The organism is Streptomyces sp. NPDC002730 (assembly GCF_042888805.1).
Lineage (GTDB): Bacteria > Actinomycetota > Actinomycetes > Streptomycetales > Streptomycetaceae > Streptomyces.
On the sequence record NZ_JBIAQG010000007.1, the window covers coordinates 1 to 112,865 of the forward strand.

General features: G+C 69.1%; 103 protein-coding genes and 1 tRNA gene (1 of these 104 running past the window's edge). 60 read left to right on the forward strand and 44 right to left on the reverse strand.

The features are described 5' to 3' along the window. Positions 1 to 796 precede the first annotated feature (796 nt). Entirely contained in the window at positions 797 to 1,429 is a 633-nt protein-coding gene (locus ACFYXH_RS18770) for a hypothetical protein (RefSeq protein WP_389563936.1), read from the reverse strand. A 426-nt stretch (positions 1,430 to 1,855) separates the two neighbouring features. Then, entirely contained in the window at positions 1,856 to 3,181 is a 1,326-nt protein-coding gene (gene fxsT, locus ACFYXH_RS18775) for an FxSxx-COOH system tetratricopeptide repeat protein (protein WP_389563939.1), read from the reverse strand. Between fxsT and ACFYXH_RS18780 the strand changes: the two genes are divergently transcribed. The 3 genes from ACFYXH_RS18780 to ACFYXH_RS18790 all read left to right on the forward strand — a co-directional run bounded on the left by ACFYXH_RS18780 (position 3,085) and on the right by ACFYXH_RS18790 (position 7,103). Then, a complete protein-coding gene (locus ACFYXH_RS18780) occupies positions 3,085 to 3,582 on the forward strand; it encodes a M14 family zinc carboxypeptidase (protein WP_389563942.1) in 498 nt (165 codons plus the stop codon). The genes fxsT and ACFYXH_RS18780 overlap by 97 nt on opposite strands. Before the next feature lie 100 nt (positions 3,583 to 3,682). After that, a complete protein-coding gene (locus ACFYXH_RS18785) occupies positions 3,683 to 4,726 on the forward strand; it encodes a tyrosine-type recombinase/integrase (protein WP_389563945.1) in 1,044 nt (347 codons plus the stop codon). 178 nt (positions 4,727 to 4,904) lie between these two features. Then, positions 4,905 to 7,103 (forward strand): NACHT domain-containing protein, encoded by a 2,199-nt coding sequence (locus tag ACFYXH_RS18790; protein ID WP_389563948.1) that lies wholly within the window; start codon positions 4,905 to 4,907, stop codon positions 7,101 to 7,103. A 267-nt stretch (positions 7,104 to 7,370) separates the two neighbouring features. Here the strand turns inward: ACFYXH_RS18790 and ACFYXH_RS18795 are convergent. Beyond that, positions 7,371 to 7,442 (reverse strand) — tRNA-Arg (locus tag ACFYXH_RS18795). 161 nt (positions 7,443 to 7,603) lie between these two features. Here ACFYXH_RS18795 and ACFYXH_RS18800 point away from each other — a divergent pair. From ACFYXH_RS18800 to ACFYXH_RS18925, 26 genes are all read left to right on the forward strand, one after another. Further along, positions 7,604 to 8,086, forward strand: coding sequence for a response regulator (locus ACFYXH_RS18800; RefSeq protein ID WP_389563951.1), 483 nt, complete (start codon positions 7,604 to 7,606; stop codon positions 8,084 to 8,086). Positions 8,087 to 8,141: 55 nt separating this feature from the next. Further along, positions 8,142 to 9,185, forward strand: coding sequence for an ArgS-related anticodon-binding protein NrtL (nrtL, locus tag ACFYXH_RS18805; RefSeq protein WP_389563953.1), 1,044 nt, complete (start codon positions 8,142 to 8,144; stop codon positions 9,183 to 9,185). A gap of 13 nt (positions 9,186 to 9,198) precedes the next feature. Continuing rightward, positions 9,199 to 10,590 carry a diaminopimelate decarboxylase gene (lysA, locus tag ACFYXH_RS18810; RefSeq protein ID WP_389563956.1) on the forward strand — a complete coding sequence of 464 codons (1,392 nt, stop codon included), beginning with the start codon at positions 9,199 to 9,201 and terminating at the stop codon, positions 10,588 to 10,590. A gap of 99 nt (positions 10,591 to 10,689) precedes the next feature. Continuing rightward, a complete protein-coding gene (locus ACFYXH_RS18815; RefSeq protein ID WP_389564736.1) occupies positions 10,690 to 11,979 on the forward strand; it encodes a homoserine dehydrogenase in 1,290 nt (429 codons plus the stop codon). 7 nt (positions 11,980 to 11,986) lie between these two features. Continuing rightward, the gene (gene thrC / locus ACFYXH_RS18820; RefSeq protein WP_389563958.1) at positions 11,987 to 13,057 is read left to right on the forward strand and encodes a threonine synthase; all 1,071 of its coding nucleotides are present in this window, start codon (positions 11,987 to 11,989) and stop codon (positions 13,055 to 13,057) included. 357 nt (positions 13,058 to 13,414) lie between these two features. Continuing rightward, positions 13,415 to 14,332, forward strand: coding sequence for a homoserine kinase (thrB, locus tag ACFYXH_RS18825; protein WP_385305716.1), 918 nt, complete (start codon positions 13,415 to 13,417; stop codon positions 14,330 to 14,332). Positions 14,333 to 14,720: 388 nt separating this feature from the next. Beyond that, a complete protein-coding gene (gene rho / locus ACFYXH_RS18830; RefSeq protein ID WP_389563961.1) occupies positions 14,721 to 16,754 on the forward strand; it encodes a transcription termination factor Rho in 2,034 nt (677 codons plus the stop codon). Between the two features lie 302 nt (positions 16,755 to 17,056). Continuing rightward, entirely contained in the window at positions 17,057 to 18,799 is a 1,743-nt protein-coding gene (locus ACFYXH_RS18835; RefSeq protein WP_389563964.1) for a trypsin-like serine protease, read from the forward strand. 195 nt (positions 18,800 to 18,994) lie between these two features. After that, positions 18,995 to 20,101, forward strand: a complete 1,107-nt coding sequence (locus ACFYXH_RS18840) for an LCP family protein (protein WP_389563967.1) — start codon at positions 18,995 to 18,997, stop codon at positions 20,099 to 20,101. A 137-nt stretch (positions 20,102 to 20,238) separates the two neighbouring features. Then, positions 20,239 to 20,463 (forward strand): 50S ribosomal protein L31, encoded by a 225-nt coding sequence (rpmE, locus tag ACFYXH_RS18845; RefSeq protein ID WP_215092884.1) that lies wholly within the window; start codon positions 20,239 to 20,241, stop codon positions 20,461 to 20,463. Between the two features lie 105 nt (positions 20,464 to 20,568). Then, positions 20,569 to 21,648: a peptide chain release factor 1 gene (gene prfA / locus ACFYXH_RS18850; RefSeq protein WP_389563970.1), complete on the forward strand. Its 1,080-nt coding sequence runs from the start codon at positions 20,569 to 20,571 to the stop codon at positions 21,646 to 21,648. A gap of 34 nt (positions 21,649 to 21,682) precedes the next feature. Further along, positions 21,683 to 22,564 carry a peptide chain release factor N(5)-glutamine methyltransferase gene (gene prmC, locus ACFYXH_RS18855; RefSeq protein ID WP_327326102.1) on the forward strand — a complete coding sequence of 294 codons (882 nt, stop codon included), beginning with the start codon at positions 21,683 to 21,685 and terminating at the stop codon, positions 22,562 to 22,564. Between the two features lie 56 nt (positions 22,565 to 22,620). Further along, positions 22,621 to 23,268, forward strand: coding sequence for an L-threonylcarbamoyladenylate synthase (locus tag ACFYXH_RS18860; protein WP_327326104.1), 648 nt, complete (start codon positions 22,621 to 22,623; stop codon positions 23,266 to 23,268). Further along, positions 23,265 to 23,912, forward strand: a complete 648-nt coding sequence (locus ACFYXH_RS18865; RefSeq protein ID WP_389563975.1) for a protein-tyrosine-phosphatase — start codon at positions 23,265 to 23,267, stop codon at positions 23,910 to 23,912. Before ACFYXH_RS18860 ends, ACFYXH_RS18865 begins: the two co-directional genes overlap by 4 nt. Positions 23,913 to 24,015: 103 nt before the next feature. Further along, positions 24,016 to 25,287, forward strand: coding sequence for a serine hydroxymethyltransferase (glyA, locus tag ACFYXH_RS18870; protein WP_389563978.1), 1,272 nt, complete (start codon positions 24,016 to 24,018; stop codon positions 25,285 to 25,287). Between the two features lie 106 nt (positions 25,288 to 25,393). Beyond that, complete coding sequence (locus tag ACFYXH_RS18875; protein ID WP_389563981.1) at positions 25,394 to 26,752, forward strand: MraY family glycosyltransferase; 1,359 nt, start codon at positions 25,394 to 25,396, stop codon at positions 26,750 to 26,752. Positions 26,753 to 27,016: 264 nt separating this feature from the next. Beyond that, entirely contained in the window at positions 27,017 to 27,454 is a 438-nt protein-coding gene (locus ACFYXH_RS18880) for a hypothetical protein (RefSeq protein WP_327326108.1), read from the forward strand. A gap of 210 nt (positions 27,455 to 27,664) precedes the next feature. Beyond that, complete coding sequence (gene atpB, locus ACFYXH_RS18885; protein ID WP_389564739.1) at positions 27,665 to 28,507, forward strand: F0F1 ATP synthase subunit A; 843 nt, start codon at positions 27,665 to 27,667, stop codon at positions 28,505 to 28,507. Between the two features lie 68 nt (positions 28,508 to 28,575). Beyond that, the gene (locus ACFYXH_RS18890; protein ID WP_324976791.1) at positions 28,576 to 28,827 is read left to right on the forward strand and encodes a F0F1 ATP synthase subunit C; all 252 of its coding nucleotides are present in this window, start codon (positions 28,576 to 28,578) and stop codon (positions 28,825 to 28,827) included. 37 nt (positions 28,828 to 28,864) lie between these two features. Continuing rightward, positions 28,865 to 29,419, forward strand: coding sequence for a F0F1 ATP synthase subunit B (locus ACFYXH_RS18895; protein ID WP_327326109.1), 555 nt, complete (start codon positions 28,865 to 28,867; stop codon positions 29,417 to 29,419). Next, positions 29,416 to 30,231 carry a F0F1 ATP synthase subunit delta gene (locus ACFYXH_RS18900; protein ID WP_389563983.1) on the forward strand — a complete coding sequence of 272 codons (816 nt, stop codon included), beginning with the start codon at positions 29,416 to 29,418 and terminating at the stop codon, positions 30,229 to 30,231. The genes ACFYXH_RS18895 and ACFYXH_RS18900 overlap by 4 nt, the downstream gene beginning before the upstream one ends. Positions 30,232 to 30,371: 140 nt before the next feature. Continuing rightward, the gene (gene atpA, locus ACFYXH_RS18905) at positions 30,372 to 31,967 is read left to right on the forward strand and encodes a F0F1 ATP synthase subunit alpha (protein WP_389563986.1); all 1,596 of its coding nucleotides are present in this window, start codon (positions 30,372 to 30,374) and stop codon (positions 31,965 to 31,967) included. A 20-nt stretch (positions 31,968 to 31,987) separates the two neighbouring features. Beyond that, a complete protein-coding gene (locus tag ACFYXH_RS18910) occupies positions 31,988 to 32,905 on the forward strand; it encodes a F0F1 ATP synthase subunit gamma (protein WP_362680057.1) in 918 nt (305 codons plus the stop codon). Then, positions 32,906 to 34,357, forward strand: coding sequence for a F0F1 ATP synthase subunit beta (gene atpD / locus ACFYXH_RS18915; RefSeq protein ID WP_389563989.1), 1,452 nt, complete (start codon positions 32,906 to 32,908; stop codon positions 34,355 to 34,357). 111 nt (positions 34,358 to 34,468) lie between these two features. Next, entirely contained in the window at positions 34,469 to 34,843 is a 375-nt protein-coding gene (locus ACFYXH_RS18920) for a F0F1 ATP synthase subunit epsilon (RefSeq protein WP_389563991.1), read from the forward strand. A gap of 172 nt (positions 34,844 to 35,015) precedes the next feature. After that, positions 35,016 to 35,462: a DUF2550 domain-containing protein gene (locus ACFYXH_RS18925; RefSeq protein WP_327326115.1), complete on the forward strand. Its 447-nt coding sequence runs from the start codon at positions 35,016 to 35,018 to the stop codon at positions 35,460 to 35,462. A 68-nt stretch (positions 35,463 to 35,530) separates the two neighbouring features. On the opposite strand, the gene ACFYXH_RS18930 is transcribed toward ACFYXH_RS18925, so the two are convergent. The 3 genes from ACFYXH_RS18930 to ACFYXH_RS18940 form a co-directional block, all read right to left on the reverse strand. Continuing rightward, on the reverse strand, positions 35,531 to 37,297 hold the full coding sequence (locus tag ACFYXH_RS18930; protein WP_389564743.1) for a glycosyl hydrolase family 18 protein: 1,767 nt from the start codon (positions 37,295 to 37,297) through the stop codon (positions 35,531 to 35,533). 345 nt (positions 37,298 to 37,642) lie between these two features. Next, positions 37,643 to 38,293 carry a response regulator gene (locus ACFYXH_RS18935; protein ID WP_385305694.1) on the reverse strand — a complete coding sequence of 217 codons (651 nt, stop codon included), beginning with the start codon at positions 38,291 to 38,293 and terminating at the stop codon, positions 37,643 to 37,645. Beyond that, the gene (locus ACFYXH_RS18940; protein WP_389563993.1) at positions 38,290 to 39,486 is read right to left on the reverse strand and encodes a sensor histidine kinase; all 1,197 of its coding nucleotides are present in this window, start codon (positions 39,484 to 39,486) and stop codon (positions 38,290 to 38,292) included. Before ACFYXH_RS18940 ends, ACFYXH_RS18935 begins: the two co-directional genes overlap by 4 nt. A 151-nt stretch (positions 39,487 to 39,637) precedes the next feature. Between ACFYXH_RS18940 and ACFYXH_RS18945 the strand changes: the two genes are divergently transcribed. Continuing rightward, positions 39,638 to 40,204 (forward strand): hypothetical protein, encoded by a 567-nt coding sequence (locus tag ACFYXH_RS18945; protein WP_389563995.1) that lies wholly within the window; start codon positions 39,638 to 39,640, stop codon positions 40,202 to 40,204. Positions 40,205 to 40,266: 62 nt separating this feature from the next. Here the strand turns inward: ACFYXH_RS18945 and ACFYXH_RS18950 are convergent, their stop codons facing one another. The 3 genes from ACFYXH_RS18950 to ACFYXH_RS18960 are packed head-to-tail and all read right to left on the reverse strand — an operon-like array spanning position 40,267 to position 42,413. Next, entirely contained in the window at positions 40,267 to 40,839 is a 573-nt protein-coding gene (locus ACFYXH_RS18950) for a cob(I)yrinic acid a,c-diamide adenosyltransferase (RefSeq protein WP_389563997.1), read from the reverse strand. Between the two features lie 13 nt (positions 40,840 to 40,852). After that, complete coding sequence (locus ACFYXH_RS18955) at positions 40,853 to 41,608, reverse strand: ABC transporter permease (protein WP_389563999.1); 756 nt, start codon at positions 41,606 to 41,608, stop codon at positions 40,853 to 40,855. Between the two features lie 22 nt (positions 41,609 to 41,630). After that, positions 41,631 to 42,413, reverse strand: coding sequence for an ATP-binding cassette domain-containing protein (locus ACFYXH_RS18960; protein ID WP_389564002.1), 783 nt, complete (start codon positions 42,411 to 42,413; stop codon positions 41,631 to 41,633). 83 nt (positions 42,414 to 42,496) lie between these two features. On the opposite strand from ACFYXH_RS18960, the gene ACFYXH_RS18965 reads away from it, so the two are divergent. The 4 genes from ACFYXH_RS18965 (at position 42,497) to ACFYXH_RS18980 (ending at position 47,339) form a co-directional block, all read left to right on the forward strand. Further along, positions 42,497 to 43,135 (forward strand): TetR/AcrR family transcriptional regulator, encoded by a 639-nt coding sequence (locus tag ACFYXH_RS18965; RefSeq protein WP_389564006.1) that lies wholly within the window; start codon positions 42,497 to 42,499, stop codon positions 43,133 to 43,135. A gap of 128 nt (positions 43,136 to 43,263) precedes the next feature. After that, on the forward strand, positions 43,264 to 44,112 hold the full coding sequence (locus ACFYXH_RS18970; RefSeq protein WP_327326120.1) for a 3-hydroxyacyl-CoA dehydrogenase family protein: 849 nt from the start codon (positions 43,264 to 43,266) through the stop codon (positions 44,110 to 44,112). Between the two features lie 172 nt (positions 44,113 to 44,284). Continuing rightward, on the forward strand, positions 44,285 to 44,608 hold the full coding sequence (locus tag ACFYXH_RS18975) for an STAS domain-containing protein (protein ID WP_327328499.1): 324 nt from the start codon (positions 44,285 to 44,287) through the stop codon (positions 44,606 to 44,608). Between the two features lie 262 nt (positions 44,609 to 44,870). Beyond that, positions 44,871 to 47,339: an ATP-binding protein gene (locus ACFYXH_RS18980; protein ID WP_389564010.1), complete on the forward strand. Its 2,469-nt coding sequence runs from the start codon at positions 44,871 to 44,873 to the stop codon at positions 47,337 to 47,339. Positions 47,340 to 47,413: 74 nt separating this feature from the next. On the opposite strand, the gene nucS is transcribed toward ACFYXH_RS18980, so the two are convergent. After that, a complete protein-coding gene (gene nucS / locus ACFYXH_RS18985; protein ID WP_327326122.1) occupies positions 47,414 to 48,076 on the reverse strand; it encodes an endonuclease NucS in 663 nt (220 codons plus the stop codon). 243 nt (positions 48,077 to 48,319) lie between these two features. Here nucS and ACFYXH_RS18990 point away from each other — a divergent pair, with 243 nt between their 5' ends. Beyond that, positions 48,320 to 48,712, forward strand: coding sequence for an SCO5389 family protein (locus ACFYXH_RS18990; RefSeq protein WP_327326123.1), 393 nt, complete (start codon positions 48,320 to 48,322; stop codon positions 48,710 to 48,712). Between the two features lie 74 nt (positions 48,713 to 48,786). On the opposite strand, the gene ACFYXH_RS18995 is transcribed toward ACFYXH_RS18990, so the two are convergent. After that, positions 48,787 to 49,818 carry an LLM class flavin-dependent oxidoreductase gene (locus ACFYXH_RS18995; RefSeq protein WP_389564013.1) on the reverse strand — a complete coding sequence of 344 codons (1,032 nt, stop codon included), beginning with the start codon at positions 49,816 to 49,818 and terminating at the stop codon, positions 48,787 to 48,789. A 214-nt stretch (positions 49,819 to 50,032) separates the two neighbouring features. Between ACFYXH_RS18995 and ACFYXH_RS19000 the strand changes: the two genes are divergently transcribed. Further along, positions 50,033 to 50,362 (forward strand): ATP/GTP-binding protein, encoded by a 330-nt coding sequence (locus ACFYXH_RS19000; protein ID WP_389564016.1) that lies wholly within the window; start codon positions 50,033 to 50,035, stop codon positions 50,360 to 50,362. 5 nt (positions 50,363 to 50,367) lie between these two features. Here ACFYXH_RS19000 and ACFYXH_RS19005 read toward each other — a convergent pair whose 3' ends face one another. The 7 genes from ACFYXH_RS19005 to mce form a co-directional block, all read right to left on the reverse strand. Further along, positions 50,368 to 51,195, reverse strand: coding sequence for an ABC transporter permease subunit (locus ACFYXH_RS19005; RefSeq protein ID WP_389564019.1), 828 nt, complete (start codon positions 51,193 to 51,195; stop codon positions 50,368 to 50,370). Then, positions 51,192 to 52,364: an ABC transporter ATP-binding protein gene (locus ACFYXH_RS19010; RefSeq protein ID WP_389564021.1), complete on the reverse strand. Its 1,173-nt coding sequence runs from the start codon at positions 52,362 to 52,364 to the stop codon at positions 51,192 to 51,194. The genes ACFYXH_RS19005 and ACFYXH_RS19010 overlap by 4 nt, the downstream gene beginning before the upstream one ends. Positions 52,365 to 52,493: 129 nt before the next feature. Beyond that, entirely contained in the window at positions 52,494 to 53,273 is a 780-nt protein-coding gene (locus ACFYXH_RS19015) for an ABC transporter permease (RefSeq protein WP_389564023.1), read from the reverse strand. A gap of 3 nt (positions 53,274 to 53,276) precedes the next feature. Then, on the reverse strand, positions 53,277 to 54,260 hold the full coding sequence (locus ACFYXH_RS19020) for an ABC transporter ATP-binding protein (RefSeq protein WP_389564026.1): 984 nt from the start codon (positions 54,258 to 54,260) through the stop codon (positions 53,277 to 53,279). A gap of 102 nt (positions 54,261 to 54,362) precedes the next feature. Further along, on the reverse strand, positions 54,363 to 55,301 hold the full coding sequence (locus ACFYXH_RS19025; RefSeq protein WP_389564029.1) for a cellulose-binding protein: 939 nt from the start codon (positions 55,299 to 55,301) through the stop codon (positions 54,363 to 54,365). Positions 55,302 to 55,415: 114 nt separating this feature from the next. Beyond that, positions 55,416 to 59,372 carry a polarized growth protein Scy gene (gene scy, locus ACFYXH_RS19030; protein WP_389564032.1) on the reverse strand — a complete coding sequence of 1,319 codons (3,957 nt, stop codon included), beginning with the start codon at positions 59,370 to 59,372 and terminating at the stop codon, positions 55,416 to 55,418. 166 nt (positions 59,373 to 59,538) lie between these two features. Next, positions 59,539 to 59,967, reverse strand: coding sequence for a methylmalonyl-CoA epimerase (gene mce / locus ACFYXH_RS19035; RefSeq protein WP_327326132.1), 429 nt, complete (start codon positions 59,965 to 59,967; stop codon positions 59,539 to 59,541). A gap of 136 nt (positions 59,968 to 60,103) precedes the next feature. Here mce and ACFYXH_RS19040 point away from each other — a divergent pair, with 136 nt between their 5' ends. Both ACFYXH_RS19040 and meaB read left to right on the forward strand, forming a co-directional pair. Further along, positions 60,104 to 61,306, forward strand: a complete 1,203-nt coding sequence (locus ACFYXH_RS19040; RefSeq protein ID WP_327326133.1) for an acetyl-CoA C-acetyltransferase — start codon at positions 60,104 to 60,106, stop codon at positions 61,304 to 61,306. A 32-nt stretch (positions 61,307 to 61,338) separates the two neighbouring features. Beyond that, positions 61,339 to 62,295, forward strand: a complete 957-nt coding sequence (meaB, locus tag ACFYXH_RS19045; protein WP_389564037.1) for a methylmalonyl Co-A mutase-associated GTPase MeaB — start codon at positions 61,339 to 61,341, stop codon at positions 62,293 to 62,295. A gap of 80 nt (positions 62,296 to 62,375) precedes the next feature. Here meaB and ACFYXH_RS19050 read toward each other — a convergent pair whose 3' ends face one another. The 4 genes from ACFYXH_RS19050 to ACFYXH_RS19065 all read right to left on the reverse strand — a co-directional run bounded on the left by ACFYXH_RS19050 (position 62,376) and on the right by ACFYXH_RS19065 (position 65,041). Then, positions 62,376 to 62,852 (reverse strand): MarR family transcriptional regulator, encoded by a 477-nt coding sequence (locus tag ACFYXH_RS19050; RefSeq protein WP_327326135.1) that lies wholly within the window; start codon positions 62,850 to 62,852, stop codon positions 62,376 to 62,378. A gap of 127 nt (positions 62,853 to 62,979) precedes the next feature. Then, on the reverse strand, positions 62,980 to 63,762 hold the full coding sequence (locus ACFYXH_RS19055) for an AIM24 family protein (protein ID WP_389564039.1): 783 nt from the start codon (positions 63,760 to 63,762) through the stop codon (positions 62,980 to 62,982). Next, on the reverse strand, positions 63,759 to 64,409 hold the full coding sequence (locus ACFYXH_RS19060) for an AIM24 family protein (protein ID WP_389564042.1): 651 nt from the start codon (positions 64,407 to 64,409) through the stop codon (positions 63,759 to 63,761). The genes ACFYXH_RS19055 and ACFYXH_RS19060 overlap by 4 nt, the downstream gene beginning before the upstream one ends. Further along, a complete protein-coding gene (locus tag ACFYXH_RS19065) occupies positions 64,409 to 65,041 on the reverse strand; it encodes an AIM24 family protein (RefSeq protein ID WP_389564746.1) in 633 nt (210 codons plus the stop codon). The genes ACFYXH_RS19060 and ACFYXH_RS19065 overlap by 1 nt, the downstream gene beginning before the upstream one ends. 249 nt (positions 65,042 to 65,290) lie before the next feature. On the opposite strand from ACFYXH_RS19065, the gene ACFYXH_RS19070 reads away from it, so the two are divergent. Further along, the gene (locus ACFYXH_RS19070; protein ID WP_327326138.1) at positions 65,291 to 65,635 is read left to right on the forward strand and encodes a DUF3817 domain-containing protein; all 345 of its coding nucleotides are present in this window, start codon (positions 65,291 to 65,293) and stop codon (positions 65,633 to 65,635) included. Further along, positions 65,632 to 65,925 (forward strand): MTH1187 family thiamine-binding protein, encoded by a 294-nt coding sequence (locus ACFYXH_RS19075; protein ID WP_326652669.1) that lies wholly within the window; start codon positions 65,632 to 65,634, stop codon positions 65,923 to 65,925. The genes ACFYXH_RS19070 and ACFYXH_RS19075 overlap by 4 nt, the downstream gene beginning before the upstream one ends. 37 nt (positions 65,926 to 65,962) lie before the next feature. Here ACFYXH_RS19075 and ACFYXH_RS19080 read toward each other — a convergent pair whose 3' ends face one another. Next, complete coding sequence (locus ACFYXH_RS19080; protein WP_389564045.1) at positions 65,963 to 66,955, reverse strand: DUF5937 family protein; 993 nt, start codon at positions 66,953 to 66,955, stop codon at positions 65,963 to 65,965. 72 nt (positions 66,956 to 67,027) lie between these two features. Between ACFYXH_RS19080 and ACFYXH_RS19085 the strand changes: the two genes are divergently transcribed. From ACFYXH_RS19085 to ACFYXH_RS19100, 4 genes are all read left to right on the forward strand, one after another. Then, complete coding sequence (locus ACFYXH_RS19085; protein WP_389564048.1) at positions 67,028 to 68,512, forward strand: MFS transporter; 1,485 nt, start codon at positions 67,028 to 67,030, stop codon at positions 68,510 to 68,512. Between the two features lie 10 nt (positions 68,513 to 68,522). Further along, on the forward strand, positions 68,523 to 69,032 hold the full coding sequence (locus tag ACFYXH_RS19090; protein WP_385305665.1) for a MarR family winged helix-turn-helix transcriptional regulator: 510 nt from the start codon (positions 68,523 to 68,525) through the stop codon (positions 69,030 to 69,032). 52 nt (positions 69,033 to 69,084) lie between these two features. After that, entirely contained in the window at positions 69,085 to 69,411 is a 327-nt protein-coding gene (locus ACFYXH_RS19095) for a DUF3817 domain-containing protein (RefSeq protein WP_327326142.1), read from the forward strand. A gap of 74 nt (positions 69,412 to 69,485) precedes the next feature. Further along, a complete protein-coding gene (locus ACFYXH_RS19100) occupies positions 69,486 to 71,186 on the forward strand; it encodes a methylmalonyl-CoA mutase (RefSeq protein WP_389564051.1) in 1,701 nt (566 codons plus the stop codon). Between the two features lie 116 nt (positions 71,187 to 71,302). Here ACFYXH_RS19100 and ACFYXH_RS19105 read toward each other — a convergent pair whose 3' ends face one another. Further along, positions 71,303 to 72,685: a sensor histidine kinase gene (locus tag ACFYXH_RS19105; protein WP_389564053.1), complete on the reverse strand. Its 1,383-nt coding sequence runs from the start codon at positions 72,683 to 72,685 to the stop codon at positions 71,303 to 71,305. Continuing rightward, positions 72,685 to 73,362: a response regulator transcription factor gene (locus ACFYXH_RS19110; protein ID WP_389564056.1), complete on the reverse strand. Its 678-nt coding sequence runs from the start codon at positions 73,360 to 73,362 to the stop codon at positions 72,685 to 72,687. Before ACFYXH_RS19110 ends, ACFYXH_RS19105 begins: the two co-directional genes overlap by 1 nt. Positions 73,363 to 73,425: 63 nt before the next feature. Here ACFYXH_RS19110 and ACFYXH_RS19115 point away from each other — a divergent pair, with 63 nt between their 5' ends. Both ACFYXH_RS19115 and ACFYXH_RS19120 read left to right on the forward strand, forming a co-directional pair. After that, positions 73,426 to 74,595 (forward strand): glycosyltransferase, encoded by a 1,170-nt coding sequence (locus ACFYXH_RS19115; RefSeq protein ID WP_389564059.1) that lies wholly within the window; start codon positions 73,426 to 73,428, stop codon positions 74,593 to 74,595. Then, complete coding sequence (locus ACFYXH_RS19120; RefSeq protein WP_389564062.1) at positions 74,592 to 75,587, forward strand: GDP-mannose 4,6-dehydratase; 996 nt, start codon at positions 74,592 to 74,594, stop codon at positions 75,585 to 75,587. Before ACFYXH_RS19115 ends, ACFYXH_RS19120 begins: the two co-directional genes overlap by 4 nt. A gap of 88 nt (positions 75,588 to 75,675) precedes the next feature. Here ACFYXH_RS19120 and ACFYXH_RS19125 read toward each other — a convergent pair whose 3' ends face one another. After that, positions 75,676 to 76,323 carry a TetR/AcrR family transcriptional regulator gene (locus tag ACFYXH_RS19125; RefSeq protein WP_385305839.1) on the reverse strand — a complete coding sequence of 216 codons (648 nt, stop codon included), beginning with the start codon at positions 76,321 to 76,323 and terminating at the stop codon, positions 75,676 to 75,678. A gap of 229 nt (positions 76,324 to 76,552) precedes the next feature. Here ACFYXH_RS19125 and ACFYXH_RS19130 point away from each other — a divergent pair, with 229 nt between their 5' ends. The 5 genes from ACFYXH_RS19130 (at position 76,553) to ACFYXH_RS19150 (ending at position 82,653) form a co-directional block, all read left to right on the forward strand. Next, a complete protein-coding gene (locus tag ACFYXH_RS19130; protein ID WP_389564065.1) occupies positions 76,553 to 77,530 on the forward strand; it encodes a tetratricopeptide repeat protein in 978 nt (325 codons plus the stop codon). A 654-nt stretch (positions 77,531 to 78,184) separates the two neighbouring features. Beyond that, complete coding sequence (locus ACFYXH_RS19135) at positions 78,185 to 78,838, forward strand: DUF6230 family protein (RefSeq protein WP_389564068.1); 654 nt, start codon at positions 78,185 to 78,187, stop codon at positions 78,836 to 78,838. A gap of 97 nt (positions 78,839 to 78,935) precedes the next feature. Continuing rightward, positions 78,936 to 79,487, forward strand: coding sequence for a DUF6114 domain-containing protein (locus tag ACFYXH_RS19140; RefSeq protein WP_389564070.1), 552 nt, complete (start codon positions 78,936 to 78,938; stop codon positions 79,485 to 79,487). Beyond that, entirely contained in the window at positions 79,477 to 80,760 is a 1,284-nt protein-coding gene (locus ACFYXH_RS19145; protein WP_389564073.1) for a hypothetical protein, read from the forward strand. Before ACFYXH_RS19140 ends, ACFYXH_RS19145 begins: the two co-directional genes overlap by 11 nt. 1,224 nt (positions 80,761 to 81,984) lie before the next feature. Further along, on the forward strand, positions 81,985 to 82,653 hold the full coding sequence (locus ACFYXH_RS19150) for a hypothetical protein (protein WP_389564074.1): 669 nt from the start codon (positions 81,985 to 81,987) through the stop codon (positions 82,651 to 82,653). A gap of 71 nt (positions 82,654 to 82,724) precedes the next feature. Here the strand turns inward: ACFYXH_RS19150 and pyk are convergent, their stop codons facing one another. The 3 genes from pyk to pta form a co-directional block, all read right to left on the reverse strand. Continuing rightward, positions 82,725 to 84,155: a pyruvate kinase gene (pyk, locus tag ACFYXH_RS19155; RefSeq protein WP_327326161.1), complete on the reverse strand. Its 1,431-nt coding sequence runs from the start codon at positions 84,153 to 84,155 to the stop codon at positions 82,725 to 82,727. 108 nt (positions 84,156 to 84,263) lie between these two features. Further along, positions 84,264 to 85,484: an acetate kinase gene (locus ACFYXH_RS19160; RefSeq protein WP_389564078.1), complete on the reverse strand. Its 1,221-nt coding sequence runs from the start codon at positions 85,482 to 85,484 to the stop codon at positions 84,264 to 84,266. Further along, positions 85,481 to 87,562 (reverse strand): phosphate acetyltransferase, encoded by a 2,082-nt coding sequence (gene pta, locus ACFYXH_RS19165; RefSeq protein ID WP_385305631.1) that lies wholly within the window; start codon positions 87,560 to 87,562, stop codon positions 85,481 to 85,483. Before pta ends, ACFYXH_RS19160 begins: the two co-directional genes overlap by 4 nt. A 279-nt stretch (positions 87,563 to 87,841) precedes the next feature. Here pta and ACFYXH_RS19170 point away from each other — a divergent pair, with 279 nt between their 5' ends. Then, positions 87,842 to 88,867, forward strand: coding sequence for an ATP-dependent 6-phosphofructokinase (locus tag ACFYXH_RS19170; protein WP_327326164.1), 1,026 nt, complete (start codon positions 87,842 to 87,844; stop codon positions 88,865 to 88,867). A gap of 241 nt (positions 88,868 to 89,108) precedes the next feature. After that, on the forward strand, positions 89,109 to 90,080 hold the full coding sequence (locus ACFYXH_RS19175) for an RICIN domain-containing protein (protein WP_389564083.1): 972 nt from the start codon (positions 89,109 to 89,111) through the stop codon (positions 90,078 to 90,080). Here ACFYXH_RS19175 and ACFYXH_RS19180 read toward each other — a convergent pair. The 6 genes from ACFYXH_RS19180 to ACFYXH_RS19205 all read right to left on the reverse strand — a co-directional run bounded on the left by ACFYXH_RS19180 (position 90,077) and on the right by ACFYXH_RS19205 (position 96,837). Continuing rightward, positions 90,077 to 90,754, reverse strand: a complete 678-nt coding sequence (locus tag ACFYXH_RS19180) for a helix-turn-helix domain-containing protein (RefSeq protein ID WP_389564086.1) — start codon at positions 90,752 to 90,754, stop codon at positions 90,077 to 90,079. The two genes, ACFYXH_RS19175 and ACFYXH_RS19180, sit on opposite strands and share 4 nt — an antisense overlap. Positions 90,755 to 90,868: 114 nt before the next feature. After that, positions 90,869 to 91,693: a carbohydrate ABC transporter permease gene (locus tag ACFYXH_RS19185; protein ID WP_389564088.1), complete on the reverse strand. Its 825-nt coding sequence runs from the start codon at positions 91,691 to 91,693 to the stop codon at positions 90,869 to 90,871. Beyond that, complete coding sequence (locus tag ACFYXH_RS19190) at positions 91,693 to 92,559, reverse strand: carbohydrate ABC transporter permease (RefSeq protein ID WP_389564090.1); 867 nt, start codon at positions 92,557 to 92,559, stop codon at positions 91,693 to 91,695. The genes ACFYXH_RS19185 and ACFYXH_RS19190 overlap by 1 nt, the downstream gene beginning before the upstream one ends. Next, complete coding sequence (locus tag ACFYXH_RS19195) at positions 92,556 to 93,917, reverse strand: extracellular solute-binding protein (RefSeq protein WP_389564093.1); 1,362 nt, start codon at positions 93,915 to 93,917, stop codon at positions 92,556 to 92,558. The genes ACFYXH_RS19190 and ACFYXH_RS19195 overlap by 4 nt, the downstream gene beginning before the upstream one ends. A gap of 189 nt (positions 93,918 to 94,106) precedes the next feature. Then, positions 94,107 to 94,808, reverse strand: coding sequence for a response regulator (locus ACFYXH_RS19200; RefSeq protein ID WP_389564095.1), 702 nt, complete (start codon positions 94,806 to 94,808; stop codon positions 94,107 to 94,109). Positions 94,809 to 95,052: 244 nt separating this feature from the next. Next, entirely contained in the window at positions 95,053 to 96,837 is a 1,785-nt protein-coding gene (locus ACFYXH_RS19205) for an ATP-binding protein (RefSeq protein WP_389564098.1), read from the reverse strand. 123 nt (positions 96,838 to 96,960) lie between these two features. On the opposite strand from ACFYXH_RS19205, the gene ACFYXH_RS19210 reads away from it, so the two are divergent. After that, positions 96,961 to 98,334: a cation:dicarboxylate symporter family transporter gene (locus ACFYXH_RS19210; RefSeq protein WP_389564100.1), complete on the forward strand. Its 1,374-nt coding sequence runs from the start codon at positions 96,961 to 96,963 to the stop codon at positions 98,332 to 98,334. 103 nt (positions 98,335 to 98,437) lie between these two features. Here ACFYXH_RS19210 and ACFYXH_RS19215 read toward each other — a convergent pair whose 3' ends face one another. Then, entirely contained in the window at positions 98,438 to 98,743 is a 306-nt protein-coding gene (locus ACFYXH_RS19215; RefSeq protein WP_389564103.1) for an ArsR/SmtB family transcription factor, read from the reverse strand. A 39-nt stretch (positions 98,744 to 98,782) separates the two neighbouring features. Continuing rightward, complete coding sequence (locus tag ACFYXH_RS19220) at positions 98,783 to 99,394, reverse strand: TetR/AcrR family transcriptional regulator (protein ID WP_389564106.1); 612 nt, start codon at positions 99,392 to 99,394, stop codon at positions 98,783 to 98,785. A gap of 94 nt (positions 99,395 to 99,488) precedes the next feature. On the opposite strand from ACFYXH_RS19220, the gene ACFYXH_RS19225 reads away from it, so the two are divergent. After that, positions 99,489 to 101,087, forward strand: a complete 1,599-nt coding sequence (locus ACFYXH_RS19225) for an MFS transporter (protein ID WP_389564108.1) — start codon at positions 99,489 to 99,491, stop codon at positions 101,085 to 101,087. Between the two features lie 123 nt (positions 101,088 to 101,210). Here the strand turns inward: ACFYXH_RS19225 and ACFYXH_RS19230 are convergent, their stop codons facing one another. The 4 genes from ACFYXH_RS19230 to ACFYXH_RS19245 all read right to left on the reverse strand — a co-directional run bounded on the left by ACFYXH_RS19230 (position 101,211) and on the right by ACFYXH_RS19245 (position 105,704). Continuing rightward, positions 101,211 to 102,182 (reverse strand): DUF1996 domain-containing protein, encoded by a 972-nt coding sequence (locus ACFYXH_RS19230; RefSeq protein ID WP_389564111.1) that lies wholly within the window; start codon positions 102,180 to 102,182, stop codon positions 101,211 to 101,213. A 41-nt stretch (positions 102,183 to 102,223) separates the two neighbouring features. Beyond that, complete coding sequence (locus ACFYXH_RS19235; RefSeq protein ID WP_389564749.1) at positions 102,224 to 103,651, reverse strand: glycoside hydrolase family 16 protein; 1,428 nt, start codon at positions 103,649 to 103,651, stop codon at positions 102,224 to 102,226. A 188-nt stretch (positions 103,652 to 103,839) separates the two neighbouring features. Next, positions 103,840 to 104,796 carry an aldo/keto reductase gene (locus ACFYXH_RS19240; RefSeq protein WP_389564112.1) on the reverse strand — a complete coding sequence of 319 codons (957 nt, stop codon included), beginning with the start codon at positions 104,794 to 104,796 and terminating at the stop codon, positions 103,840 to 103,842. Next, positions 104,796 to 105,704 (reverse strand): NAD-dependent epimerase/dehydratase family protein, encoded by a 909-nt coding sequence (locus ACFYXH_RS19245; RefSeq protein WP_389564115.1) that lies wholly within the window; start codon positions 105,702 to 105,704, stop codon positions 104,796 to 104,798. Before ACFYXH_RS19245 ends, ACFYXH_RS19240 begins: the two co-directional genes overlap by 1 nt. Positions 105,705 to 105,768: 64 nt before the next feature. On the opposite strand from ACFYXH_RS19245, the gene ACFYXH_RS19250 reads away from it, so the two are divergent. From ACFYXH_RS19250 to trxA, 4 genes are all read left to right on the forward strand, one after another. Beyond that, complete coding sequence (locus ACFYXH_RS19250; protein ID WP_389564118.1) at positions 105,769 to 106,293, forward strand: Lrp/AsnC family transcriptional regulator; 525 nt, start codon at positions 105,769 to 105,771, stop codon at positions 106,291 to 106,293. A 142-nt stretch (positions 106,294 to 106,435) separates the two neighbouring features. Continuing rightward, complete coding sequence (locus ACFYXH_RS19255) at positions 106,436 to 107,344, forward strand: NAD(P)-dependent oxidoreductase (protein WP_389564121.1); 909 nt, start codon at positions 106,436 to 106,438, stop codon at positions 107,342 to 107,344. A gap of 54 nt (positions 107,345 to 107,398) precedes the next feature. Continuing rightward, positions 107,399 to 107,818 (forward strand): MerR family transcriptional regulator, encoded by a 420-nt coding sequence (locus ACFYXH_RS19260; RefSeq protein ID WP_327326177.1) that lies wholly within the window; start codon positions 107,399 to 107,401, stop codon positions 107,816 to 107,818. Next, positions 107,815 to 108,147 carry a thioredoxin gene (gene trxA / locus ACFYXH_RS19265; protein ID WP_389564125.1) on the forward strand — a complete coding sequence of 111 codons (333 nt, stop codon included), beginning with the start codon at positions 107,815 to 107,817 and terminating at the stop codon, positions 108,145 to 108,147. Before ACFYXH_RS19260 ends, trxA begins: the two co-directional genes overlap by 4 nt. A gap of 38 nt (positions 108,148 to 108,185) precedes the next feature. On the opposite strand, the gene ACFYXH_RS19270 is transcribed toward trxA, so the two are convergent. Beyond that, positions 108,186 to 109,682: a D-glucuronyl C5-epimerase family protein gene (locus ACFYXH_RS19270; protein ID WP_389564128.1), complete on the reverse strand. Its 1,497-nt coding sequence runs from the start codon at positions 109,680 to 109,682 to the stop codon at positions 108,186 to 108,188. A gap of 732 nt (positions 109,683 to 110,414) precedes the next feature. Beyond that, on the reverse strand, positions 110,415 to 110,657 hold the full coding sequence (locus tag ACFYXH_RS19275; protein WP_327326180.1) for a hypothetical protein: 243 nt from the start codon (positions 110,655 to 110,657) through the stop codon (positions 110,415 to 110,417). 18 nt (positions 110,658 to 110,675) lie between these two features. On the opposite strand from ACFYXH_RS19275, the gene ACFYXH_RS19280 reads away from it, so the two are divergent. Beyond that, positions 110,676 to 112,694, forward strand: a complete 2,019-nt coding sequence (locus ACFYXH_RS19280) for a HelD family protein (RefSeq protein ID WP_389564131.1) — start codon at positions 110,676 to 110,678, stop codon at positions 112,692 to 112,694. A gap of 96 nt (positions 112,695 to 112,790) precedes the next feature. Here the strand turns inward: ACFYXH_RS19280 and glgB are convergent, their stop codons facing one another. Continuing rightward, positions 112,791 to 112,865 carry the final stretch of a 1,4-alpha-glucan branching enzyme gene (glgB, locus tag ACFYXH_RS19285; RefSeq protein WP_389564752.1) on the reverse strand. The gene runs 2,112 nt beyond the window's last position, so only the last 75 of its 2,187 coding nucleotides appear in the window; its start codon lies off the right edge, out of view; the stop codon is at positions 112,791 to 112,793.

Consider the following 112,865-nt stretch of genomic DNA (forward strand, 5'->3'; position numbering starts at 1 on the left):
CACCCGCTGGAACAGCTCCCACAACTCATCCGGCACCAGCCGCTCAACGATCCTCGCCACGGCACGAGCTTACCCAGCCAAATGAGATGACGTCTAAGAAGGCTTGGACTCGACTTCACGCAGCACGCGGGTGGGGTCGTGCACGGCCACGTGTTGCGCGATCGGGGGATGGATTCCGGTGAGGTCCACCTGGCAGATGTCGATGGTGTCCCCGCGGGCAACACCCGTCCCCCTCGCAGCGCCGGGCCAGGTTGGCTTCCTCGTCCAGGCGCGCATTGAGGAACGCCACCAGGTCGTTGTTCATGAGGGCATCCTCGACGATGGAACGTGCGCCGACACTCGCTTTGCAACCGTCGCTCCGCTCCGGGCCCTGGACCAACACGCTTTCCAAGAATGGTTGGTGGGGGTGAGGACTGCGGTCGTGGCCGTTCACCTGGGTTCATGACGGAGCAAGCGGTGGCACGGTCACTTCGGCGGTACCAGCCTGAGCGGCCATGAACGCAGCTGAATGAGACGGAAACTGAGACGGGCTCAGGCTGTACGTGAGCCAGGCCGGCCACTCGTCGTCGACCTCGAGTCTCTGCCTCAAGGCTGGAGTGGCCGACCTTCTGATCTGTAGCTCTGGCCGATCGGCCAGCGGCGGTCATTTCGGTCGCCGCAAGCTCTATCGGGGCGCTGCCGGACAGGGCCGGTTGCCGTGGTTGCGGTACGGCGCTGCTGTACAGCCCGGCCGCTGGTGACCGAACGGGTTACGCCACGACGAGCCCGCCGGGGAGGCTCGGGTGTACGCCTGGGATCACTGCGGCGGAATGGGCAGCTGATAGAACGTGCACGGCCCGAGCGGCACATTATTGGCGCATCTGCCCTCCCACACTGTTCCCGTCGAAGTCAGCGCGGTGATGAACACCGGGCCGGCCGCAACATCGAAGACGTTGGATGCCAGTGTGACATCGACAACGTGGGAGGGGCCTCCCACCGCCTGCCAGCCGCCAACAGGAGTACCTGGGTTGCTGTTCTCATTGACTGTCAGGGCGTAGACCTTGCCGTTGCACACCGCCGCGACGTACTTGGCGTGGCTCGCTTCGTTCCCCACGGAGTCGACGTCCACGCAGCCCTTTTTTGGCCGGTCCGGTTTTGGCGAGTCCAGCTTCGACTGAGCGTGTACGAGCAGGTCAGCAATTCCGTCCTCGGGCTGTGTCTGAGCCGCTGCTGCGCCGCCAGCCCCGATGACCGTCACGATGGCTGCGGCGGTCAGCGTTGCGGCAAGCCTACGCTTGCGTTCCATTCCATACGCCCTTCCTTTTGTGGAAGCGGATTTCGTGATCCGCTTGGCGAAAGAATGGTTACCTGATACACGCCATCCATCACGGGTGAACACATAGTTCACCCAAATGTCCGGCGTGTCGGCCTTTCCGGGCCCGTTTTCCATGGCTCGGAGTTACACACGTTCCCATTCCAGCGCCCCCGCCACTACCGACCGCCCCCGGCCGCAGAGGGTTCCTCTGCTCCGTCCCGCCGGTGATCTAGGCTTTGCGCGACGCTCTGCGGGCCGCTCTCGCCCATGCGGTCGCCGGGGATGAGACAGCACGGTTGCTGCACTTCGCTCCTGAACGGCACGACAAAGCCCCCGTCGGATCGGCGGATCCCGAGGGGGCTTTGATCTGCGTGAACTCGGCAGGATTCGAACCTGCAACCTTCTGATCCGTAGCTCTAGCCGGTCGGTCAGCGACGGTCATATGCGTCGCTTCACGGCCACGGAAGGACGCTACCGGATGGTGGCGGTTGCTGGGATTGCGGTAGTGGGCTGCTGTACTGCCAACGGCGTGGGAAAACGCTTGTCCCCGACACGTCGTCGCTATGCCCTGCGTGTCCAAGGCCACCAGCGACGCTTAGCACGACGCACCTTGCGGGCGGACTCAAGGGTGTCGGGGTGGTTTTCGCCCAGCACCCGCCGACGCCGCGCCAAGGTGTCCTCATCCATGCGGCGGGCCTCGGCGAGCTCGCCGAGTTCGTGCAGGGTGATCGCGAGGCTGTGGGCGGAGCGGAGGGTGTCGGGATGATCCTCGCCCAGTTCATCGGTCCATGACTGGTGAAGGGCTTGGGCGAGGTCGTGAGCTGCGCGCGGCTGTGCACTGTGGACGAGGTAGTGGGCTGCCCTGAGAAGTGCCGGTCGCAGGTGGGGGTGGTCCCCAGTGGTTTGGCGGGCCGCGGTGAGATGTGGAGTGAGCTTGGCCCATCGGGGCCAGGTCTGAGGCTGTTCGGGGTCGCCTGGGTCGGCGGCGGACAGCAGCGTCGTAAGGTCGTCGAAGATCGTGGCGGTGTAGTCCTTGCTGGTCTGGTCGCGCATGATGGCCTGGGTGAGGCGGTGGATCTGGACGGCTTCGTGGTCGACTTGGGCAAGGCCGAAGCGGGCGAGCGGTTCGAGGGCGGACTGAGGCCACATGAGATCGTCGGCGTCGCCTGGGATGGTGGTCAGTCGGCTGCGCGCGTCGGCCAGCCACTTGGTGGGGATGGGGTCGGGGCCGAGGTAGGACAAGAGGCGCAGTAGTGGTGTCGGGTCGGGCTGGTGGGCGCTGAGTTGGCTGGTGGCGATGGTGACGGCTGCCGCCAGCGGGGCCGGGTATCCGGGGGTGTCGCCCTGGGCGAGGAACGCGGCGGTATTGGCGTTGAGCCGCTGCTGGTAGTCGGTCAGTGGCATGCCGTCGGTCAGGACGCCGGCCGCTTGGGCGAGGGCGAGGGGGAGGTCTCCTAGCGCGTCGGCCAGTGCATTGGCCTGTTCGGGATGGAGGGCGGGCAGTTGTCCGGTCAGGTAGTCCAGGGCGTCCTGGCGGGTGAATACATCCAGGCGCAGTCCGGGGACGGTCCGCTTCCAAGCGGGGTTGCGGGAGGTGATCAGGACGTGGCCGGGCCCCACGGGCAGGCAATCCTCCAACGCCTCGGGGTCCTCGGCGTTGTCCAGGATGATCAGCCACCGGTTCAACGTGCTGAGGCGCTGCATCGCATGCCGTGCGTTGGCGTCGGCGTCAGCTCCGGGCTGGGCCACATCCAATCGCGCGGCCAATTCGGCGTATCTCTGCGGAACGTGTGCGGCCCGACGGCCGTCATTTTTCTCAGACTTACGGCGAAGAGTCCGACCCGAGTCGCCGAGACGCCCGAGAAATGTGGCGTAAGAACCGCACACGGCACGCCAACGCCATAGGCGTGGACATCAACCGCAACCACTCTTTCCTCTGGGACTACCGCTGGCACTTCTCACCGTACGCGAACCAGAGCTCCATATCGTCGGACAATCCGTCGCATGGCCTCTTCCACGGGAACGCCCCGAACTCCGAACCAGAGACTCGCAGTATCCACTGGCTGCTCGACCGGCTCGACAAGAGATCACCACTGGTGTGGACGACTCCGTTCGGCACCCTGGCCCCCCCCACTGGTACGTCGACATTCACAGTTACAGCAACACGGTGCTGCATGTGTGGGGGCGACGACGACAACCAAACGACGAACCCCTTCATGTCCTTCGCAAGCTCCTCATGGGACGGCAAGCGAGGCACGACGTGCCGCAGCTGCCGCCGAAGTCCGTGAGGACGTGTCCTGGTTCGCCTTTTGCCGCGAATGCATGGCGCTGCGGTGGCCGACCAGCGCGGCCAAGACGAGGGAAGGAATCGCGGACGGACTGGCTGCCGTGACGCTGGCCATGGTGGAGCCTGGGAGCCAAGCGCCCCCGGCCGAGGAGATCCGCCTAGCCCTGCGATGGGCGGTTGTTCCGAAGCACGCGGGGCAGGCCCCGCCAGCCGAGCTGGAAGACGCGTACGCCTGGATCTCCAAGAGGTCTCTGCCAGTTTCGTCGCTCGCGGATCCGCGAATCCTTCGCGACGTGCAGTACCGCATCGCGTTCAAGCTCGATGGCGCACCGGCGGCGGGTGAGACTGCCCGCCGTAGGCGCAGGGTGCTGAACACGGCTGTGGAGTACGCCATCGAGCGGGGCGCGCTGGCGGAAAATCCGCTGGCGGCTATCAAGAAAGTGCAGCGCTCAGCATCGGACCGTGTAGACCCGCGCGTTCTCGTGAACAAGGCACAGGCGGCGCAGTTGTTCACGGCCGTCTCGTACGTCGGCACATGGGGGAGGAGCAAGGGGCGCCGCTTGGTGGTGTTCTATGCGGTCATGTACTTTGCAGCGCTGCGGCCGAGCGAGGCGGTGGGGCTGCGCAAGGCTGACTGCTTCCTACCGGAGAAGGGCTGGGGGACGCTCACGCTACGTGAGACGAGGCCGGTCTCCGGCAAGAAGTGGACCGACACGGGGGAGCGTCACGAGCAGCGCGGACTGAAGTCCCGGGAGGCGGCGGAGGACCGGCCGGTGCCGATTCCGCCGCCACTCGTGGTGATGCTGCGAGAGCACCTGGCGGTGTTCGGAACGGCGAAGGATGGACGACTGTTCACCAACGAACGGGGCGGCCTGGTGGGTAGCAGCACCTACTGGCGCGTCTGGCGTGACGCCCGCGAGTACGCCCTGACGCCTGAGCTTCAAGCGTCCATCCTCGGTGGTCGACCGTACGACCTCAGGCACACGTGCATTACGACTTGGCTGAACGCTGGCGTTCCCGTAGCTGAGGTTGCTCGGCGGGTGGGCAACTCGCCCGAGGTGATCCACCGCGTTTATGAGGGCTGCATTTTCGGCCAAGAGGAGGCCATGAACAAGAAGATCGAAGCCGAGCTGAACTGGCAGTGAGTCTTGCACGGTTCATGGGGCTGCTCTGTGCCGTCAGGTCCCGGCGGGCTTTCCACCCCTCGGGGTTCTCACCAGAGGTCGACGGTGCTTCATCTGGTCTTGGAGGCCGCTCAGTGAATTGCCCCGAATAGCGCCCCAGTATAGCTGAGTCACGGAATGATGACTGACCGTGATAGGTATGGGACAGGGCCGGGGGCCGAAGCGCGTGGGCGTGCCGTACTTTCTGTTGTTGGCGCTGGGGGGCATCGGGGCACTGGCGCTGGCCTGGCACTTCAAGTTGGGCAGAGCCGCGATGGCGGCCGCGTTGCTGCCCACCCTGGCCCCTGCCTACCTGGGCTGGAAGTCCTTCAAGCAGGGCCATCCCACGGTGGACCTGGAAAAGGCTGCCGACCAGCTCACGCAGGCAATTAAGAACCAGTGGGACGACGAAGCTGCAATCCGCCGCTTGAACGACCCGTACCCGCTACCGGTCGCCTGGCGTGCCGCTGACCCGGAGCTGGTTGAGCCGTGGGAGTTGCTGGCCGATGTGGTCCGGTCCTGGCCCGGTGGCCAGCCGGAGGGTTCCGCGCGATGGCCTGCTGACCCTGCGGGGTTGGCGGGCTCCGATGGGCAGCTCGGCGAGGTGTTCGCCCAGCGGGTGCCCACGCGCCGCCTGGTTGTCCTCGGCGATCCCGGCTCCGGCAAGACCATGCTGCTCATCCGCCTGCTTCAGGAACTGGTGGAAAAGCGGCTAAAGGGCGGCCCGGTACCGGTGTTGTTCTCCCTGGCCTCCTGGGACCCCGCCCGCCAGCCTCTGAAGTACTGGCTGGCCGAGCAGCTCCGGCGCAGCTACCCCGGCCTTCGTACCCCCGCCCCGGCGGTGGCGCCCGCGGCTGCCCAGGTCGACTTGGCCCAAGCCATGCTGGATGCCCGACTGATCCTGCCGCTCCTCGACGGCTTCGATGAACTTCCCCCCACCCTTCACGCGATGGCCCTCGACGCTCTCAACCGGGCCTTGCCGGCGAAACAGCCTCTGGTGATAGCCAGCCGCGCCACCGCCTACCGGGACGCCCTCACCCGGCCCGACGCCATGGTGCGGCTCAACGGGGCCGCCGGGATCCACCTGCTGCCGCTGACCGCCGGCCAAGCTGCCGCCTACCTGCGCCGCGATGCAGGCGGTCCGCACTCCTCCGCCGCTGACCGGTGGGACACCGTGGCCAACCATTTGGGAACCGACACCCCCGTCGGGCAAGCCTTGAGCACCCCCCTGGGCCTGTTCCTGGCCCGCACCATCTACAACCCCCGCTGCCACTACCAGGCCACACCCGACGCCATCCCCCACCCGGACGAACTTTGCGACAACACCGCCTACCCCACGCGGGCCGCCCTCGATGTCCATCTCTTCAACGCCTACATCCCCGCCGCCTACGCTGCCCACCACCCCAATCCACCCCGCTGGACCACAGGACAAGCCCACCGCACCCTCATCTACCTGGCCCGACACCTGGAGACCAATCGCGAAGGCAGCCCTGACCTGGCCTGGTGGGAGCTCCAGCACGCCATCCCCGCGTACATCCGCCGCCTGACAGTCGGGCTCGCGGTGGGGATTGTGGGCTGGCTCGCGTTCGGGCTTACGGGCCTGCTCGTGGGCGGGCTCGCGGGCACGCTTGGGTCCATGCCCTCGAACGCCCCAAGTGCACAGCTACGCTGGTCATCCCGCAGGTTCGCGGCCTGGCTCGCGATCGGGCTGATGAGCGGGCTCGTGTTGGGGCTCGGGTTCGGGCTCGCGTTCGGGCTCGCGGACGACCGCGGGGGCCGGCTCGCGTACGGGATCTGGCCGGGCGAGCACGGGTTCGTTGGCTGGCTCGTGTTCGGGCTCGTCCTCGGGCTCATATGCGGGCTCGTCCTCGGGTTCGCGTTCGGGTTCACAGGCGAGAAACCTGACCCAGCCGTCATGACTGGACCGGCAACACTGCTCACCCAGGATCGCCGCGCGTTCCTCGCGAGTGCGCTCGCATACCGGTTCGGGGCCGGGTTCGCGGGCTGGTTCGTGGGCTTCTACGTGAGCTGGCTCGCGTACGAGCAGGGGGGCGGATGGGCAGTCGGGGTGGCGTTCGGGCTCGCATACGCGCTCGGGGCGGCCCTTGGACAGACAGCATGGGGCGGCTGGTTGATGGCCAAGGCCTGGCTGGCGATGCGACGCCAAGTGCCTTGGCATTTGATGTCGTTCCTCCAGGATGCACATCAGCATCACGGTGTGCTGCGTCAGGCTGGGGCGGTGTACCAGTTCCGCCACCTCGACCTGCAACGTCACCTTGCCCAGGAACCCCGGCCAGTCCGGCGAGGTGGACGTCGGCGGTCTTCTCGTAGCGGGTTGCGATTCCGCGCCACTGCTTGAGGCGGTTGGTCGGGTAGCCCGCGCGGCGCGGTCTCTACCCACAGCGCGGCGCGGGGCCTGCTTGGGGCAGGTCCCCTTCCGCACGGCCTCCATCCTGCAGGCAGGCTCCTCTTTCGGGTCGATCATCCGAAAGAGGAGCCCTAGCGCAGGTCTATCGCGATCAGCGCTCAGCAACGACAAAGAGCCGGACCCAGTGGGACTGGGTCCGGCTCTTGAAGTCTGGCACTTCCGCAGGTCAGCGGGTTGATCACGCTGGTCCGGACGAAGTGCCCCCGGCAGGATTCGAACCTGCGCACACGGCTCCGGAGGCCGTTGCTCTATCCCCTGAGCTACGGGGGCGTTCCACCGCACTTCTGCGGCGACGGGTAGAACCCTACCAGCTCCCACAGGGTCGCCGTGAACAGGTATTTCCGCCCCCTCCAGCCACCCCTGCAGCAGCCCGCGCGCCGGCCCCGTCGCCCTCGTCCCGCGCCCGGTCCGGTCGCCCGCACAGGGTGGAAGTGGGCAAAACCCGGACGCAGCCCTGCCCCCCGACCTACTCTCGAGTTGTGTCAGGCGTGTCCGGCCGCGTGCTCGTTGTCGACGACAACAGGGTCATACGGCAGCTGATCAGGGTCAACCTCGAGCTGGAGGGCTTCGAGGTCGTGACCGCGGCCGATGGTGCCGAGTGTCTGGATGTCGTGCATCGCGTCTGCCCCGATGTGGTCACCCTCGATGTCGTCATGCCCCGCCTCGACGGACTGCGCACCGCCGCCCGGCTGCGGGCCGATCCGCGGACCAGTCATCTGCCGGTCGCGATCATCAGTGCGTGCACGCAGTACGAGGTGGAGAGCGGGCTCACCGCCGGTGTGGACGCCTTTCTCGCGAAGCCCTTCGAGCCTTCCGAGCTGGTCCGTCTCGTACGGCAGTTGATGCATCGGGAGGGTCCGCCGTCCGTCGACGGCAGGCATGGCGCCGGGCGGGCGGGAAGCGCACGGGGCTGACCGCATCGCGAAACCGGTTCGCGAAGGGCCCCCCTCCCTCCCATACGCTTGTCCCGTGACCCCCGCCGAGCTCTCCCGAACCGTGCTGCACGCCGTGTGCCGCGCGGTGGAGGACGGTGCGCTGCGGGCGCCCGTGCCCGAGAGTGTCAGCGTTGAGCGGCCGCGGCCCGGTGGCTGCGGGGACTACGCCACCAATGTCGCGCTGCGGCTGGCCGGGCCGGCCGGGCAGCGGCCCCGTGCGGTCGCCGAACTGCTGGGGCGCCGGATTGCCGAGGTCCCCGGGATCGCCGGGATCGAGATCACCGGGCCCGGCTTCCTCAACATCACCCTGGACGCGGGCGCGCAGCAGGCGCTCGTACGGGAGGTGCTGGAGTGGGGGAGTAAGTACGGGTGGATCGCGCCGACCGGGGCGGTCGCGCAACCCAGCTACCGCGCCGACGTGCGCGCCGCCGTCACCGCCGATGCCCTGCGCCGGATCCTGGTGTCGCAGGGCACCCTCGTCCGTACCAGCTGCGAAGGGGTGGCCGACCCGGCCTGGGCCGAGCTGCGGGTACGGGTCGAGGCGCAGGGGGGACGCCGCTATCTGCCCGCCGATGTGACCCCCGTGCCCGCGGAGGAGGGCGCCCGTGAACTCCTTCAGCGGCTCGGGCCCGATGCCGCGCGCTGGGCGTTGCTGCGACCCGCCGGGCACGATCACCCCTCGGCCGGGGAGGAGCTGTTGACGCAGCACGAGAGCAACCCGCTGTTCAAGATCCAGTACGCTTGCTCCCGCAGCCGCGCCCTCACCCGTAACGCCGCACAGCTCCACTTCGACAGCGCCCCCGAGACGCACGTCGACGCCGCCGTCCTCACCACCGCCGTCGGTGACTACCCCGCCGTCCTCGCCGGTGCCGCCCGCCACCGCGCCCCCGACCGGCTCGCCCGGCATCTGGAGAGCACGGCCGACTCCCTCCTCGCCTTTCAGCACACGGTGCTGCCCATCGGCGACGAAAAACCCCTGGCCGCCCACCGTTCCCGGCTCGCGCTCGCCGAAGCCGCCGGGATGGTGCTCGCCGGTGGCCTGTCCCTGCTCGGCATCAGCGCACCCGAATACTTGTGAGAGAGCAACGAAAATGAGCCGTTCCGCACACCCCGCCGGGCCCCGCCACGCAGATGTCCTCCCCGAGGGCCACTACACCGCCCCGCCGACCGACCTCAACGTCCTCGACGAGAAGGTCTGGGCCAGGACGGTCACCCGGAACGAGGACGGCGCCGTCTCCGTCGGTGGGATCGAAGTGACGCGGCTGGCCGAGGAGTTCGGCACCCCCGCCTACTTCCTCGACGAGGACGACTTCCGGGCCCGCTGCCGCGCCTGGGCCGACGCCTTCGGCAAGGACGCGGATGTGTTCTACGCGGGCAAGGCGTTCCTGTCACGGGCCGTCGTCAGGTGGCTCAAGGAGGAAGGCCTCAATCTCGACGTCTGCTCCGGGGGCGAGCTCACCACCGCCCTCGACGCCGGGATGCCCGCCGAGCGCATCGCCTTCCACGGCAACAACAAGTCCGAGGAAGAGATCGAACGAGCCGTACGCGTCGGCGTCGGGCGCATCGTTCTCGACTCCTTCCAGGAGATCGTGCGCGTAGCGCACATCGCCCAGCGTCAGGGCAAGCGCCAGCGCGTCCAGATCCGTGTCACCGTCGGCGTCGAGGCGCACACGCACGAGTTCATCGCCACCGCCCACGAGGACCAGAAGTTCGGGATCGCACTCGCCGGTGGGCAGGCCGCCGAGGCCGTACGGCGCGCCCTCAGGCTCGACGGAATCGAGCTGATCGGTATTCACTCCCACATCGGCTCGCAGATCTTCGACATGGCCGGTTTTGAGGTGTCCGCGCGCCGCGTGGTGCAACTGCTCGCCGAAGTACGGGACGAGCACGGCATCGAGCTGCCCGAGATTGACCTCGGCGGCGGTCTCGGCATCGCTTACACCTCCGACGACGACCCGCGCGAGCCGCACGACATCGCCAAGGCCCTCAGCGAGATCGTCACCCGTGAGTGTGAGGCCGCGAACCTGCGGACGCCCCGGATCTCCGTCGAGCCGGGCCGCGCCATCGTCGGGCCCACCGCCTTCACTCTGTACGAGGTCGGCACCATCAAGCCGCTCGAGGGACTGCGTACGTACGTCTCCGTCGACGGCGGCATGTCGGACAACATCCGTACGGCCCTCTACGACGCCGAGTACAGCGTCGCGCTCGTATCGAGGACCTCCGAGGCGGAGCCGATGCTCACCCGCGTCGTCGGCAAGCACTGCGAGAGCGGCGACATCGTCGTCAAGGACGCTTTCCTCCCGGCCGACCTCGCGCCCGGCGATCTGATCGCCGTGCCCGCCACCGGCGCGTACTGCCGCTCCATGGCCAGCAACTACAACCACGCACTGCGCCCGCCCGTCGTCGCCGTCAAGGACGGCGAGGCGCGCGTGATCGTCCGGCGTGAGACGGAGGAAGATCTCCTGCGTCTTGATGTCGGCTAGTTGAGATAGATGTCTCGCATGCCGGACGGGGGATAGAAACTCCCGTCCGGTGAGTGAGACTGGTCCACACCGTAGATGTACACGAAACGAGGTCGGATGATGCGTACGCGTCCGCTGAAGGTGGCGCTGCTGGGCTGTGGAGTGGTCGGCTCAGAGGTGGCGCGCATCATGACGACGCACGCCGACGACCTCGCGGCTCGTATCGGCGCTCCGGTGGAACTGGCGGGCGTGGCGGTCCGCCGGCCCTCCAAGGTGCGCGAGGGCATCGACCCCGCGCTGATCACCACCGATGCGACTGCCCTGGTCAAACGCGGCGACATCGACGTCGTCATCGAGGTCATCGGCGGCATCGAGCCCGCCCGCTCCCTCATCACCGCCGCTTTCGAGCACGGTGCGTCCGTCGTCTCCGCCAACAAGGCGCTGCTGGCCGAGGACGGCGCGACCCTCTACGCCGCCGCCGAGGAGCACGGTAGGGATCTCTACTTCGAGGCCGCGGTCGCGGGTGCGATTCCGCTGATCAGGCCGTTGCGCGAGTCCCTCGCGGGCGACAAGGTCAACCGCGTGCTCGGCATCGTCAACGGCACGACCAACTTCATCCTCGACAAGATGGACAGCTCGGGCGCCGGCTACTCCGAGGCGCTCGACGAGGCCACCGCCCTCGGATACGCCGAGGCCGACCCGACCGCCGACGTCGAGGGCTTCGACGCCGCCGCCAAGGCCGCCATCCTCGCCGGGATCGCCTTCCACACCCGCGTACGCCTCGACGACGTCTACCGCGAGGGCCTGACCGAGGTCACCGCCGCCGACATCGCCTCCGCCAAGCGCATGGGCTGCACCGTCAAACTCCTCGCCATCTGTGAGCGCGCGGCTGACGGCCGGTCCGTCACCGCGCGCGTCCACCCGGCGATGATTCCGCTCAGCCACCCGCTCGCCTCCGTCCGTGAGGCGTACAACGCCGTATTCGTCGAGGCCGAGGCGGCGGGGCAGCTGATGTTCTACGGTCCGGGCGCCGGCGGCTCGCCGACCGCCTCCGCGGTACTCGGCGACCTCGTGGCCGTCTGCCGCAACAAGCTCGCCGAGTCCACCGGACCGGGCGAGTCCGCGTACACCCAGCTGCCCGTGAGCCCCATGGGCGACGTGGTGACGCGGTACCACATCAGCCTCGACGTGGCCGACAAGCCTGGCGTACTCGCCCAGGTGGCGACGGTCTTCGCCGAGCACGACGTATCCATCGATACGGTCCGTCAGAAGGGCAAGGACGGCGAGGCCTCCCTCGTCGTCGTCACCCACCGCGCGCCCGACGCCGCCCTCTCAGGGACCGTCGAGGCGCTGCGCAAGCTCGACACCGTGCGCGGTGTCGCCAGCATCATGCGTGTTGAAGGGGAGTAAAGGACCCATGACCAGCAAGGGCACCCACCAGTGGCGCGGCATCATCGAGGAGTACCGGGACCGCCTTCCGGTCACGGACACGACGCCGGTCGTCACGCTCCGTGAGGGCGGTACGCCGCTCGTCCCCGCTCAGGTCCTCTCCGAGCGCACGGGCTGCGAGGTGCACCTCAAGGTCGAGGGCGCCAATCCCACCGGGTCCTTCAAGGACCGCGGTATGACCATGGCCATCACCAAGGCCAAGGAGGAGGGCGCGCAGGCGGTCATCTGCGCCTCCACCGGCAACACCTCCGCCTCGGCCGCGGCCTATGCCGTACGGGCCGGAATGGTCTGCGCCGTCCTGGTGCCCCAGGGCAAGATCGCCCTCGGCAAGATGGGGCAGGCACTGGTGTACGGCTCGCGGATCCTGCAGGTCGACGGGAACTTCGACGACTGCCTGAACCTGGCCCGCGGCCTGTCCGAGAACTACCCTGTGGCGCTGGTCAATTCGGTCAATCCGTTCCGCATCGAGGGTCAGAAGACCGCTTCGTTCGAGATCGTCGACGCGCTCGGCGACGCCCCGGACATCCATGTGCTGCCGGTCGGCAACGCCGGCAACATCACGGCGTACTGGAAGGGGTACAAGGAGTACGCCGCGGACCAGATGTTCACGCACACTCCCCGAATGTGGGGCTTCCAGGCCTCCGGCTCGGCTCCGATCGTGCGCGGCGAGATCGTCAAGGACCCGTCGACCATCGCCACCGCGATCCGGATCGGCAACCCGGCCTCCTGGCAGTACGCGCTCGCCGCGCGGGACGAGTCGGGCGGTTTCATCGACGAGGTGACGGACCGTGAGATCCTGCGCGCCTACCGGCTGTTGGCCTCGCAGGAGGGTGTCTTCGTGGAGCCCGCGTCGGCCGCCTCGGTAGCCGGTCTGCTCAAGGCCGCCGAGCAGGGCAAGGTCGACCCGGGCCAGAAAATCGTCTGCACGGTCACCGGAAACGGACTCAAGGACCCGGACTGGGCGGTCGCCGGAGCGCCCCAGCCGGTCACCGTGCCGGTCGATGCGGCAGCGGCCGCGGAGCAGCTCGGTCTTGCGTAAGCCCTCGGGTGAGGCCTCGGGTGAGGCCTCCGCGGGAAGCCCCCGCGGAGAGTCCTTGAGCGGAGCTCTGGGTAAAGGTCTGGCATAAAGCTCCGACGCAGAGCCCCGCCCGCCTCCCCAGGGCGCACCTGGGAAAGCATGGCAAGCCGGACAACGCCGTACGTAGGGGCACAGGAGGCTTGCGACACGCATCGTGCGCCTCCCGTGCGCCCTATGTCGCCACTCAACCTTCCTTCGATAGGCTGTACCTGATCCCGCCCCGCCGCATATGCCGCGGTGTTGTTGCCGTTACGGCCCACGGGTGTTCGTACCTCTCGAAAAAATCTCGCAGTCAGAACCAAGGAGTGTCATCGAGCGATGGCCGGTCCAGCGTTCCGCGCCGCCGCCGTCCGAGTGCGCGTCCCCGCCACCAGCGCCAATCTCGGCCCGGGCTTCGACGCCCTCGGGCTGTCCCTTGGGCTGTACGACGACGTGGTCGTCCGGGTCGCGGACTCCGGTCTGCACATCGACATCGCGGGTGAGGGCGCCACGACGCTTCCCCGCGATGAGAGCCATCTGCTCGTACGTTCCCTGCGTACGGCCTTCGACCTGCTCGGCGGGCAGCCGCGCGGCCTCGAGGTCGTCTGCGCCAACCGCATCCCGCACGGGCGCGGTCTGGGCTCGTCGTCGGCAGCCATCTGCGCCGGCATCGTCGCCGCCCGGGCGGTGACCATAGGCGGCGACGCCAGACTCGACGACGCGGCGCTGCTCGAGCTCGCCACCGAGATCGAGGGGCATCCCGACAATGTCGCCGCGTGTCTGCTCGGCGGCTTCACGCTCGCCTGGACCGACGGGGGAGCGGCGCGCGCCATCAGGATGGATCCTGCCGATTCCGTCGTTCCGGTGGTTTTCGTCCCCGGCAAGCCGGTGCTCACCGAGACCGCGCGCGGACTGCTTCCGCGCACCGTCCCCCATGTGGACGCCGCCGCCAACGCGGGCCGCGCCGCCCTGCTCGTCGAGGCGCTGACCAGGCGTCCCGAGCTGCTGCTGCCCGCCACGGAGGACCGGCTCCACCAGGAGTACCGCGCCCCGGCGATGCCGCAGAGCGCGGAACTTGTCAACCGACTGCGCGCCGACGGCGTCCCAGCAGTCATCTCCGGCGCCGGCCCCACCGTGCTCGCGCTGACCGAGGACGGTGTGGCCGACAAGGTCGCACGGCTGGCGGGCGAGGGGTGGGCGGCCAACCGGCTCACCTTCGACGCCGCGGGAGCGAGTGTCCTGCCGCTCGCCCAGTAGCGACACCAAGATTGCCGGTGATGGAGAGGGGGAATGTTTGTTGGAGCCGGTAGTGTTAACCTCAAGTCTGCAGCCGACGTTTTTGTGGCGCGGTGCTTAGTGTCCCGATTCGGGACCAACATTCTTCCGGGAGCCTCCCCGACCCTGCCTGAGCAGCCTGCCTGAGCAGTTTCGAGCACGCTCCGGAAACGGCACGACACCCCTCGCTTTTCCAGGAGTGGGCCGAGCAGGGGGAACCTCGGGCCGGGCTTTTGCACGTATATCTCTCCGCCGTTAATTGCCGGCGGGACCATCGCTCCGACACGGTCCGCAAACCAGGACCCACGTCGGACAGCACAACCGGTCGCCGAGCCAGAAGGCCGACGTCCGCTCCAGGGAAGGACCCTTCGTGAGCGACACCACCGATCTGATGGGCGTGACTGCCGACAACAACGTCGACACCGCCGCGCCCGCCGCAGGTGCTGCCTCTGGCACCACCTCACGGCGCCGCCGCTCCGGCACCGGCCTCGAGGGCATGGTCCTGGCCGAGCTGCAGCAGGTCGCGTCCGGCCTCGGGATCAGGGGCACCGCGCGTATGCGCAAGAGCCAGCTGATCGAGGTCATCAAGGAGGCGCAGGCGGGCGGCGGCTCGTCCGCGCCGAAGAGCGCCGAGGCGGGCACCGGCGCGGCCGAGACCAAGCCGAAGCGGCGCGCCACCTCCAAGGCGCGCACGGGCGACGAGTCCACGGCCGCTGCGGCGAAGGCGGACAAGGCCGAGAAGGCCGTCGCCCAGCAGCAGATCGACATTCCCGGTCAGCCGGCCAGCGACGACCAGCCGGCCGCCGGTGAGCGCCGCCGTCGTCGGGCCACCGCCCAGGCGGGCAGCCCGGACACCACGAGCGAGCCCAAGGCCGACGTCAGGACCGAGGTCAGGACCGAGGCGGCCGTCGACGTCAAGACGGACGCCCAGCCGGACGCCAAGGCCGAGGCCGCCGCCGACACCGCCGAGGGCCGGCGCGACCGCCAGGACCGGGGCCAGCGCGGTGAGCGTGGTGAGCGCGGCGGCGACCGCGGTGACCGCCGTGACCGTCAGCGCGACCGTCGCGGCGGCAAGGGCGACGACCAGCAGGGCGGCCAGCGCCAGCAGCGCCAGGGCGGCCAGCAGGGTGGTCAGCAGGGCCCGCAGGACGACTTCGACGACGAGGGCGGCCGCCGCGGACGCCGTGGCCGTTACCGCGACCGTCGTGGCCGTCGCGGCCGCGAGGACTCCTTCGGCAACGAGCCGCAGGTCTCCGAGGACGACGTCCTGATCCCCGTCGCGGGCATCCTGGACATCCTCGACAACTACGCGTTCATCCGGACCTCCGGCTACCTGCCGGGCCCGAACGACGTGTACGTCTCCCTCGCCCAGGTCCGCAAGAACGGTCTGCGCAAGGGTGACCACGTCACCGGCGCGGTCCGTCAGCCGAAGGACGGCGAGCGCCGCGAGAAGTTCAACGCGCTCGTACGCCTGGACTCGGCGAACGGCATGGCGGCCGAATCCGGCCGCGGCCGCCCGGAGTTCAACAAGCTGACCCCGCTGTACCCGCAGGACCGACTGCGCCTCGAGACCGACCCGGGCATCCTGACGACCCGGATCATCGACCTCGTGTCGCCGATCGGCAAGGGCCAGCGAGGCCTGATCGTGGCCCCGCCGAAGACCGGCAAGACCATGATCCTGCAGGCGATCGCCAACGCGATCACCGTCAACAGCCCCGAGTGCCACCTGATGGTCGTCCTGGTCGACGAGCGTCCGGAAGAGGTCACCGACATGCAGCGGTCGGTGAAGGGCGAGGTCATCTCCTCGACCTTCGACCGCCCGGCCGAGGACCACACCACGGTCGCCGAGCTGGCCATCGAGCGCGCCAAGCGTCTCGTCGAGCTGGGTCACGACGTGGTCGTCCTGCTGGACTCGATCACCCGCCTGGGCCGTGCGTACAACCTCGCGGCGCCCGCCTCCGGCCGCATCCTCTCCGGTGGTGTCGACTCGACCGCGCTCTACCCGCCGAAGCGCTTCTTCGGTGCCGCGCGGAACATCGAGGACGGCGGCTCGCTGACCATCCTGGCCACCGCGCTGGTCGACACCGGCTCGCGCATGGACGAGGTGATCTTCGAGGAGTTCAAGGGCACCGGCAACATGGAGCTCAAGCTCGACCGGAAGCTCTCGGACAAGCGCATCTTCCCGGCGGTGGACGTGGACGCGTCCAGCACCCGTAAGGAAGAGATCCTGCTCGGCAGCGACGAGCTCGCCATCACCTGGAAGCTGCGCCGGGTGCTGCACGCGCTCGACCAGCAGCAGGCGATCGAGCTGCTGCTGGACAAGATGAAGCAGACGAAGTCGAACGGCGAGTTCCTGCTGCAGATCCAGAAGACGACTCCGTCCGCCGGGAACGGCAACGACTGACGTTCTTCGCAGTGAACGAGACCGCCCCGGCACGAAAGTGACGGGGCGGTCTCGTTTTCCCGTATGCCTCACCAGCCGCTGGTCAACGCCCATTTGACAGGCGTAACATGCCCTGGTTGGTGGGGGGAATTCCGCCGCAGTACCGAGAGAGGCCGGGGGGCCTCGGATCCGGACTGCCCTGTTACTCGTACGCCCCACCGCTACCCGTTTGTCTTCCGGTGGGGCCCTGTGCGCTCTGCCGGTTCAACCCGAGGGGTTACCGAGTGCAGATACGCACCCGTGGTGGTCGTCACAAGCGCCGCATGAGAATCGCGGTACCGGCTGCCGCCGCAGTCGTGGCGGCACTCGTCGGTACGGGCCTGGCCATGTCCGGCTCGCAGGCCGCCGAGACCGAGGGCCCCCAGCTGGGCTCCCGGCAACAGATCGACCCGCTGTCGCAGCAGGAACTGCGCAACCGCACGATCGGGGCGATGAAGGCCGACAAGGCCAGCAAGCGCACTCTCGTGCAGCAGCCCTCCTCCTCGTCGTCGTCCGAGACGACGTCGGCGCCGAGCGCCCGCATCATTGGTGGTCAGACGACGACCATCTCGACGGCGCCCTGGATGGCCCAGCTCCACTTCGCGGACAGCCTGGGCAACGGCTACTTCTGCGGCGGCGTCATCGTCGCCCCGACGAAGGTCGCCACAGCCGCGCACTGCGTCAAGGGCATCAAGTGGTACGAGACCGGCACGGTCATCACCGGTACCGACCAGTTGCCCACCGAGCTGTCCGACGGCAGCTGGGACTTCCACGGCGGTGTCCTGCGGGGCGCCTACCGCCAGTGGAACCACCCGGCGTACAGCGCGGCCACCATCGACAACGACGTGGCTGTGCTCACGCTGACCGCGCCGGTCTCCGTGAAGCCGCTGCCGATCATGCAGAACACGGACACCGCGCTGTACACGCCGGGCACGGATGCCAAGGTGTACGGCTGGGGCCGCACCAGCTCCACCGAGCCCAACAGCGCCTCGCAGACGCTGAAGGTCGCCGACGCGGACATCAACTCCAACTCCGCCTGCCAGACCGCCTACGGCTCGTCCTACATCGTCGGCCACATGATCTGCGCCGGAGCCGCGCCGACCGGTGACGACAGCACCACCGAGAGCACCTGCAACGGTGACTCCGGCGGCCCGCTGGTGGCCGGCGGCAAGCTCGTCGGCCTGGTCTCCTGGGGCGACCAGAACTGCTCGGCCGCCGGCAAGTACGGCGTCTACGCCAAGGTCAGCACGTACTCGGCCCCGATCCGGGCCCGGGTCAACGACAGCAACTGGAGCAACGACCACGCCGCGGACCTGCTGGCCCGCCGTGCGTCGGACAGCACGCTCTTCGGCTGGACCTCGAAGATCACCAGCCTCACCCGCCAGTTCAACCACGGCGCCTTCGGTGGTGTGACCCTGATGGTTCAGGCCGACCTGAACCGCGACGACTACCAGGACCTCATCTTCCGCGCGCCGAACGGTGACGTCTACTGGGCCTATGACCCGGACCTGGACCCGAAGCTCATCGCCAAGGGCTGGGGAGCGCACAAGCAGATCCTGGTCCCCGGCGACCTGACCGGCGACGATCTGCCGGACATGGTGGCGATCAACTCCTCCGGCAACGCCTACCTCTACCCGGGCAAGGGCACCGGCGCCTTCGCCGCGCCGATCCTGATCGGCGCCGGCTGGGGGCAGTACAACATGGTCCGGGGCCACGGTGACTTCACCGGCGACGGCCGGGCCGACATCCTGGCCCGGGGCGCCGGCGGCGCCACCTACCTGTACACGGGTACCGGCAAGGCCACCGGCACGTTCGCGGCCCGCCGTCTCATCGGCACCTTCGGCAGCGCCTACAACGCGCTGGTCACCACCGGCGACGTGAACAGCGACGGAAACGCCGACCTGTTCGTGCGTGACACCGCCGGCAAGCTGTGGCTCTACCCGGGCAACGGGAAGTCCACCGGTGGGATCTTCGCCACACGTGTCGCCTTCGGCACCGGCTGGCAGGCGTACAACCTCTTCGGCTAAAGCCCCAGCGCACACGCCGAGTTGTGCCCACCGTGCGAGGCACGGTGGGCACAGCGCTTTCTTAAGGAGCTCTTAGCTCCCTGTGCAACCCTTCTTGCTGCTTCACCGTCTGACATGTAAGTCCGACAAGTGCCGACAAACCGCGCCTGATCGCCACGGCAGGGGGTAGCGGGAACAGCGAGAGCCGAGGAGAGCATGGGCGAGCAGAGCAGCACCGGAAGCCGAATACGCAGCCGCGGCAAGCGCCGTAAGCAGCCCAGCAGGGGCCGCCGGGCGATGACCATTGCCGCGTGGTCCGCAGCAGGTCTGGTGCTGGTCGGGGGATCCGGCCTCGGCTACGTCTACTTCAAGCTCAACGGCAATATCAAGGGCGTCGACATCAACGCCGCGCTCGGCACCGACCGCCCCGAGAACGTCGACAACGGCTCCATGGACATTCTGGTCCTGGGCTCCGACTCCCGCTCCGGCGCCAACTCCGAGTACGGCGTCGACGAAGGTGCCGCCCGTTCCGACACCGCGATGATGGTGCACGTCTACGAGGGCCACAAGAAGGCCAGCGTCGTCTCCATCCCGCGCGACACCCTTGTCGACCGACCGCGCTGCGTCGACGCGAAGGGCGGCTCCGTCTCCGGCGAGAAGCGCGCCATGTTCAACACCGCGTACGAGGTCGGCGGCCCGGCCTGCGCGGTGAAGACCCTCGAGAAGATGTCCGGCATCCGCATGGACCACTACATCGAGGTCGACTTCACGGGCTTCAAGAAACTCATCGACAAGCTGGGCGGCGTGGAGATCACCACCACCAAGCCGATCAACGACTCCAAGAGCCATCTGCACCTGAAGCCCGGCACGCACACCCTCAACGGTGAGAAGTCGCTCGGTCTCGTACGGACCCGCAAGAGCGTCGGCGACGGCAGCGACCTCGGCCGAATACAGCTCCAGCAGGCGTTCATGAAGGCGTTCATCAACCAGGTCAAGGACGTCGGCGTCTTCACCAACCCCAAGAAGCTCTTCGACGTCGCCGACACCGCCACCAAGGCGATCACGCCCGATTCCGAGCTCGACTCGGTGCAGGAGCTGATGAGCTTCGCCAAGGGGCTCAGCGGTCTCGGCGCCGAGGACGTGCACATGATCACGATGCCGGTGGAGTACGACCCGGCCGACCCCAACCGCGTGATCCCGATCAAGGCGGCCTCCCGTCAGGTCTGGACGGCGCTCAAGCAGGACAAGCCGATCCCCGCCTCCGCGGTCAAGGACTCCGCCGGCGACAAGGGCGCTGCCGGTTCCCTCGTGCAGAGCCACTGACCCCGGCAGGAATACCTCCGGCCCGACCCCGGTTTTGGGAGATACGGCCAGTCCTGGCAGACTGGTACGTCGGCCCCGGTTCACGTACGAGCAATCCGCGCGTACGACCCGGTGCCCTCCCGAAACTAGGAGACACCTTGAAGCGCGACATCCACCCCGAGTACGTCGAGACCCAGGTCAGCTGTACCTGTGGCGCGTCGTTCACCACCCGTAGCACCATCGAGTCCGGCACCGTCCGGGCCGAGGTCTGCTCCGAGTGCCACCCGTTCTACACGGGCAAGCAGAAGATCCTCGACACCGGTGGCCGTGTGGCCCGCTTCGAGGCCCGCTTCGGCAAGGCTGCCGGCTCCGCCAAGAAGTAGCGAGCCACTGCGCCGGCCCTTGGCCGCCCCTGCTCGGGGTGGCCGAGGCCGGCGCTTTGTCCGTTCTGAGCAGCCCCCCTTCGTGTACAAAACCAGGAGCACCCGATGTTCGAGGCGGTCGAGGAATTGATCGGCGAGCACGCCGATCTCGAGAAGAAGCTCGCCGACCCTTCGGTCCACGCGGACCAGGCGAACGCGCGCAAGCTCAACAAGCGTTACGCCGAGCTGACCCCGATCATCGGCACGTACCGCTCCTGGAAGCAGACCGGGGACGACATCCAGACCGCGCGTGAACTGGGCGCCGACGACCCGGACTTCGCCGCCGAGGTCAAGGTGCTGGAGAAGCAGCGCGAGGAGATCACCGAGAAGCTGCGGCTGCTGCTCGTACCGCGCGACCCCAGCGACGACAAGGACGTCATCCTCGAGGTCAAGGCCGGCGCGGGCGGCGACGAGTCCGCCCTGTTCGCCGGTGACCTGCTGCGGATGTATCTGCGCTACGCGGAGCGCGTCGGCTGGAAGACCGAGATCATCGACGCCACCGAGTCCGAGCTGGGCGGCTACAAGGACGTCCAGGTCGCGGTGAAGACCAAGGGCGGCCAGGGCGCGACCGAGCCGGGACAGGGCGTCTGGGCGCGGCTGAAGTACGAGGGCGGAGTGCACCGCGTGCAGCGGGTGCCGGCCACCGAGTCCCAGGGCCGTATCCACACCTCCGCGGCAGGCGTCCTGGTGACGCCCGAGGCTGAGGAGATCGACGTCGAGATCCACGCCAACGACCTGCGGATCGACGTCTACCGCTCGTCGGGCCCCGGCGGCCAGTCCGTCAACACCACCGACTCCGCGGTGCGCATCACGCACCTGCCGACCGGCATCGTCGCCTCCTGCCAGAACGAGAAGAGCCAGCTCCAGAACAAGGAGCAGGCGTTGCGTATCCTGCGCTCCAGGCTGCTTGCCGCGGCACAGGAGGAGGCGGAGAAGGAGGCCTCGGACGCCCGCCGCAGCCAGGTCCGTACCGTCGACCGCTCCGAGAAGATCCGTACGTACAACTTCCCGGAAAACCGGATCTCCGACCACCGCGTCGGCTTCAAGGCGTACAACTTGGACCAGGTGCTCGACGGGGATCTGGACGCCATGATCCAGGCCTGTGTCGACGCCGACTCCGCCGCCAAACTCGCCGCCGCCCAGTAAGCCCAGCACACCGCCCCAGCCCCGGAGGACCAGCGTGCAGCTAACTCCCGGGGGACGACCCCCGTCCCCCCGATCTGTGCTGCTTGCCGAGGTGGCCCAGGCCACCCAGCGGCTGGCCGACGCCGGCGTGCCCTCGCCGCGCTTCGACGCCGAGGAGCTCGCCGCGTTCGTGCACGGCGTGAAGCGGGGAGAGCTGCACAACGTCAAGGACGCGGACTTCGACGCCCGCTACTGGGAGGCGATCGCCCGCCGCGAGGCCCGTGAGCCGCTCCAGCACATCACCGGACGTGCCTTCTTCCGCTTCCTGGAGCTGCAGGTCGGTCCCGGCGTCTTCGTACCGCGCCCGGAGACCGAGTCGGTCGTCGGCTGGGCCATAGACGCCGTACGGGCCATGGATGTCGTCGAGCCGCTCATCGTCGATCTGTGTACGGGCTCCGGGGCCATCGCGCTCGCCATGGCGCAGGAGGTGCCGCGCTCGCGTGTGCACGGAGTGGAGCTCTCCGAGGACGCGCTGCGGTGGACCCGTAAGAACGCCGAGGGCTCGCGCGTCACCGTGCACCAGGGCGACGCGCTGAGCGCCCTGCCGGAGCTCGACGGCCAGGTCGACCTGGTCATCTCCAATCCGCCGTACATCCCGCTCACCGAGTGGGAGTATGTCGCGCCCGAGGCCCGTGACCACGACCCGGACATGGCGCTCTTCTCCGGCGAGGACGGCCTGGACACCATCCGCGGTATTGAGCGCACCGCTCACCGGCTGCTGCGGCCCGGCGGCCTGGTGGTCATCGAGCACGCCGACACCCAGGGCGGTCAGGTGCCGTGGATCTTCAACGAGGAGGCCGGCTGGGCGGACGCGGCCGACCACCCCGACCTGAACAGGCGACCGCGCTTCGCGACCGCACGCAAGGCCATGCCGTGACCGGCAATCCTGACCCGCAGCATCATCTCCAGAACCTGTTCGAGGAGGGCCGTTAAATGGCACGGCGATACGACTGCAACGACGCGACCGACCGTACGACTGGTCTGCGTGAAGCCGCGTCGGCCGTCCGCCGCGGCGAGCTGGTCGTGCTGCCCACCGACACCGTGTACGGGATCGGTGCGGACGCCTTCGGCTCCGAGGCAGTCGCCGACCTGCTGGAGGCCAAGGGGCGCGGCCGCAATATGCCCACCCCTGTCCTCATCGGGTCCCCGAACACCCTGCACGGCCTGGTCACCGACTTCTCCGAGCAGGCCTGGGAGCTGGTCGACGCCTTCTGGCCGGGCGCGCTGACGCTCGTCGCCAAGCACCAGCCCTCGCTGCAGTGGGACCTGGGCGACACCCGGGGCACCGTAGCGATCCGGATGCCGCTGCACCCGGTCGCGATCGAGCTGCTCACCGAGGTCGGCCCGATGGCCGTCTCCAGCGCCAACCTCACCGGGCATCCCGCGCCGGAGGACTGTGACGCCGCGCAGGAGATGCTGGGCGACTCGGTCTCGGTCTATCTGGACGGTGGCCCGACGCCGGGCATCGTCCCGTCCTCGATCGTCGACGTCACCGGCAAGGTCCCGGTCCTGCTGCGCGCGGGAGCACTCTCGGCGGACGAGCTGCGCAAGGTCGTACCCGACCTCGAGGTGGCCAATTGACCGCCCCTGAGGGGCGTGGCATAGCGGAATCCGTCAGCAACACCTCCACTTTCCGCATCCTCCACGTCAGCACCGGCAACGTCTGCCGCTCGCCGATCACCGAGCGGCTGACGCGCCATGCCCTGAGCGACCGCCTCGGCGATCCGCTGACGGGCGGTCTGATCGTGGAGAGCGCCGGCACCTGGGGCCACGAAGGCGCCCCGATGGAGGCCAACGCCGAGATCGTCCTGGCCGACTTCGGCGCGGACGCGACCGGTTTCGTCGGCCGTGAACTGCTCGACGAGCATGTGATCCGCGCCGACCTCGTCCTCACCGCGACGCGCGACCACCGCGCGCAGGTGATCTCGATGGGTCACTCGGCGGGCCTGCGCACCTTCACGCTCAAGGAGTTCACCCGGCTTGTACGGGCGATTGACCCGGCAACGTTGCCGGACCCGCACGAAGGCGTCGTCGAGCGCGCTCGGGCCCTGGTCAGGGCGGCGGCGGCGCTGCGCGGCTGGCTGCTGGCACCGAGCCCGGACGCCGATGAGGTGTACGACCCGTACGGTGCGCCGATCACGTTCTTCCGCTCGATCGGCGACGAGATCAACCAGGCGCTGGACCCTGTGGTGACGGCTCTGACGGGCGTCTCGGCGCGGCAGTGAGGGCTCGCGGATACGATCGGCGCGCATCGCGTCTCGCACCGGCCTACATTGGTTTCCACTGGGATTCACCTCGCGAGGACGATCCGTTCAGCTGGAGCCACAGATGCCGGTCACCGCTGCACCAGACGCCGTCCGCATCACCACCCCCGCCGCGGATTTCGACGCCCTGCGCCGACAGGACCCGCAGATCGCCGAAGTGATCCTGGGGGAGCTGGGGCGGCAGAGCGACAGCCTTCAGCTCATCGCCGCCGAGAACTTCACCTCACCCGCGGTCCTCGCCGCTCTCGGCTCCCCGCTCGCCAACAAGTACGCCGAGGGCTACCCCGGCGCCCGCCACCACGGCGGCTGCGAGTTGGTCGACGCCGCCGAGCGGATCGCCGTCGAGCGCGCCACCGCTCTCTTCGGCGCCGAACACGCCAATGTGCAGCCGCACTCCGGCTCGTCCGCGGTCCTTGCGGCGTACGCGGCGCTGCTCAAGCCCGGTGACACCGTGCTCGCCATGGGACTGTCGTACGGCGGTCATCTCACCCACGGTTCACCCGCGAACTTCTCCGGGCGCTGGTTCGACTTCGTCGGCTACGGCGTCGACGCCGAGACCGGACTGATCGACTACGACCAGGTCCGCGCCCTGGCCCGGCAGCACCGGCCCAAGGCCATCGTCTGCGGCTCGATCTCGTACCCCCGCCATCCCGACTACGAAGCCTTCCGCGAGATCGCGGACGAGGCGGATGCCTATCTGATCGCCGATGCCGCCCACCCCATGGGCCTGATCGCCGGCGGCGCGGCCCCCAGCCCCGTCCCGTACGCCGATGTGGTGTGCGCCACCACCCACAAGGTGCTGCGCGGGCCACGCGGCGGGATGATCCTCTGCGGTTCCGAGCTGGCCGAGCGCATCGACCGGGCGGTGTTCCCCTTCACCCAGGGCGGCGCCCAGATGCACACGATCGCCGCCAAGGCTGTCGCTTTCGGTGAGGCGGCGACGCCGGCCTTCGCGGCGTACGCCCACCAGGTGGTCGCCAATGCGCGAGTACTGGCCGACGGGCTCGCGGCGGAGGGTCTGTCCGTGCTGACCGGCGGCACCGACACCCATCTGATCAGCGCGGATCCAGCTCCGCTGGGTGTGGCGGGCAGGGCGGCCCGCGGCCGTCTCGCCGCGGCGGGCATGGTCCTCGACACCTGCGCACTGCCGTACGGGGACGGGCGCGGCATCCGGCTGGGCACCGCTGCCGTCACCACCCAGGGCATGGGCGAGAGCGAGATGGCGCGGATCGCGGCACTCTTCACTGCGGCGATGCGTGAAGACGGCGAGGAGGCGCGGAAGGTCCGTACTGAGGTGCGTGAACTGACCGGTAGATTTCCGCCTTATCAGGGGTAGCGGGTGAGTCGTGCAACCATCGCCCGCGCCCGTATGTCCTCAAGCATGTGGCTACCAGAGCTAGGGTGTGGGGCTGAGATGGCCAGCGATTCCTGTGGGGCAGCCCGTGCGTGATTACCTGCTGACGCTCTGTGTCACGGCTGCGGTGACGTATCTGCTGACCGGGCCGGTGCGGAAGTTCGCCATCGCGACCGGTGCGATGCCGCAGATCCGTGCCCGCGACGTACACCGAGAGCCGACACCGCGACTCGGCGGTATCGCCATGTTCTTCGGACTGTGCGCCGGTCTGCTGGTCGCGGACCATCTGCAGAACCTCAACAGCGTCTTCGAGCTGTCCAATGAACCGCGGGCACTGCTCTCCGGCGCTGCCCTGATCTGGATCATCGGTGTCCTCGACGACAAGTTCGAGATCGACGCCCTGATCAAGCTGGGCGGCCAGATGATCGCCGCAGGTGTGATGGTGATCCAGGGTCTGACGATCCTGTGGATCCCCGTCCCCGGCGTCGGCACCGTCTCACTGACCCAGTGGCAGGGCACCCTGCTGACCGTCGCCCTCGTCGTCATCACCATCAACGCGGTGAACTTCGTGGACGGCCTGGACGGCCTCGCCGCCGGCATGGTCTGCATCGCCGCCGCGGCCTTCTTCCTCTACTCGTACCGGATCTGGTTCAGGTACGGCATCGAGGCGGCGGCGCCCGCCAGCCTGTTCACCGTGATCCTGATGGGCATGTGCCTCGGCTTCCTGCCGCACAACATGCACCCGGCGCGCATCTTCATGGGCGACTCGGGATCGATGCTGATCGGCCTGGTGCTCGCGGCGGCCGCGATCTCGGTGACAGGACAGGTGGACCCGGACGCCCTGAAGATCTTCGAGGGCAGCACCCGCCAGGCCACCCACGCGGCGCTGCCGGTCTTCATCCCGCTGCTGCTGCCGCTGACGATCATCGCGATCCCGGTCGCCGACCTCGTGCTCGCGATCGTCCGCCGTACCTGGAACGGACAGTCGCCGTTCGCGGCGGACCGTGGCCATCTGCACCACCGGCTCCTGGAGATCGGACATTCGCACAGCCGAGCAGTCCTGATCATGTACTTCTGGTCGGCACTGATCGCCTTCGGTGTCGTCGCGTACTCGGTGCACTCGGCGTCGATGTGGAGTGTGCTGCTCATTGTGGCGCTGAGCGCGGTCGGCCTGGTGCTTCTGCTGCTGCCGCGCTTCACTCCGCGTGCTCCGCGCTGGGCGGAGGCTTTCGTTCCGCCGCGTTACCGGCGCCGCAAGACGCTTCCCGGGTCTGCTGTTGCCGCCCTCGCGTACGAGTCGGAGGCGGCGGAGGCGTCACAGGTGTCACAGGCGTCGCAGGAGGAGCCCGAGGAGCGGACCCCGGTTCCGGCGGGCGTCAACGGAGCGACTGCTATCGGCCCCCGTTCGCGTTTCCCGGACCGGCGGAAGGCCGGAACGCACGGGTGACGAGTCGCTATATGTTCGCCCATTACCAGACATAGCGACCAGTTATTCTGCACACACGCGCGCACTCACTCTCATGTGTGACAGTCAGCACACCCCTCAGGTAAAGACCTCATCAAATAGTTTGTGATACCGTTCACGAGACCCGGAGACAGAGCCGAAAGACCGTAGTGCGACGGTTCTTTGGCCCCGAGGACCCAACTCGGACCGGGCCTACGCTCGTCCATGACGACACCACTGCCCCCACCAGCAAGCGGAGCTGCCGCCATGCCGTCCAACGACGTCCGGACTCTCCTTCGAGCCGCCGTACCCACCGCTGTCGCCGGCGCTGTTGCCGTCGCGATCAGCGCGGTGGTCGCCGGCGGTAAGGGAGCTGTAGGCGCTGTCGTTGCGACGCTGGTTGTGATCCTGTTCATGGGGATCGGGCTGGTGGTCCTGGAGCGGACGGCCAAGTCGCTTCCGCATCTGTTCCAGGCTATGGGGCTCATGCTCTATGCAGCACAGATTCTGCTGCTGTTCATCTTTGTCGCCGCGTTCAAGAACACCACGTTGTTCAACCCGAAGGCCTTCGCCATCACGCTGGTCGCAGCGACCCTCGTTTGGATCGCCGCGCAGACCCGTGCGCACATGAAGGCCAAAATGCTTTATGTCGAACCGGACTCCTCCGAGGGCAAGAAGCCCGAGAACAAGGGGTCTTCCTCGTGAGGGGTAGGGCCGGTATAAGCGCGCGTTCGCGATCCTGCTATCGTCCGGTGCCAACTGCGGCATTGCGGGCGCGGGCATCTGAGCTGACGCCTGCTCAATCGCGAGGCTCCCTGCCTGCCGGCCGCCCCCACATCCGTAACACCAGTCCAGTGCCGATCAGCGGCTGTGCGCCGCGCCGACACAACGAGGTTGCCGTACCTATGCGCCACGCTGAAGGAGCCCGCGGTGAGTGCTGACCCGACGACGGTGCTCGCCTTCGAGACCGATTGCCACATCTTCCAGAACAACGGTTGTGGTTTCCCGGCTCCCGGCCTGCACTCGTTCCTGTTCCAGCCCCTCTGGGGCGACGGGGACAGCAACGTGTACTTCAACAAGACGATGCTGTTGGCGCTGCTCGGCTCGGTCATCATCGTCGGCTTCTTCTGGGCGGCCTTCCGTAAGCCGAAGGTTGTTCCCGGCAAGCTTCAGATGGTGGCCGAGGCCGGCTACGACTTCGTACGCCGAGGCGTCGTCTACGAGACGATCGGCAAGCGCGACGGTGAGAAGTACGTCCCGCTGGTGGTCTCCCTGTTCTTCTTCGTCTGGATGATGAACCTCTGGTCCATCATTCCGATCGCCCAGTTCCCCGTGACGGCGATCATTTCGTACCCGGTCGCGCTCGCCGCGATCGTGTACATCCTGTGGGTCAGCCTGACCTTCAAGAAGCACGGTTTCGTCGGAGCTTTCAAGAACTTCTCGGGCTACGACAAGAGCCTCGGCCCGGTCCTGCCGCTCTCGATGACCATCGAGCTCTTCTCGAACCTGCTCGTCAGGCCGTTCACGCACGCCGTCCGGCTCTTTGCCAACATGTTCGCGGGCCACACCCTGCTGCTGCTCTTCACGATCGCCAGCTGGTACTTGCTCAACGGCATCGGCATCGCCTACGCAGGTGTGTCGTTCGTGATGGTCATCGTGATGACCGCTTTCGAGCTCTTCATCCAGGCTGTCCAGGCCTATGTGTTCGTCCTGCTGACCTGCAGCTACATCCAGGGCGCTCTCGCCAAGGGCCACTGAGCACCCCACCTCCCGAAGCACCCGGTGGCCAACCCCCACCGGACCAAGAAAGAGAAGGAAGAACCGGCATGTCTGCTCTCCAGACCCTCGCCGCCACCAGCGTCGAAATCAAGGGCAACCTCGGCTCTATCGGTTACGGCCTTGCGGCCATCGGCCCCGGTGTCGGCGTCGGCATCATCTTCGGTAACGGTACTCAGGCTCTCGCCCGTCAGCCCGAGGCCGCCGGCCTGATCCGCCAGAACCAGATCCTCGGCTTCGCCTTCTGTGAGGCGCTCGCCCTGATCGGTCTGGTCATGCCGTTCGTCTACCCGACCTCCTGACCGGTCGCGAACAGCCCATTCGACGGAAGGCACTGACGTGAACCCTCTGGTTCAGCTCGCGGCGGAGGAAGCGGAAAATCCGCTCATCCCGCCGATCCCTGAGCTCGTCATTGGCTTCATCGCCTTTGCCATCGTTTTCGGTTTCCTCGCCAAGAAGCTCCTTCCGACCATCAACAAGGTTCTGGACGAGCGCCGCGAGGCCATCGAAGGCGGTATGGAGAAGGCCGATGCGGCCCAGACCGAGGCCGAGAGCGTGCTTGAGCAGTACAAGGCTCAGCTCGCCGAGGCCCGTCACGAAGCCGCTCGTATGCGCCAGGAGGCGCAGGAGCAGGGCGCCGTGATCCTGCAGGAGATGAGGGCGGAAGGCCAGCGGCAGCGTGAGGAGATCATCGCTGCCGGTCACGCCCAGATCGAGGCCGACCGCAAGGCCGCGGCCGCTGCGCTGCGCCAGGACGTGGGCAAGCTCGCCACCGAACTGGCCGGCAAGATCGTCGGTGAGTCCCTCGAGGACTACACCCGGCAGAGCGGCACCGTCGACCGCTTCCTCGACGCACTCGAGGACAGCGCTTCGAAGGCCGAGGCCACGCGATGAACGGAGCGAGCCGCGAGGCACTGGCTGCCGCACGCGAGTCTCTCGACGCGCTGACCGACAACACGTCGGTCGACGTGGCGAAGCTCGCCGAGGAGCTGGCCGCCGTCACCGCGCTGCTCGACCGTGAGGTGTCGTTGCGTCGGGTCCTGACCGACCCGGCGCAGCCCGGCGAGGCCAAGGCCGAGCTGGTCGGGCGGCTGCTGGGCGGTCAGGTGGGCAGCGAAACCATCGACCTGCTCGCAGGCATGGTCCGTTCCCGCTGGTCGCAGTCGCGCGATCTGGTCGACGCGGTCGAGGAGCTGGCGGCCACCGCCGACCTCACCGCGGCGCAGCGGGCCGGTGCGCTCGACGACGTCGAGGACGAGCTGTTCCGGTTCGGCCGGATCGTCGCCTCCAACGTCGAGCTGCGCTCCGCGCTGACCGACAAGTCGGCGCCGGCGTCCGCCAAGGGCGAGCTGCTGCGCAGCCTGCTCGACGGCAAGGCCAATCCGGCCACCGAGCGGCTGGTCATCCGTCTTGTGACCCAGCCCCGAGGACGTAGCCTGGAAGCTGGACTCGAGTCCCTGTCCAGGCTCGCCGCGGCGCGCCGGGAGCGGATGGTCGCGGTCGTCACCTCGGCGGTGCCGCTGACCGATGAGCAGAAGCAGCGCCTCGGCGCCGGTCTGGCTCGGATCTACGGCCGCGAGATGCACCTCAATCTCGACGTGGACCCCGAGGTCATCGGCGGAGTGCAGGTGCGCGTCGGCGACGAGCTGATCAACGGCACCATCGCGGCACGTCTCGACGAGGCGGCCCGCCGCATCGCCGGCTGACCAGCCACCAACTGAACAAGCAGTACGAAGCAGTACGAGCGGCCCGGTTGGGCCGTGCAGAGATTGCAGAAGATTCCTGGGGGTCGGCCCCCAGACCCCCTAAGAAACTTCGGGCCCAACAAGGAGAGCAGGGAACCCAGATGGCGGAGCTCACGATCCGGCCGGAGGAGATCCGGGACGCGCTGGAGAACTTTGTCCAGTCGTACCAGCCGGACGCGGCCTCGCGCGAGGAGGTCGGTACGGTCAGCGTTGCCGGTGACGGCATCGCGAAGGTCGAGGGCCTTCCCTCGGCCATGGCGAACGAGCTGCTGAAGTTCGAGGACGGCACCCTCGGTCTCGCCCTCAACCTCGAGGAGCGCGAGATCGGTGCGATCGTCCTCGGTGAGTTCAGCGGTATCGAGGAGGGCCAGCCGGTGCAGCGCACCGGTGAGGTGCTCTCCGTCGGCGTCGGCGAGGGCTACCTCGGCCGCGTTGTCGACCCGCTCGGCAACCCGATCGACGGCCTCGGCGAGATCGAGACCGACAGTCGCCGCGCCCTCGAGCTGCAGGCTCCGGGCGTCATGGTCCGTAAGTCGGTGCACGAGCCGATGCAGACCGGCTACAAGGCCGTCGACGCCATGGTGCCGATCGGCCGCGGCCAGCGTCAGCTGATCATTGGTGACCGTCAGACCGGCAAGACCGCTCTGGCCGTCGACACGATCATCAACCAGCGCGACAACTGGCGCTCCGGTGACGTGAAGAAGCAGGTGCGCTGCATCTACGTCGCCATCGGCCAGAAGGGCTCCACCATCGCGTCCGTGCGCGGTGCGCTGGAGGAGGCCGGCGCCCTCGAGTACACGACGATCGTCGCGGCTCCGGCGTCCGACCCGGCCGGCTTCAAGTACCTCGCCCCGTACACCGGTTCGGCCATCGGCCAGCACTGGATGTACCAGGGCAAGCACGTCCTGATCATCTTCGACGACCTGTCGAAGCAGGCTGACGCCTACCGCGCCGTGTCGCTGCTGCTGCGCCGTCCGCCGGGCCGCGAGGCCTACCCGGGCGACGTCTTCTACCTGCACTCGCGTCTGCTGGAGCGCTGCGCCAAGCTCTCCGACGACATGGGCGCCGGTTCGATGACGGGTCTGCCGATCGTCGAGACCAAGGCGAACGACGTGTCGGCGTTCATCCCGACCAACGTCATCTCCATCACCGACGGCCAGTGCTTCCTTGAGTCCGACCTGTTCAACGCCGGCCAGCGTCCGGCCCTGAACGTCGGTATCTCGGTCTCCCGTGTCGGTGGCTCCGCCCAGCACAAGGCCATGCGGCAGGTCTCCGGCCGGCTTCGCGTGGACCTCGCCCAGTACCGTGAGCTCGAGGCATTCGCCTCCTTCGGCTCCGACCTGGACGCGGCTTCCAAGGCCTCGCTGGAGCGCGGTAAGCGCATGGTCGAGCTGCTGAAGCAGAGCCAGTACCAGCCCATGCCCATCGAGGAGCAGGTCGTCTCCGTCTGGGCCGGCACCACCGGCAAGATGGACGAAGTCCCGGTCGCCGACATCCGCCGCTTCGAGAGCGAGCTGCTCGAGTTCCTGCGCCGCGAGCGCAAGGAGCTCCTCACCAGCATCGCCGAGGGCGCCAAGATGTCCGACGACACGCTGCAGTCGATCGCAGACGCCATCACCGCCTTCAAGCAGCAGTTCGAGACCTCGGACGGCAAGCTTCTGGGCGAGGACGCGCCGGCCGTCAACGTCTCCAAGTGACGACGGAAGGGACCTGACTCATGGGAGCCCAGCTCCGGGTCTACAAGCGTCGCATCAAATCCGTCACCGCGACCAAGAAGATCACCAAGGCGATGGAGATGATCGCCGCCTCGCGCATCGTCAAGGCGCAGCGCCAGGTGGCGGCCTCCACGCCGTACGCGACCGAGCTCACCCGCGCGGTCACTGCGGTGGCCACCGGGTCGAACACCAAGCACCCTCTGACCACCGAGGCGGAAGCCCCGACCCGCGCCGCGGTGCTGCTCATCACGAGCGACCGCGGTCTGGCCGGCGGCTACTCCTCCAACGCCATCAAGGCGGCGGAGCAGCTCACCGAGCGGCTCCGTGGTGAGGGCAAGGAGGTCGACACGTACATCGTCGGCCGCAAGGGTGTCGCCTACTACGGCTTCCGCGAGCGCAAGATCGCGGACTCGTGGAGCGGCTTCACGGACAACCCGACGTACGCGGACGCCAAGAAGGTCGCGGCTCCGCTGATCGCGGCCGTCCAGCAGGACACGGCCGAGGGCGGCGTGGACGAGCTCCACATCGTCTTCACCGAGTTCATCTCGATGCTGACGCAGACGCCGGTACAGAACCGGCTGCTGCCCCTCAGCCTCGAGAAGGCGGCCGAGGAGTCCGGTACCAAGGGCGAAATCCTTCCGCTGTTCGACTTCGAGCCGTCGGCGGAGGACGTCCTCGACGCCCTGCTGCCGCGCTACGTCGAGAGCCGGATCTACAACGCGCTGCTTCAGGCCGCTGCTTCCAAGCACGCTGCCACCCGCCGCGCGATGAAGTCGGCGACCGACAACGCCGGGGAGCTCATCAAGACCCTCTCCCGGCTTGCCAACGCGGCCCGCCAGGCCGAAATCACCCAGGAAATCAGCGAGATCGTCGGTGGCGCCAGCGCCCTGGCCGACGCGACCGCGGGGAGTGACAAGTAAGTGACGACGACTACCGAGAACGAAGTGACGGCCGCCGCCACGGGCCGCGTCGCCCGGGTCATCGGCCCGGTCGTCGACGTGGAGTTCCCCGTCGACGCGATGCCGGAGATCTACAACGCGCTGACCGTTCAGGTCGCCGACCCGGCCGAGGACGGCAAGCTCAAGACGCTGACCCTCGAGGTCGCCCAGCACCTGGGTGACGGCCTGGTCCGCGCGATCTCGATGCAGCCCACCGACGGTCTGGTCCGCCAGGCCACGGTGACGGACACCGGCGACGGCATCACGGTGCCGGTCGGCGAGATCACCAAGGGCAAGGTGTTCAACACCCTCGGTGAGATCCTGAACAAGCCCGAGGCCGAGTCGGAGATCACCGAGCGGTGGCCCATCCACCGCAAGGCGCCCTCCTTCGACCAGCTCGAGTCCAAGACCGAGATGTTCGAGACCGGCGTCAAGGTCATCGACCTTCTCACCCCGTACGTCAAGGGTGGAAAGATCGGTCTGTTCGGTGGTGCCGGTGTCGGCAAGACCGTTCTGATCCAGGAAATGATCTACCGCGTCGCCAACAACCACGACGGTGTGTCGGTGTTCGCGGGCGTCGGTGAGCGTACCCGTGAGGGCAACGACCTCATCGAGGAAATGACCGACTCCGGCGTCATCGACAAGACGGCGCTTGTCTTCGGTCAGATGGACGAGCCCCCGGGCACCCGTCTCCGTGTCGCGCTTGCCGGTCTGACCATGGCGGAGTACTTCCGCGATGTGCAGAAGCAGGACGTGCTCTTCTTCATCGACAACATCTTCCGTTACACCCAGGCCGGCTCCGAGGTCTCCACGCTGCTCGGCCGTATGCCGTCCGCGGTGGGATACCAGCCGAACCTGGCTGACGAGATGGGTCTGCTGCAGGAGCGCATCACGTCGACCCGCGGTCACTCGATCACCTCGATGCAGGCGATCTACGTCCCCGCGGACGACCTGACCGACCCGGCGCCGGCGACCACCTTCGCCCACCTGGACGCGACGACCGTTCTGTCGCGTCCGATCTCGGAGAAGGGCATCTACCCGGCGGTCGACCCGCTGGACTCGACGTCCCGCATCCTGGACCCGCGCTACATCGCGGCGGACCACTACGAGGCCGCCATGCGTGTCAAGGGGATCCTCCAGAAGTACAAGGACCTCCAGGACATCATCGCGATTCTCGGTATCGACGAGCTGGGCGAGGAGGACAAGCTCGTTGTCCACCGTGCCCGTCGCGTCGAGCGCTTCCTGTCGCAGAACACCCACGTCGCCAAGCAGTTCACCGGCGTGGACGGTTCGGACGTGCCGCTCGAAGAGTCGATCGCCGCGTTCAACGCGATCTGCGACGGTGAGTACGACCACTTCCCCGAGCAGGCGTTCTTCATGTGCGGTGGCATTGAGGACCTCAAGGCCAACGCCAAGGAGCTCGGCGTCTCCTGAGGCCCGTGACTCCGTGAGAGGGGCGGGTGTGTCCCGCCCCTCTCACAACGCCCACTAGAATTTGACCCAACACCCGGCAGAACCGCCGGGTGGTGACCCGAGGAGCCACCCTTGGCTGCTGAGCTGCATGTCGAGCTGGTCGCCGCGGACCGACAGGTCTGGTCCGGCGAGGCCACCCTGGTCGTCGCGCGCACCACGTCCGGCGACATCGGCGTCATGCCCGGTCACCAGCCGCTGCTCGGTGTGCTGGAATCGGGCCCGGTGACCATTCGTACGAGCGAAGGCGGGACCGTCATCGCTGCTGTCCACGGTGGATTCATCTCCTTCGCGGACAACAAGCTCTCTCTGCTGGCGGAGATCGTCGAGCTGGCGGACGAGATCGACGCACAGCGCGCCGAGCGTGCGCTGGAGCGCGCGAAGTCGGACGAGGACGCCGCCGCAGAGCGGCGCGCCGATGTCCGTCTGCGCGCGGTGGCGGTGCACTAGGCACCCCGCCGACAGTCCCTTCGGGGGTCTGGGGGTCGCTCCCCGGACAGACACACTCGCGTCAGCCGCGGCCCGGCCTGGAACTCTCCAGGGCGTGCCGCGGCTGAGGCAGATGCAGGTGAAGGTACGAGCGGTATTCCCGTTACTGGACGATGCGAGGAGGTCGGTGGAGATGTTCCTCGCTCTTCTTGTGGGCGGCCTGGTCGTCGCACTGGTGGTGATCGGGCTTTTCGTCTTCGGACTGCGCCGGCGGCTGATCCAGCGCTCCGGCGGTACCTTCGACTGCAGCCTCCGCTGGAACGTCCCGGAGGAGACCGATGGCTCCGGCAAGGGATGGGTGTACGGCGTCGCCCGCTACAGCGGTGACCGGATCATGTGGTTCCGGGTCTTCTCGTACGCCCCACGCCCGCGCCGCTTCCTGGAGCGCTCGGCCATCGAGGTCGTCGCGCGCCGTAAGCCCGAGGGCGAGGAGGAGCTGGCGCTGCTGTCCGACGCGGTCGTGCTCGGCTGTCACCACCGCGGGACACGCCTGGAGCTGGCGATGAGTGAGGACGCGCTCACCGGATTCCTCGCCTGGCTGGAGGCGGCTCCGCCCGGCCAGCGCGTCAACGTAGCTTGAGAGTGTGACAAAGCCCGGGAGAGCAGGTCTCCCGGGCTTCGCTGTGTACGCGGTGCTGGTTCGAGCAGCTAGTTCAGACCGCTGTTGATCGCGCCGACCAGCTCTCCGTTCGTGGTGTCACCGCTGAACTCCCAGAAGAACGCGCCTCCCAGGCCCTGGCCCTTCGCCCAGCTCATCTTGGAGCCGACGGTGGCCGGGGTGTCGTAGCTCCACCAGTTGCTGCCGCACTTCGCGTACGCCGTGCCGGCGATCGTTCCGGTGGAGGGGCAGCTGTTCTTGAGGACCTTGTAGTCCTCGATGCCCTGTTCGTAGGTGCCCGGGGCGGGTCCTGTGGCGGTGCCGCCCGGCGCGCTCTGGGTCACTCCGGTCCAGCCGCGCCCGTAGAAGCCGATGCCCAGCAGCAGCTTGGCCGACGGCACGCCCTTCGCCTTGAACTTGGCGATCGCCTCGGCGGAGTTGAAGCCCGCCTGCGGGATGCCCGGGTACGAGGTGAGCGGGGAGTGCGGGGCGGTCGGGCCCTGTGCGGCCCAGGCGCCGAAGAAGTCGTACGTCATCACGTTGTACCAGTTGACGTACTGGGCAGCGCCGCCGTAGTCGGCCGCGTCGATCTTGCCGCCGGACGAGGCGTCCGCGGTGACGGCCGCGGTGACCAGGTTGTTCGTACCGAACTTGGCGCGCATCGCCTGCATCACGTTCTTGAAGGCGGCCGCGCCGCTGGTGTCGCAGGACAGACCGCAGGTGTTCGGGTACTCCCAGTCCAGGTCGATACCGTCGAAGACATCGGCCCAGCGCGGGTCCTCGACCAGGTCGTAGCAGGACTGCGCGAAGGCCGCGGGGTTTGCCGCGGCCTGGCCGAAGCCGCCGGACCAGGTCCAGCCGCCGAACGACCAGAGCACCTTGATGTTCGGGTACTTCGCCTTGAGCTTGCGCAACTGGTTGAAGTTGCCGCGCAGCGGCTGGTCCCAGGTGTCGGCGACGCCGTCGACGGCCTGGTCGGCGGTGTACGCCTTGTCGTAGTCGGCGTAGGAGTCACCGATCGCGCAGCGGCCGCCGGTGACGTTTCCGAAGGCGTAGTTGATGTGCGTGATCTTGGCGGCGGAGCCGGAGGTCACCAGGTTCTTCACGTGGTAGTTGCGTCCGTAGACGCCCCACTCGGTGAAGTAGCCGAGCTTGACCGTGGAGCCGGGGCCGGGGCCCGGGTCTCCGCCACCGCCGGTGGTGCGGACCGCGCGGGCGCCACTGACCGGTCCTGTCTGGTCGGCGGTGTCACGCGCCTGGACGGTGTACGAGTAGTCGGTGCCGGCCGTGAGCCCGGTGTTGGTGTACGTCGTGCCGGTCACCGTCGCCACCTTGGCGCCGTCACGCAGCAAGTCGTAGTTCTTGATGCCCTTGTCGTCGGTGGCGGCGGTCCAGCTCAGCGTCACCGCGGTGTCGGTGATGTTGGACGCGCTCGGGGTGCCGGGGGCGGAGGGCGGGTTGTCGCCGGGGACGCTGCCGCCGTCACAGGAGGCGCCGTTGAGCTTGCAGCCGGAGGGGGCGCCGGGGCCCGCGCCGTTGAAGCCGAAGGAGACGGAGGCGCCAGGGGCGAGAGTGCCGTTCCAGCTCTTGTTCTTGGCGGTCCAGTGGGTGCCGGAGCTGGTGACGTCGGCGTCCCAGGCGGAGGTGACGGAAGTACCGGAGGGGAAGTCCCACTCGACGGTCCAGGAGCCGAGGGAGGTGGTGCCGGTGTTCTTCACCGTCCACTTGCCCTCGAAGCCGGATCCCCAGTCGGAGACCTTGACGTAGCTCGCGGTGGCCGACGCGGCGGCCTCTGCGGGGGAGGCGAGGCCGACCATGGCGGCGAGGGGGAGCAGCAGCGCAGTCAGACCCGCGACGGCTCTGGATTTGAACTTTCTTCGGTGCAGGGGGGCTTGGGTGCTCAAGGGGTGCTCCTCGAGTTGCGGACGGACATTCGGGGTGGTCCGTGAACTGCGCACCCTGCGACGGCTCTCCGCAGCGTGTGCGGTGAGAGTAGGAAGGTCTGGACCAATCGTCAATAGGTCCAGACCACAGCTGTGGTGGGTGGGGAAGGGGTGGGATCGGATGCGGGCCGGGTTGCGAGTGAGGTGCTGATCGGACGGTGGGTCGGAGGCGGGTCGGAGATGGGTCGGAGATGGGTCGGGCGCCGGGTTGGCCGCCCGTCAGATGCCCAACTCCTGTGCCAATACGGCCGCTTGGACCCGGCTGCGCAGCGCCAACTTGCCCAGCAGCCTGCTCACATGGGTCTTCACCGTGGCCTCCGCCATGTCGAGTCGGCCCGCGATCTCGGCGTTCGACATCCCCTCACCGATGCACGAAAGCACCTCGCGCTCGCGTCTGGTGAGTGGGTCGAGGATCGCGGGGTCGGGCGCGTCCGCGGATCGTACGGGTTGAGGCGTCGCGAACTCCGCGATCAGCCGACGGGTGACGGCCGGTGCTATGAGCCCCTCGCCGCGCGCCACTGTGCGCACCGCCTCGAGAAGGTCGTTGGCCTCGGTGTTCTTCAGCAGAAAGCCCGCGGCCCCCGCTCGCAGCGCCCCGAAGACATACTCGTCCAGATCGAACGTGGTCAGCACGAGGACGTCGGCAAGCTGCTCGGCGACGACCAGCCGGGTCGCCGACACCCCGTCAAGCCGCGGCATCTGGACATCCATCAGTACGAGATCCGGGCGCAGTTCGCGGGCGAGCCGTACCGCTTCCTCGCCGTCCGCCGCCTCACCGACCACCTCGATGTCCGGCGCGCTGCGCAGGATGAGGACCAGACCGGCGCGTACGGCGCTCTGGTCCTCCGCGACCAGTACCCGGATCGTCATGCCTTCCCGTTCCCTTCATCGAGGGGCAGCTCCGCCCGTACCTGCCAGATCCTGGCTCCGTCCGCGGTGGTGACCGGCCCGGAGTCGAAGGAACCCGCCAGCAGCGCCACGCGCTCGCGCATACCGACCAGACCGGCCCCCGAGCCGGGGGCGCGCGGTCCGGGCCGGTCCCCGTACGGGCTGGTGACGCCTACCGTCAGCGTCTGCCCGTCCCGGCCGAGCACGACCGTTATCCCCCCGGGAGAGGCGTGCTTGAGCGCATTGGTCAGCGACTCCTGGATGATGCGGTACGCCGCGAGCTCGACCGGCGCGGGCAGCGGGAGGTTCTCCGCGCGGGTGTCGGTGAGTGTGAACTCCAGGCCGTTGGAGGCGCCGTTCGTCCGTGCCTGCTCCAGCAGCGAGTCCACGCCGGAAAGCCTCGGCACGGCGGACGGCTCCGTGTCGCCGCCGCTGTCCCGCAGCAGCCCGATCAGCCGCCGCATCTCGGCGAGGCCGTCGACGCTGTTCTCGCGGATGACGCCGAGAGCGTCGCGGGAGGTCTTCGGATCGTCGATGGAGAGCGCGGCCGTGGAGTGGATGGCGATCGCCGAGAGGTGATTGGCGACCATGTCGTGCAGCTCGCGGGCCATTCGGGCGCGCTCGGCAGTCACCGCCTGGGTGCGGTCGATCTCGGCGAGCAGTGCGGTCTGCTCGGCGCGCAGCCGGGCCGCCTCGGCGGCGTCGCGGTGGGTGCGTACGCTCACGCCGGTCCAGGCGGGGGCCACCGTGACCACCGCGAAGAGCAGACCGAGCAGCACGGCCTGCGCATCCTGGAAGACGACAAGTGCGGTGACGGTGACGGCGGCGGTGGCCACCATGGACACGGCGGGGATACGGCGAGCGGCGGCCGGAGTGCCGTAGAGGACCGCCGCGTACACCAGGTCCGTGAACAGCGCGATCGTGGCGACATTCCCGGCGGTGAACGGGTCGGCCAGCATCGCCAGACAGCCGATCGTCAGCGCGGTGTTCGGCATCGTCCGGCGCAGCAGCTCCGCCCCGCTCATCACCGCAAGCGGCAGCAGCGCGAGCGCGCGCGGGTCGAAACCGTGCCCCCTACGGCTGTCCAGGCCCAGCGACCAGAGCAGCAGGCCGCCGAGGAAGCCGACCACGGCGATGAGCACATCGTCGCGGTGGGGGCGGGGGAGAGCGGTCACAGACCCATCAAACACGGCGGGCGGCGCGCGGGCCTCCACGTCGCGGGTGAAGGCCGACTACATCGAAGGATGCAGTGCCACTTCGTCACTGCCGACGACGAATCACCGCCGTACGGACGGAAGTGTGGAGCCAGAAGGAAGGGAGAGTGCTGTGATCGTCACGCTGGTCGTGATCTGCGAGGTCGGCTTCTGGGTGCTGCTGGCCGCCGGACTGGCTCTGCGTTACCTGGCGAAGATGCCGCGTCTGGGAGCTGCCGTGCTGCTCTGCGAGCCGCTGTTGGAGGTCGTCCTGCTGGTCGTGACGGCGATCGACCTCAAGAACGGCGCCGCACCGGACTGGAAGCACGGACTCGCCGCGGTCTACATCGGCTTCACCGTGGCCCTGGGCCACCACACGATCAAATGGGTCGACGCCCGGGTCGCGCACCGCTTCGCCGGCGGCCCGCCGCCCGTGAAGCCGCCGAAGTACGGCACCGCCCGCATGGTCCACGAGTGGAGGACGGCCATCCGCTGGATCGTCGCCGCGGTGGTCGCCATAGGCCTGCTGCAGGCCGCGATCTGGTACGTCGGCGGCGACGGTGACGTCGGTTCGCTGCGCATGTGGCAGCAGAAGATGCTCTTCGCCATCGGCATCAACGTGATCATCGCCGGGAGCTACACGCTCTTCCCGAAGAAGGCCCCGGTGGCGGAGCGCGAACGCGTCCGCGTCGAGCGCTAGGAAACTCAAGCCTCGCAGGCGTGTGCGGCGCGGGGCCTCGGGCGGAGCCCCGGGCCAGTGGCCTACCGCTCGCCGCCGGGTACCCAGAGCACGTCCCCGACCTCCTTGTTCGCGGTCCTCGCCAGGATGAACAGGAGGTCGGAGAGGCGGTTGAGATACGTGGCCGTCAGCGGGTTCATGATGTCGCCGTGCACCTCCAGCGCCGCCCAGGTCGAGCGCTCCGCGCGCCGTACGACCGTGCAGGCCTGGTGCAGCAGCGCCGCCCCCGGCGTACCGCCCGGCAGGATGAAGCTGCGCAGCTTCTCCAGCTCCTCGTTGAAGCGGTCGCAGTCCGCCTCCAGCTTGTCGATGTAGAACTGCTCGACCCGCAGTGGCGGATACTCCGGCTCCTCGACCACGGGGGTGCACAGATCCGCGCCCACGTCGAAGAGGTCGTTCTGGACGCGGACGAGGACCTGTACGACCTCCGCGTCCAGCTGTCCCAGCGCGACGGCCGTGCCCAGGGCGGCATTGGCCTCGTTGGCGTCGGCGTACGCCGCGATCCGTAGATCGGTCTTGACCGTCCGGCTCATATCGCCGAGGGCCGTCGTGCCCTGGTCGCCGGTGCGGGTGTAGATGCGCGTGAGGTTGACCATGCGACCAGCCTAGTTACGCGCCGGCCCTGCGGAAGACACGTGTGCCGACCGTCACGGACCCGAGCACGAAGGCGACCGCCACGAGTACGCCGTACAGCATCGCCGTACTCGCGTAGTCGCCCACATATCCGGCCCGCACCGCGTCCACCAGATAGCGGAACGGCATGAAGTGCGACAGCACGTCCAGCCACCCGGGCGCGAGTGCCATCGGCAGCATCAGCCCGGAGAGCAGCATCGAGGGCATGCTCACGGCGTTGATGACCGGACCGAACTCCTGCGGCTTGGAGACCTTCAGAGCCAGCGCGTACGAGAGCGAGGCCAGCGCAACGGCCAGTACGGCCACGAAGACAAAGCCGATGAGGATTCCGCCGAGCGGCGCCCGCAGACCCATCAGCACGGCCGCCAGCACCAGCAGCAGCGACTGGAAGACCAGCAGGGCGGCATCGCGCAGCACCCGTCCAAGGAGCAGGGCGAGTCGGCTGACGGGTGTGCCCCGCATCCGCTCCACCACGCCGGACTGCTTCTCGATGATGATCGCGAAACCGCTGAACGACGCGCCGAACAGGCCGAGTTGGAGCAGCAGGCCAGGGACGAGAATCTGCCAGGAGTCGCCCTGCGAAGCGAGCGGCAGATCGGTGAGCAGCGGCCCGAAGAAGAGCAGATACAGCAGAGGCATCAGCGCGCCGAAGAGCATCTGGAACTTGGAGCGCAGGGTCTGGCGTGCGTACCGCCCGAAGACCAGCGCGGTGTCGGAGAGAAGTGAAGGCATCGGGGCGTCCTATCGGGAAGTCCTATACGGCGACGGGGGCGGTGTCCTTGGGCGCGATGCCGCGCCCGGTGATGGCGAGGAAGGTGTCCTGCAAGGTGGCGTCGATCGCGCCGCCGTACCTCAGCTTGAGCGCGGCCGGCGTCCCCTCGGCCACCACCACGCCCTTGTCGACGACGACCAGCCGGTCGGACAGTGCGTCCGCCTCGTCGAGGTAGTGCGTGGTGAGGAAGACGGTGGTGCCGTGCTCGTCGCGCAGCCGGCGCACCAGGTCCCACAGATCGGCCCGGCTGCCGGGGTCGAGGCCGGTGGTCGGCTCGTCGAGGAAGAGCACCGCCGGCCGGTGGGTGAGCCCCATCGCGATGTCGAGCCGACGCCGCTGCCCGCCGGAGAGTGCGGCGCACCTGCGGTCGAGCAGGTCGGTGAGGTCGAGGTCGCGAGCGAGCTCGTCGGCCCGGGCGACGGCTTCGGCCTTGGACAGCCGGTAGAGCCGGCCCTGTGTGACCAGCTCTTCGCGTACGGAGATGTGCAGATCGACACCACCGGACTGGGCGACATAGCCGATCTTGCGGCGTACTCCCGCGGGGTCACCGACCAGATCGAAGCCGGCGACCGTGGCCGCGCCGCCCGTGGGCGGCAGCAGTGTGGTCAGCATTCGCAGGGTGGTGGTCTTGCCCGCTCCGTTCGGGCCGAGGAAGCCGAGGATCTCGCCCGGCTGGACGGTCAGGTCGATGCCGCGCACGGCCTCCACCGGGCCGCTCTTGGTCTGGAAGGTCCGGGCGAGCCCGGCCGTACTGATGATTGCCATGGCAGCCAGAAAAACAGAGTCTCTTAAATTTTACAATGACCCCAAGTTTTCAGCGAGTCCAGCAAACCCCTTAGGATGGCGTCATGGCAGAGGGGCTCAGGGAGCGGAAGAAGCGGCAGACCAGGCAGCTCATCTCGGACGTGGCCACCGGTCTGTTCCTGGAGCGCGGCTTCGACGCGGTCACGATCGCCGAAATCGCCGAGGCCGCGAACGTCTCCGTCAACACCGTCTACAACTACTTTCCCGCCAAGGAGGACCTGTTCCTCGACCGCAGCAAGGGCGTTGTGGAGCGGCTCTCGCGGTATGTGCGGGCCCGTGACAAAGGCGAGTCGGCTGCCGAGGCCGTACTGCGAGAGCTGCGCGAGGAGGTGCGGGCCGTCTCGCCGAACGTCGGGCTCTTCGCGGGCTACAGCCAGTTCATCCAGGTCATCTGGGAGGCCCACAGTCTCCGGTCCCGGCTGTGGCGCATGAACCAGGAGGCCCTTGAGCACCTGGAGGAGACTCTCCGCGAGGAGACCGGCGCGGACCCCGCCGATCAGCTGCCGACGCTGATCGCCGGTCAGCTCTGCTGGGTGCAGACCACCCTGCTCGGGGTGATCGGCCGCGAGATGGTGGCCGGCCGCAAACCCGACGAGGTCTCCCGCGAGTCCCTGGACCTCCTCGACGACATGGAGGACGTGCTGGGGGAGACGGTGCTCAAGTACGCGGTCCGGGAAGCCTGATCGGCTGTACCAGTGTGATGTCCGTCATTCGAGACGTGACGCGTATCTCTTCACCGCCACACGGCCCCTCACTGGCGCTAACCTCCCGCAGAGAGTCCAGATGTAAACGGGTGTTAAGGAGTGCCGCAGTGGCCAGGAAGCTCGCCGTCATCGGGGCCGGACTCATGGGGTCCGGTATCGCGCAGGTCTCGGCCCAGGCGGGCTGGGAGGTCGTGCTGCGTGATGTCACCGACGCGGCCCTGACCCGCGGCAGGGACGGCATCAAGGCCTCGTACGACAAGTTCGTCTCCAAGGGCAAGCTCGAAGCGGCCGACGCCGACGCGGCGTTGGCGCGCATCACGACCACCACCGACCTGGACGCCGTCGCCGACGCGGACATCGTCGTCGAGGCGGTCTTCGAGAAGCTCGAGATCAAGCACGAGATCTTCCGTACGCTCGACAAGCTCGTACGGGACGACGCCGTCCTCGCCTCCAACACCTCCGCCATCCCGATCACGAAGATCGCGGCAGTGACGGAGCGTCCGGAGCGGGTCGTCGGCGCGCACTTCTTCTCGCCCGTCCCGATGATGCAGCTGTGCGAGCTGGTGCGCGGCTACAAGACCAGCGACGAAACGCTCGCCACCACGCGAGAGTTCGCCGAGTCGGTCGGCAAGACCTGCATCGTCGTCAACCGCGACGTCGCAGGCTTCGTCACCACGCGCCTGATCTCGGCGCTCATCGTCGAGGCCGCGAAGCTGTACGAATCGGGCGTAGCGTCCGCCGAGGACATCGACATCGCCTGCAAGTTGGGCTTCGGCCACGCCATGGGGCCGCTCGCCACCGCCGACCTCACCGGCGTGGACATCCTGCTGCATGCCACGAGCAACATCTACACCGAGTCCCAGGACGAGAAGTTCGCGCCGCCGGAGCTGATGCGCCGGATGGTGGATGCCGGTGACATCGGCCGCAAGAGCGGGCAGGGCTTCTACAAGCACTGACCCTCATCGACCGGTTTGGTATCACCCGTCGGGGTGAATTCGGTATCGGTTCGCTCACAAGCAGCAACCGCTCTGCCCGTGCGGCAGTCAGTTGTTGCAAGACGGAACAAGACAGAAGCAGACAGTCAGCACAGACAGACACAGGGCACTGAAGCACTCTCGGGGAGCGCATATGCACATCAGGGGCGACCACGCCGAGCTGGTCGTCGGGGGCCGCCTCGACGTCCGCAGCGCGGCGGACGCCCGTACGGTCCTGCACTCGGCCGTCGACAGCGGAGCCGGCGACCTGGTGCTCGACCTGACCGATCTCGACTCCTGGGACGCCACCGGGCTCGGGGTCATCATGGGCGCACACCGCCGGGCCGGCCGGTGCGGCCGCCGACTGGTGCTGCGCGGAGTCCCCCCGCAGATGCAGCGACTACTGGTGGCAACCCGGCTGCATCGCATCCTCGCCATCGAAGGCGGCATCGCGGCCGAAACGCTTCCTCGGGTGTGAACCGTTATGACGCTCGCAATCCTCACGAGACTGTGACGTCACGGGCGGGTCAGCACCCCCCTGGTGCATAGATACTGAGCGAAGGTCTAAGGTTCGGTCGCCTGCCGTTTCGACGTACCCATGCGGTGGGCACCGGACCGAAGCTACAGCGGGGCGTGCAGAAAGCCGGGAGGGACACATCCGCACGCGGCTCCGCCTCCAGGAAATCAAATGATCTTGGCGGAGACGAAGCTAAGCGAAGCGCATCTGGGGGGCTTGGACCATGGACAACGACACTTTCGGCGAGGGCGCGGGCCAGGCCCGCACGCCGCGCGACGCCACCACGCCGGACTTCGGACAGTCCGCGCCGACGCTCGCCCGTACCGTCCAACTCGTCTCGGGCGACTTTCTGCTCACCGTCAATCCCGTCGACGGCAGCGAGATCGAGCCCTGCCCGCCGGGTGAACGGCCCGCGTCGCCGGCCCGGCACACCGCCGCCGAGCGCACCGAGCTGCAGCGCGCGGCGCAGCCGCCCGTACCGGCAGGGCCTCCCGCCCCGCGGCTCCCGCTGCTGGAGCGCGACGAGGAGCGCCGGCGGCTGGTACGGCTGCTGGGCCGCGGCCGCTCGGTGCGGCTCACCGGCCCTGCGGGCTCCGGACGCAGCGCACTGCTCGACACCGTCGCGGAGGAGTGCGCGGATCTCGCGCCCGACGGCGTCGTACGCCTCAGCGGCCACAACCGCACCCCCACCGAGCTGCTGCACGAGCTCTACGCCGTCGTCCACAAGGCTCCTCGGCACCGGCCCGACCAGGCCGGGCTGCTCGAGCTCGTCCGTGACATCGGTGCGATCGTCCTCCTCGATGACCTGGAGTTCGGTGGCGCCGCGCTCGGCGAACTGCTGGACGCCGCACCCGAATGCGCCTTCCTGGTCGCCGCCACACCCGACGTCGCCGCGCCCGCCGCGGACTCACACCTCGAAGAGGTCTTCCTCGGCGGTCTCGGCCGAAGCGCCTCGCTGGAGCTGCTGCAGCGCGCCGTGGATCGGCCGCTCACCGAGGACGAGGCGAACTGGGCGGGCGACCTCTGGTTCGAGTCCGAGGGCCTGCCGCTGCGCTTCGTACAGGCGGGCGCGCTGCTGCGGCAGTGCGACGCCCTGCGTGCCGACCCGGAGGACTTCGACCCCTACACGCCCGCCGACCGCGTCGAGGGGGGCGATGTACCGCTGCCGAGCCTGGCGGAGGGTGCCGCGCCCGCCGCGCTGCTCGCCTCCCGGCTGAGCAAGTCCGCCCGCCAGACCCTGCGCTTCGCCGTCGCGCTCGGCGGCGAGGTCCCGCACCAGGCGCATCTGCCGGCACTTGTCGGGGACACACACGCGGATGCCGCCATCGGCGAGCTGATGAGCTGCGGGCTGCTCACCCCGGTGGGCGCGCGCTACCGGCTGGCGGCCGGCGTGATCGCGCAGCTGACGGAGAAGGGTTACGCAAGTGACGCGGCGGCTCACGCCCACACCGCCGCCCAGCACTACGCCTGGTGGGCCGGGCATCCGTCGGTGACGCCCGAGCGGGCCGTGGCCGAGGCGGACGCCGTGCTCGCGGCGCTGACCGCGCTCGTGCCCGGCCAGGAGTCCGGACACCCCAGCACGGCCGTACTGCTGGCCCGCAGCGCCGCGCCCGCCTTCGCGGCCGGGCAGCACTGGAGCGCCTGGGAGCGGGCCCTGCGGGTCGGCTCGGAAGCGGCCCGGCTGGCGGGCGAAGTGGCCGAAGAGGCGTACTTCCACCATGAACTGGGCGTTCTGGCGCTCTGCAACGGCAGCCTGGAGCGGGCGCGTGCCGAGCTGGAGGCCTCGATCGGCATGCGCGGGGCGCTCGCCGACAAGCGCGGCACGGTCGCGGGTCGCAGGGCGCTGGCGCTCGTGGCGGACCGCGCGGGCGGCCCGGTGTCCGGCGGACGCACCCCGGCGGGCGAGGAGGTGCCTGCCGCGCGCTACGAGGAGTCGGCGTCGCCGCCCGGAGGCGTACCGGCAGCCGTGCCGCTCTCGGGGCTGGGACAGCTCTCGGGACCGGGTTCTGTGGGTCTGCGGAAGTCCGCGGACGAGCCTGCGGCGACTGTGTCGCGGCGGGAGACGCCCGCGGGCGGCACATGGCCGGGCCGCGGCCGTTCGCTCCTCGGCGGTGCCCGGCGCAACCTCGTTGCCGCGGGGGCGGGCGCGCTGCTCGCCGCCGTGCTCGGCACGGTGGTGACGCTCGGCGCGACCTCCGACAACAACGACGCGCCGGGCAACAAGGTCAGGAACGGCCAGTCCGCGAACGAGGACGACTCGCAGAACGGCCTGGACGCGGACGAGCCGACGGACGGCTCCACCATGAGCCCCGGCGGCGGGGGCGGCGACCCGAAGGACCCGGACAAGGTGACGCCGGGCGCGACCTCTTCGTCGGGTGCGCAGTCCACGCCGGGCGGGAAGCCGTCGTCGAGTTCGTCGAGGCCGGGCGGTAAGCCGTCCACGTCGGGCAGGCCCCCGACCAACCCGGAGACCAAGCCGCCGACGACTCCGCCGACGAAGCCCCCGTCGACTCCGCCCACCACGCCCCCGCCGTCTTCGCAGCCGCCCTCCAGCCCGCCGCCGACGACATCGCAGCCGCCGACCAATCCACCCTCGGGGGGATCGTCATCGGCCAGCGCCCCCATCACGAGCAGCAGCGCCCCCGGGTCGTCCGAACCGTCCGGCTCCAGCGCCGGCTCGCCGGTGATCTGACCTTCAGCTGATGCAGTACGGCCCCGGGCGGCATTGCCGCCCGGGGCCGTACTCACGCACTCTTCTCGTGACGGTCAGAACAACCTGAGCTTGTCGTCGTCGATCCCGCGCAGCGCGTTGTAGTCGAGCACCACACACCCGATCCCGCGGTCCGTCGCCAGCACCCGCGCCTGCGGTTTGATCTCCTGCGCCGCGAACACGCCCTTCACCGGCGCCAGATGCGGGTCCCGGTTCAGCAGCTCCAGATAGCGCGTGAGCTGTTCCACGCCGTCGATCTCACCGCGCCGCTTGATCTCCACCGCCACCGTCGCGCCGTCCGAGTCCCGGCACAGGATGTCCACCGGGCCGATGGCCGTGGGGTATTCGCGCCGGATCAGGCTGTAGCCCTTGCCCAGTGTCTCGATGCGGTCGGCGAGCAGCTCCTGCAAGTGGGCTTCCACGCCGTCCTTGATGAGACCGGGGTCCACACCGAGCTCGTGCGACGAGTCATGGAGGATTTCCTCCATCGTAATGATCAGTTTCTCGCCCGCTTTGTTCACGACGGTCCACACACTGTCGTCGCCCTCCTTCAGAGTGCAGGGAGGGGACATCCAGTTCAGTGGTTTGTACGCCCTGTCATCCGCATGGATGGAGACGCTGCCGTCTGCCTTGACCAGGATCAGACGGGGGGCGGAGGGCAGGTGGGCGGTGAGCCGGCCCGCGTAGTCCACGGAGCAGCGGGCGATGACAAGACGCATGGTCGGCAACGCTACTCGACGGAAGCAGTTGCGCGCGATTCGCCCCCGGAAGCCCCCTTCGTTATTTGGCCGGTTGTGTTCCCAATCTCCTGGTGCCCTCCGGTCAGCGCACTTACCGTGGAAGCAGGAGGTTGTCGGTCGTGCACTCTGCGTCGTCGTACGTCGTTCGTGCGACGCCGTCGTCCGTTGTCCTCCTTCCCTGCCCGTAAGGCCCCGTTCACCGGGGCCGCGAGAGGAGAACCCATGTCGCTCGACGTCTCACCGGCGCTGTTGGAACAGGCCGAGCGAGGCGAGGTCGACGAAGCTGTCTTCGTCGACTGCGTCCGGACCTCCCTGCCCTTCGCATGGGAGATGATCAGTTCTCTGGTGGCTCAGCTGAAGGTGGACGGCGGCGACTTCGCCGACAACCAGACGCCCCCGCCGGACGAGCAGGCACGTGGTCAGCTGCTGCGCGCACTCGCGAGTGACGCTATTCGCGGTGCTCTGCAACGGCACTTCGGAGTGCGCCTGGCATTCCAGAACTGCCACCGCGTAGCGGTGTTCCCGCTGGACTCCTCGGTTGACGAGCGGCTCGCCCGCTTCACCTCCGTCCGGGCCCAGTTGCTCAACCAGTCGCCCGGACTCCGCGACTGCTGAAGTCTTCTGCTGCCGCTCCGCATTGTGGGAGGTGCTACTGGTGTCGGGGCGGCAGCACCTCCCGTACGGCTGACTCAGACCAGCAGGGACAGGACCTCTGTGCCAAGACGCCGCACATTCTCCTCCGTGGCCGCCAGATCGCCCGAGCCCTCGGCCAGCAGCGCGAAGCGCGTGATGCCGGTACGTTCGGCGGTGGCCGCGATCCGGTCCGCCGCGAGTCGAGGCGGACCCACCGGGTGCAGCCCGCACAGCAGTTCCGTGTATCCCACGGGGTCCCGCATCGCGCGGCGCCGGCCGTCGACGGTCACATGGGCGTCCAGCCCCTGTTTGAGCCAGCCGGGCATCGCCTTCACCAGAGTCTCCGTGGCCTCGGCCCGGCGGTCCGCGATCTGGGCCACTCCGGCCGACACGTGTCCGGCGTCCTCGACCTCCTCGGGAGAGCGGCCCGCGGCGAGCGCGTGCGTACGCCAGAGGGCGACCATCTGCGCCTTCTCCTCGTCGTCGCAGTGCATCCCGAGCAGCATCGGCAGCCCGCGCTCGGCGGCGAGCTGCACACTCTTCGGGGACGTACAGGCGACGATCACTTCGGGGCCCTCGGGCGGGCCGCCGATCAGCTCGTCCGGCCTGGGTACGACCGGGACTTCGCGGAAGGTGAATCGTTCCCCGTTGGTGGCGACCCGGGGTTCGCGCAGCCAGCGCAGCAGCAGGTCCAGGGATTCGGGAAAGCCCTTCTCGTACGCGTCCAGGCCCGAGCCGAAGACCTCCAGATCGACCCAGGGCCCGCCCCTTCCCACACCGAGGGAGAACCTCCCTCCGGTGGTGAGGTGCAGCAGTGCCGCCTGCTCGCCCAGCGCCACCGGATGGGCGCTCGGCAGCACGCTCACCGCAGTGCCGACCCGGATCCGCCGGGTGCGGCCGAGCAGCAGCGCGGCGAGTGTCACGGCCGAGGGGCACACGCCGTACGACACGAAATGGTGCTCGGCCAACCAGACGGAGTCCAGGCCGGACTCCTCCGCGACCTCGGCGGACCGCACGGCCCGGTGCAGTGCCTCCCCCTGCCCCTGGCCCGGGAATTGGGCCGCCAGTACAAACGTTCCCACGCGCATCGCCTTCTGCCTCCTTGCGGCCGACGCGTCACTCCCCCTACTGGCAACAACGTCTGACACGTGCCATAGGCACGGCCCATCGTGAAGTTGTTGCGATTTTCCGGTAACTGGCCCCTGTGGGTGCCACGGTCTCACGCCGTACAGGGCATGTACCCCGGACTGTGGACCGTAGGCTGGAAGAGGAACTGTCCGGACTTGCCCCATGAGGTGTCACGTGTCCCCGCGCCGCAACCGCCCCCGAGGCGGCGAGAAGCCGACCGAGCAAACCAGCGAGCCGGGCGAGAGGTACGGCGGCCTCGGACGGAGCGAGTCCTGGCAGGGCGAGGAGTGGTCGGTGCGCCATGTGGCCGGCGCAAGTGCCGCGGGCAAGCGGTACCGCTGCCCCGGCTGCGACCAGGAGATCCCGTCCGCGGTGCCGCATGTGGTCGCCTGGCCCGAGCACGGCGGCGTCGACGACCGGCGGCACTGGCACAAGGCGTGCTGGAACGCGAAGGACCGCCGCACCACGAGGGTGCAGCGGTCCCGTAACGCGCCGAAGTACTGAGGCCGTTACACGTCGCGTGTGCTGAGCGAGGCGTATGCGCCGGCCAGCGCGACCGCCGTCACGCCGAGCGCGATCCACAGCGGGTCCCAGCCGGCCGGGCCCGACTCGGTCACGGCGGTGTCGTAGAGCACGCCGATCTGATTCGGGATGGAGTACTCGAAGAGAGCCTGCTGCAGATCCCGCAGCGATTCCGAGAACATGAACATGGCCAGCACCAGCGGCAGCAGCACCACACCGATCATGATGGTGATCGCGCCCGCCGAGTGGCGGATCAGGGTGCCGACGGCGAGCGACAGCAGACCGAGCGTCGCGACATAGAGGCCGACGCCCACCGTGGCGCGGAACCAGTCCTCGCCGGTGGACGAGCCCTGGTCCACGATCGCGATCTGCAGCGCGCCGACGAGCGCGGTGATCACCGTGGTGAGCGCGAAGACGAGCAGGAAGAAGACGATCGCCTTGGCGGTCAGCACCCGGGCCCGGCTCGGGCACGCGGTGAGCGTGGTCCTGATCATGCCGGTGCCGTACTCGGACGCGATGGTCAGCACGCCCAGCGTGATCACACAGATGCTGCCGAGCAGTACGCCGAAGAAGCCGAGCGAGAGGATCGACTGATCGCCCAGATCGGCGTCCGAGGCGGAGACGGCCACCGCCGAGAGCGCGCCGATGCCGACCATCAGCACGATCATGACGCCGAGCGTCCACATCGTGGAACGTACGGACCGGATCTTGGTCCACTCGGAGGCGAGCGCGTCGCCGAGGTTGGCGCTGCGTACCGGAATCGGCGAGGAGTACGCGGCGGCGGGTGCGCCCTGCTGCTGGTACGGGGTGGTCATCGGGGGTCCTCGGGCTTGGTCAGGTCGGCGGGCGCGGCAGCGGCCGGGGGCACGACGGGCGGAGCTGCAGGAGTTGAAGGAGCGGCGGGCGCGGCAGGGGCCACGGGGGCTCCGGGGGCTCCGGCGTAAGGGTTCTGGCCGGGCTGGGGCGGCGGCGGGGCGTACCAGCCCTGCTGCGGCACCTCGGGAATCTGCTGCGGTGGCGGGAAGTAGCCCATCGGCTGCTGCTGCATCAGCCCCGACTTCTGGTCCGCCGTCGAGCGGTAGTCGACAGCGCCCTGCGTCATCCGCATGTACGCCTCCTCCAGCGAGGCCTGGTGCGGCGACAGCTCCCACAGACGTACGTCCGCGGTGTGCGCCAGATCGCTGATCTGCGGCAGCGGCAGCCCGGTGACCCGCAGCGCGCCGTCCGGCTCCGACATGACCTGCCCGCCGGCCTCGGTCAGCGCCGCGGACAGCTTCTCGCGCTGCTGCGGATCGGTCTGCGGCGTCCGCACCCGCGCGAAGTCCGCGGAGTTGTGCGAGATGAAGTCCTTGACGCTCATGTCCGCGAGCAGCTGCCCGCGGCCGATCACGATCAACTGGTCGGCGGTGAGCGCCATTTCGCTCATCAGGTGCGAGGAGACGAAGACGGTACGGCCCTCGGAGGCCAGCTGCTTCATCAGATTGCGGACCCAGAGGATGCCCTCCGGGTCCAGGCCGTTGACCGGCTCGTCGAAGAGCAGCACCTGCGGGTCGCCGAGCAGCGCGGCCGCGATGCCGAGCCGCTGGCCCATACCGAGCGAGAAGCCCTTGGAGCGCTTCTTCGCGACTTCCTGGAGACCGACGACACCGAGCACTTCGTCCACCCGGCGGGCCGGGATGCCGGAGAGCTGCGCCAGCGAGAGCAGGTGGTTGCGCGCGCTGCGGCCGCCGTGCACCGCCTTGGCGTCGAGGAGCGCACCGACCTGGCGGGGCGCGTTCGGCAGCTGTCGGAAGGTGCGGCCGCCGATGGTCACATGGCCTTCGGTCGGCTGGTCGAGCCCGAGGATCATCCGCATCGTGGTCGACTTGCCGGCGCCGTTGGGGCCGAGGAACCCGGTGACGGCGCCGGGCCGTACCTGGAAGGAAAGGTTGTACACGGCCGTCTTGGCGCCATAGCGCTTTGTCAGGCCGACTGCCTCGATCATTCTCCAGCCCCATCGACTTTCGGGTCGTCGGGGCCCAGGCCATCCGGCCGCACGCCCCCGTAAGAGTTAGGAGGATAACCATGCCTTGACGGTTCCGGCCAAGCCGTAACGCTATGGTGTCGGGTTTGCCTACGCGTCCCGCTTCTTGAGCACCAGATAACCGCCCAGCAGCGCCGCGACCACCCAGAGGACCATGATCCCCAGCCCGCCCCACGGCCCGTACGGAGCCTTGTCGCTGCCCATGGCGTCCGGCACCACCTGCATGATCTTGGAGCCGGCCTGGTCGGGGAAGTAGCGGGCGACCGTCTTTGCCTTCGGCGCGGACGCGAGGATCTGCGAGACCAGGAAGAAGAACGGCATCAGGATGCCGAGCGAGAGCATCGAGCTGCGCAGCATCGTCGCCACGCCCATCGAGAAGAGCGCGATCAACCCCATGTAGAGCCCGCCGCCGACGACCGCGCGCAGCACATGGTCCGCGCCGATGTCCGTACGGAGGTCGCCCAGCAGCGCCTGGCCCAGGAAGAAGGCGAGAAAGCTGGTCGCCAGGCCGACCACCAGCGCCAGCACCGTGGCCACCGTGATCTTGCTGAACATGAAGGTGGCGCGCTGCGGTACGGCGGCGAGCGAGGTACGGATCATGCCGGAGCTGTACTCCGTACCGACCACCAGAACTCCGAAGACCACCATCGCGAGCTGGCCCAGGATCATCCCGGAGAAGCTGACGAAGGTCGGGTCGAAGGTGAGTTGCTCCTCCCGCGGCAGATCGTCGAACGTCGACTTCAGCAGCGCGCTGAGCGCGGCGCCCATCGCGACAGTGACGACGAGCGCGCTCACCAGTGTCCAGGTGGTCGAGGAGACCGTACGGATCTTGGTCCACTCGGACTGCAGAACGGCGGGTACCGAGGCCATGGGTCAGGCTCCCTTGCTGCTCCGGTAGCTCTGGCCCCAGTGGAGACCCGGCTGCTGGACCGGCGGCGGCGCTCCCTCGTCCGTCGAGTGCGCGTGGTACTCGACCGAGCCCGCCGTCATCTGCATGAAGGCCTCCTCCAGCGAGGCGCGCTGGGAGCTCAGTTCATGCAGAACGAGCTGATGCCGGGCGGCCAGCTCACCGAGCTGCGCGGTGGTCGCGCCGTCGACCTCCAGCATGCCATTGCCCGACTCGACCGCAATGAACCCCGACTCGTGCAGCACATCGCGCAGCCTCTCCTTCTGCGGCGAACGCAGCCGTACGTAACTGCGGGAGTTCTTGTGAATGAAATCTGCCATTGATGTGTCGGCCAGAAGTCGCCCCTGCCCAATCACGATCAAGTGGTCGGCGGTCAGGGCCATTTCGCTCATCAGATGCGAGGAGACGAAGATCGTCCGCCCTTCCCAGGCAAGAGTCTTCATCAGATTGCGGATCCAGTGAATTCCTTCGGGGTCCAGACCATTGACAGGTTCGTCGAACATCAGGATCTCCGGATCGCCGAGCAGCGCAGAGGCGATTCCCAGCCGTTGGCTCATACCGAGCGAGAAGCCCTTGGGCTTCTTCTTCGCCACCGGGGTCAGTCCGACGGTGTCCAGTACCTCGGCGACCCGCGAGGTGGGGATACGGTTCGACTGGGCGAGACAGAGAAGGTTGTTGTACGCGCTCCGCCCGCCGTGCATCGCCTTGGCGTCCAGCAGCGCGCCGATGTACTTCAGCGGTTCCTCGAGGTCGCGGTAGTGCTTGCCGTCGATCCGCACCGAGCCACTGGTCGGGTTGTCGAGATCGAGCATCATCCGCATCGTCGTCGACTTGCCCGCGCCGTTCGGGCCGAGGAAGCCTGTCACCACACCTGGTCTCACCCGGAACGACAGATGGTCGACCGCGGTGGTGCTGTCGAAGCGCTTGGTGAGGCCCTCGAGCTCAATCATGCGGCCACGCTAAAGGCGCGCAAAGCCCCCCGCCACCGGAGTGGCAGGGGGCTTGACGGGTCCTTCCGACCTACGCGACGTACCCGATGAACGAGTGCGTACTCAGCGGGACTGCTGGGCCGGGACGCCGCGGGAGATCGGCTCGTCGTCGGCGGGGGTGCCGGCGGCGGCCACGGCCGCGCCGGTCAGCGTGGCCAGCATCTCGCGGACGTTGGTCAGCTGCGCGTTGATCGAGTCGCGGCGGTTGGTGAGCGCCGCCAGCTCGCGCTCCGATTCGCTGCGGATCCGGTCGGCCTTGGCGTTCGCGTCGGCCACGATGTCCTCGGCCTGGCGCTGCGCGGTCTCCACCGTCTGACGGGCCCGGCGCTCCGCGTCCGTACGCAGCTTCTCGGCCTCCAGGCGCAGCTGCTCGGCGCGGTGCTCGATTTCCGCCAGGCGCTTCTCCGCCTTCGCCTGACGCGAGGCCAGGTCGCGCTCCGACTGCTCGCGGCGCTTGGCGAGGTTCGTCTCGAAGTCCGCGGCGGCCTGGGCGGCCTTGGCGCGGGTCTCCTCGAAGAGAGCGTCCGCCTCCTCGCGCTTGGACTGCGCGTCCTTCTGCGCTTCGCTACGCAGTGTAGAGGCGTCGCTCTTCGCCTTCTCGACGATACGGACGCCCTCGTCCTCGGCCTTCGCCTTGCGCTCCGAGGCGAACGACTCGGCGTCGTTGCGCACCTGCTGGGCGGCGGACTCGGCGAGCTCACGGTGCTGCTCGGCCGCGCGACGGGCCTCCTCGCGCAGGTCCTTCGCCTCCTCCTCGGCGAGGCGGAGGATCTTCTCGACGCGCGCACCGAGACCGGCGTACGACGGCTCTGCGTCGCTGACCTGGGCCTGGGCGTTCTGCGTCTCGAGGTGGAGCTCCTCGATGCGCTTTTCCAGAGAGGTGATTCGGGCCAGAGCACTGTCACGGTCGGCGACGAGTTTGGTAATGCGGTCGTCCACCTGACCGCGGTCGTAACCACGCCGCACGAGCTCGAAGCCGAAGGGGGAGGATGTGTCGCTCATGGGGTTCCTGTCGAATGAGACCGGTGAGGTGATAGGGGGAATCCTAGGGGCCGAAGCGGCGTGTCATCGAGCGGATGCCCGTTTGATCTGGAGAATGTCCAGCCTTTTGAGTGGCTAGGTCTCGGATGACTTGCCACTCGAACGTGTAACCCCAGCTGTCGCGCCCGCTTTGACGCCATTCTCCTTGTTGCCCCCGGATGGCGCTTCGAACGACTCCAATGCTTCGAGTACATCCTGGACACGGGAAATCTCCGCCTGAATGTCCTCGCGGCGGCGCACCAGCACATCGAGCTCCCGCTTGCCCTCCGTCACTGTCTGTTCGGCCTCGGCCTCGGACTCCGCCTTGAGCCGCTCGGCCTCCCGGAACACCTCGGCCTTCTTCTGCTCGGCCTCCTTGAGGAGCCCCTCCGCCTTCCGCACCGCGGCGATCCGGACCTTGCTGGCCTCCGAATTGGCCTCGGACAGCAGCTCCTTGGCCTTTGCCTCGGCCTCGGCCTGCTGCTCGGTCGCGGCCTTCACCAGCTTGTCGACGCGCTCGCCTGCCGACTTCAGCTGCTCCGCGGTCTCCCGGCGGGCGCGCTCGTGCAGCTCCTCGATCTCGGCCTCGACCCGGGCCCGCAGCTCCTCGCCCCGTTCCCTTATGGCGGTGGCGTCCCGGCGCGCGCCGACCAGCAGCTCGTCGGCGTCCGTACGGGCCTTCTCCACCCGGGAGTTGCCCTCGACGGTCGCCTCGGCGATCACCCGCTCGGCCTCCTTGCGGGCCGCGCCCACCATCGTGTCGGCCTGCGCCTCGGCCTCGGTGGCCGCGCGCAGCGCCTCCTCCTGGGCCTTGTTGATGAGCTGGTCGGCCTGCTCCGCGGCGTCGGCACGGCGCTTGGACGCGGCTTCGCGCGCCTCGTCCACCGTCCGGTCCGCCTCCGCCCTGGCCTCCGTACGCATCAGCTCGGCCGCCGCCTCGGCGTCTGCCTTGATCTTCCGGGCCTCGGACTTGATGCGCTCGGCGGCCTGCTGGGCGGAGCCCACCGTCTCGGCGGCCTCGGCGCGCAGCCGCTCCGCCTCACCGCTCGCCTCGGAGATCAGCTGGTCGGCCTGGGCGGCCGCGTCACCGCGGCGCTTGTCGGCGGCCTGACGCGCCTCGTCCAGGATCTGCTCGCCGTCGGCACGGATCCCGGCGTGCAGCCGCTCCGCCTCGGCCTCGGCCTGCACCTTGATCTGCTCGGCATCGGCGCGCAGCCGGGCCGCGGCCGCCTCGGCGCCGGACAGCGTCTCCGCCGCCTCGGTGCGCAGCAGCTCGCTCTCGCTCGTCGCCTCACTGATGAGCCGGTCGGCCTGGGCGGCGGCGTCGGAGCGGATGCGGTTGGCGTCCTCGCGGGCCTCGCCGCGGGCGCGCGAGGCGTCCTGCTCGGCGGAGGCGAGAGCCTCCGTCGCCTCGGTACGCACCCGCTGCGCGTACTCGGCGGTGTCGGCGCGCAGCCGGTCGGACTCGGTGATGGCTTCCCCGACGGTCCGCTCCGCGAGCGCGTTGGCGGCCTCGGTCTCCTCCTGGGCCCTGGCCCGCAGTCTGGCCGCGTCCTCGGCGGCCCGCTCGCGCTCGGCGTACGCGTCGGCGCGGACCCGGTCCGCCTCCTCCTGCGCCTCGGTCCTGGTGCGGTCCGCGGCGTGCTCGGCGGCCGAGCGCAGCCCGGCGATCTCCTGCTCGGCCTGGTCTTGGAGGCCGTTGACGGAGTCCCGAACCTGCTGGGCGGTCTGCTCGGCGGCGGACACCATCTCGGTGGCGCGCCGGTCGGCCTCCTCGACCAGCCGATGCGCCTCGGTCTGCGCCTCCTCGACCCGCTTGCGGGCCGAGGCCAGCAGCTCCTCGCTCTGCTCGCGGGCCCGGTCGCGCTCCTGGTTCGCCTCGCTGCGCGCCGAGTCGAGGATCTCCTCGGCCTCCCGGCGGCGGCGGTTGGCCTCCTCCTGGGCGGCGGCGAGCGCCTCGGCTGCCTCGACGCCCACCCGCTCGGCGGCGGCGGCGGCCTCCGCCCGCAGCCGGTCGGCGCTCTCCTGCGCCTCGGTCTTGAGCCGCTCCGCCTCGGTGGCGGCATCGGTGCGCAGCCGTACCGCGACGTTCTCGGCCTCGGCGCGGGTGGCCGAGGCGTCGCCGGCGGCGTCGTTGCGCAGCCGCTCGGCCTCCTGCTCCGCCTGCGCCTGGAGCGTACGGATCCGCTCGGCGGCCTCGGCACGCAGCCGCTCGGTCTCCTCCGCGGCCTCGCGGCGGATCCGCTCGCCCTCGCCCCGGGAGTCGCTCAGGCCTTGCTCGGCGGCGGCGAGACGCGACTCGGCCTCGGTGTGCAGCCGGGTCAGCTCGTCCGCGGCCTCGGCCTGCCGGGCCGCGATGGCGCGCTCGGTCTCCTCGCGCAGATCGGCGGCCGCCTGCTCGGCCGCGGACTTGACGCCCTCGGACTGCTCCTCGGCCTCGGCGCGCAGCCGCTCGGCCTCGGCGCGGGTGCGCTCCAGGGTCTCCTCGGCCTGCTTGCGCAGCGTGGTGGCGCGCTCGATCGCTTCCGTACGGACACGCTGGCTGTCGGTGGTCGCCGCGGTGCGCATTTCGTCGGCGTCGGTCCGCGCCTTGGTCAGCAGCTCCTCGGCGGTGCTCGCCGCCTCCTCGATCTGCTGCACGGCCTCGCGGCGGGCCTCGCCGCGGATCCGCTCCCCCTCGGCTACCGCCTCGGAGCGCAGCTGCTCGGCCTCGCCGCGCAGCCTGCGCGCCTCCTCCTGCAGTTCGACGGTCTTGGCGCGGTACTCCTTGGTGTCGTCCTTGGCCGCACCCTTGAGCTGGTCGGCCTGCTCGGCGGCCTCGCCGCGCAGTCGGTCCGCCTCCGCCTCGGCCTCGCGGCGGATCCGCTCGGCCTCCTCGCCCGCCTTGCGGGTGGTCTGCCGGGCGTCCTCGGAGGCCTTGGTCAGCACCTCCTCGGCGCTACGGGCAGCCCTGGCGAGCTGCGCGGCGGAGTCCTCGGCCGCGACCGTACGAGCCTTCTCGCCCGCCTCGGCGACCAGCTTCTCCGCCTCGGCGCGGCCGTCCGCGAGCGCCTGCTCGGCCTCCGCCTTGAGCGCCTCCGACTCCTTGGTGGCCTCGCCGACCAGCCGCGCGATCTCCGCCTTGGCGGTACGGGTGCGCTGCTCGTTGATGGACTCGGCGGACGCCAGCTGCTTGGCCGCCGACTCCTTGGCCTCGGCCAGGACCTTCTCGGACTCCGCGCGGGCCTCGCGCAGCTTCTCCTCCGCCTCCTGGATCCGCTGCTCGGCGGCGCGGCTCAGTTCGGCGGCCTGCTGACGGGCCTGGTCGGACTCGGCGGAGGTGGAGGAGCGCAGCTGCTCGGCGTGGGAGGTGGCCTCCTGCGCCTGGTTCGATGCGGCGTTCAGCAGCCGTTCGGCGTCCTTGCGGGCGCGCAGCAGGGTCGTCTCGGCCTCGGCGCGGGCGTTCTCCGCCTCGGAACCGAGCCGCTGGCGAGCCTCCTCGGCGACCCGGGTGGCCTCGGCACGGGCCGCGGCCAGGGACTTCTCGGCCTCGGCGCGGGACTCGTCGAGAAGTCGGCGGGCCTGCGCCTCGGTGCGGGCGCGCAGCTGCTCGGCCCAGGCGACGTTCTCGTTGACGTGCGCCTCGACGGTCTGCCGACGCTCGGCCAGCTCCTGGTCCAGGCGCTGGCGGCGCTGGTTCGCCTCGGAGTGCAGTTCGGCCTGGAGACGTGCCTGGTGCTCGGCGTGCTCCTGGAGGATGCGCTGCGTCTGCGCGCGGGCGTCCCGCAATTCGCGCTCGGCGTCCGAGCGCAGCTGGTCGGCCTGAATCTGCGCATTACGGAGCAATTGCTCGGCCTGATAGCCGATGTCGGCGCTGTCGTAGGCAGGACGAGACGCGAGGTTGCGGCGCGCCTCGTGGAGCTTGGCGCGCAATACCTCGACCTGGTAGCCGAGGTCCTCGGCGTGCTGGACGGCCTTCTCCCGCTCGGTCTTCAGCCGGTCCATCTCGGCTTCGAACCGCGAGAGGTGGTCGTCGTCAGCTCGGTGGCTCTCCTGGCGTTCGTAGCCCCGCACTGCGCGGTCCCATCCGTCCCCTGGTCGCAACTGTCTCCGTACGAGCACCGTTCGCCGGCGAACGGCCCCCCGGGGAATGGTGACAGATCAACGGAGGGGACGCGGCGCGGCCCCGACCCGGCCCCGGCCCGGAACCGCCCACTCTACCGGGCCGGGAATCCGGAGGTCAGTGCTCCGTTGCAGAGGTGACGAGTTCGGTGAGAACGCCGTGACAGTCCTTGGGGTGGAGAAAAGTAATACGGGAGCCCATGGAGCCGATACGCGGCTCGTCGTAGAGAACCCGCACGCCCTTGTCCCGGATGGACTGCGCGTCCGCGTCCACATCGGCGGTGCCGAAGGCGATGTGGTGGACGCCCTCACCATTCTTGGCCAGCCACTTTCCGACGGCCGAGTCCTCGCGGGTCGGCTCCAGGAGCTGGAGGTACGAGGCGCCGCCGTCGGACGTCTCATTGATCTTGAGCATGGCTTCCCTTACGCCCTGCTCCTCGTTGACCTCGGAGTGGAAGACCTCGAAGCCGTACGTGGCCCTGTAGAACTCCACGGTCTTGTCGAGGTCGAAACAGGCGATCCCGATGTGGTCGATTCGCGTCAGCATGGGTCCAGTGCAGCGCCCCGGACGGTGGTTACGCAACGTGCGCGCGATCACACCGGCTGCCCGGTGACCGGGGACCGTACCGCTCAGTACATTGAAGTAAACCCTCGTTCACTCCTCATCCAAGGGGCCGTGCCTCATGTCTGGAACGTCCGGTACCACTTCAGTGATTGTCGCGGGCGCCCGTACGCCCATGGGTCGGCTGCTCGGCTCGCTCAAGTCCTTCTCCGGCGCCGATCTCGGCGGCTTCGCCATCAAGGCGGCGCTGGACCGGGCCGGTATCGGCGGTGATCAGGTGCAGTACGTGATCATGGGCCAGGTGCTGCAGGCCGGCGCGGGTCAGATCCCGGCCCGCCAGGCCGCGGTCAAGGGCGGTATCCCGATGAGCGTCCCCGCGCTCACCGTCAACAAGGTCTGTCTCTCCGGGCTCGACGCCATCGCGCTGGCCGACCAGCTGATCCGCGCCGGTGAGTTCGACGTGATCGTCGCCGGCGGCCAGGAGTCCATGACCAACGCGCCGCACCTGCTGCCGAAGTCGCGCGAGGGCTACAAGTACGGCGCGATCGAGATGCTCGACTCGATGGCGTACGACGGTCTGACCGACTCCTTCGAGAACGTCGCCATGGGCGAGTCGACGGAGAAGCACAACACCCGGCTCGGCATCGCCCGCCAGCCGCAGGACGAGATCGCGGCGCTGTCGCACCAGCGGGCCGCGGCCGCGCAGAAGAACGGCATCTTCGAGGCGGAGATCACGCCCGTCGAGATCCCGCAGCGCAAGGGCGAGCCGGTGGTCTTCGCCAAGGACGAGGGCATCCGCGCCGAGACGACGGTGGAGTCGCTGGGCAAGCTCCGCCCCGCGTTCGCCAAGGACGGCACGATCACCGCGGGTACGTCCTCGCAGATCTCCGACGGCGCCGCGGCGGTCGTGGTGATGAGCAAGGCCAAGGCCGAGGAGCTGGGCCTGGAGTGGATCGCGGAGATCGGCGCGCACGGGAACGTGGCCGGCCCCGACAACTCCCTCCAGTCGCAGCCGTCCAACGCCATCCAGCACGCGCTGACCAAGGAGGGCCTCGGCGTCGAGGACCTCGACCTCATCGAGATCAACGAGGCCTTCGCGGCGGTTGCCGTGCAGTCAATGAAGGACCTCGGGGTGTCCCCGGAAAAGGTGAACGTCAACGGCGGCGCGATCGCCCTTGGCCACCCGATCGGCATGTCCGGCGCGCGCGTGGTCCTGCACCTGGCGCTGGAGCTCAAGCGCCGTGGCGGCGGTGTCGGTGCGGCCGCGCTGTGCGGAGGTGGCGGGCAGGGTGACGCGCTGATCGTGCGCGTCCCGGGCAAGTAACCCTCGTACGTAACCGATCGAACGGAGCGGCAATGGTGGACGTCCCCGAGCTGGTGGCCCAGGCGCGGGAAGGCCGGCCGAGGGCTGTCGCCCGGCTGATCTCGCTGGTGGAGGGGGCGTCACCGCAGCTGCGCGAGGTGATGGCGGCGCTCGCTCCGCTGGCGGGCGGGGCATACGTCGTCGGTCTGACCGGTTCGCCGGGTGTCGGCAAGTCGACGTCCACGTCGGCGCTGGTGTCCGCGTACCGGCGGGCCGGGAAGCGGGTCGGCGTCCTCGCCGTCGACCCGTCCTCGCCCTTCTCCGGCGGGGCACTGCTCGGCGACCGGGTCCGGATGTCGGACCACGCATCCGACCCGGGCGTCTACATCCGCTCGATGGCCACGCGCGGGCACCTCGGCGGTCTGGCCTGGGCCGCCCCGCAGGCGATCCGGGTACTGGACGCGGCCGGCTGCGACGTGATCCTGGTCGAGACCGTGGGCGTGGGGCAGTCCGAGGTGGAGATCGCCTCGCAGGCGGACACGTCGGTGGTGCTGCTGGCGCCCGGTATGGGCGACGGTATCCAGGCGGCGAAGGCGGGCATCCTCGAGATCGGCGATGTGTACGTCGTCAACAAGGCGGACCGGGACGGCGCGGACGCGACGGCCCGCGAGCTGAACCACATGCTCGGACTGGGCGAGGCGCGCGGCCCCGGCGACTGGCGGCCGCCGATCGTGAAGACGGTCGCGGCGCGGGGCGAGGGCATCGACGAGGTCGTCGAGGCGCTGGAGAAGCACCGCGCGTGGATGGAGGAGCACGGCGTCCTCGCCGAACGCCGCGCCCGCCGTGCGGCCGGCGAAGTGGAGACCATCGCGGTGACGGCGCTGCGGGAACGGATCCAGGACCTGCACGGCGACCGCCGCCTCGGCGCGCTGGCGGAACGGATCGTGGCGGGCGAGCTGGACCCCTACCGCGCGGCGGACGAACTGGTGGCGGGCATCACGGAGGGCTGACGGCCGTCGAGCGGCGGCGGGCGGTGGGCTGTTCGAGCTTGCCACCCGCCGCACAGGACAGGCCCGAGGGTCCGAAGGGCCTACGGCTTGCCGCGTCGGCCGCGCAGATTCTCGGCGACCGGCGAAAGTGACTCGCGTAGATCCGCGAGCGCCTCCGGCGAGAGCATGTCGATGAAGTGCTTGCGTACGGACGCGACATGGTGCGGCGCGACCTTCTGCATCGTTTCCGTGCCCTGGTCGGTCAGGACCGCGTACAGTCCGCGCCGGTCCGACTCGCAGTTCTCCCGGCGGACCAGCCCCGCGTTCTCCATGCGGGTGATCTGGTGCGAGAGGCGGCTCTTGGACTGGAGTGTGGCCGCGGCGAGGTCGCTCATTCTCATCCGCCGGTCCGCCGACTCGGAGAGGTTGACCAGGATCTCGTAGTCGTTGTTGGTCAGGCCGAACGGCTGGAGGTCCTTCTCCATCTGGTACGTCAGCAGTCGGTTGACGTCCAGATAGGTGCGCCAGGCGCACTGCTCGTCGTCGGTAAGCCAGCGGGTGGCCGTCTCGGTCTCCATATATGGATTCTACCTAAGAAGTTGAAAGACGGACGAAAACGGGGAGTGTGACGCACGGCACCCGGCGCGCGACAAGAGTCGCGAACAAGGGTGCAGGCGTTCGACGTCACACTCCGCAGACTACCGTTCACAGGCCGAAGCGACGCTGGAGGTCCCCCAGCTGGCCGGGAAGACGCGGTCCCGCCCCGTGTTGGCCAGGGGCTCCGGCCGCACCGTGGCCCCCCGGAACCCTCGCCTCCGGTGGCACCGCGCCGGTCGCCTGTTCGGCCATCAGCGCCTCCGTAGACTGCAGAAGCACCGTGCCGGCTCCTACGAACTCGAACTGGTGCTCCTCGCCCGAGGCTCCGCCGATCCCGGTCAGCGCCCGCATCCCGCCCATCACGCCCGTCATATAGCCGTGGTCGTAGTGGTGGCAGGGCGACGGACAGTCGGCCCAGCCCACCAGCGCCTGCGGGTCCACCCTGATCGGAGGCTCCATGAAGACCACGGGACCGTTGGACGCGGCCACGAACTTCCCCGTACCGATCAGCGTCAGAAAGCCCGGCACGATCGACTGCTTCAGCGCCAGCGTCGGCTGATACGCCAGCAGATTGCCGGAGCGGATCGTGAGATTGCCGTCGTCCAGATCGAAGGAGTTGACATCGAAGGAGCGGTCGGCGAGCAGCATCTTTCCGCTGCCTTCCGCCACCACCCAGTCGCTCGCGTGCAGCGGCGAGTGGAAGGAGGTCCGCAGCAGCCGGTCGAGCCGGCCGTGGCCGATGCCGTTGAAGTCGATGCGCCCGTAGTAGGCGATCATCTTCCCCTTCTGCAGGAACCACTGGCTGGATTTGAGCTCCACGCAGAAGGTGTACGCATTGACGTTGTCGTCGCTCGGCAGCGTCATCGGGTCGAAGATCACGGGCGTGCTCACAGTTTCTCCTCCGACGCCTGGACGTACACCGCACCGCTGCCGCTGAGCTCCAGCTGGAAGGCCTCGCCCGAGCCGCGCCCCACCATGTCGCGCCAGCCCAGCGCGGTGGAGAGCTTGTTGCGTACGTCGCCGTGGTGCGCGACATACGCCTGCGGATCCACATGGACCGCCCGCCCCGGCGTGATCGGCAGCTCGATCACCCCGCCGTGTGCCATCACCGCGACCGCGCCGTGGCCCTTGAGTGTCGTGGTGAACAGGCCCTGGCCCGTCACCTGGCCGCGCACCATCCCCATGACCCCGCCCTGCGAGCCCATGAACATCGTGCCCTGCTGCAGCGTCCCGTCGAAGGCGAGCAGCCGGTCCGCCTCGACGTACAGGGTGTCGCCGGTCAGCTGGATCACCTGGATGTGATGGCCGCCGTGGCCGAACATCACGGTGCCGCTGCCCTCGACCGTCATCAGCGGCGTCGCCTCATTGGCCACCCGCCGCCCGAGCATCGACGCCAGGCCGCCCTGGCCGCCCTGGATGTTCGGCGTGAACGAAACCTCGCCCTTGTACGCGAGCATCGCGCCGCGCTGACTGAACATCTTCTGGCCGGGGACGATCGTCGCCTCGACCATCTTGGAGTTGATCTCGCGGAACGGCATCAGACGTCGCCCCCGATGGTGTTGCGCTCGCTGGGCTGTACGTAGACGAGTCCGTCGCCCTCGAAGCGGATCTGGAAGGCCTCGCCGCCGCCTTCGCCCAGGACGGTCCGGAAGGTCACGCCGGACTGGAAGTCCTGCCGCAGATTGCCCTGGTGCGCGATGTAGGCGCCGGGGTCCACGGAGAGCGGGTACTGCGGTGTCACCCGCAGCACCACGGCCGAGCCGTCCGACATGATCGCCGCCTGGCCGGTGCCCTCGACGGTCGTGGTGAACAGGCCGTTGCCGCTCGCCCCGCCGCGCAGTCCGGTGAAGGTCGTCCCGGTGCGCAGCCCGGCGTCGGTGCAGAGCAGATTGCTCGCCTCGACATAGAGCTTGTCGCCGTGCAGGTTCACCAGGTTGATCTCGGACGCCCGGTCGGCGAAGTAGCAGGTGCCCTGCCCCTTCACCTCCATCATGGTCATCTGCTCGCCGGTCAGGCGGCGGCTGACCATCCCGCGGATGCCCTCACCGCCGCCGGACATCTTTTTGAACGCCATCTGGCCGTCGTAGGCGACCATCGAGCCGTTCTTCGCTTTGACGGCGTCGCCGGTCATATCGACGGCGAGCACCTTGCTGCCTTGGAGTCGGAACATTGCCACGGAGCGACGTTAGCCGCCGGTGCGCTGCGCGAACAGGTCCTTTGGGAGGATCCGGACCCTGAAATGGACCCGGATGCCGTGTTTTCCCGGGGGCACCCCGGACCCCGACGCTGTGTTGTGCCGGGGACACCACCCCCAGGGGGGCACCCCGGACCCCGGGTTGGCGGAGATGGCTGCCACAATGGGGGAGCGCTTGTGAGCGCGTTCACAAGATCAACGACCCCCCTCCCCGAAGGTGCCTCCGTGGACATCAAGACCGCCTCGTCCCTCCACCGCCTCCGTCTGGTCTCCGCGCCGGAGGCCGTCTCCTTCCTCCTGCTGCTGGTCTGCTCGGTGCTCAAGCGCACAACGGAGTTCAACGCGGTCCCGGTGATGGGCGCGATCCACGGCGTGCTCTTCATCCTGTACGTGATCTTCTGGCTGGACGCCTGGAACCGCACCAAGTGGCACGCGAAGACCGCGGCCTTCTACTTCGTGCTCTCCGTACTCCCCTTCGGCGGCTTCTTCGCCGAGCGCAAGCTCAAGCGCGCGGCCGAGGACGAGGTCATCGCCTCCCGCGCCCGCCGCGAGAGCGCGGTAGAGGCATGATCGTCGCCTTCTCCGTCACCCCATTGGGCGTAGGCGAGGATGTCGGTGAGTATGTCGCCGACGCCGTCCGGGTCGTCCGCGAATCGGGCCTGCCCAACCGCACCGACGCGATGTTCACCTCGATCGAGGGTGACTGGGACGAGGTGATGGACGTCGTCAAGCGTGCCGTCGCCGCGGTCGAGGCCCGCGCGCCGCGCGTCTCCGTCGTCCTCAAGGCCGATATCCGACCCGGCGTCACCGACGGTCTCCACTCCAAAGTCGAGACCGTCGAACGGCACCTCTCCGCCTGAAACCACTCAGATCCCGGAACCGCTCGCCCGGACGCCTTCATGGCGCCCCGGGGTGCGACACCGCGAGCGCGATACCCAACGGCGTTCGCTCGTACAGCACCTGGTGGCCGTAGCGGTGGGCGGTCAGCAGCCCCGCGTCGCGCAGCACCGACAGATGCGCCGATACGGAGGACGGCGCGAGGCCGAGGAGATGCGCGAGCGCGGTCGTCCCGGCCGGTTCGTCGAGCGCGAGGAACACGGCGGCGCGCTTGGCGCCGAGCAAGCGGGCCAGCGCCTCGGGCGCAGAGCCCGCGGGCTGTGCCCACAGCGCGCCGATACCGCGTGCGGGGTAGGCGACGGTCGGCTGCCAGGGCGGTTCGAATCCGGTCACGACGTCGGGCCAGCAGAAGACGCTGGGCAGCAGCATGAGGCCCTGGCCGCCGAGGTCGCGTACATGGTCACCGGGCGTGGCCAGGGTCAGAGTGCTGTCGGCCCAGCGCAGCCTGGGGTGGAGATCGGCGAACAGTCCCTCGAGGCCGGTCTCCGCCAACCGCCGCGAATGGAACGCCACATCGGCCTCGAGAAGAGCGCGCAGCCGCGGCCAGTCCGGCTCGACGAGTGCGTGCCAGGCGCACTCCATGGCGTCGGCGAGCTCCTGGACGGCCCGCTCGGGATCGGCGACGAGGGCCCGCCCCTGCGGTGAGCCCGATGCCCCCGGGGTGCAGGAGAGCGCCCACGCCATGTCGTGCCGCGCGGCCTCGGGATCCGCCCGGCGTACGGCGGCGATCTCCTCCTCGAAGGAGGCGGCGGGCCCGATGGGCGGCGGCCCGAGAAAGTCCGGGCTGTGCCCGCGCTGCGGCATCAGCAGCCACAGGGCGGTGAGATCGAGCCTGTCGGCGGCCTGGCGTATCCGGCGCAGCCAGGGCAGGTGATAGCCGTGCCGGTCGGGGCGCTTGAGGATGCGTACGGCGCTCTGAGTCTCCCAGAGGGGGGAGACGGCGAACCGGATCCGCAGCAGATCGGCTTCGCCGAAGTGCATGTAGGACGGCATGATCACCCCGGAAGATTCGGCTGTTGCCGAAAGTCTAGGGCCGGCCGGGAGGGCATCGGCAGGCTGTCGGCCATGCCGAAAGAGAACCTCACGGAGGACCCGCCGCTGCCGCCCCCCGAGGGCGGCCCCCGCCCCGGCGCCGCCGGGCCGCAGGCCGGCGTGCCCGGAGCAGTCGTCTCCGCCCCGCCCGAGGCGGGGGTACCCGGACCGGGTGGCGCTGCCGCGCCGGATGGCGAGGGCTTCGCCCTGCCGGAAACGGTCGCGCCCCGCACCAGTCCCGCGAAGGCCGAGCACCCCGCCCGCGACGGGAGTTCGCGGCACCCGAGCGCCGACGCCGGCCCCGGCTATCGGGCCGTGTTCCAGGTGCGCGAGTTCCGCGCCGTATTCGTCGCACACCTCATGTCGCTCCTCGGCGTCGTCGTCAGCGAGATCGCGCTCACCGTCCTCGTCTACCGGCTCACCTCGTCGCCCCTGCTCAGCTCCCTCACCTTCGCGCTCGGGTTTCTGCCCTACCTCGTCGGCGGGACCCTGCTCGCCGGGGTCGCCGACAAGTACCCGGCCCGGCGGGTGCTCGTCGTGTGCGATCTCCTCTGTGCCGCGTGCGCCGCCGCCATGGTGCTGCCCGTGACACCCGTCGCCGCGCTGCTCGTACTGCGCTGCTTCATCGCCGCGATCTCACCCGTCTTCAACGGCACCCGCACGGCGACCCTCGCCGACATCCTCGGCGACGGCGACCTCTTCGTTCTGGGCCGCTCGTTGCTGCGCATCGTGTCGCAGAGCGCCGTGCTCACCGGGTTCGGGCTCGGCGGGCTGCTGCTGGCAGTGGTGCCCCCGCGCGGCGCCCTCACCGTCACCGTGTGCACGTTCCTGGGCTCGGCGCTGCTCCTCCGCTTCGGTACGAAGAGGCGCCCGGCCAGAGGTGGCGACAGCGGCGCCCTGCTGCGGTCCTCGCTCTCCGGCGCGCGGCAGATCTTCGCCGACCGCCGGCTCCGTGTGCTGATGCTGCTCTTCTGGGTGCCGCCCATGTTCAGCGTCGCGCCGGAGGTTCTCGCCACCCCGTACGCGGACGAGATCGGCATCGGCCCGGCCGGCCTCGGACTGCTCATGTGCGCGCTGCCGGTCGGCACGATCGCCGGTGAGCTGTACGCCGGCTCCGTGCTCGGCCCCGCCACCCGCGCCCGTATCGCCCTGCCGCTCGCCGCCGTCACCCTGCTGCCATTCCTGGCCTACGTCCTCACACCCGGTCTCGGCTGGGCGCTGCTCGTGCTCGTGGCTGCCGGCGCCGGCTCCGCCTACACCCTGGGAGTCGACCGATGGTTCATCGAGGCTGTCCCCGAGGAGCTGCGCGGCCGGGCCATGACCCTGCTCACCGCCGGACTGATGACGATCCAGGGCGTCGGCATGGCGCTGGCCGGGTTCGCGGCGGAGTTCTTCTCCGTGAGTGCGGTGGTCGCCGGGGCCGGGGCCGTCGGAACCCTCAGCTGTCTGCTGCTGGTCGCCGAGGCCAGGAGGACCGAAGTGCGAGACGGGGCTGACCGCCATATGACCAGTCGGTAGGGTCGGTGCCGTGCCCAAGCCGCTCAGTCTCCCCTTCGATCCCATCGCCCGAGCCGACGAGCTCTGGCAGCAGCGATGGGGTCCCGTGCCCTCGATGGGCGCGATCACCTCGATCATGCGCGCGCACCAGATCCTGCTCGCCGAGGTCGACGCCGTCGTCAAGCCGTACGGACTGACCTTCGCGCGGTACGAGGCGCTGGTGCTGCTCACCTTCTCCAAGGCCGGTGAGCTGCCGATGTCCAAGATCGGCGAGCGGCTGATGGTCCACCCGACCTCGGTGACGAACACCGTGGACCGGCTGGTGAGGTCAGGTCTCGTCGACAAGCGGCCCAATCCGAACGACGGGCGCGGCACGCTCGCCTCCATCACCGAGAAGGGCCGGGAGGTCGTGGAGGCGGCCACTCGCGAGCTGATGGAGATGGACTTCGGGCTCGGCGCGTACGACGCGGAGGAGTGCGGGGAGATCTTCGCGATGCTCAGGCCCTTGCGGGTGGCGGCGCGGGATTTCGACGAGAAGTAACCCACACGACCCGGGCGAAGATCGGCCTTTGCGCCCGGTTACGCTCGTAGCCATGAAACAAAGCGTGCTGTCCCGTTACCGGGTGATGGCGTACGTCACCGCCGTATGGCTGCTGGTCTTCACCGCGGCGATCATCGCGAAGTACGGGTTCGAGGTCGGCGACACCATGCTGATCTCGCAGATCCACGGTGTGCTGTTCATCATCTACGTGATCTTCGCCTTCGATCTCGGCTCCAAGGCGAAGTGGCCGTTCGGCAAGCTGCTCTGGGTGCTGGCCGCCGGCTGCATCCCCGTGGCCTCCTTCTTTGTCGAGCCGAAGATCACCCGCGAGATCCGGCCGCTGACCGTGGACGGCAGCGCGGCGACCGCCGAGGCGTAACAGACACGGCCGCGAGCAAGGCTCGTGGCCGTCTGCCATCGACATTTACTAGGACGTCCTAGTAAATTCAGAGTATGGACGCTGACGCCATCGAGGAAGGCCGCCGACGCTGGCAGGCCCGTTACGACAAGGCCCGCAAGCGGGACGCGGACTTCACCACGCTCTCCGGTGACCCGGTCGAGCCCGTCTACGGGCCCCGGCCCGGGGACACCTACGACGGCTTCGAGCGGATCGGCTGGCCCGGGGAGTACCCCTTCACCCGCGGGCTCTACCCGACCGGCTACCGCGGCCGCACCTGGACCATCCGCCAGTTCGCCGGCTTCGGCAATGCCGAGCAGACCAACGAGCGCTACAAAATGATCCTGGCCAACGGCGGCGGCGGGCTCTCCGTCGCCTTCGACATGCCGACGCTCATGGGCCGCGACTCCGACGACCCGCGCTCGCTCGGCGAGGTCGGCCACTGCGGCGTCGCCATCGACTCCGCCGCCGACATGGAGGTCCTCTTCCAGGACATCCCGCTCGGTGATGTGACGACCTCGATGACCATCAGCGGGCCGGCCGTCCCGGTCTTCTGCATGTATCTCGTCGCCGCCGAGCGTCAGGGCATCGACCCGGCCGTGCTCAACGGCACACTGCAGACCGACATCTTCAAGGAGTACATCGCGCAGAAGGAGTGGCTCTTCCAGCCCGAGCCGCATCTGCGCCTGATCGGCGACCTGATGGAGCACTGCGCGCAGGGCATCCCCGCGTACAAGCCGCTGTCGGTCTCCGGTTACCACATCCGCGAGGCCGGAGCGACGGCCGCGCAGGAGCTCGCGTACACGCTCGCCGACGGCTTCGGCTATGTCGAGCTGGGCCTGAGCCGCGGCCTGGACGTGGACACCTTCGCGCCCGGCCTCTCCTTCTTCTTCGACGCGCACCTCGACTTCTTCGAGGAGATCGCCAAGTTCCGGGCAGCTCGCAGGATCTGGGCGCGCTGGATGAAGGAGGAGTACGGCGCGCAGACCGACAAGGCGCAGTGGCTCCGCTTCCACACCCAGACCGCGGGTGTCTCGCTCACGGCGCAGCAGCCGTACAACAACGTCGTACGCACCGCGGTCGAGGCGCTCTCCGCGGTCCTCGGCGGCACCAACTCCCTGCACACCAACGCCCTGGACGAGACCCTCGCCCTACCGAGCGCGCAGGCCGCGGAGATCGCGCTGCGTACCCAGCAGGTGCTGATGGAGGAGACCGGCGTCGCCAATGTCGCCGACCCGCTCGGCGGCTCCTGGTACGTCGAGCAGCTCACCGACCGTATCGAGGCCGACGCCGAGAAGATCTTCGACCAGATCAAGGAACGCGGCCGGCGCGCACACGCGGACGGCAAGCACCCCATCGGCCCGATCACCTCCGGCATTCTGCGCGGTATCGAGGACGGCTGGTTCACCGGCGAGATCGCCGAGTCCGCCTTCCGCTACCAGCAGTCCCTGGAGAAGGGCGACAAGCGGGTCGTGGGCGTCAACGTCCACCACGGCTCGGTCACCGGCGACTTGGAGATCCTGCGGGTCAGCCATGAGGTCGAGCGCGAGCAGGTACGGGTCCTGGCGGACCGTAAGGCCGGCCGAGACGACGCCCGCGTACGGTCCTCGCTGGACGCGATGCTTTCCGCCGCGCAGGACGGCTCGAACATGATCGCGCCGATGCTGGACGCGGTCCGCGCGGAGGCGACGCTGGGCGAGATCTGCGATGCGCTGCGGGACGAGTGGGGCACGTACACGGAGCCGCCGGGCTTCTGACCCCGTACGCCCTTCGGGCCTGTCCTCCATCGCCGGACGGGCTGGGTTTCCGCCCGTCCGGCGGGAAACCCGGCCTCGCCGGCGTTTGAGGCGGGGGGTCCGGGGCGGAGCCCCAGTTACCCGGGGAGGGTCAGCCGGAACCGCGCCCCGCCCCCCTGCGCCGCCTCCGCCGTCAGCTCCGCGCCGTGCGCACGCGCGATCTGGCGGGCCATCGCCAGGCCCAGTCCCGAGCCGGGCAGCGCGCGGGCGGTCTCCGCGCGGTAGAAGCGGTCGAAGACGTACGGAAGGTCCTCGGGCGCGATCCCCGGGCCGTGATCCCGCACCGTCAACTCCCTTGAGGTGAGGGCGACTTCGACCGGGTCGCCCGGCGGGCTGAACTTGGCCGCGTTGTCCAGCAGATTCGTCAGCAGGCGCGACAGCCGCGAGGGCACGCCGGGCAGCGCAAAACCCGCCGCCGCGTCGTCGACGTACAGCGTGAAGACGATCCGCGGCCAGTGGGCGCGGGCCATCTCGACCGCGTGCTCGGTGAGGGCGGCGACGCGGACCGTTTCGAGGAGTGGCTGAGGCTCCTCGTCCCTGGCGAGTTCGATCAAGTCGTTGACCAGGCCGGTGACTTCGCGCAGCTGGCGCGTGAGGGCGGTGGACGCGCGGGTGCGCTGCGCCTCGGTGAGGCGGTCGGCGCGGGCGAGCAGTTCCGCGTTGGTACGCAGCGCCGTCAGCGGCGTACGGAGTTCATGTGAGGCGTCGGCGACCAGCCGGCGCTGCGCGGTGACCGACTGCTCCAGCTCGCCGAGCATCGTGTTGAACGAGCCGGCCAGCCGGGTCACCTCGTCCTCCCGGCCCGGGGGACCCGCAGGGAGTTCGATGCGGTGACGCGGATCGCGGGTCGCCGCGATGCGCTCGGCGGTGGCGGTGAGCCGGGCCACGGGAGCAAGGCCGGTACGCGACACCCAGTACCCCAGAAGGCCCGCGAGCAGCACGCCCGCGGCACCCGCGCCCGCGAGCAGCCAGGCCGCCTGGTGTACGCCCCTCTCGACCGTGTCCGCGCGGAGCGCGACCTGAAGTGCCTCGCCCCGGCCGAAGTTGGTCGTCAGCATCCGCATCGGATGCCCGAAGAGGGTGACGTTGGTGAAGTACGGGTCGCGTTCCCCGGCAGCGACCTCCCGCACGGGCGTGCTGACCGGGAGGAGATAGGGCTTCGCGGGGTCCTTCGCCGGAGCCGCGGGGACGATCTGCGCGCAGGCCGGTGCCGACAGAAAGCGGCACTCGCCCGCCACCGTCGCGGGGCCCTCGTCGCGGTTCTGCTGGGTGACCAGCGTCGCCGACTGCGTCAGATTCAGATCGAGCTGGTGGTACAGCTCGTAACGGATCACGAAGAACGCGGCCGTGCAGATGCCCACCGCGACCAGCGCGACGGCCGCGGACGCGGCGAGCGCCAGCCGCGTACGCAGCGGCCGGTGCCTGCGCCAGCGAGCGCCCAGCCTGCGCCGCGCGCTCATCACACATCCAGCCGGTAGCCGACGCCGTGGACCGTATGGACCAGACGCGGCTCACCGCCCGCCTCCAGCTTGCGGCGCAGATAACCGACGTACACGGCAAGGGAGTTGGAGTCGGGACCGAAGTCCTGTCCCCACACCAGCTCCAGGATCAGCTCGCGGGGCAGCACCTGCCCGGGATGGCGCAGCAGCAGTTCGAGCAGGGTGAACTCGGTACGGCTGAACTCCAGTGACCGGCCGCCCCGGCTGCCCGTGCGGGTGTCGGGATCCACGGTCAGATCGGCGAAGGACAGCGCGCCGGACTCCTCGGGCAGGGGAGCGGCGCGCCGCAGCAACGCCCGTACGCGTGCGGTCAGTTCGTCCAGCGCGAAGGGCTTCACCAGATAGTCGTCGGCACCCGCGTCCAGGCCGTCGACACGCTCGCTGACCGAGTCCAGAGCGGTCAGTACGAGTACCGGCGTACGGTCCTCCATCGCCCGCAGCCGACGGCAGAAGGCGAGCCCGTCGAGCACCGGCATCATCACATCGAGCACGATCGCGTCCGGCTGCCACGACGCCACGGCGGAGAGCGCCGCGAGACCGTCGCCCGCGCCGCGCACCTCGTAGCCCTCGACCGTCAGCCCGTCCTCGACCGCGGCGCGCACTTCCGGCTCGTCGTCGACAACCAGGATCTTCTTCATGGGCAAAGACTGCCAAACCATGGTCTTAGAACCCTCTTAAGGGGTTTCGCGAGCGTGGCCGCCATGCGCACACCACTGGGCACATCACTGGGCACACCACCCCGCACACCACTCTCCGTCGTGATCGGTGCGGGCGGCACCGGCGGCCATATCTACCCCGGGCTCGCGCTCGCCGACGCACTGCGCCGGGCCGTCCCCGACGCGGTGATCTCCTTCGTCGGTACGACGCGCGGCCTGGAGACCGAACTGATCCCGGCCGCCGGCCACCGCCTCCACACCGTCGACATGATCCCCTTCGACCCCGCCCTCGGCGCCAGGCGCTATCTGCTGCCCGCGGCTCTGCTGCGGTCCGGTGCCCAGTGCCGGGCGATCCTGCGCGAACAGCGGGCGCAGATCGCCGTGGGCATGGGCGGCTACCCGAGCGCGCCCGTCATACTCGGCGCGCGGATGGCCGGGCTGCCGAGCGTGATCCACGAGTCCAACGCCGTACCGGGCCGGGCCAACCAGTTCGCCGCCCGCCTCACGCCGCACATGGCCGTCGCCTTCGACCGCAGCCGCGCCCATCTCGCGGGCGGCGAGAACGCCCTCACCACCGGAATGCCGATCGCCGCGCCGATCGCCCGTCTGGACCGGCCCGGGGTGCGCGCAGAGGCCCGCAGAGCCCTCTCGGTACCCCAGGACGCCAGGCTCGTCCTGGTCAACGGCGGCAGCCTGGGCGCGGCCCGGCTCACCGAGGCCGCTGTCGGGCTCGCGGGCCGCTGGCGGGAGCGGCCCGGCGTACAGCTGCTGATCAAGACCGGGCCCGCGGCGCTGGACGAGACCCGCCGACGGCTCGGCGACTCACCGGTCGCGCGCGCCGTCCCCTACCTGGACCGGATGGACCTCGCGTACGCGGCCGCCGACCTGGTCGTCTGCCGAGCCGGTTCCGCGACCGTCGCGGAACTGGCCACGGTCGGCGTGCCCGCCGTACTCGTCCCGTATCCGCACGCCCCCGGCGACCACCAGACCCATAACGCCCGGGTCCTCTCCGACGCGGGTGCCGGTCTCCTGCTCCCCGACGCGGAGGCCACCGCCGACCGGCTCGCCGCCCTCGTCGAGCCACTGCTCGCCGACCCGGCCCGGCTCGCCGCGATGAGCGGCGCCGCCGACCCGGGCCCGCACGCCCAAGCCGCCGACCTGCTGGCGGCCCGGGTCCTTCAACTCGCCTCGCACACAAAGGAGTACGCAGCATGAGCAGCATCAACTGGCAGAACCGAACTGTCCTGGTCACCGGCGCCGAGGGTTTCATCGGCTCGACACTCGTCGACCTGCTCGTCGAGCGCGGGGCGAAGGTCCGCGCCTTCGTCCACTACAAGCCGTACGCCGAGAAGGGATTCCTCGCCCATCACATCGGCGACTCCCGGGTCGAGATGATCGCGGGCGATGTACGCGACGCGGGCCGGGTCATGGACGCCGTCGCCGGCTGCGACACGGTCTTCCATCTCGCCGCGCTGATCGGCATTCCGTACAGCTACGACTCACCCGGCGCGTACGTCCAGACGAATGTCGTCGGCACCGAGAACATCGCGGAGGCCTGCCGCCGCCATTCCGTACGCCGTCTTGTCCACACTTCGACGAGCGAGGTGTACGGAACCGCCCTCACCGCCCCCATCGGCGAGGACCACCCGCTGCAGCCGCAATCCCCGTACTCCGCATCGAAGATCGGCGCGGACATGATGGCGCTCTCGCACTGGCACGCCTTCGAGCTGCCGGTGACGGTCGTACGCCCCTTCAACACCTACGGACCGAGGCAGTCCGCGCGTGCCGTGATCCCGGCGATCCTGGCCCAACTCCACGCCGGGGCGCGGGAGATCAAGCTCGGCTCGCTCACCCCGACCCGCGACTTCACCTATGTCACGGACACGGCGCGCGGCTTCCTGGCGATGGCGGAGTGCGACCGTGCGGTGGGCGAGGTGGTCAACCTCGGGACGGGCCGTGAGATCGCGATCGGGGAACTGGCGCAGGCCCTGATCGCCGCGTCGGGGCGGTCGGCACAGGTGGTCGTCGACCCGGCGCGGCTGCGGCCCACCGGCAGTGAGGTGGAGCGGCTGCTGTCCGACAACACGCGGGCGGGGGAGTGGGCGGGCTGGCGGCCCGAGGTTTCGCTGGAGGAGGGCCTGAAGCACACCTCGGAGTGGATCGCGGAGAACCTGCACCTGTTCGCGACGGACCGCTACCAGATCTGAATCAGCCCCTTCGGCTGTGCGCGAGGTCCGCTCTGCGCGAGGTCCGCCCTGCGCGAGGTCTGCTCAGCTCATCTCAGCTCTGGACTGCTCAGCTCTGCAGGGACCCGATCCCCGACACCAGCATCAGGGTGAAGCGACGCGCCCACTCCTCGTCCACCGGCTCCGCGCTCACCAGCGCCCGATGCACCACCGCGCCCGCCACCACATCGAAGATCAGGTCCGTGTTGCGGGCTGCCGCCTCCGAGTCCTCCTCGTACGGCAGCTCGCCACGGGCCTGAGCGCGCTCCCGGCCCTCCACGACCAGGCGCTTCTGCCGGTCGACGATCGCCGAGCGGATCCGTACGCGCAGGGCGTCGTCGCTCGTCGACTCGGCGACCACGGCCATCAGCGCGGTCTTGGTCTCGGGCCGGTTCAGCAGCGCCGCGAACTGGAGCACCACGCCCTGCACATCGGCCGTCAGGCTGCCGCGGTCGGGGAGTTCGAGCTCGTCGAAGAGAACGGCGACGGCGTCGACGACGAGCTCGTTCTTGTTCGCCCAGCGGCGATAGAGGGTGGTCTTGGCGACCCCCGCGCGGGTGGCCACGTCCCCCATCGTCAGCTTCGACCAGCCCAGCTCGACGAGCGCCGCCCGGGTCGCGTCGAGGATCGCGGCGTCGGCCTCGGCGCTGCGGGGGCGTCCCGTACGACCCGTACGTACGGCTTTGGGGCGGGTGTGGCTGCACATGACGGCGACCATACCGGCGGGTAGGCGATCTGCTGTGAGGCAGTTCACCGGAGGTTTCTCACATGCGGGCAGACGCGGGAGCGTCGGTGCAGTTACGCTACGACTCGTAGCGAAAGCCTTGACCGGCTTCAGCGACAACCACTGACACCGGGTGGGGACCCGGTGTCGAACATTTTGGCCAGTACAGCGGTCTCTTGGCCGTATTTTTCACATGCGCGCGCGGAAGGGGGAGGATGTACTCATGCAGCCTAGGAACATGTCCATGAGCGGCGTCGTCGACCTCGCCGCGGTGAAGGCGGCCGGTGAGGCCAAGGCGAAGGCGGAACAGGCGCGCGCCGAGGCCGCCCGCCAGGGCGGCGGCGGTGCCGTAGCCCCTTCCAGCCTGGTGATCGACGTCGATGAGGCGGGCTTCGAGAGCGATGTCCTCCAGCGCTCCGCCGAGGTCCCGGTCGTCATCGACTTCTGGGCCGAGTGGTGCGAGCCGTGCAAGCAGCTCAGCCCGGTGCTGGAGCGACTGGCACAGGAGTACAGCGGCCGGTTCGTCCTCGCCAAGATCGACGTCGACGCCAATCAGATGCTGATGCAGCAGTTCGGGATCCAGGGCATCCCGGCGGTCTTCGCGGTGGTGGCCGGCCAGGCGCTGCCGCTCTTCCAGGGCGCGGCGCCCGAGGCCCAGATCCGCGCCACCCTCGACCAGCTGATCCAGGTGGCCGAGGAGCGCTTCGGGCTGACCGGTATCGCCGTCGATCAGGACGCGTCCGGCGCGGAGACGGCGGCGGCCCCCGCCGAGGTCCCCGAGGGTCCGTACGACGCCCTGCTGGAAGCCGCCGTACAGGCGCTGGACGCGGGCGACTTCGGCGGCGCGGTCCAGGCGTACAAAAACGTCCTCTCCGACGATCCGGGCAATACGGAAGCGAAGCTGGGCCTCGCCCAGGCCGAACTCCTCGCCCGCGTGAAGGACATGGACCCGCAGAAGGTCCGCCAGGAAGCGGCCGAGAACCCGACCGATGTGCAGGCGCAGATCGCCGCGGCCGACCTCGACCTGGTCGGCGGTCATGTCGAGGACGCGTTCGGCCGGCTTGTCGAGACGGTGCGCCGCACGGCGGGCGAGGACCGGGACGCGGCGCGGGTGCGGCTGCTCGAGGTCTTCGAGGTCGTCGGCCCGGACGATCCGCGGGTGACCGCGGCGCGTTCGGCGCTGGCGCGGGTGCTGTTCTGAGTGATGTTTGAAGGTCCTGTACGGAACGTTCCGTTCCGCCAGGTCTGAGGGTTTTACGGCGGTGGCGCCGGTCAGGCGCCGCCGCCGCTTTGGCGACAAGGTGACAGAACGCGGTCGCGCTTTACCAAAACTTGGTAAACGGATGCCTTGTTACTCGCAGTAAATGAACCCGCTTGTTCTGTCCGCTTATTGGCGGCAATCACCCCTTCTGGCTGACCCCTTGGTGGCACCCTGCGTTGCCGGGCGATATCAAGCGGTCGTTGCGTGGTTATCAGGCCGTTACTAGTGAGTAACGAACCCCCTTGTGTCGCGGCCGGGAATGGACCACGATCGGCCACGCTCGGTCCAATACCCCACCAGCCCGGCCTCCAGCCGTGCCGCGGGATCTTGGGTCCCCACCGAGTGGATCGGCGGCAGTGGCGCCGGTCGCGGACAGGGGGGTTCCTGCCGAATGGCAGGGCCTGTCCGGCAGGTTGTGCGTGATCAGTCAGGCGCGACCAGTGGTTGTCGCTCGGGGGTGATCGCCGGTGTTTCGGACGCAGCTCGCGCCTGAAAGTACAGGCGCTCTCCTTACCGAGGACGTAGCACTTCTCCCATCCCAGGACGGACACGAGAGTCCGGACCGGAGATGTACGTCCGAGAAGGAGGAAAGTCATGGAGTCTGTGGCGCGTGGCGGAACCAGATGGAAGCGGTTCGCCCTTGTCATGGTGCCGAGTGTGGCCGCAACGGCCGCGATAGGCATCGGTCTGGCACAGGGCGCGCTGGCCGCGTCGTTCGCTGTGTCCGGCCAGGAGTTCAAGGTCAAGGCCGGTCACCTCGACGGTCACGGCTTCGCCCAGTACGGCGGCGTCGACATGGGATACGCGGACCTGAAGGGTGACGCGAAGACCGCCCACCCGGTCGCGATCTCGTCCTTCAAGAACGCCACGATCAACAACATGTGCCAGTCGGTTGTCACCGACGTGCCGTTCGTCGGCAAGGTCACTCTGCAGCTGAAGGCCGGCGGGGGGAAGACTCCGGTATCTGCGGAGAACCTCTACCTGGACGTGTCCGAGCTGGACGCGGACGCCACGTTCGAGAACATCGACATCGGCGTCGCGGCCAAGGACACGGGGCCGGGTAAGGGCAAGGGCCCTGTCGTCAAGGACAAGTCGATCCTTGAGAACGGGTTCGCTCAGCAGGCCGACCGAGCCATCCTCGACAACGTCGAGCAGAAGGCGTGGGCGACGACTGCCGGCACGTTCAAGCTGAGCGGTCTGAGCATGCGTCTGCTCAAGGGCTCCGGCGCCGGGGTCGAGTGCTACTGACGGTCATCCCGTCCGGGCGGGCGGGGAAAGCTGAAACAGCCTTGCCCGCCCGCCTTTCTCTTTACACAGCAACGCCAGTTCCAGGGAGCTGTTTTCCATGAGCGCCGAGTCTGCAGTGTCACCGGGGCGGGACGAGCACTACATCCGCGCCATTCGGCGGATCTTCCGTACCTGGCGGGGGCAGCGGCCTTTCTGGGCGGGTCTGTTCACCGTGCTCGGCGGAATCCCTATCGCCTACTTGCCGTACGCGAGCTTCAAGCTGGGGCACATGACGCTCGCCATGTCGACGACCGCGGGTGCGGGTTCGCTGATCGTCGGCGTGTTGCTGGTCACCCTGGGACTGACGATGTGGTTCCACGCAATCGTCCGGGTGTTCGCGGGCGTCGCCACGATTCTGCTGGCGCTGATCTCCATTCCGATCGCCAACCTCGGCGGCTTCCTCATCGGTTTCCTGTTCTCGCTCATCGGCGGTGCGCTCGCGCTCTCCTGGGCCCCGGGAAAGCCCGCCGCGGATTCGGCTCCGGCCAAGGAGCCGGCGCCGGAGCCCGGTCCCGCCGAGGCACCCGTACCGGAGCAGTGGGACAGCTACGGCACGCACGCGCACGAGACAACCATCGAAGCCAACGGCGGGAGGAACAGTGCCGGGTGATGTCACACCGCTGACCACGGTGGGAGGCGATGGGACGCAGGCCAGAAAGGGGCCGCGGCACGCGGCCCCCCGCAAGCCCCTGCTGAACAAGCTCCAGATGCCGGCCGGCAAGGCGATAGCCCTGGCAGCGATGCCCACCGCCGTCTTCCTGGGCATGGGTCTCACCCCCAAGCTGGCACTCGCCGAGGACAAGGACATCCCGTTCGCCCCCGGCCCGTGCGTGACCCGCTCGGACGAGCCGACGGCCTCCGAGTCGCCCAAGCCGTCGGACTCGGCGAAGCCGTCCGAGACGCCGTCGGAGAAGCCCGACCCGTCCGCCAGCAGTTCGACGGGCGACAAGGACGAGCCGAAGCCGAGCACGACCCCGTCGGCCTCCGAGTCGAAGCCTGCGGACGCCCCGGCGCCGTTGACGAACCCGACGACTCCGGCGCCCAGCGAGACGGCGACCAAGAACCCGCTCGACCCGCTGGGTGTGGGCGACGCGCTCAAGGACCTGTTCGACGGCCCCGACAAGGAGCCCACGGCCACCGCGACGCCGAGCGCGCCCGCGAGCACCGAGCCCGCCGACAAGCCGACGCCTTCGACGACGCCGTCCACCAAGCCTTCCGAGGAGCCGTCCACGAACCCCGTCGACAGGGTGGAGGAGTCGACGGACAAGGCCAAGGAGGCGATCAAGGACGCGGCCGACAAGGCCGGGGCGACGACCGAGGAGCTGGACGACGCGGTCAAGGGCCTCGACCCCAAGAAGGACGAGGACATCCCGGACGGCGCCAAGCCGCGCTTCCCGTGTCCGACATCGGACCCGAAGGCGCTCGCCGCCGCGGACCTGGAGCAGGGCATCCCGCTGCTCCCGGACGACCCGTGGATCCTGGAGAGCTCGATGCTCACCCTGAAGGGCCTGGACTACAAGGGCATCGTCGAGGTGAAGACGGGCAGCGGCAAGGTCAAGAAGGTGCTGAAGTTCACGGCTTCGGGCGTCGACATCAAGGACCTCCACCAGCTGGTGGTCGGCCCCAACGGCACGACCGCGCACGTCGAGGCGGACAAGGGCTCCACGTCGACGATCACCAACGGCACGGTGACGATGTACACGGAGGAGCTGAAGGGCAACCTCTTCGGCCTCATCCCGATCACGTTCAGCCCGCAGACGCCTCCGCCGCTGAATGTTCCGTTCGCCTTCTTCACCAACGTGAAGGTGACGCAGGCCGGCCAGTTCGGTGGGACGCTGAAGGTTCCCGGCCTGCACAACTACTTCACCGGTGGCAAGAACTAAGACCCGTCCGGGAGCCGCACAAGGCTGTGGGCCGCACCCCTTTCCGGGGGTGCGGCCCACAGTCGTTGTCACCTCAGCGAGCTGAGCGCCGTAATCCTGATGCGCTTGGTTCTGCCCAGTTCGGAGAACAGCCGCAGAACCTCTCTGTCTTGAGGAAGCCGCCGAACCGCAGGAAGGTGGCGATGTCATTGGCTGATCCTGGTGTGCCCTTGCCACCCACGCCGAACAGCTCGTCGCCCGCATAGGGCTTGTACGCCGCCCCGAAGCTGTCGTCAGTGGTGTCGAAGGCGTCGAAGACACTCTTGGCCTTGTCCAGGGATGTCTTGCCGGGAAGCGGCTTGGCGTCCTCGAACGTCTTGTAACGATGTCGCGCTGCTTGCCGAAGGTGAAGGCGAGGATGTCCTCGCCGAACTCCGGCGCGTGGTAGTCCCGTCCGCCCGAGCTGTTGTCGGCGGCGTAGGGCTTGTTGGTCTCATTGAGCTTGGCCTGGCGGGCCGCGAAGGTGGCCCCGTAGGCCTGGCCCGCCTCCTTGTCCCGGTCCAGGGCCTGCCCGAGCGGCCCGAAGCTCCAGTCCTTGATCGCCGCGTGGACATCCGCGTCCGTCCCCGACAGCGCCGTGTTCGCGACGGTCTTCATCTCCGGACCGCCGTAGTGCACGCCCCGCGACACCTGGCAAAGCGGTCCTTCCGGGCCTCCGCGCCCAGACTGATCCGTATCGTCCGCTGGTACGGGTCGGTCGGGTTGTCCCCCGGCTCGTCCGCCTGCGCGGGTACCGCGTACACCAGTCTCATCAGGATCGAGGACGCGGTCGCCAGAGCGGTGCCGGCGATCCCTCGTGCCCAGGCGCGTCTGGCGCGTCCGTTTCTCGGCAGCATTGTTCTTCGCACTTCTCAGCCTGTCTTCTCGGCAAAAGGTCGGCCCAGGAAGGAAGCGCGGAATCAGGGAACCCGTGTGGTCTGATGGGTCGTCAAAACTGCTCTGGTCAGAGCGAAAAGGCCCCAGGGCGCACCCATGGGGCACGCCCTCCCCCCGAAGGCGTGTTGATCATTACACGGGTGGCCCGAAGGCGAAAAGGGCGGAGAGCCGTCTCGCCCGTCGTCCACCTGTGGACGCGCCAAGGGGAGGGGGCTCGCTCGGTACCCTGACGAACAAACTCTGGCCGCACGAGCTCGAATGGCGACGCCGAGTGGACGTGGATGCTGGAGCGGGACGGAGAGCGGGACCATGGCGAGGCCCCATCAGGAGTTCGGTATCGACTTCGGACTCAGCGGACTCATCAAGTGGTTCCACTATCCGCGGGTCGGGAGCGAGGCCGCCGGGCTGGACGTCATCGCGAGCAGCGCGGACCGGTACGAGGGCGCGTTCGCGCGCCGGCTCCTGGAGGATGCCCTCCGGCTGCTGGATTCGCCGCTGTCCGGCCAGGCGGTCACCACTCTCTGGCTGGCGGGGACGTTCCGGGACTTCGACCTGGAGCGTCTCGGTATCGACGGCCGGCAGTGGCTGCGCCGGATTGCCGACATCTGCACTGCCCGGATCCGCCGGGACGACCCGTCCTTCACGCCCACCGTTCCCGCGGCCGCTCCGGTCGGGGGGCTGAGCGACGCCGTCCTGGCCGAGATCCGCGCGGTCGGCGCGGCCTTGGAAGCCACCAGTGCCAACCACTCCTACAGCGCGGTCCCGTATGTGGTGCCCACGCTGGAGCGGGTCGTCACCGAGGTGGACCCGGAGCTGGGCTTCCGGCTCTTCCTGCGGGCGATGAAGGCGTTCTTCGTGCCGATCAGTGATGCCACGTACGACCGCTACGTCGCGCTCGGCAAGTTGCTCGGCCTTGACGAGGCCGTTGTCGACGACGGGGACTTCAACTGGTTGGACCAGGGGCTGAGCCCGCGGTAAGCAAACGCCGAGGGCGGTACCCCGGATCCCGTCCGGGGTGCCGCCCTCGTCACATGTGGAGACGGGCCGCGTCAGGCGGGCGTCCCGCCGCCCAAGTGGTGCACCCGCACCATGTTCGTCGTGCCCGGGACGCCCGGAGGCGAGCCCGCCGTGATGATCATGGTGTCGCCCTCGTTGTAGCGCTGCAGCTTCAGCAGCGCCGCGTCGACCAGGTCGACCATCGCGTCCGTCGTCTCCACGAACGGTGCGAGGAAGGACTCCACGCCCCAGCTCAGAGCCAGCTGGTTACGGGTGGACTCGTCCGTCGTGAAGGCCAGGATCGGCTGCTTGGCGCGGTAGCGGGAGAGCCGGCGGGCCGTGTCGCCGGACTGGGTGAAGGCGATCAGCGCCTTGCCGTCCAGGAAGTCCGCGATCTCGCACGCCGCGCGGGCCACCGAACCGCCCTGCGTACGCGGCTTCTTGCCCGGGACCAGCGGCTGGAGGCCCTTGGAGAGCAGCTCCTCCTCCGCGGCGACGACGATCTTCGACATCGTCTTGACCGTCTCGATCGGGTACGCGCCGACCGAGGACTCGGCCGACAGCATGACCGCGTCCGCGCCGTCGAGGATGGCGTTGGCCACGTCGGACGCCTCGGCGCGCGTCGGGCGGGAGTTGGTGATCATCGACTCCATCATCTGGGTCGCCACGATCACCGGCTTGGCGTTGCGGCGGCACAGCTCGATGAGGCGCTTCTGGACCATCGGGACCTTCTCGAGCGGGTACTCGACGGCCAGGTCGCCGCGCGCCACCATCACGCTGTCGAACGCCATGACGACGTCCTGCATGTTGGCGACGGCCTGCGGCTTCTCCACCTTGGCGATGACGGGGACCCGGCGGCCCTCCTCGTCCATCACCTTGTGGACGTCCTTGACGTCGCTCGCGTCCCGTACGAAGGAGAGCGCGACCAGGTCGCAGCCCAGCCGGAGGGCGAATCGGAGGTCCTCGACGTCCTTCTCGGAGAGGGCCGGGACATTGACCGCCGCGCCGGGCAGGTTGATGCCCTTGTGGTCGGAGATCACTCCGCCCTCGACGACGATCGACTTGACCTGTGTGCCCGTGACCTCGATGACGCGCAGCTCGACGTTGCCGTCGTTGATCAGGATCTGGTCGCCCTTGGAGACATCCCCGGGCAGACCCTTGTACGTGGTGCCGCAGATCGACTTGTCGCCGGGGACATCCTCGGTGGTGATGGTGAATTCGTCGCCTCGGACCAGTTCGACCGGGCCCTCGGCGAACGTTTCCAGACGGATCTTGGGACCCTGCAGGTCGACGAGGACGCCGACCGCGCGGCCGGTGTCCTCGGACGCCTTGCGCACGCGGTGGTACCGCTCCTCGTGCTCAGCGTGGGTCCCATGGCTCATGTTGAGTCGGGCCACGTTCATGCCGGCCTCGATGAGCGCTTTCAGCTGCTCGTAGGAGTCGACGGCGGGGCCCAGTGTGCAGACGATTTTGGAACGGCGCATAAGGCGGATCCTATCGGTTTGTTTCTCTGCGGAATATTCCGTCTGGTGGAAAGTACAAATGGGCGGTCTGTCGCTCAGACGTGGGCCCTCATACGCCCTCATACGCCCTCATACGACGCCCTCGGGGGCGACCAGAGCGAACGTCTGCTGGGCGATCTCCAATTCCTCGTCCGTCGGGACCACGGCCACCGCGACCCGGGCGTCCGCCGCCGAGACGATCCGCGCCTCTTCGGAACGTACGGCATTGAGCTCGAGGTCCAGCGTCAGACCCAGCTCCTCCAGACCCGCGACGGCGGCCTCGCGCACCGGCGCCGCGTTCTCACCGACTCCGGCTGTGAACGCGATCGCGTCCACCCGGCCGAGGATCGCGTAGTACGCGCCGATGTACTTCTTCAGCCGGTGGACGTAGATGTCGAAGGCGAGCTGCGCACGCTCGTCGCCCTCGTCGATCCGGCGGCGGATCTCCCGCATGTCGTTGTCGCCGCACAGACCCACCAGGCCGCTCTTCTTGTTGAGCAGTTCGTCGATCTCGTCCGCCGACATTCCGGCGACCCGCTTGAGGTGGAAGGTGACCGCGGGGTCGATGTCACCGGAGCGCGTACCCATCACCAGACCCTCCAGCGGCGTCAGCCCCATCGAGGTGTCCACGCACCGGCCGCCCGCGACCGCCGAGGCGGAGGCTCCATTGCCGAGGTGCAGGACGATGACGTTCACCTCGGACGGGTCCTTGCCGAGCAGGGCCGCCGTCTTGCGGGAGACATACGCGTGCGAGGTGCCGTGGAAGCCGTAGCGGCGGATCCGGTGGGCGTCCGCCGTCTCGACGTCGATCGCGTACCGCGCCGCCGACTCCGGCATCGTCGAGTGGAAGGCGGTGTCGAAGACCGCGACCTGCGGAAGGTCCGGGCGCAGCGCCTGAGCGGTACGGATACCGGTGATGTTCGCCGGATTGTGCAGCGGAGCCACCGGGATCAGGCGCTCCACCTCGGCGAGCACCTCGTCGGTGATCAGGGTCGGTTCGGTGAACTTCAGACCGCCGTGCACCACCCGGTGGCCGACCGCCGCCAGTTCGGGAGAGTCCAGGCCGAGCCCGTCGAGCACCAGTTCCTCGGCGACCGCCTTCAACGCCGCGCTGTGGTCGGCGACCGGGCTGGTGCGCTCGCGCTTCCCGGCACCGCCGCCGGTCAGCGGCGTGTGCACCAGACGGGACGTCACCTCGCCGATCCGCTCGACCAGGCCGACAGCCAGCCGCTCGCCGTCGCGCATGTCGAGAAGCTGGTACTTGAGCGACGAGGAGCCGGAGTTGAGGACGAGAACGCGGGTGGCGGTCATGCGGGGATCTCCTGACCCTGGGACTGGATCGCGGTGATGGCGACCGTGTTCACGATGTCGCTGACGAGCGCGCCGCGCGAGAGGTCGTTCACCGGCTTGCGCAGACCCTGCAGCACCGGCCCGACGGCCACGGCGCCGGCCGAGCGCTGCACGGCCTTGTAGGTGTTGTTGCCGGTGTTGAGGTCAGGGAAGATCAGCACCGTCGCCCGGCCCGCCACCTCCGAGTCCGGCAGCTTCGTCGCCGCGACGGACGGCGCCACGGCCGCGTCGTACTGGATCGGGCCCTCGACCCGCAGATCCGGACGGGACTCCCTCACCAGCTTGGTCGCCTCGCGCACCTTGTCGACGTCCGCGCCCGAGCCCGAGGTGCCCGTGGAGTACGAGAGCATCGCGATCCGCGGGTCCACGCCGAAGCGGGCCGCGGTCGCCGCCGACTGGACCGCGATGTCCGCGAGCTGCTCGGCGTTCGGGTCCGGATTGACCGCGCAGTCGCCGTACACCAGCACCTTGTCGGCCAGGCACATGAAGAAGACCGAGGAGACGATCGATGCGTCCGGCTTCGTCTTGATGATCTCGAAGGCCGGGCGGATCGTCGCGGCCGTGGAGTGCACCGAGCCCGACACCATGCCGTCGGCCAGGCCCTCCTGGACCATCAGCGTGCCGAAGTAGTTCACATCCGCCACCACGTCGTACGCCAGCTCCACCGTCACGCCCTTGTGGGCGCGCAGCTGCGCGTACCGCTCGGCGAAGCCCTGGCGCAGCTCGGAGGTCTGCGGGTCGATCAGCTGGGCGGACGCGAGGTCGACGCCGAGGTCCGCGGCCTTCTTACGGATGACCTCGGTGTCGCCGAGGAGGGTCAGGTCGCAGACGTCACGGCGCAGCAGTACGTCGGCGGCGCGCAGCACCCGCTCCACCGTGCCCTCGGGCAGCACGACACGGCGGCGGTGGGCGCGGGCCTGCTCAAGGAGATCGTGCTCGAACATCATGGGCGTGACCCGGCCGCTGCGGGCCACCGAGATCCGGTCCAGCAGGTCGGCGGTGTCGACATGGCGCTCGAAGAGGCCGAGCGCGGTCTCCGCCTTGCGCGGCGTGGCGGCGTTCAACTTGCCTTCCAGCGAGAAGAGTTCGGCGGCGGTGGGGAAGCTGTTCCCGGAGACCGAGATCACCGGGGTGCCGGGCGCGAGCCGGGCGGCCAGCGTGAGGATCTCCTTGCTCGGCCGCTCGTTCAGCGTCAGCAGGACGCCCGCGATGGGCGGGGTGCCCGCGGAGTGCGCGGCGAGCGCGCCCACCACGATGTCGGCGCGGTCGCCGGGGGTGACCACCATGCAGCCGGGGGTCAGGGCGTTCAGCAGGTTCGGCAGCATCGCACCGCCGAAGACGAAGTCCATCGCGTCCCTGGCCAGTCCCGCGTCGTCGCCGAGCAGCACCGTGCCGGCCAGCGCATGGGTGATCTGGGCGACCGTGGGGGCCGCGAGTGCCGGCTCGTCGGGGAGTACGTAGCAGGGCACCGGGAGGCGGGCCGCAAGCCGCTCGGCTATGATCTCGCGCTCCTCGGGGGCGACCCGGTTGACAGCCATGGCGAGGATGTCGCAGCCCAGCACCTCGTACGCGCGATGGGCGTTACGGGTCTCGGCCCGCACCGACTCCGCGGTCTGGCCCTTGCCGCCCACCACCGGGATCACCGAGGAACCGAACTCATTGGCCAGGCGGGCGTTGAGCGCCAGCTCGTCGGGGAGCTGGGTGGCGGAGAAGTCCGTGCCGAGAACGAGCACGACCTCGTACTCCCGCGCCACCTGGAGAAAGCGCTCGACGAGCCGGGAAACCAGCTCGTCGGTACCCTTCTCGGCCTGCAGTGCCGCGGCCTCGTGGTAGTCCATGCCGTACACCGTCGCCTCGTCCTGAGACAGCCGGTAGCGCACTCGCAGCAGGTCGAAGAGCCGGTCGGGTCCGTCGTGCACCAGCGGCCGGAAGACACCCACCCGGTCCACCTGGCGGGTCAGGAGCTCCATGACTCCCAGCTCGACGACCTGGCGGCCGTCCCCGCGGTCGATCCCGGTCACGTACACGCTGCGCGTCACGCGTGCTCTCCCGTCCATGCTGTGGCGTACACATCCTGTGGATCCAGCTGAATCCGCGACCCCGGGCGTGCAAAAAAACCGCTCGGGGGCGGCATTGCCCTCTTGACAATACCTCTGTGGGTAGGTAGAGCGCCCGCCGGGCGGGGGCTGGTCCAAAGGTCTCCGAGCACGGTCCAAGTGCCATCCGGCGGAGTAGCTGAGAGCGCGGGTCCCCGCAAGTCCGTGGAACAATCGAACCTGGGCTCACATGTATCACTGACGAGCAGGAGACACAGCACGATGCGCATCGGAGTTCTCACCGCAGGCGGCGACTGTCCCGGCCTGAACGCAGTGATCCGGTCGGTCGTGCATCGCGCCCTGACCGGGCACGGCGATGAAGTCATCGGTTTCGAGGACGGGTTCAGGGGTCTCCTCGACGGCCACTACCGTCCGCTCGACCTCAACGCGGTCAGCGGCATTCTCGCCCGCGGCGGTACGATCCTGGGCTCCACGCGCCTGGAGCGCGGCCGACTGAGTGAAGCCGCCGAGAACGCCCCGGAGTTGGCGCGGCAGTACGGCATCGACGTGCTCATCCCGATCGGCGGCGAGGGCACGCTCACCGCGTCCCGGCTGCTGTCGGAGGCCGGGATGCCCGTCGTCGGCGTACCGAAGACCATCGACAACGACATCTCCTCCACCGACCGCACCTTCGGCTTCGACACCGCCGTCATGGTCGCGACCGAGGCCATCGACCGTCTGAAGACCACCGCCGAGTCCCACCAGCGCGTCATGGTCGTCGAGGTCATGGGGCGGCACGCCGGCTGGATCGCGCTGGAGTCCGGCATGGCGGGCGGCGCGCACGGCATCTGTCTGCCGGAGCGGCAATTCCAGGTCGAGGACCTGATGAAGATGATCGAGGAGCGCTTCTCGCGCGGCAAGAAGTTCGCGGTCATCTGCGTCGCCGAGGGCGCGCATCCGGCCGAGGGCTCGATGGCGTACGAGAAGGGCGAGATCGACCAGTACGGTCATGAGCGTTTCAAGGGCATCGGCAACCGTCTCGCCGCGGAGCTGGAGCACCGGCTCGGCAAGGAGGCCAAGCCGGTGATCCTCGGGCATGTGCAGCGCGGCGGTACGCCCACCCCGTACGACCGGGTGCTCGCCACGCGCTTCGGCTGGCATGCCGTGGAGGCGGCGCACCGAGGTGAGTTCGGCATGATGACGGCGCTGCGCGGCACGGATGTCACGATGGTGCCGCTGGCGGAGGCGGTCACGCGGCTGAAGACCGTGCCTGCCAGCCGGATGCGTGAGGCGGAATCGGTCTTCTGACCCTGCCCTTTGGGACGTAGGCCCTGACCTCTGTTCCGACGTCGGTTTCTGGCTCCGGCTGCCGAACGGCCTTGATCGCACCCCCCGTGTGCGATCAAGGCCGCTCGTCTATCCCCGCCGGTTTCCGCAGTGGTTGGCGCAGATCACTCTTGAGTTGAACGGCGCGAATGGCAAGGCTGTTCCCTGTCCGGGACATGTCCCAGCCCTGTCCCAGCAGGTGGAGTGGAAGATGGAGGGACGGATGGACCCAGCCGGGCACGGTGCGCCTGATCCCGAACAGGCGCACAGCTCCGCCGAGTTCGTGGCCCGGATGCAGCAGCTGAAGGACTGGTCCGGCCTGACCTACCGGGAGTTGACGGCCCGGGCGGAAGCGGTCGGCGACGTACTGCCGCGCTCCACCGTCGCCAATATGCTCAGCCGCAGCACGGTGCCGCGCGAGGAGCTGGTGGCGGCGTTCGTACGCGCCTGCGGCTGCGGCCCGGGAGCGACCGAGAGCTGGCTGCGGGTCCGAAAAGAGCTCACCCGGCGTGAGCGACAGGCCGTCGAGGTCCCCGACTACGGCGTCGGCGAACAGGAGGCCGGCCCCGGGCCGGAGGAGGCGAAACCACCTGAGCCGCCGCGCCGGTCCTGGCGCTCCCGTGCGAAGTGGCCGGCCGTCGTCGCGCTGGGTGCGGCCGCGGTGGCGGTCACCATCGCCTTTCTGCTGCCGGAGGACGACAAGCCAACGGCGGAGCGTCACGCGGCTGTGGTCGCACCGGCGCCAGGACCCGTAGAGATCAGGGTCGTCCACTCCGGACTCTGTCTGGCCGAGCACGCCGGGCAGCGGAGCGGACAGCTCTACCAGGAGCCGTGTGCGTCGGACACCATCCCGCGCTTTGCCCTGAAGCCGGTCGAGCCCGCCTGGCGGATAGAGACGGATCACCGCGACTTCGGTCCGGGCTGCACCGGTGTGGGGGAGAAGTCGACAAAGGCGGGCGCCCCGCTCGCGGACCAGGAGTGCGGCAAACGCGGACCGGCCGAGGCCTTCCGGCTGGAGGCAGTCGGCAAGCCGGTGCGCGGCTACCGGCTGAGGCCGCTGCACAGCGATCTCTGCGCCGGGGTGCAGGACGCCTCGAAGGAGCGCGGGGCGCGGATTGTGCAGCAGGTCTGCACGAAGGACGCGCGGGGGCAGCTGTTCTCGTTCGACCGCGATGCCCCCGCCAACGGCAACTAGGCGTGGGTCAGTTGCCAGAAGTGGTCGACGATCCGCTCCAGGAACTCCCGGCCCGGCTCCCCGGTGTCCTGTGAGGCGGAGCCCCAGCTGAGCGTCGCGACCATACGGGACTGGTAGTCGGCGTGCAGCTCCTCCAGTACGTCCTCGAGATGGCCCCGGTCCATCGGCAGCATCTTCACCACCGGGCGTACATACGCCTGCCAGCGCGCCTTCACCGCGTCCCGCAGCAACTCCGCCAGCTCCTCGTCCTGGCCGGTCGCCGTCAGCAGCTCGCGTGGTGTCAGGTCCAGCACCTCGGCGAGCGCCGCGGTCTGCCGTTCATTGCCGCGCCAGCGCCCCGACTCCTCCATCCGCAGATACGCGGCGGCGTCCACGCCGACCCGCAGCGCCAGCTCGTCGGGGGCGAGGCCTTGCGCCATCCGGTGCTCGCGCAGGGTCGCCGCGGCGGCGAGCAGCTCACTCTGCGCGCACCACAACACCCCGGCGAGCGCAGTGAGTTCGCGTGAACCGGGCGCGGCGACACCGCGCTCCCAGGCGACCACCGTGTCCGGTGTGATCTGGAGCCCGTACTGGGCGCGGAGACCGTACGCGACATGGCCTGGCGCCATACCCAGGGCCTCGCGCAGTCGGCGCGCGGCGAGGGCGTTGAAGCGTGGAGCGGGGGTGGGGTGCACGCGCACACGCTAGGCGGCAGGAGGGGGCGGCGACTACGGTGCGTTCACCCAACGCCACTTGTCGTAGGAACGTCCGAGCTGATCGTACCCATTGGTAATGTACTGGGTGATTCGTCAGCCCTTGACCGCGCCGCCCAGTGCGAAGCCGCCGCCCAGCCTCCGCGCGATCAGCACGTACAGCACCAGCACCGGCGCCGAGTACAGAATCGAGAACGCCGCGAGCTGCCCGTAGATCACCGAGCCGTAGTTGCCGAAGAAGGTGAAGATCGAGACCGACGCAGGCATCTGCTCCGGGGACAGGATCAGCATGAACGGTACGAAGAAGTTCCCCCAGAGCTGGATGAAGGTGTAGATCGTCACCACTGTCAGCCCCGGGCCCATCAGCGGCAGTACGACCCTGGTGAGCGTCTGCAGATTCGACGCGCCGTCCGTCCAGGCCGCCTCCTCCAGCACCACCGGGACGCCGTCCATGAAGTTCTTCATCAGCCAGATGGAGAACGGCAGTTGGGAGGTGGCGAGGAAGAGCCCCGTACCGTACATCGTGTCGATCAGATTGACCTGCACGAACAGTCCGTACACCGGGACCATGACCGCGGTGATCGGCAGACACGTCGTGAACAGGATCGTCAGCAGAAACGGCCGGTTGAAGCGCGAGTGGTGCCGGGAGAGCGGATATGCGGCCAGCGCCGCGCACCCCACCGTCAGCAGGGTCGCGCCGCCGCACAGCAGCAGGCTGTTGAGCATCGGCGTGAAGGTGATCTCGTCGGTGAGCACCGCGTCGAAATTGTCCGCAGTGAACGACGACGGCGCCCGTACCCGCAGGTCGGCCTCCGCGTTCACCGACGCCAGCAGCAGCCACAGCAGCGGCAGCGCGAAGGCCGCGGCGGTGAGCAGCAGGGCGGCATTGGCGGCGAGCCGGGCGCGGGTGGTCCGGCGCATCACACCTCCACCTTCATCAGGCGCAGATAGACGATCGAGAACAGCGAGCCCACCAGCAGGAGCAGCAGTGCCACCGCCGTGCCGTAGCCGATCAGGCTCTTGAGGAACGCCTGGTCGTACATGAACACCGGCAGCGTCTGGCTGCGGTTGCCCGGGCCGCCGCGCGTCATCGCCCAGATCAGACCGAAGACCGAGAGCGTGGAGAGCGTGTTCAGCATCAGATTCGTGCCGATGGAACGGCGGATCATCGGCAGCGTGATGTGCCAGACCCGGCGCGGCCCGCTCGCCCCGTCGACCTCCGCCGCCTCCGTGATGTCCCGCGGGATCTCGGCGAGCGCGGCGGAGTAGATCAGCATCGAGAAGGCCGTACCGCGCCAGACATTGGCGAAGGACACCGCCAGGATCGGCAGTGTGAAGAGCCAGTTCTGGGACGGCAGATGCAGCCAGTCCAGCACGGCGTTCAGCGTCCCCTCCCGGCGGAAGAAGGTGTACAGCAGAAACGCCGCGACGATCTCCGGCAGTACCCAGGCGGTGATCACCAGGGTCCCGGTGACGGTGCGTACGGGACGGGAGGCGGCCCGCATCAGTCCCGCCAGCGCCAGGCCCAGCGTGTTCTGGCCGAGGACCGCCGAGACGAAGGTGAAGACGAGCGTGAGCCGGACGGCGTTACGGAAGTCGTCGTCCGCGAAGGCCCGGCGGAAGTTGTCCAGGCCGACGAAGTCGGATCCCGACGCGCCGGTCAGCTGGGTGTTGGTGAAGGCGATCCAGACGCAGTAGCCGATGGGTCCCGCGAGGAACAGCAGCAGCAGGACGGTGGCGGGGGCGATCGGCACCCACCGCCACAACCCCGTTCCCCGGGTGCTCACTTGCTGACGATCGCGCCGTCGACGATCGTCTTCAGCTGGTCGTTGTACGCCTTCGCCGCATCCGCGGCCGAGGCATCACCCGTCGTCACCTTCTCCATCGCCTCCCCGATCGCCGTCGACACCTGCGGATAGACGGGCAGCGCGGGCCGGTAGTGGGTGTACTGGACGAGCCCGGTGAAGAAGTCGATGCCCGGCATGGACTTCAGATACTTCGGTTCCGCGGCCACGTCCTTGCGTACGGCGATCTGCGCGGCGACCACGCACCACTGGGTCGCGTTCTCCTTGGTCTGGAGCGTCTTGATGAAGTCGAAGGCGAGATCGGGATTCTTCGACTTCTGCGGGATCGACCAGGCCCAGCCGCCGGACATGGACACCTTGCCGGGCGCCTGGCCGTACTGGGTGGGCATCGGGGTCTGGGCCAGCTCCTTGCCCCAGTTCGGCCACTCCTTGGGCCCCTTGTTCACCCAGTTCTGGCCCATCCAGGAGCCGTCCAGGGAGATCGCGAGCCTGCCTTCGGGGAACCACTCGGTGGCGACCCGCGTGCCGACATTGGGGTCGAGCGCGTCGGAGACGTCCGGGCCGAGCTTCTCCGAGTACACCGTGCGTACGAAGTCGAGCGAGTCCTGGAATCCCTTGCCCGCGGCCACCCACTTCTTGGCGGAGGGATCGTAGAGCGGGTCCTCACCGGTGCCGTACAGCAGCATCTCGAAGCCCTGCATCACGGCCGCCTCGCCGGGGCCCTTGCCGGTGTAGACATTGAGCGGGATGGCGCCCGGGACCTTCTTCCTGACGGTGCGGGCCGCGTCCAGGATTTCCGCCCAGTTCTTGGGCTGCCAGTCGGCGGGCAGACCGGCCTTGGCGAAGATCGCCTTGTTGAACCACAGTCCGCGGGTGTCGGTGCCGTCCGGGATGCCGTACGTCTTGCCGTCCTCCGCCTTGGCCGCCGCCTTCGCCGTGTCGACGAACTGGCCCCACTGGTCCCACTTGGGCAGATAGGTGTCCAGCGGCTTCAAGTACCCGGCCTTGATGTCGGAGTTGATACGGAAGGTGTCCTCGTAGAGCAGATCGGGCGCGGTCTTCGGGGAGCGCATCATCTGCTGCGCCTTGGTGGCGTAGTCGTTGTCCGGTGCCTGGATCGGGATGAGCTTGATCTTCTTGCCCGGGTGGTCCTTCTCGAACTGCTTCTTCGCGGCCTCGAGATGGGCGTCCTTGAAGCGGATCTTGTTGTCGGTGGACCGGTTGTAGGCGACCTTGACGGTGTCGGGGTCGCCGCCGGAGCCGCCGCCGCAGGCGGTGAGTGTTCCTGCGGCGAGCGCGGTGACGGCAGTGATGAGGATCAGTGGGGCGGTGGGGCGCACGGGCACGACCTCCTCTGAGCCGGGGGCTCCGGGCCGGGGCCCGGGCCACGGGGGCTGCCGTGACCGTAGGACCGGCCCCTTCACAAGGTCAATCCCCGTGCAGGGCAAGGTCGTTGAGTGGCGCAATCAGTTGGGTCGCCGGCTCGTCCGGCGGGTTCGGCGCTCTTGTTCAGTGGGTGGCGGGCTCGTTCAGCGGGTGGAGGGCCTCCACCGGTACTGGAGCTCGGGACGCCCGATCTGCCCGTACTGCGGACTGCGCACCGCTCGCCCCTCGGCGACCAGGTGCTCGAGGTAGCGGCGCGCGGTGATCCGCGAGATGCCGACGGCGGTGCCGGCCTCGGCGGCGGTGAGTCCGGTCGTGGACTTGCGCAGGGTACGGGTGACGGCCTCCAGCGTCGGGGCGCTGAGCCCCTTGGGCAGACCGGCGCTCCCGGCGCCCTGGGGCGCACGGAGGGCGGCGAGCGCCCGGTCCACCTCGTCCTGGCCGCTGGCCTCACCGGCTGTGGCGCGGAACTCGGCGTACCGGGTGAGCCTGTCCCGGAGGGTGGCGAAGGTGAAGGGCTTCAGGACGTACTGGACGACTCCGAGGGACACGCCTTCGCGGACGATCGCGAGGTCGCGGGCGGAGGTGACGGCGATGACGTCGGCGGAGTGCCCGGCGGCGCGCAGGGAACGCACGAGCTGGAGCCCGTGCCCGTCGGGGAGGTAGAGGTCGAGGAGGAGAAGACCGACATCGGTCCGCTCGAGGAGGCGTACGGCCTCGGCCCGCGAGTGAGCGACCCCGGCGACGGTGAACCCGGGGACGCGGCCGACGTAGAGGGCGTGCGCGTCGGCGGCGACGGGGTCGTCCTCGACGACGAGAACTCTGATGGGGTCGCTGGTGCTGCTCATGGGGACACCTCGATGGGGCGCTGTGGGCGCGCGGGGGCGTGGGGGCGCCGGGTGCCCGGCGGGTCGGGGTGCGGACGGCGGACGACGCGCCTCGCAGTATGCAGCCCAGGCGGGCCCGGCGCGGGCTGCGGTCGCCGGGTGTGTGGCCCGGGGGTGCGGGATCCGTGGGTGCCCGGTCCGGCTGTGCGTCGGGCGGGGGTGCCTCGGCCCGCAGGGGGCGGCGGCGTCCGGAGGGGAGCCGCGCTCATGCCCGCACCTCCGCCGTGTGCAGCGGCAGTCGTACGGTGAACTCCGCGCCGCCGTCCGGGCCCTCGGCCAGCAGCACCGTGCCCCGGCTGCGGTGCGCCGCCTGCTGGACCAGCGCGAGCCCCAGCCCGCGCCCCGCGCCGTGCGTGGACCAGCCGCGCCGGAAGACCTCCTCGGCGTCGGCGGGGTCGACGCCCGCGCCGGTGTCGGCGACCCGCAGCAGCAGCTCGCCGCGGTCGGCACGCGCGGTGACGGTGACCCGGGCACGGAGCGGCTGTACGGCCGGGCCGTCCGCGGCGGTGACGGTGTCGCGGTCCCGGCTGTCCGCGGTGGTGACGGAGTCGCGGTCCGGGCCGTCCGCGGCGGTGACGATGACGTGTTCCGGGCCGTCCGCGGCGGTGACGATGACCCGATCCTGGCCGTCCACCCCGTCAAGGGCTCCGGCGCCCCGCCCACCCGCCGCTGCCTCCGACGCCGCGTCGACCGCGTTGTCGATCAGGTTGCCCAGGATCGTCACCAGGTCGCGCGCCGGCAGCGACGGCGGCAGAACGCCGTCGTCGATGCGGCTGTCCTCCGCGAGGACCAGCTCCACGCCGCGCTCATTGGCCTGCGCCGCCTTGCCCAGCAGCAGGGCGGCCAGCACCGGTTCGCCGACCGCGCCGACGACGCGGTCGGTCAGCACCTGAGCCAGCTCCAGCTCCGCGGTCGCGAAGTCGACGGCCTCGTCCGCCCGGCCGAGCTCGATCAGCGAGACGACCGTATGCAGGCGATTGGCCGCTTCGTGCGCCTGGGAGCGCAACGCCTGCGTGAAGCCGCGCTCAGAGTCCAACTCGCCCGAGAGCGCCTGCAGTTCGGTGTGGTCCCGCAGGGTCACCACCGTGCCGCGCTGCTCGCCACCGACGACCGGGCTGGTGTTCACGACGATCACCCGGTCGGCCGTCAGATGGACCTCGTCCACGCGCGGCTCGGCCGCCAGCAGCGCGCCCGTGAGCGGGGCCGGCAGGCCGAGTTCGGCCACCGGCCTGCCGACCGCGTCGTCGTCAAGACCCAGCAACTCCCGGGCCGCGTCGTTGACCAGGGCGATCCGCCGTCGGCCGTCGAGCATCAACAGCCCCTCGCGCACGGCATGCAGCGCGGCCTCGTGGTAGTCGTGCATCCGGCTCAGCTCGGCCGCGTTCATACCGTGCGTATGCCGCCGCAGCCGTGCGTTGATCACGTACGTGCCGAGGCCGCCCAGCGTGAGCGCCGCGCCCGCGACACCGAGCAGCGCGGCGACCTGCTGGCTCACCTTCTCGCTGATCTTCTGGATGGTGATGCCCGCGCTGACGAGCCCGGTGATCTTCCCGTCGTCGTAGATGGGCGCCACCGTCCGCACCGAGGGTCCGAGCACGCCCAAGTGCTTCTCGCTGTAGATCTTGCCCTTCAGTGCCTCGTCGATGTGCCCCAGATATTTCTTGCCGATCTCGCCCGGCTCCGGATGCGTCCACCGAGTTCCGTCCGGGGCCATGATCACGACGAAGGTGACGCCCGCGTCCCGGCGCAGCCGCTCCGTATACGGCTGAAGCGGCTCGCTCGGATGCGCGGAACGCGCCGCCGCGATCACCGAGGGCGACCGCGCGACGGCGGTGGCGGTGGCGGTGGACTGCAGCCGCGCCGTCTCCTCGGCCTGGGAGCGGTCGGTGACATACGCGAAGAGGGCGCAGCCCGCCACGATCGCGGCGACCAGCACGACCTGCATCGCGAAGAGCTGCCCGGCGAGGCTGCGGGGGCGAGGTATGCGCATGCAATCAGTCTGCCTGGCCGATTTTGTGTGAACGAAACGAACGTAAGGGTGACCGGCGTCACAGGCTGGTGGATAGTCACGGCATCCATAGGGACATGGACGAATTGGAATGAGGAGGACCCCGTGGCTACTGGAGCCGTCAGGCGGGACCGTACCCACTATCTCTATATCGCGGTGATCATCGCGGTTGCGCTGGGCATCACGGTGGGCCTGGCTGCCCCCGAGTTCGCCGTTGAGCTCAAGCCGCTGGGTACCGGCTTTGTGAATCTGATCAAGATGATGATCTCGCCGATCATCTTCTGCACGATCGTGCTGGGCATCGGCTCGGTACGAAAGGCCGCCAAGGTCGGCGCGGTCGGCGGCATAGCGCTCGGCTACTTCCTGGTGATGTCGATGGTCGCCCTCGCCATCGGCCTGGTCGTCGGCAACATCCTGCAGCCCGGTGACGGCCTCGCGCTGACCGACGCGGTCAAGGAGGCGGGCCACGGCCAGGTGTCGGCCGAGGCCAAGCCCCCGGTCGAGTTCGTGCTCGGGATCATCCCGACAACGATCGTCTCCGCCTTCACCACCGGTGAGGTTCTGCAGACCCTGCTCGTCGCGCTGCTCGTCGGCTTCGCGCTGCAGGCGATGGGCTCGGTCGGCGAGCCGGTGCTGCGCGGTGTCGAGCACATCCAGCGGCTCGTCTTCCGCGTTCTTGCCATGGTGATGTGGGCCGCGCCGATCGGCGCCTTCGGCGCGATCGCCGCCGTCACCGGGTCGGCCGGTCTGGACGCGCTCAAGAGCCTCGCCGTGCTGATGCTCGGGTTCTATGTGACCTGCTTCCTCTTCGTCGTCATCGTGCTCGGCACGCTGCTGCGCCTTGTCGCGGGCCTCAACATCCTGACGCTCTTCAAGTACCTGGGCCGTGAGTTCCTGCTGATCCTGTCCACCTCCTCCTCCGAGTCCGCGCTCCCGCGGCTCATCGCGAAGATGGAGCACCTGGGTGTGAGCAAGCCGGTGGTCGGCATCACCGTTCCGACCGGCTACTCCTTCAACCTCGACGGCACCATGATCTACATGACGATGGCCTCGCTCTTCATCGCCGACGCGATGGGCCAGCCCATGTCGATCGGGGAGCAGATCCCGCTCCTCCTCTTCCTCTTCGTCGCGTCGAAGGGTGCGGCGGGCGTCACCGGGGCCGGGCTGGCCACGCTGGCGGGCGGTCTGCAGTCGCACCGGCCGGAGCTGGTCGACGGCGTCGGCCTGATCGTCGGTATCGACCGCTTCATGAGCGAGGCGCGTGCACTGACCAACTTCGCGGGCAACGCGGTCGCGACGGTGCTGATCGGGACGTGGACGAAGGAGATCGACAAGCTGCGGGTCGACGAGGTGCTGGCCGGGAGGATTCCGTTCGACGAGAAGACGCTGCTCGACGACGGTCACGCTGACGCGGCGCCGGAGGCGGACGTGGACGTGCCCGAGCCGCGGGAGGGGGACGAAGCGGTCCTGAAGGTCTGACCGGCGGCCGCCGGTACCGAACTGCTGGTGCGCGTCAGGCCGTTGAGGACGGCCTCATCCACTCCGCCCTCCGCCTCCCCCCTTGGCGGAGGGCGGGCACTCCTCACGCTTCCTTCGGTCCGGCCTCTTCCGCGAGGCGGGCCAGGGTGTCGAATTTGCTGCCCCACACGGACTGGAGAAAGCCGAAGAGCGGTCCGAGGGCTTCCCGGTCGGCCCGGTAGAACCGCTTGGTCCCGTCCTTGCGCAGTGTCACCAGGCCCGCGTCCCGCAGCACCTTCAGATGCTGGGACACCGCGCCGAAGGTGACCTCGAAGCGGGCCGCGATCTCGCCTGCGGGCAGCTCGTCGTTCCAGATCAGCCGGAGGATCTCGCGCCGTCTGGGCTGAGCGATCGCCTGTACCAGGTCCACGCTCCTGATTTTAGTCGAGCCGCAATCTGCTTTCCCGTCCTACAGCCCCGCCACGAGCCCCCGCGCCCGCTCCGCCCCGACCCCCGCCGAGAGCAGCGCCGTCGTCGCCGCCGCCCGCCCCGCCTCGGCCGGAGCCAGGGCGCCGTCGTTCACCGCCTCCATCAGGCCGAACAGCTGCTGCTCGTGGACGTACGCGAGAGCCGCCGCCGGCAGCGGAGAGGTGAAAGCGCCCTCGTCCATGCCCTGTTCGAGCAGGTCCAGACAGGACTTGCGGACCGGGGCCAGGCGTTGCTTGATGCCCTCCATCGTGACGCTGCGCTGGGCCAGGGCCACCAGTAGGCGGTAGCGGTCGGCGATCTCCCAGACCGCGAGTGTCGCGCGGGCCAGCGCCTCGGAGGGGTCTGTCACGCCCTCGCGGCCGCGGGCGTGAGCCTCCGCGACCGTGGCGACCGCGTCGTCGACCAGGGCCGTGATCAGCGCGTCGCGGCTCGGGAAGTGGCCGTACACGGTCCGGCGCACCACGCCCGCCGCGCGGGCCAGCTGGTCCATGGACGCGTCGGGATCGCGCAGCAGCTCCGTGAGCGCGACCTGCATGATGCGGCGGCGATTGGCGTCGGCCCGGCCGCTGCTACCCGTGGTACCCGTCGTCATGGCTCCATTTTGCACACGCCTGTGCATTGACGTAAATTGCACAGCAGTGTGTAGTTGCACACGAGTGTGCAAGATCATGGAAGGTGGAGCCCCCATGTCCCTCGTCATGAAGCGGCCCGTCGAGCAGATGGACCGGCCCTACGCCCGGCGCTGGTGGGCGCTGCTCGTGCTCTGCCTGAGCCTTCTGATCATCGTCATGGCGAACACCGCGCTGACCGTCGCCGCCCCCGACATGACCAAGGACCTGGGCCTGACCAGCTCCGATCTGCAGTGGGTCATCGACGGCTACACCGTCCCGTACGCCGCGCTGATGCTGCTGCTCGGCGCGATCGGCGACAAATACAGCCGCCGCGGCGCCCTCGTCCTCGGACTCCTCGTCTTCGGCGCGGGCGCGGTCGCCGGATCGCTCGTCGACAGTTCGGCCGGGGTCATCACGGCCCGCGCCGTCATGGGTGTCGGCGCCGCGATGATCATGCCCGCCACGCTCTCGCTGCTCGCCGCGACCTTCCCGCGGGCCGAGCGCGCCAAGGCCATCGTCCTGTGGACCGCCACCGCCGGGCTCGCCATCGCCGCCGGGCCGCTCGTCGCCGGCGCGCTGCTGGAGAAGCACGGCTGGGCCTCGACGTTCCTGATCAACGTGCCGATCGCCGCGCTCGCGATCGTCGGCACGCTCGTCCTCGTACCGCCGTCGAAGGCCGCCCACCACGACCGGATCGACTACACCGGCGGGCTGCTCTCCGTGGTCTGGATCGGCTCGCTCGTCTACATGATCATCCAGGGGCCGCACTTCGGCTGGGGCGCCGAGGCGATCACGGCCGCCGTCGTCGCGGGCGTGGGCCTGGTCCTGTTCGTGGTCCGGGAGCTGCGCCACCCGCGTCCCGTCCTCGATGTGCGCCGCTTCGCCCACCGCGGCTTCGCCGGCGCCAACCTCGCCGTCGCGCTCTTCTTCCTCGCGGTCTTCGGGGCCTTCTACTACCTCACGCAGCATCTGCAGTTCGTCCTCGGCTACAACCCCTTCGAGACCGGTGTACGGATGCTTCCGCTCGCCGGGGCCGTCTTCGTCGGCTCCGCGCTGACCGGCTTCCTCACCCCGCGCCTCGGTATGAAGGTCACTGTCACGGCGGGCATGGTCGGCGGTACGGCCGCGCTCGCCCTGCTCACCCGTATCGAGACGGGATCGGCGTACGGCGACTTCGTACTGCCGCTCGTCATCCTCGGGCTCGCGATCGGCCTCGCGCTCTCACCCTGCACCGACGCCATCATGGGCGCGTTCCCCGAGTCCGAACTCGGCGTCGGCGGCGCCGTCAACGACACCTCCCTCGAGCTCGGCGGATCGCTCGGGATCGCCATCCTCGGCTCGGTGCTGGCCGGTTCGTACTCCTCCCACCTTGCCGATGCCGTGGGAACCAAGCTCCCGGCCGGGGCCCTCGACGCCGCCCAGGACTCGGTCGGCGCGGGCCTCGCCGTCGCCCAGCAGGTCGGCGTCCAGGCGGGGCCCCAGCAGGCACAGGCCCTGGTGGACGCGGTGAACGGCGCCTTCTCGGACGCCGTCGCGCACACCAGCCTGGTCGGCGCGGTGATCCTCGGCGTCGGCACGGTGCTTGTCGCGGTGCTGCTGCCGCGCCGCGGCAGGGCCGCCGAGCCGCAGGTCGCGGCCGAGGAGGAGCCCGAGCACGCGCTCACGGGCCGGTGATCCGTGAGCCTGCGGTACGGACCGCGCGGGAGGAACCGGACCGCACGGACCGGACGGACCGGACCGGGACGCCCTGACCCGCAGGCTGCTGGGCGTCCCGGACCGGATTCGCACGAAGGGGGCTCACTGCTGGATCGGGTTGCCGTCCGTCCCGCAGATGTACCCCGCGACGATGCAGTTGGCCACCCGGCGCTTCAGCTCACCGTCTTCCCAGGCGTTGAAGAAGTCGCCGTGGAAGGTGTAGCCGGGCTGGTCGGTCACATTGACGCCGTTTCTGGTGCCCGCGAGCGTCAGCCCGCCGCCGTTGACCGGCCAGGTGATCAGCAGCTCCAGCCGCGGCACGACCACGGGGTGCGAAGCGGGGCAGGTCTGACCGGCCGCGTACGCCATGTGGTCCCGGTGGTTGGCACTGTCCAGGTTCTTCCCGTCCCAGCAGGTCGGGAAGTCCAGATAGTTCTCCAGCTTGGTGCCGGGCGGGCAGTTGATGAACTCCCGGCTGGACTCGGGCCGCCCCACGCACGACCAGCGCGCTGCCGGGTTCTGGTCGGGAGAGGTGGCCAGGGCGTTGCCGACGACGTAGCGCAGACCGCGCGGATGGGCCACGGCCCGGGTGTGGTCGGTGATGCCCTGGTAGTAGACGGTGACCCGCTCGGGGGCCACCGGGACTCCGTTCTTGTAGAGGGTGGGGGTCCAGTACGAGGAAAGGTCCACCGTGGGCGTGCAGTTGGTGGTCCCGGCGGCCAGCGACTGGAGCGTCGAGGCCGCGTTCGCGGTCCTGTTCCCGTAGAACTCATGGATGTGCGAACGGCCCACCTGCCCCGGGAAGACGATCGGGTCGTCGCCCTTGCGGTGGCTGGAGAAGCAGTCCGCGCGGAATTCGCTGCCGCGCACCGGGGCCGCGGCCTGTGCGACGATCGCGGCCGTCTGGGCGGCGGTGAAGGTGTAGGCATGGCCGTTGTGGCCCGACATGGCACGGTGGGATGCGGTGTGACCCGAAACGGTGTCGGAAGCCGCCCGTTCGGTCCTCGCGGTGATCCATCCCGCCGTGATCAGGAAGATCACGGCAGCAAGGCTCGCGAGCAGTCGGCGGAACATTGCGGTCCTCCTCGATTCACTGGGCACTGGGTTCACTGGATTCAGTCGAAGGGGATGCGTACGACGGACTGGTTGCCGACGCCGACCGTGCTGGCACCGCCGCCGATGGCGTTCCAGACCTCGATCTGCACCTTGCCGTTCGCCAGATCGCCGAGCGCCCCGGTGGACGACTTGAGGCCCTTCGCCTGGGTGTAGTGCTCCCAGCCCGCGACGGGGTCGGTGGCGAAGTAGTTGTACGTCTCCGTCCGGTCCCAGCTCCCGTCGCCCGTACGGTCGTAACTCACCCTGATCTGCTGGCCGTTGGCCACCGTGGAGCCCGCATCGAGGAACAGGTCGAACTGCGTCGAGCCGCCGTTGTACTTCCTGGTGATCCCGGCCGAGGTGAAGATCTGCGGGTTGTGCGGGGTGCCGTCGTGGTTGGCGCCGCCTGCCGTGGCGAGGCTCACCGTCGAGGCCGATGCCGACGCGTCGCCCGCGCCGCCTCCCGTACGCAGATACAGCTGGGAGGAGCCGGAGGGCGGGGGAGTGGTGGGCGGGTCGGTCGTGGGCGGTGTCGTGGGCGGGGTGGTCGAGCCGCCGCCCTTGGTCCAGACGGCGATGTAGTCGACGAGCATGGGGCGGCCGGGGACGGTCGCGGGCGTCGGGGTCTTGCCGGCCAGCGCGTCGGGGAACGCGCCGCCGATCGCGACATTGAGCAGGATGAAGTAGCCCGCGTGGTTGGTCATGTTCGCCCAGGTCCCGGCGTCCACGCGGTTCTCGGCGACGCTGTGGAACAGCTGGCCGTCCACGTACCAGCGCAGTTCATTGGGAGAGGTGGAGCGGTCCCACTCGAAGCGGTACGTGTGGAATGCGGACTGGCAACTCGCGCCGGGGCAGGCGCGGTTGTTGGCGATGCCGCTGGTCTCGTTGCAGGGGCCGCCGGGGTTGACCCCGCAGTGCAGCACACCCCAGACGGAGTTGATGCCGTTGACGTTCTCCATGATGTCGAACTCGCCGATGGACGGCCAGTTCCAGTAGTTGCCGCGGTAGGGCGCGCCGAGGGCCCAGAAGGCGGGCCAGTAGCCGAGCGCGGACTGGCCGGTCACATTCGGCATCTGGATCCGGCCCTCGATGCGCAGCGTTCCCCCGGCCGGGGCCTTGAAGTCGGTGCGCTTGGTCTCGACACGGCCGGAGGTCCAGTTGCCCCCGCCGTCCCGGAGGGGGGTGATGCGCAGATTGCCGGTGCCGTCGAGGCTGAGGTTGTCGGGGTTGTTGGTGTAGTTCTGGATTTCGCCGGTGCCCCAGTTGCCGGGCCCGTTCGGATAGGCGTGGCCGAGGTCGATCTGCCAGTTGGCCGACGAGGGCAGGGTGCGGTTGGCGCCGTTGAAATCGTCGCTCCACTGGAGATTCCAGCCGGGCGTGGGCGGTACGTCACCGCGAGCCGACCCCGCGCCGGTCACGGCGATGAAACCGGCGAGGGCCACGGTCATGGCGACGATCACGGTGAGCAAGGGGGTGCGTTTGATGCGGCTCGTGCTCAAGGAACACCTCCGGGAGGGTGGTGCCGAGGGGATTGAGAGCGCTCTCAAACAGTTTTGTAGATGTAGACAGTCCAGCCGTCAATGGCTGGACACCGTTAACTTCCTGAACGCGTCGTCGGTTTGGACTGAACCGCTGGTCAGGAGCGGATGGCCGCCTCGCTCCCGTCGCTCCCGTTGGCCGACGAGGCGTCAAGCGCCGCCAGCTCCGGCGCGCTCAACGTGAGTCCGGCGGCCGCAGCGGAATTCCGGATGGTGTGCGGCCGGCTCGCGCCCGGGATCGGGATCACGGCCGGAGACTTCGCCAAAAGCCAGGCCAGAGCGGTCTGTTGGGGGCTCACGCCGCGCTCTCGCGCCACCTGGTGGAAGGCGGCGTACGGACCTGTCACTTCCGGGCCCGCTCCCGCCGCTCCTGTTGCGCCGTTCAGTCCCGACGGCCCGTCCAGCGAACTCCGTGAGATCCCGCCGAGCGGACTCCACGGAAGGAAGGCGAGGCCCAGCTCCGCGCAGAGCCGCAGCTCCGCCTCGCTGTCGCGCACCGCGGGCGAGTACCGGTTCTGTACGGAGACCAGCCGCTCGCCCAGCATCTGCCTGGCCAGCCGGATCTGCGCCGCATCCGCGTTGGAGATCCCGGCGAACCGGATCGTGCCCTCCGCCAGCAGCTCCTGGAGCGCGCCAAGTGAATCGGCGTAGGGGACGGACGGGTCCGGCTTGTGCAGCTGATAGAGACCGATTGCGGCGACGCCGAGCCGGTCGAGCGACCTCCTGGCGGCCTGCTTGAGATGGTGCGGATCGCCGTTGACCGTCCAGCCGCCGTCGGCGGTCCTGCCCCGGCCACCTTTGGTTGCGACCAGGACGGAGTCCATATCGCCGCCGTACGCGGCGAGAGCACGCCGTACGAGCAACTCACCGGCGCCCGGCTCACCACCGGGCGGGTAGTAGGAGTCGGCGGTGTCGATCAGTGTCACGCCGGCGTCGAGAGCGGCATGGACGGTGGCGATGGCCTGCCGCTCGTCGGGGTGGCCCTCGATGGACAGCGGCATGGCGCCGAACCCGATCGCGCTCACCTGGAGGCTGCCCAGCGTGCGGTACCGCATTACCGCACCTCCTTGCCGGAACCGAGGGTTTCGGCGATGGCCCGTGGCAGCCATTCCGCGGTGTGGCTGAAGGTGTAACCCAACTCCGCCGCACGCGAATTGTCCATGCCGTACGAGCGGGCGAAGGAGAACGGCGAGGTCTCACCGACCTCCACAGGGAGAAATTCCGCCTTTCCGCCGGTCTCGTGCTCGATCACCGCGCATATATCGGCCGTGGAGAGCGCGCCGTACGCATTCGCATTCACCGGACCCGTGAAATCCTGACCCGCCGTCCACGCCAGGAATTCGGCGATCTCCGCTACATGCACATAGGTGGCGGGGTGGTTCTCGGCGGGTACGGCGATGGGCTCGCCCGCCCTGATCCGGGTCGCGTAGTGATCCACCCGGCCGGTGAAGTCGTCGTCCCCGCCGAGCACATGGGCGACGCGCACCGACACGTACGGGAAGGCCGGATTCTGCGCCAGCACCGCCTCGGCCTGCCGCTTTCCCTCGCCGTAGTGCTCCTCGCGGAAGTCCGGGTCGTCCCACGGAGCGGTCAGGTCCACGTTCACCGTCAGCGGATCGACGGCCTCCTCGCGGACGAGGGTGGCGGAGTGCTCGAACTCGTACACCTCGACGGTGGACGTCATCACATAGCGTCCGGTGCGGCCCGCGAACACCCGACGGGCGATTTCCGCCTGGCGCGGCGTATAGCAGACCTGATCGAAGACGACATCGAATGTGCGAGAGCCGATCGCGGTCCGCAGGGAATCCTCGTCGTCGCGGTCCGCGACGAGATGGGTGACTCCGGCGGGCGGGGCGGAGGACCCGCGATTGATGACGGTGACCCGGTCGCCCGAATCCAGCAGTCGAGCTGTCAACCGCTTGCCGAAATACCGGTTACCGCCGATGACGCATATCTCGCGCATTTCCAACTCCCTCTCGTCGTAGGTCAAGTGTTACGTTTACGGGCCACATCTTGAAGGGGGAGACATGGGAGATCCGGCCGAACGACCGAAAGAACCACGGCATCTGAGAGCTGCCGCCAACGAAACGTCGGCGACCGCCTTCGATGCCGTCGACCGCCAGATCCTGGAGCTCGTCCAGACCGACGGCCGCATCAAACTCAGCGAACTCGGGCGCCGGGTGCGGCTGAGCCCGGCGGCGGTCACGGAACGGGTGCGCCGGCTGGAGGCCTGCGGCGCGATCACCGGCTACGGGGCGCGTGTCTCACCGGCCCGCCTCGGCTACGGCATCCAGGCCTTCATCCGCGTCAATCCGCACGGCGGCTACAACCTCAAGCACCCCAGGACTCTGGAGCTGCTCGCCCGCCCCGAGGTGATCGAGGTCCACCATGTCGTCGGCGAGGACTGCTGGATCATCAAGGTCGCGGTGACCGACACGGTCCATCTCGAGGACGTACTGGAGCAGACGTCGGCTCTCGGTCGTACGACGACATCGGTCGTGCTGACCTCGCCGGTGGAACGCAAGCCGCTGCTGCCCCCCGCGGTGACGTGATCCGTGGTGACTTACCCCGTACCTACCTGCCACGCACTGACCTGGCGGCACCGCACTGACCTCGATGTTTACCTTGCGGTGCGTAGCTGACTTATTTGTAGGTACTTGTGGGGGAGTTGAGCGCCGAAGAAGCATGGCGGACATGTCCACCACCAAGAACGGCCCCCTTGCCTCTGTCACCGTCCGTACTTCTGTCACCGTCCTCGGGCTCGGCGCGATGGGCCAGGCCCTCGCCGGCGCCCTCCTCGACGCGGGCCACCCCACCACCGTCTGGAACCGCTCTCCCGGCAAGGGCGACCCGCTCACCGCCCGCGGCGCGGTCCGCGCCGCCAGTGCGGAAGAGGCCGTACGGGCAAGCGAGTTGACCGTCGTCTGCGTGGTCGACTACGACGCCGCCCAGGCGATCCTCGACCCCCTGGGCGAGGCGCTTCAAGGCCGGGCGCTGGTCAATGTCACCTCGGACACGCCGGAGCGCTCGCGGGCGGCGGCGGCCTGGGCGGCCGAGCGGTCCATCGCCTATCTGGACGGCGCGGTCATGGTGCCGACCCCGCTCATCGGCTCGCCCGACGCGCTGCTCTTCTACTCCGGCTCGCAGGAGGCGTTCGAGCGGTACGAGTCCGCCTTGAAGGCCCTCGGCGGCAAGGCCGCGTTCGTCGGCACGGATCCCGGGCTCGCCGCGCTCTACGATCTGTCGCTGCTCGACTTCTTCTACGGCAGCATGTCGGGCCTGGTGCACGCGTACGCCCTGGCCAGGGCCGACGGGGTCAAGGCGGTCGACATCGCCCCGTATCTGAGCACCATCGTCCAGATTCTGCCGCCCATCGCGGAGTACACGGCGGCCAACATCGACGCGGGCAGCTATCCGGGAACACAGGCCAACCTCGGCATGATGGCGGCGGGCGTCGAGCACATCCTGCACGCGGCGCAGACCCGCGGTCTCGACGTCTCCCACCTGGAGTCCATCAAGTCCGTCGCCGACAGGGCGATCGCGAAGGGCCACGGCGCCGACGACTGGGCGAGCACGTACGAGGCCGTCACCGCGGAGTCCTGAGCCGGGGATCAGCCTGTTGCCTTGACGCCGACGTCAAGGATTACCGTCGAGGACATGCGAATCGGCGAGCTGGCGGAGCGGGCCGGGACGACCACCCGCACTCTGCGCTACTACGAGTCCCGCGGGCTCCTGCCCGCCCGGCGCGCGGTGAACGGCTACCGCACGTACGACGAGGACGATCTGCGGCTGCTCCAGCAGATCCGGACCCTGCAGGACTTCGGGTTCGATCTGGAGGAGACCAGACCCTTCGTCGACTGTCTGCGCGCCGGGCACCCGGCGGGCGACTCCTGCCCCGCCTCGCTCGCCGTCTACCGCGCCAAGCTCGGTGAGCTCGACACGCTCATCGACCAGCTCCAGTCGGTGCGCGCCCAGGTCGGGGCGCAGCTCGCGCGGGCGGAGCTGGAAGCGCAGGCCGATGTTCCGGGCGGTCCGGAGCCACGCTGTGAACTGACGTACGGAGGGGAAGACGAATGATCCAGGCAGAAGGCGTCGCCGCGGTGACGGACAACGACTTCGACGACGAGGTACTGAAGGCGGGACTGCCGGTCCTGGTGGAGTTCACCGCCGACTGGTGCGGCCCGTGCCGCCAGCTCGCGCCGGTGCTGAGCGCTCTCGCCGCCGAAGAGGCCGACCGGCTCAAGGTCGTACAGCTCGATGTGGACACCAATCCGGAGGTCATGGTGCGGTACGGCGTGCTGTCGATGCCGACGTTGATGGTGTTCCGCGGGGGCAAGCCGGTGAAGTCGATGGTCGGCGCCCGGCCCAAGCGACGGCTGCTCCAGGAACTGGAGGACGTGCTCTAGCCCGCTGCTGGCCCGCTCTCTCGTCGGCGCCGGAGAGCTCACGGGGCTCCCGGCGTGAGGAGCTGTGCACTCGGGGCCCACCAGCCGGCCAGCGGGCCGTCCGTGAGGCGGATCATGTAACGGCCCTCGACCAGAGCCCGGCGGTTGTAGTACACGGGCGTGTCCTTCGGGTAAGTCACCGTCCTCGGTGCCGCTTTCATCGTCGGGCTCGCGTGGCAGATCACGCTCACGCCCGCCTTGAACACCGCGCGGCGCGCCGGGCGGTAGTCCGCGCCGCACCACTCCCCGTGCAGGCGGACCGCAGGAAAGCGTTCGGCCACGTACCACTCCGCCTCCGGCCCGTCCGCCAGCAGACAGTGAATGCCGCGGCCCTGGATGCGGGTCCGGCGGGAGGCCGTGAACTGCCGGGGACGGCGCAGGCCGAGCCTACGTGTCGCGGTGACGGCACCCTCCTCGGTGAAGCGGAACAGGGTGTGCGTGCCGTGCTGGAGGGTGACCCGTCCACCAGAGGCGCCCAAAGAAGGCGGCGGGTAGTCGTCGATCAGCAGGTCCGCATGCGCGGCGAAGCGCTCGCTGCCGGAAAGCCAGGACAACTGGAGGAGCAGATCGATGTGGACCGGATGGTAGTGGACTGTCGGGATCTCGTGCGTTCGGCAGTAGTGCGAAAGCCAGCCCGGATTGCGCAGGTCCGGGAAGTACGCGTGGAGCGTCGTCAAGGAGCCGTCGAAGAGTTGCTCTGCCAGCGGATTCCTGCTCATCGCGTAGTAGTCCCACAGCCCGAGCGCCGCGAACATGAAGCCGTTGTACGTGTGGTCCGAGGTGCCGGGCGCGTCGATCGGGTACTCGTGGATCCACAGGTGGTCTCTTTCGTCCTGTGCGACCACCCACGGCCCTTTGTCATTCCCGACCAGTAAAGACGCGAACGCTTTGTCGGCCGCAGCCCGGTACCGCGCCCGGTCCGCCGATGGGACGCCGGCGTACCGGGCCAACTGGGAGAAGAGACTGAGTGCCTCGCCCTGAGCCATGCCCGAGTACCAGGGGGCCCGGTAGGCCACGCCCTCGTGCACGTCGTGCCTGAAGTCGAAGGGATACGGGAAGAACCAGGCGCCGCGCGCCTGATGCCGTCTCTGGATCACCCGGTCCGCCTGCGCCCGCGCCCGTCGAAGGAAGTACGAGTCCCCTGTTTGCCGGTGGCTTGCCAGATTTTCCAGACCGTACTGAATCTGTCCGACGGGGTGGTCGTACAACCGGCCGTGTGCACGGAACATCCGGACGTCCGAAGCATCGTGCGGCGCGGAGTCGGTCCGTTCCGCCGTGCGTTTGCGCCAGGGCTGCATGCCATCGGGCACATCGAGCGCAGCGCGATAGCCGCCGGTGCGGAACGCGAACGGCAGCGCTGTCGGCGTCTCTGCAGCCTCAGTTGTCGTTCCGGACATCCGGCCCACGACAAAACCGCCCCCGGACAGCCCGGCGGCCGCAGCGGCGGCACCTGCGGTACGCAGGAAGCGCCTGCGGTCGGCATCAATGGCTGACATGAATGGGACCCCCTGGTCGGACGCGAACGCACGACTGTCGAATGGACTGCATATGGCGGTTACTTGAGCCCGTGCCTCTTCATGCCGGTGGCGACCGGCATGACGGATCGCCGTCTCCTGTCGATGCCGGCCGGATGAGCAAAGAGGTCTCAGCGGACCGAAATGAGCTGTGCGCGGCTGCCGTCGAGGAGACCGCCGACGTTCACTGCGTCGGCGGTCTCCTCGATGGCAAGATGCGTGTCGCCGCTGATGAAGAGGCAGGCGGAGCGAAAGAGGCGGCCCGCAGCAATTGGAGGAACTCGTCCTCGCGGGACTGAATCATGCTGTCCCCTCCCCATCCATCCCGTTACGTGCTTGGTCTCCGGGGCCTCCCGGCCCCTTCACCTCATTGATGCGACGGCGACGGCGAAATGTTTCACGCCGGAATCACCATGTGTGTGACCCGACGTTTCCTGGCTGCCTGGAGCGCATGGCCGGCGGAGCGTGGTCTGCTGTTCGCGAAGCCGTCCGTTCCGCAGAACGTGTGGCACAGGCCGCCCGGCGGGAGCTCCGGCCGCGCGCCCCGGAGCGCCAGTCGCTCGCGCACCCGCTCCTTGGGCGCAGAAAAATACCCCGGACCGAATTGACGGCCGGGGTATTTCTCTGCGTATATTGGATGTTTCCGTGTCCGTGCACAACAAAGCGCACGGAGAAGTTCACTGGGGACACCGTATCGCGTCAGGAGCTGAATTGTCAACCGAGGAATTGCAGAATGAGCAGCAATTCGTCTCCCTGCTCTACAGGCGTCTCGACGCGCTCCGCGAGCAGGCCGAAGGTGCGGTCCGGACGGCGATCGGGCAGGCCGGGACCGGTCTTCAGGCCCGCGTGGAGCGCGATATCAGCGTCGCGGAACAGTCCGGACAGCTGTCCGCGCTGAATGCCGTGGATTCCGGACTCTGTTTCGGGCGTATCGATCTCAAGGACGGTGCCAGGCACCACATCGGACGTATCGGAATGCGACAGGACGATACGGAGCGCACCCCTCTTCTCATCGACTGGCGTGCTCCCGTCGCGCGGCCCTTTTACCTCGCCACCGGCCATGAGCCGATGGGCCTGCGCCGGCGCCGGCACATCACCACCAAGGCGCGCACCGTCACCGCGCTGCACGATGAGATCCTCGATCTCGCCGACGCCACCCGCACCGGCTACGAGGACCACGACGCGGACGCCGTGCTGCTCGCCGCGCTCGGGGCCGCGCGTACCGGGCGGATGAGCGACATCGTGCAGACCATCCAGGCCGAGCAGGACCGCATCATCCGCGCCCCGCAGCGTGGCGTGCTCGTCGTCGAGGGCGGGCCCGGCACCGGGAAGACCGCGGTCGCGCTGCACCGGGCCGCCTATCTCCTGTACGCGCACCGCGAGCAGCTCGCCCGGCGCGCCGTGCTGATCGTCGGGCCGAACCCGGCGTTCCTCGGCTACATCGGTGAGGTGCTGCCCTCGCTCGGCGAGACCGGGGTGCTGCTGTCCACGATGGCGGAGCTCTATCCCGGCGTACGGGCCACCGGGACCGACACTCAGCGGGCCGCGGCCGTCAAGGGCCGCGCGGAGATGGCCGATGTGCTGGCCCGTGTCGTACGCGACCGGCAGACGCTCCCCGAGTCCGTGCCCGGGGTCGACCACGAGGACAGCGGGACGCTGCCCGAGCCCGCGCTGGAGATCGACCATCAGGAGCACGGGACGCTGCTGCTCCACCGCGAGATGGCGTACGAGGCCCGCGACCGGGCCCGCGCCACCGGGCTGCCGCACAATCTGGCCCGGCCGCACTTCGCCTTCCGGATCATCGACGCGCTGACCGAACAGCTCGTGGACCGGCTCGGTGCCGATCCGTACGGCGGACCGAACCTCCTCGGCCCCGACGACATCGCCCAGCTCGGCAAGGAGATCGCCACCAGCGCCGAGGTGCACTCGGCGATCGACGAGCTCTGGCCCTCGCTCACCCCGCAGCAGCTCGTCGCCGACTTCCTCGCCGAGCCCGAGGCCCAACTGCTTCACGAGGAAGCCGAGATCGTCCGGCGTACGCACGGCGCCTGGACGCCGGCCGATGTGCCGCTGCTCGACGAGGCCGCCGAGCTGCTCGGCGTCGACGACAGCGCGGAACGGGCCGCCGCAGAGGCCGAGCGGCAGGACCGGATCGCCTACGCGCAGGGTGTCCTGGAGCTCTCGCAGGGCTCCAAGACGTACGAGTTCGAGGACGAGGAGTCCGAGGTTCTCGCCGCGCACGACATCATCGACGCCGAGCGGATGGCCGAGCGCCAGGAGGAGGCCGACCACCGCAGCGCGGCCGCGCGCGCCGCCGCCGACCGGACCTGGGCGTTCGGGCACATCATCGTCGACGAGGCGCAGGAGCTGTCCGCGATGGCATGGCGGCTGCTGATGCGCCGCTGCCCCACGCGCTCGATGACCCTGGTCGGCGACCCGGCCCAGACCGGTGACGCGGCCGGCTGCGGGTCGTGGCAGGAGATCCTCCGGCCGTACGTCGGCGACCGCTGGCAGCACAACCGACTGGGCGTCAACTACCGCACGCCCGCCGAGATCATGGAGCTCGCGGCGGATGTGCGGCGCAGCGAGGACCCCGCCTTCGAGCCGCCGCGCTCGGTGCGTTCCACGGGCGTACGGCCATGGGAGGTGGCTGTCGCCCCGGACGAGCTCGCACGGACCGTCGCCGAGCGGGTGGCCGGATCTCCGTACGAGGGGCGGCTCGCGGTGATCGCCCCGGCCGGGCTCCACACCGCCCTCGCGGCCGAGTTGCCCGACGTCCCGAGCGGCGGTGAACCGGACCTCACCCGGCCCGTCGTGCTGCTCGACCCCCGCCAGGCGAAGGGCCTGGAGTTCGACACGGTGATCGTCGTCGAGCCCGAGCTGATCCGCGCCGGCTCGGCCCACGGCACGAACGACCTCTATGTGGCGCTGACCCGCGCCACCCAGCGCCTGGGGGTGGTGCGTACGGACCGCGGCCGCGGCCTGTCGCGGTGACCGCACCGGCTGACCGGGTCCGACCGGCAGCCGGTTCGTCCTCGATCGCCGGTCGGGCTGGGAGAACAAGCCCGCCCGGCGATCGAGGACATACGTTCACGCCGGGCGCAGCCACACCGTCGCCAGCGGCGGCAGTGTCAGCTGGATGCTGGCCGGGCGGCCGTGCGACGG

What these genes read in the sequence shown, in the direction of transcription:
- ACFYXH_RS18770 (WP_389563936.1), bottom strand. Translation starts at nt 1,429, where the DNA reads ATGGAAAACGGGCCCGGAAAGGCCGACACGCCGGACATTTGGGTGAAC.
- ACFYXH_RS18790 (WP_389563948.1), top strand. Translation starts at nt 4,905, where the DNA reads ATGGGACAGGGCCGGGGGCCGAAGCGCGTGGGCGTGCCGTACTTTCTG.
- lysA (WP_389563956.1), top strand. Translation starts at nt 9,199, where the DNA reads ATGAGCCGTTCCGCACACCCCGCCGGGCCCCGCCACGCAGATGTCCTC.
- ACFYXH_RS18815 (WP_389564736.1), top strand. Translation starts at nt 10,690, where the DNA reads ATGCGTACGCGTCCGCTGAAGGTGGCGCTGCTGGGCTGTGGAGTGGTC.
- thrC (WP_389563958.1), top strand. Translation starts at nt 11,987, where the DNA reads ATGACCAGCAAGGGCACCCACCAGTGGCGCGGCATCATCGAGGAGTAC.
- thrB (WP_385305716.1), top strand. Translation starts at nt 13,415, where the DNA reads ATGGCCGGTCCAGCGTTCCGCGCCGCCGCCGTCCGAGTGCGCGTCCCC.
- ACFYXH_RS18835 (WP_389563964.1), top strand. Translation starts at nt 17,057, where the DNA reads ATGAGAATCGCGGTACCGGCTGCCGCCGCAGTCGTGGCGGCACTCGTC.
- ACFYXH_RS18840 (WP_389563967.1), top strand. Translation starts at nt 18,995, where the DNA reads ATGGGCGAGCAGAGCAGCACCGGAAGCCGAATACGCAGCCGCGGCAAG.
- prfA (WP_389563970.1), top strand. Translation starts at nt 20,569, where the DNA reads ATGTTCGAGGCGGTCGAGGAATTGATCGGCGAGCACGCCGATCTCGAG.
- ACFYXH_RS18860 (WP_327326104.1), top strand. Translation starts at nt 22,621, where the DNA reads ATGGCACGGCGATACGACTGCAACGACGCGACCGACCGTACGACTGGT.
- glyA (WP_389563978.1), top strand. Translation starts at nt 24,016, where the DNA reads ATGCCGGTCACCGCTGCACCAGACGCCGTCCGCATCACCACCCCCGCC.
- ACFYXH_RS18880 (WP_327326108.1), top strand. Translation starts at nt 27,017, where the DNA reads ATGCCGTCCAACGACGTCCGGACTCTCCTTCGAGCCGCCGTACCCACC.
- ACFYXH_RS18890 (WP_324976791.1), top strand. Translation starts at nt 28,576, where the DNA reads ATGTCTGCTCTCCAGACCCTCGCCGCCACCAGCGTCGAAATCAAGGGC.
- ACFYXH_RS18900 (WP_389563983.1), top strand. Translation starts at nt 29,416, where the DNA reads ATGAACGGAGCGAGCCGCGAGGCACTGGCTGCCGCACGCGAGTCTCTC.
- atpA (WP_389563986.1), top strand. Translation starts at nt 30,372, where the DNA reads ATGGCGGAGCTCACGATCCGGCCGGAGGAGATCCGGGACGCGCTGGAG.
- ACFYXH_RS18910 (WP_362680057.1), top strand. Translation starts at nt 31,988, where the DNA reads ATGGGAGCCCAGCTCCGGGTCTACAAGCGTCGCATCAAATCCGTCACC.
- ACFYXH_RS18925 (WP_327326115.1), top strand. Translation starts at nt 35,016, where the DNA reads ATGTTCCTCGCTCTTCTTGTGGGCGGCCTGGTCGTCGCACTGGTGGTG.
- ACFYXH_RS18930 (WP_389564743.1), bottom strand. Translation starts at nt 37,297, where the DNA reads ATGGTCGGCCTCGCCTCCCCCGCAGAGGCCGCCGCGTCGGCCACCGCG.
- ACFYXH_RS18935 (WP_385305694.1), bottom strand. Translation starts at nt 38,293, where the DNA reads ATGACGATCCGGGTACTGGTCGCGGAGGACCAGAGCGCCGTACGCGCC.
- ACFYXH_RS18950 (WP_389563997.1), bottom strand. Translation starts at nt 40,839, where the DNA reads ATGGTCAACCTCACGCGCATCTACACCCGCACCGGCGACCAGGGCACG.
- ACFYXH_RS18955 (WP_389563999.1), bottom strand. Translation starts at nt 41,608, where the DNA reads ATGCCTTCACTTCTCTCCGACACCGCGCTGGTCTTCGGGCGGTACGCA.
- ACFYXH_RS18960 (WP_389564002.1), bottom strand. Translation starts at nt 42,413, where the DNA reads ATGGCAATCATCAGTACGGCCGGGCTCGCCCGGACCTTCCAGACCAAG.
- ACFYXH_RS18965 (WP_389564006.1), top strand. Translation starts at nt 42,497, where the DNA reads ATGGCAGAGGGGCTCAGGGAGCGGAAGAAGCGGCAGACCAGGCAGCTC.
- ACFYXH_RS18975 (WP_327328499.1), top strand. Translation starts at nt 44,285, where the DNA reads ATGCACATCAGGGGCGACCACGCCGAGCTGGTCGTCGGGGGCCGCCTC.
- ACFYXH_RS18980 (WP_389564010.1), top strand. Translation starts at nt 44,871, where the DNA reads ATGGACAACGACACTTTCGGCGAGGGCGCGGGCCAGGCCCGCACGCCG.
- nucS (WP_327326122.1), bottom strand. Translation starts at nt 48,076, where the DNA reads ATGCGTCTTGTCATCGCCCGCTGCTCCGTGGACTACGCGGGCCGGCTC.
- ACFYXH_RS18990 (WP_327326123.1), top strand. Translation starts at nt 48,320, where the DNA reads ATGTCGCTCGACGTCTCACCGGCGCTGTTGGAACAGGCCGAGCGAGGC.
- ACFYXH_RS18995 (WP_389564013.1), bottom strand. Translation starts at nt 49,818, where the DNA reads ATGCGCGTGGGAACGTTTGTACTGGCGGCCCAATTCCCGGGCCAGGGG.
- ACFYXH_RS19005 (WP_389564019.1), bottom strand. Translation starts at nt 51,195, where the DNA reads ATGACCACCCCGTACCAGCAGCAGGGCGCACCCGCCGCCGCGTACTCC.
- ACFYXH_RS19010 (WP_389564021.1), bottom strand. Translation starts at nt 52,364, where the DNA reads ATGATCGAGGCAGTCGGCCTGACAAAGCGCTATGGCGCCAAGACGGCC.
- ACFYXH_RS19015 (WP_389564023.1), bottom strand. Translation starts at nt 53,273, where the DNA reads ATGGCCTCGGTACCCGCCGTTCTGCAGTCCGAGTGGACCAAGATCCGT.
- ACFYXH_RS19020 (WP_389564026.1), bottom strand. Translation starts at nt 54,260, where the DNA reads ATGATTGAGCTCGAGGGCCTCACCAAGCGCTTCGACAGCACCACCGCG.
- ACFYXH_RS19025 (WP_389564029.1), bottom strand. Translation starts at nt 55,301, where the DNA reads ATGAGCGACACATCCTCCCCCTTCGGCTTCGAGCTCGTGCGGCGTGGT.
- mce (WP_327326132.1), bottom strand. Translation starts at nt 59,967, where the DNA reads ATGCTGACGCGAATCGACCACATCGGGATCGCCTGTTTCGACCTCGAC.
- ACFYXH_RS19040 (WP_327326133.1), top strand. Translation starts at nt 60,104, where the DNA reads ATGTCTGGAACGTCCGGTACCACTTCAGTGATTGTCGCGGGCGCCCGT.
- meaB (WP_389564037.1), top strand. Translation starts at nt 61,339, where the DNA reads ATGGTGGACGTCCCCGAGCTGGTGGCCCAGGCGCGGGAAGGCCGGCCG.
- ACFYXH_RS19050 (WP_327326135.1), bottom strand. Translation starts at nt 62,852, where the DNA reads ATGGAGACCGAGACGGCCACCCGCTGGCTTACCGACGACGAGCAGTGC.
- ACFYXH_RS19060 (WP_389564042.1), bottom strand. Translation starts at nt 64,409, where the DNA reads ATGCCGTTCCGCGAGATCAACTCCAAGATGGTCGAGGCGACGATCGTC.
- ACFYXH_RS19065 (WP_389564746.1), bottom strand. Translation starts at nt 65,041, where the DNA reads ATGTTCCGACTCCAAGGCAGCAAGGTGCTCGCCGTCGATATGACCGGC.
- ACFYXH_RS19075 (WP_326652669.1), top strand. Translation starts at nt 65,632, where the DNA reads ATGATCGTCGCCTTCTCCGTCACCCCATTGGGCGTAGGCGAGGATGTC.
- ACFYXH_RS19080 (WP_389564045.1), bottom strand. Translation starts at nt 66,955, where the DNA reads ATGCCGTCCTACATGCACTTCGGCGAAGCCGATCTGCTGCGGATCCGG.
- ACFYXH_RS19085 (WP_389564048.1), top strand. Translation starts at nt 67,028, where the DNA reads ATGCCGAAAGAGAACCTCACGGAGGACCCGCCGCTGCCGCCCCCCGAG.
- ACFYXH_RS19095 (WP_327326142.1), top strand. Translation starts at nt 69,085, where the DNA reads ATGAAACAAAGCGTGCTGTCCCGTTACCGGGTGATGGCGTACGTCACC.
- ACFYXH_RS19100 (WP_389564051.1), top strand. Translation starts at nt 69,486, where the DNA reads ATGGACGCTGACGCCATCGAGGAAGGCCGCCGACGCTGGCAGGCCCGT.
- ACFYXH_RS19105 (WP_389564053.1), bottom strand. Translation starts at nt 72,685, where the DNA reads ATGAGCGCGCGGCGCAGGCTGGGCGCTCGCTGGCGCAGGCACCGGCCG.
- ACFYXH_RS19110 (WP_389564056.1), bottom strand. Translation starts at nt 73,362, where the DNA reads ATGAAGAAGATCCTGGTTGTCGACGACGAGCCGGAAGTGCGCGCCGCG.
- ACFYXH_RS19115 (WP_389564059.1), top strand. Translation starts at nt 73,426, where the DNA reads ATGCGCACACCACTGGGCACATCACTGGGCACACCACCCCGCACACCA.
- ACFYXH_RS19120 (WP_389564062.1), top strand. Translation starts at nt 74,592, where the DNA reads ATGAGCAGCATCAACTGGCAGAACCGAACTGTCCTGGTCACCGGCGCC.
- ACFYXH_RS19125 (WP_385305839.1), bottom strand. Translation starts at nt 76,323, where the DNA reads ATGGTCGCCGTCATGTGCAGCCACACCCGCCCCAAAGCCGTACGTACG.
- ACFYXH_RS19130 (WP_389564065.1), top strand. Translation starts at nt 76,553, where the DNA reads ATGCAGCCTAGGAACATGTCCATGAGCGGCGTCGTCGACCTCGCCGCG.
- ACFYXH_RS19135 (WP_389564068.1), top strand. Translation starts at nt 78,185, where the DNA reads ATGGAGTCTGTGGCGCGTGGCGGAACCAGATGGAAGCGGTTCGCCCTT.
- ACFYXH_RS19140 (WP_389564070.1), top strand. Translation starts at nt 78,936, where the DNA reads ATGAGCGCCGAGTCTGCAGTGTCACCGGGGCGGGACGAGCACTACATC.
- ACFYXH_RS19150 (WP_389564074.1), top strand. Translation starts at nt 81,985, where the DNA reads ATGGCGAGGCCCCATCAGGAGTTCGGTATCGACTTCGGACTCAGCGGA.
- pyk (WP_327326161.1), bottom strand. Translation starts at nt 84,155, where the DNA reads ATGCGCCGTTCCAAAATCGTCTGCACACTGGGCCCCGCCGTCGACTCC.
- ACFYXH_RS19160 (WP_389564078.1), bottom strand. Translation starts at nt 85,484, where the DNA reads ATGACCGCCACCCGCGTTCTCGTCCTCAACTCCGGCTCCTCGTCGCTC.
- ACFYXH_RS19170 (WP_327326164.1), top strand. Translation starts at nt 87,842, where the DNA reads ATGCGCATCGGAGTTCTCACCGCAGGCGGCGACTGTCCCGGCCTGAAC.
- ACFYXH_RS19175 (WP_389564083.1), top strand. Translation starts at nt 89,109, where the DNA reads ATGGACCCAGCCGGGCACGGTGCGCCTGATCCCGAACAGGCGCACAGC.
- ACFYXH_RS19185 (WP_389564088.1), bottom strand. Translation starts at nt 91,693, where the DNA reads ATGCGCCGGACCACCCGCGCCCGGCTCGCCGCCAATGCCGCCCTGCTG.
- ACFYXH_RS19200 (WP_389564095.1), bottom strand. Translation starts at nt 94,808, where the DNA reads ATGAGCAGCACCAGCGACCCCATCAGAGTTCTCGTCGTCGAGGACGAC.
- ACFYXH_RS19205 (WP_389564098.1), bottom strand. Translation starts at nt 96,837, where the DNA reads ATGCGCATACCTCGCCCCCGCAGCCTCGCCGGGCAGCTCTTCGCGATG.
- ACFYXH_RS19220 (WP_389564106.1), bottom strand. Translation starts at nt 99,394, where the DNA reads ATGACGACGGGTACCACGGGTAGCAGCGGCCGGGCCGACGCCAATCGC.
- ACFYXH_RS19225 (WP_389564108.1), top strand. Translation starts at nt 99,489, where the DNA reads ATGTCCCTCGTCATGAAGCGGCCCGTCGAGCAGATGGACCGGCCCTAC.
- ACFYXH_RS19230 (WP_389564111.1), bottom strand. Translation starts at nt 102,182, where the DNA reads ATGTTCCGCCGACTGCTCGCGAGCCTTGCTGCCGTGATCTTCCTGATC.
- ACFYXH_RS19235 (WP_389564749.1), bottom strand. Translation starts at nt 103,651, where the DNA reads ATGACCGTGGCCCTCGCCGGTTTCATCGCCGTGACCGGCGCGGGGTCG.
- ACFYXH_RS19240 (WP_389564112.1), bottom strand. Translation starts at nt 104,796, where the DNA reads ATGCGGTACCGCACGCTGGGCAGCCTCCAGGTGAGCGCGATCGGGTTC.
- ACFYXH_RS19245 (WP_389564115.1), bottom strand. Translation starts at nt 105,704, where the DNA reads ATGCGCGAGATATGCGTCATCGGCGGTAACCGGTATTTCGGCAAGCGG.
- ACFYXH_RS19250 (WP_389564118.1), top strand. Translation starts at nt 105,769, where the DNA reads ATGGGAGATCCGGCCGAACGACCGAAAGAACCACGGCATCTGAGAGCT.
- ACFYXH_RS19255 (WP_389564121.1), top strand. Translation starts at nt 106,436, where the DNA reads ATGTCCACCACCAAGAACGGCCCCCTTGCCTCTGTCACCGTCCGTACT.
- ACFYXH_RS19260 (WP_327326177.1), top strand. Translation starts at nt 107,399, where the DNA reads ATGCGAATCGGCGAGCTGGCGGAGCGGGCCGGGACGACCACCCGCACT.
- trxA (WP_389564125.1), top strand. Translation starts at nt 107,815, where the DNA reads ATGATCCAGGCAGAAGGCGTCGCCGCGGTGACGGACAACGACTTCGAC.
- ACFYXH_RS19270 (WP_389564128.1), bottom strand. Translation starts at nt 109,682, where the DNA reads ATGTCAGCCATTGATGCCGACCGCAGGCGCTTCCTGCGTACCGCAGGT.
- ACFYXH_RS19280 (WP_389564131.1), top strand. Translation starts at nt 110,676, where the DNA reads ATGCGACAGGACGATACGGAGCGCACCCCTCTTCTCATCGACTGGCGT.